Origin of the sequence: Sphaerisporangium siamense, assembly GCF_014205275.1 — a bacterium.
In the GTDB taxonomy this organism is placed as follows: domain Bacteria; phylum Actinomycetota; class Actinomycetes; order Streptosporangiales; family Streptosporangiaceae; genus Sphaerisporangium; species Sphaerisporangium siamense.
On sequence record NZ_JACHND010000001.1, the window covers coordinates 4,389,812 to 4,498,972 of the forward strand.

At 71.2% G+C, this 109,161-nt stretch carries 140 protein-coding genes and 1 pseudogene (1 of these 141 running past the window's edge); 100 read left to right on the plus strand and 41 right to left on the minus strand.

Going from position 1 to position 109,161, the window contains the following annotated elements:
- Window positions 1-507 carry the end of a recombinase family protein gene (locus tag BJ982_RS20170; RefSeq protein ID WP_184882311.1) on the plus strand. The gene continues 963 nt to the left of window position 1, outside the view, so only the last 507 of its 1,470 coding nucleotides appear in the window; its start codon lies off the left edge, out of view; the stop codon is at window positions 505-507.
- On the opposite strand, the gene BJ982_RS20175 is transcribed toward BJ982_RS20170, so the two are convergent.
- The 3 genes from BJ982_RS20175 to BJ982_RS20185 all read right to left on the minus strand — a co-directional run bounded on the left by BJ982_RS20175 (window position 478) and on the right by BJ982_RS20185 (window position 1,908).
- Entirely contained in the window at window positions 478-981 is a 504-nt protein-coding gene (locus tag BJ982_RS20175) for a hypothetical protein (RefSeq protein ID WP_184882313.1), read from the minus strand. The two genes, BJ982_RS20170 and BJ982_RS20175, sit on opposite strands and share 30 nt — an antisense overlap.
- Window positions 978-1,364: a hypothetical protein gene (locus tag BJ982_RS20180; protein ID WP_184882316.1), complete on the minus strand. Its 387-nt coding sequence runs from the start codon at window positions 1,362-1,364 to the stop codon at window positions 978-980. Before BJ982_RS20180 ends, BJ982_RS20175 begins: the two co-directional genes overlap by 4 nt.
- 151 nt (window positions 1,365-1,515) lie before the next feature.
- Window positions 1,516-1,908, minus strand: coding sequence for a hypothetical protein (locus tag BJ982_RS20185; RefSeq protein WP_184882318.1), 393 nt, complete (start codon window positions 1,906-1,908; stop codon window positions 1,516-1,518).
- Between the two features lie 352 nt (window positions 1,909-2,260).
- Between BJ982_RS20185 and BJ982_RS20190 the strand changes: the two genes are divergently transcribed.
- From BJ982_RS20190 to BJ982_RS20585, 80 genes and pseudogenes are all read left to right on the plus strand, one after another.
- On the plus strand, window positions 2,261-2,545 hold the full coding sequence (locus tag BJ982_RS20190; RefSeq protein WP_184882320.1) for a helix-turn-helix domain-containing protein: 285 nt from the start codon (window positions 2,261-2,263) through the stop codon (window positions 2,543-2,545).
- Between the two features lie 431 nt (window positions 2,546-2,976).
- Window positions 2,977-3,444 (plus strand): lamin tail domain-containing protein, encoded by a 468-nt coding sequence (locus BJ982_RS20195; protein ID WP_184882322.1) that lies wholly within the window; start codon window positions 2,977-2,979, stop codon window positions 3,442-3,444.
- Window positions 3,445-3,540: 96 nt separating this feature from the next.
- Window positions 3,541-3,759, plus strand: a complete 219-nt coding sequence (locus BJ982_RS20200) for a BldC family transcriptional regulator (protein ID WP_184882324.1) — start codon at window positions 3,541-3,543, stop codon at window positions 3,757-3,759.
- Between the two features lie 3 nt (window positions 3,760-3,762).
- The gene (locus BJ982_RS20205; RefSeq protein ID WP_184882326.1) at window positions 3,763-4,080 is read left to right on the plus strand and encodes a hypothetical protein; all 318 of its coding nucleotides are present in this window, start codon (window positions 3,763-3,765) and stop codon (window positions 4,078-4,080) included.
- Entirely contained in the window at window positions 4,077-4,349 is a 273-nt protein-coding gene (locus BJ982_RS20210; protein WP_184882328.1) for a hypothetical protein, read from the plus strand. Before BJ982_RS20205 ends, BJ982_RS20210 begins: the two co-directional genes overlap by 4 nt.
- Window positions 4,346-4,654 (plus strand): hypothetical protein, encoded by a 309-nt coding sequence (locus BJ982_RS20215; protein ID WP_184882330.1) that lies wholly within the window; start codon window positions 4,346-4,348, stop codon window positions 4,652-4,654. The genes BJ982_RS20210 and BJ982_RS20215 overlap by 4 nt, the downstream gene beginning before the upstream one ends.
- Window positions 4,651-5,106: a hypothetical protein gene (locus BJ982_RS20220; RefSeq protein WP_184882332.1), complete on the plus strand. Its 456-nt coding sequence runs from the start codon at window positions 4,651-4,653 to the stop codon at window positions 5,104-5,106. The genes BJ982_RS20215 and BJ982_RS20220 overlap by 4 nt, the downstream gene beginning before the upstream one ends.
- Window positions 5,103-5,414 (plus strand): hypothetical protein, encoded by a 312-nt coding sequence (locus BJ982_RS20225; protein WP_184882334.1) that lies wholly within the window; start codon window positions 5,103-5,105, stop codon window positions 5,412-5,414. The genes BJ982_RS20220 and BJ982_RS20225 overlap by 4 nt, the downstream gene beginning before the upstream one ends.
- Window positions 5,414-5,824, plus strand: coding sequence for a hypothetical protein (locus tag BJ982_RS20230; protein ID WP_184882336.1), 411 nt, complete (start codon window positions 5,414-5,416; stop codon window positions 5,822-5,824). Before BJ982_RS20225 ends, BJ982_RS20230 begins: the two co-directional genes overlap by 1 nt.
- Window positions 5,821-6,135 carry a hypothetical protein gene (locus tag BJ982_RS20235; RefSeq protein WP_184882339.1) on the plus strand — a complete coding sequence of 105 codons (315 nt, stop codon included), beginning with the start codon at window positions 5,821-5,823 and terminating at the stop codon, window positions 6,133-6,135. The genes BJ982_RS20230 and BJ982_RS20235 overlap by 4 nt, the downstream gene beginning before the upstream one ends.
- Complete coding sequence (locus BJ982_RS20240; RefSeq protein ID WP_184882341.1) at window positions 6,132-6,602, plus strand: hypothetical protein; 471 nt, start codon at window positions 6,132-6,134, stop codon at window positions 6,600-6,602. The genes BJ982_RS20235 and BJ982_RS20240 overlap by 4 nt, the downstream gene beginning before the upstream one ends.
- Entirely contained in the window at window positions 6,599-6,985 is a 387-nt protein-coding gene (locus BJ982_RS20245; RefSeq protein WP_184882343.1) for a hypothetical protein, read from the plus strand. The genes BJ982_RS20240 and BJ982_RS20245 overlap by 4 nt, the downstream gene beginning before the upstream one ends.
- The gene (locus tag BJ982_RS20250) at window positions 6,978-8,036 is read left to right on the plus strand and encodes a YqaJ viral recombinase family nuclease (protein ID WP_184882345.1); all 1,059 of its coding nucleotides are present in this window, start codon (window positions 6,978-6,980) and stop codon (window positions 8,034-8,036) included. The genes BJ982_RS20245 and BJ982_RS20250 overlap by 8 nt, the downstream gene beginning before the upstream one ends.
- Entirely contained in the window at window positions 8,033-9,013 is a 981-nt protein-coding gene (locus BJ982_RS20255; RefSeq protein ID WP_184882347.1) for a recombinase RecT, read from the plus strand. Before BJ982_RS20250 ends, BJ982_RS20255 begins: the two co-directional genes overlap by 4 nt.
- A gap of 59 nt (window positions 9,014-9,072) precedes the next feature.
- Window positions 9,073-9,276, plus strand: coding sequence for an SWIM zinc finger family protein (locus BJ982_RS20260; protein ID WP_184882349.1), 204 nt, complete (start codon window positions 9,073-9,075; stop codon window positions 9,274-9,276).
- Window positions 9,273-9,557 carry a hypothetical protein gene (locus tag BJ982_RS20265; protein ID WP_184882351.1) on the plus strand — a complete coding sequence of 95 codons (285 nt, stop codon included), beginning with the start codon at window positions 9,273-9,275 and terminating at the stop codon, window positions 9,555-9,557. The genes BJ982_RS20260 and BJ982_RS20265 overlap by 4 nt, the downstream gene beginning before the upstream one ends.
- Window positions 9,554-10,075 (plus strand): hypothetical protein, encoded by a 522-nt coding sequence (locus BJ982_RS20270; protein ID WP_184882353.1) that lies wholly within the window; start codon window positions 9,554-9,556, stop codon window positions 10,073-10,075. Before BJ982_RS20265 ends, BJ982_RS20270 begins: the two co-directional genes overlap by 4 nt.
- A complete protein-coding gene (locus tag BJ982_RS20275) occupies window positions 10,072-10,326 on the plus strand; it encodes a hypothetical protein (RefSeq protein ID WP_184882355.1) in 255 nt (84 codons plus the stop codon). The genes BJ982_RS20270 and BJ982_RS20275 overlap by 4 nt, the downstream gene beginning before the upstream one ends.
- Entirely contained in the window at window positions 10,323-10,712 is a 390-nt protein-coding gene (locus tag BJ982_RS20280) for a helix-turn-helix transcriptional regulator (RefSeq protein ID WP_203959387.1), read from the plus strand. The genes BJ982_RS20275 and BJ982_RS20280 overlap by 4 nt, the downstream gene beginning before the upstream one ends.
- A 265-nt stretch (window positions 10,713-10,977) precedes the next feature.
- Entirely contained in the window at window positions 10,978-11,454 is a 477-nt protein-coding gene (locus tag BJ982_RS40505; protein ID WP_275411760.1) for a WhiB family transcriptional regulator, read from the plus strand.
- Window positions 11,455-11,588: 134 nt separating this feature from the next.
- A complete protein-coding gene (locus BJ982_RS20290; RefSeq protein ID WP_184882357.1) occupies window positions 11,589-12,542 on the plus strand; it encodes a hypothetical protein in 954 nt (317 codons plus the stop codon).
- Complete coding sequence (locus BJ982_RS20295; protein WP_184882359.1) at window positions 12,542-12,898, plus strand: hypothetical protein; 357 nt, start codon at window positions 12,542-12,544, stop codon at window positions 12,896-12,898. Before BJ982_RS20290 ends, BJ982_RS20295 begins: the two co-directional genes overlap by 1 nt.
- Window position 12,899: 1 nt before the next feature.
- A complete protein-coding gene (locus BJ982_RS20300; protein ID WP_184882361.1) occupies window positions 12,900-13,127 on the plus strand; it encodes a hypothetical protein in 228 nt (75 codons plus the stop codon).
- Window positions 13,124-13,624: a hypothetical protein gene (locus BJ982_RS20305; RefSeq protein ID WP_184882363.1), complete on the plus strand. Its 501-nt coding sequence runs from the start codon at window positions 13,124-13,126 to the stop codon at window positions 13,622-13,624. Before BJ982_RS20300 ends, BJ982_RS20305 begins: the two co-directional genes overlap by 4 nt.
- Complete coding sequence (locus BJ982_RS20310) at window positions 13,621-14,127, plus strand: RusA family crossover junction endodeoxyribonuclease (protein ID WP_184882365.1); 507 nt, start codon at window positions 13,621-13,623, stop codon at window positions 14,125-14,127. Before BJ982_RS20305 ends, BJ982_RS20310 begins: the two co-directional genes overlap by 4 nt.
- Window positions 14,124-14,627, plus strand: coding sequence for a hypothetical protein (locus BJ982_RS20315; RefSeq protein ID WP_184882367.1), 504 nt, complete (start codon window positions 14,124-14,126; stop codon window positions 14,625-14,627). The genes BJ982_RS20310 and BJ982_RS20315 overlap by 4 nt, the downstream gene beginning before the upstream one ends.
- Complete coding sequence (locus tag BJ982_RS20320; protein WP_184882369.1) at window positions 14,627-15,034, plus strand: DUF6205 family protein; 408 nt, start codon at window positions 14,627-14,629, stop codon at window positions 15,032-15,034. Before BJ982_RS20315 ends, BJ982_RS20320 begins: the two co-directional genes overlap by 1 nt.
- A 5-nt stretch (window positions 15,035-15,039) precedes the next feature.
- Window positions 15,040-15,540, plus strand: coding sequence for a hypothetical protein (locus BJ982_RS20325; RefSeq protein WP_184882371.1), 501 nt, complete (start codon window positions 15,040-15,042; stop codon window positions 15,538-15,540).
- A 13-nt stretch (window positions 15,541-15,553) separates the two neighbouring features.
- Window positions 15,554-16,189, plus strand: coding sequence for a hypothetical protein (locus BJ982_RS20330; RefSeq protein ID WP_184882373.1), 636 nt, complete (start codon window positions 15,554-15,556; stop codon window positions 16,187-16,189).
- 92 nt (window positions 16,190-16,281) lie between these two features.
- Window positions 16,282-16,560: pseudogene (locus BJ982_RS40510) on the plus strand (winged helix-turn-helix domain-containing protein); the annotation flags it as partial.
- A gap of 229 nt (window positions 16,561-16,789) precedes the next feature.
- On the plus strand, window positions 16,790-16,957 hold the full coding sequence (locus tag BJ982_RS20340; protein WP_184882377.1) for a hypothetical protein: 168 nt from the start codon (window positions 16,790-16,792) through the stop codon (window positions 16,955-16,957).
- Complete coding sequence (locus BJ982_RS20345; RefSeq protein ID WP_184882379.1) at window positions 16,950-17,153, plus strand: hypothetical protein; 204 nt, start codon at window positions 16,950-16,952, stop codon at window positions 17,151-17,153. The genes BJ982_RS20340 and BJ982_RS20345 overlap by 8 nt, the downstream gene beginning before the upstream one ends.
- Window positions 17,146-17,739, plus strand: a complete 594-nt coding sequence (locus tag BJ982_RS20350) for a hypothetical protein (RefSeq protein WP_184882381.1) — start codon at window positions 17,146-17,148, stop codon at window positions 17,737-17,739. Before BJ982_RS20345 ends, BJ982_RS20350 begins: the two co-directional genes overlap by 8 nt.
- Window positions 17,729-17,956, plus strand: coding sequence for a hypothetical protein (locus tag BJ982_RS20355; RefSeq protein ID WP_184882382.1), 228 nt, complete (start codon window positions 17,729-17,731; stop codon window positions 17,954-17,956). Before BJ982_RS20350 ends, BJ982_RS20355 begins: the two co-directional genes overlap by 11 nt.
- Window positions 17,956-18,237, plus strand: coding sequence for a hypothetical protein (locus BJ982_RS20360; protein ID WP_184882384.1), 282 nt, complete (start codon window positions 17,956-17,958; stop codon window positions 18,235-18,237). The genes BJ982_RS20355 and BJ982_RS20360 overlap by 1 nt, the downstream gene beginning before the upstream one ends.
- A 10-nt stretch (window positions 18,238-18,247) precedes the next feature.
- Window positions 18,248-18,535 carry a hypothetical protein gene (locus BJ982_RS20365; protein WP_184882386.1) on the plus strand — a complete coding sequence of 96 codons (288 nt, stop codon included), beginning with the start codon at window positions 18,248-18,250 and terminating at the stop codon, window positions 18,533-18,535.
- Window positions 18,532-18,711: a hypothetical protein gene (locus BJ982_RS20370; RefSeq protein ID WP_184882388.1), complete on the plus strand. Its 180-nt coding sequence runs from the start codon at window positions 18,532-18,534 to the stop codon at window positions 18,709-18,711. The genes BJ982_RS20365 and BJ982_RS20370 overlap by 4 nt, the downstream gene beginning before the upstream one ends.
- Window positions 18,708-18,866: a hypothetical protein gene (locus BJ982_RS20375; protein WP_184882391.1), complete on the plus strand. Its 159-nt coding sequence runs from the start codon at window positions 18,708-18,710 to the stop codon at window positions 18,864-18,866. Before BJ982_RS20370 ends, BJ982_RS20375 begins: the two co-directional genes overlap by 4 nt.
- Window positions 18,863-19,261 (plus strand): hypothetical protein, encoded by a 399-nt coding sequence (locus tag BJ982_RS20380; RefSeq protein ID WP_184882393.1) that lies wholly within the window; start codon window positions 18,863-18,865, stop codon window positions 19,259-19,261. Before BJ982_RS20375 ends, BJ982_RS20380 begins: the two co-directional genes overlap by 4 nt.
- 65 nt (window positions 19,262-19,326) lie before the next feature.
- A complete protein-coding gene (locus tag BJ982_RS20385) occupies window positions 19,327-19,725 on the plus strand; it encodes a hypothetical protein (protein ID WP_184882395.1) in 399 nt (132 codons plus the stop codon).
- Complete coding sequence (locus BJ982_RS20390) at window positions 19,722-20,447, plus strand: hypothetical protein (protein ID WP_184882397.1); 726 nt, start codon at window positions 19,722-19,724, stop codon at window positions 20,445-20,447. The genes BJ982_RS20385 and BJ982_RS20390 overlap by 4 nt, the downstream gene beginning before the upstream one ends.
- 917 nt (window positions 20,448-21,364) lie before the next feature.
- Window positions 21,365-21,880 (plus strand): helix-turn-helix transcriptional regulator, encoded by a 516-nt coding sequence (locus BJ982_RS20395; RefSeq protein ID WP_184882399.1) that lies wholly within the window; start codon window positions 21,365-21,367, stop codon window positions 21,878-21,880.
- Window positions 21,881-21,933: 53 nt separating this feature from the next.
- Window positions 21,934-23,064 (plus strand): TIGR03299 family phage/plasmid-derived protein, encoded by a 1,131-nt coding sequence (locus tag BJ982_RS20400; RefSeq protein WP_184882401.1) that lies wholly within the window; start codon window positions 21,934-21,936, stop codon window positions 23,062-23,064.
- 62 nt (window positions 23,065-23,126) lie between these two features.
- Window positions 23,127-23,369 carry a hypothetical protein gene (locus tag BJ982_RS20405; RefSeq protein ID WP_184882403.1) on the plus strand — a complete coding sequence of 81 codons (243 nt, stop codon included), beginning with the start codon at window positions 23,127-23,129 and terminating at the stop codon, window positions 23,367-23,369.
- A complete protein-coding gene (locus BJ982_RS20410) occupies window positions 23,366-23,602 on the plus strand; it encodes a hypothetical protein (RefSeq protein ID WP_184882405.1) in 237 nt (78 codons plus the stop codon). The genes BJ982_RS20405 and BJ982_RS20410 overlap by 4 nt, the downstream gene beginning before the upstream one ends.
- Entirely contained in the window at window positions 23,599-24,273 is a 675-nt protein-coding gene (locus BJ982_RS20415; protein ID WP_184882407.1) for a hypothetical protein, read from the plus strand. The genes BJ982_RS20410 and BJ982_RS20415 overlap by 4 nt, the downstream gene beginning before the upstream one ends.
- The gene (locus BJ982_RS20420) at window positions 24,270-24,743 is read left to right on the plus strand and encodes a hypothetical protein (RefSeq protein WP_184882409.1); all 474 of its coding nucleotides are present in this window, start codon (window positions 24,270-24,272) and stop codon (window positions 24,741-24,743) included. Before BJ982_RS20415 ends, BJ982_RS20420 begins: the two co-directional genes overlap by 4 nt.
- A gap of 59 nt (window positions 24,744-24,802) precedes the next feature.
- The gene (locus BJ982_RS20425; RefSeq protein ID WP_184882411.1) at window positions 24,803-25,093 is read left to right on the plus strand and encodes a helix-turn-helix domain-containing protein; all 291 of its coding nucleotides are present in this window, start codon (window positions 24,803-24,805) and stop codon (window positions 25,091-25,093) included.
- Entirely contained in the window at window positions 25,083-25,508 is a 426-nt protein-coding gene (locus BJ982_RS20430; RefSeq protein WP_184882413.1) for a hypothetical protein, read from the plus strand. Before BJ982_RS20425 ends, BJ982_RS20430 begins: the two co-directional genes overlap by 11 nt.
- Entirely contained in the window at window positions 25,505-25,750 is a 246-nt protein-coding gene (locus BJ982_RS20435; RefSeq protein ID WP_184882415.1) for a hypothetical protein, read from the plus strand. Before BJ982_RS20430 ends, BJ982_RS20435 begins: the two co-directional genes overlap by 4 nt.
- A 103-nt stretch (window positions 25,751-25,853) precedes the next feature.
- Window positions 25,854-26,219: a hypothetical protein gene (locus tag BJ982_RS20440; RefSeq protein ID WP_184882417.1), complete on the plus strand. Its 366-nt coding sequence runs from the start codon at window positions 25,854-25,856 to the stop codon at window positions 26,217-26,219.
- A gap of 206 nt (window positions 26,220-26,425) precedes the next feature.
- Complete coding sequence (locus tag BJ982_RS20445; RefSeq protein WP_184882419.1) at window positions 26,426-26,866, plus strand: GvpU-like protein; 441 nt, start codon at window positions 26,426-26,428, stop codon at window positions 26,864-26,866.
- Window positions 26,867-27,014: 148 nt separating this feature from the next.
- Window positions 27,015-27,644 (plus strand): hypothetical protein, encoded by a 630-nt coding sequence (locus BJ982_RS20450; protein ID WP_184882421.1) that lies wholly within the window; start codon window positions 27,015-27,017, stop codon window positions 27,642-27,644.
- 41 nt (window positions 27,645-27,685) lie between these two features.
- Complete coding sequence (locus BJ982_RS20455) at window positions 27,686-28,441, plus strand: hypothetical protein (protein WP_184882423.1); 756 nt, start codon at window positions 27,686-27,688, stop codon at window positions 28,439-28,441.
- Window positions 28,442-29,198: 757 nt separating this feature from the next.
- On the plus strand, window positions 29,199-29,666 hold the full coding sequence (locus BJ982_RS20460; protein ID WP_203959388.1) for a phage terminase small subunit P27 family: 468 nt from the start codon (window positions 29,199-29,201) through the stop codon (window positions 29,664-29,666).
- A complete protein-coding gene (locus BJ982_RS20465; RefSeq protein WP_184882425.1) occupies window positions 29,638-31,434 on the plus strand; it encodes a terminase large subunit in 1,797 nt (598 codons plus the stop codon). Before BJ982_RS20460 ends, BJ982_RS20465 begins: the two co-directional genes overlap by 29 nt.
- A 20-nt stretch (window positions 31,435-31,454) precedes the next feature.
- A complete protein-coding gene (locus tag BJ982_RS20470) occupies window positions 31,455-31,706 on the plus strand; it encodes a hypothetical protein (protein WP_184882427.1) in 252 nt (83 codons plus the stop codon).
- A gap of 46 nt (window positions 31,707-31,752) precedes the next feature.
- Window positions 31,753-33,210, plus strand: coding sequence for a hypothetical protein (locus tag BJ982_RS20475; RefSeq protein WP_184882429.1), 1,458 nt, complete (start codon window positions 31,753-31,755; stop codon window positions 33,208-33,210).
- Window positions 33,197-33,577 (plus strand): hypothetical protein, encoded by a 381-nt coding sequence (locus BJ982_RS20480; protein WP_184882431.1) that lies wholly within the window; start codon window positions 33,197-33,199, stop codon window positions 33,575-33,577. The genes BJ982_RS20475 and BJ982_RS20480 overlap by 14 nt, the downstream gene beginning before the upstream one ends.
- Complete coding sequence (locus BJ982_RS20485) at window positions 33,574-36,183, plus strand: phage major capsid protein (RefSeq protein ID WP_221482352.1); 2,610 nt, start codon at window positions 33,574-33,576, stop codon at window positions 36,181-36,183. Before BJ982_RS20480 ends, BJ982_RS20485 begins: the two co-directional genes overlap by 4 nt.
- Window positions 36,184-36,215: 32 nt before the next feature.
- The gene (locus tag BJ982_RS20490) at window positions 36,216-36,626 is read left to right on the plus strand and encodes a hypothetical protein (RefSeq protein ID WP_184882433.1); all 411 of its coding nucleotides are present in this window, start codon (window positions 36,216-36,218) and stop codon (window positions 36,624-36,626) included.
- Window positions 36,623-36,907, plus strand: coding sequence for a hypothetical protein (locus BJ982_RS20495; RefSeq protein WP_184882436.1), 285 nt, complete (start codon window positions 36,623-36,625; stop codon window positions 36,905-36,907). The genes BJ982_RS20490 and BJ982_RS20495 overlap by 4 nt, the downstream gene beginning before the upstream one ends.
- A 12-nt stretch (window positions 36,908-36,919) precedes the next feature.
- Window positions 36,920-37,543 carry a hypothetical protein gene (locus BJ982_RS20500; protein ID WP_184882438.1) on the plus strand — a complete coding sequence of 208 codons (624 nt, stop codon included), beginning with the start codon at window positions 36,920-36,922 and terminating at the stop codon, window positions 37,541-37,543.
- A 13-nt stretch (window positions 37,544-37,556) separates the two neighbouring features.
- The gene (locus BJ982_RS20505) at window positions 37,557-37,862 is read left to right on the plus strand and encodes a hypothetical protein (protein WP_184882440.1); all 306 of its coding nucleotides are present in this window, start codon (window positions 37,557-37,559) and stop codon (window positions 37,860-37,862) included.
- Between the two features lie 3 nt (window positions 37,863-37,865).
- Window positions 37,866-39,674 (plus strand): hypothetical protein, encoded by a 1,809-nt coding sequence (locus BJ982_RS20510; protein WP_184882442.1) that lies wholly within the window; start codon window positions 37,866-37,868, stop codon window positions 39,672-39,674.
- Window positions 39,675-39,682: 8 nt separating this feature from the next.
- Complete coding sequence (locus BJ982_RS20515) at window positions 39,683-40,684, plus strand: MotB domain-containing protein (RefSeq protein ID WP_184882444.1); 1,002 nt, start codon at window positions 39,683-39,685, stop codon at window positions 40,682-40,684.
- Window positions 40,685-40,770: 86 nt separating this feature from the next.
- A complete protein-coding gene (locus BJ982_RS20520) occupies window positions 40,771-41,130 on the plus strand; it encodes a hypothetical protein (RefSeq protein WP_184882446.1) in 360 nt (119 codons plus the stop codon).
- Window positions 41,130-41,609 carry an HK97 gp10 family phage protein gene (locus BJ982_RS20525; protein ID WP_184882448.1) on the plus strand — a complete coding sequence of 160 codons (480 nt, stop codon included), beginning with the start codon at window positions 41,130-41,132 and terminating at the stop codon, window positions 41,607-41,609. Before BJ982_RS20520 ends, BJ982_RS20525 begins: the two co-directional genes overlap by 1 nt.
- A gap of 130 nt (window positions 41,610-41,739) precedes the next feature.
- Window positions 41,740-43,560: a hypothetical protein gene (locus tag BJ982_RS20530; RefSeq protein WP_184882450.1), complete on the plus strand. Its 1,821-nt coding sequence runs from the start codon at window positions 41,740-41,742 to the stop codon at window positions 43,558-43,560.
- Window positions 43,561-43,569: 9 nt separating this feature from the next.
- Window positions 43,570-43,857, plus strand: a complete 288-nt coding sequence (locus BJ982_RS20535) for a hypothetical protein (protein WP_184882452.1) — start codon at window positions 43,570-43,572, stop codon at window positions 43,855-43,857.
- A gap of 15 nt (window positions 43,858-43,872) precedes the next feature.
- Window positions 43,873-44,379, plus strand: coding sequence for a hypothetical protein (locus tag BJ982_RS20540; RefSeq protein ID WP_184882454.1), 507 nt, complete (start codon window positions 43,873-43,875; stop codon window positions 44,377-44,379).
- Between the two features lie 8 nt (window positions 44,380-44,387).
- Complete coding sequence (locus tag BJ982_RS20545; protein WP_184882455.1) at window positions 44,388-44,624, plus strand: hypothetical protein; 237 nt, start codon at window positions 44,388-44,390, stop codon at window positions 44,622-44,624.
- Window positions 44,624-45,109 carry a phage tail tube protein gene (locus tag BJ982_RS20550; protein ID WP_184882456.1) on the plus strand — a complete coding sequence of 162 codons (486 nt, stop codon included), beginning with the start codon at window positions 44,624-44,626 and terminating at the stop codon, window positions 45,107-45,109. Before BJ982_RS20545 ends, BJ982_RS20550 begins: the two co-directional genes overlap by 1 nt.
- A 10-nt stretch (window positions 45,110-45,119) precedes the next feature.
- Window positions 45,120-45,518 (plus strand): hypothetical protein, encoded by a 399-nt coding sequence (locus BJ982_RS20555; RefSeq protein WP_184882457.1) that lies wholly within the window; start codon window positions 45,120-45,122, stop codon window positions 45,516-45,518.
- A gap of 29 nt (window positions 45,519-45,547) precedes the next feature.
- Entirely contained in the window at window positions 45,548-45,817 is a 270-nt protein-coding gene (locus tag BJ982_RS20560) for a phage tail assembly protein T (protein WP_184882458.1), read from the plus strand.
- The gene (locus BJ982_RS20565; protein WP_184882459.1) at window positions 45,771-48,917 is read left to right on the plus strand and encodes a phage tail protein; all 3,147 of its coding nucleotides are present in this window, start codon (window positions 45,771-45,773) and stop codon (window positions 48,915-48,917) included. Before BJ982_RS20560 ends, BJ982_RS20565 begins: the two co-directional genes overlap by 47 nt.
- Complete coding sequence (locus BJ982_RS20570; protein ID WP_184882461.1) at window positions 48,914-50,089, plus strand: hypothetical protein; 1,176 nt, start codon at window positions 48,914-48,916, stop codon at window positions 50,087-50,089. The genes BJ982_RS20565 and BJ982_RS20570 overlap by 4 nt, the downstream gene beginning before the upstream one ends.
- Entirely contained in the window at window positions 50,086-52,911 is a 2,826-nt protein-coding gene (locus BJ982_RS20575; RefSeq protein WP_184882463.1) for a fibronectin type III domain-containing protein, read from the plus strand. The genes BJ982_RS20570 and BJ982_RS20575 overlap by 4 nt, the downstream gene beginning before the upstream one ends.
- Window positions 52,908-53,459 carry a hypothetical protein gene (locus tag BJ982_RS20580; protein ID WP_184882465.1) on the plus strand — a complete coding sequence of 184 codons (552 nt, stop codon included), beginning with the start codon at window positions 52,908-52,910 and terminating at the stop codon, window positions 53,457-53,459. The genes BJ982_RS20575 and BJ982_RS20580 overlap by 4 nt, the downstream gene beginning before the upstream one ends.
- Window positions 53,459-53,623: a hypothetical protein gene (locus tag BJ982_RS20585; protein ID WP_184882467.1), complete on the plus strand. Its 165-nt coding sequence runs from the start codon at window positions 53,459-53,461 to the stop codon at window positions 53,621-53,623. Before BJ982_RS20580 ends, BJ982_RS20585 begins: the two co-directional genes overlap by 1 nt.
- On the opposite strand, the gene BJ982_RS20590 is transcribed toward BJ982_RS20585, so the two are convergent.
- Window positions 53,624-54,562 (minus strand): hypothetical protein, encoded by a 939-nt coding sequence (locus tag BJ982_RS20590; protein WP_184882469.1) that lies wholly within the window; start codon window positions 54,560-54,562, stop codon window positions 53,624-53,626. It lies immediately after the preceding gene.
- Between the two features lie 190 nt (window positions 54,563-54,752).
- Here BJ982_RS20590 and BJ982_RS20595 point away from each other — a divergent pair, with 190 nt between their 5' ends.
- The 4 genes from BJ982_RS20595 (at window position 54,753) to BJ982_RS20610 (ending at window position 56,901) form a co-directional block, all read left to right on the plus strand.
- Window positions 54,753-55,019: a hypothetical protein gene (locus BJ982_RS20595; RefSeq protein ID WP_184882471.1), complete on the plus strand. Its 267-nt coding sequence runs from the start codon at window positions 54,753-54,755 to the stop codon at window positions 55,017-55,019.
- The gene (locus BJ982_RS20600; protein ID WP_184882473.1) at window positions 55,020-55,805 is read left to right on the plus strand and encodes a peptidoglycan recognition protein family protein; all 786 of its coding nucleotides are present in this window, start codon (window positions 55,020-55,022) and stop codon (window positions 55,803-55,805) included.
- 99 nt (window positions 55,806-55,904) lie between these two features.
- The gene (locus BJ982_RS20605) at window positions 55,905-56,225 is read left to right on the plus strand and encodes a hypothetical protein (RefSeq protein ID WP_184882475.1); all 321 of its coding nucleotides are present in this window, start codon (window positions 55,905-55,907) and stop codon (window positions 56,223-56,225) included.
- Window positions 56,226-56,556: 331 nt separating this feature from the next.
- The gene (locus BJ982_RS20610) at window positions 56,557-56,901 is read left to right on the plus strand and encodes a hypothetical protein (protein WP_184882477.1); all 345 of its coding nucleotides are present in this window, start codon (window positions 56,557-56,559) and stop codon (window positions 56,899-56,901) included.
- A 69-nt stretch (window positions 56,902-56,970) separates the two neighbouring features.
- On the opposite strand, the gene BJ982_RS20615 is transcribed toward BJ982_RS20610, so the two are convergent.
- From BJ982_RS20615 to BJ982_RS20645, 7 genes are all read right to left on the minus strand, one after another.
- Window positions 56,971-57,111 carry a hypothetical protein gene (locus tag BJ982_RS20615; RefSeq protein ID WP_184882479.1) on the minus strand — a complete coding sequence of 47 codons (141 nt, stop codon included), beginning with the start codon at window positions 57,109-57,111 and terminating at the stop codon, window positions 56,971-56,973.
- A gap of 75 nt (window positions 57,112-57,186) precedes the next feature.
- Window positions 57,187-57,666, minus strand: a complete 480-nt coding sequence (locus BJ982_RS20620) for a hypothetical protein (protein WP_184882481.1) — start codon at window positions 57,664-57,666, stop codon at window positions 57,187-57,189.
- Window positions 57,663-57,977 carry a hypothetical protein gene (locus tag BJ982_RS20625; RefSeq protein ID WP_184882483.1) on the minus strand — a complete coding sequence of 105 codons (315 nt, stop codon included), beginning with the start codon at window positions 57,975-57,977 and terminating at the stop codon, window positions 57,663-57,665. The genes BJ982_RS20620 and BJ982_RS20625 overlap by 4 nt, the downstream gene beginning before the upstream one ends.
- A complete protein-coding gene (locus BJ982_RS20630) occupies window positions 57,970-58,377 on the minus strand; it encodes a DUF6907 domain-containing protein (protein ID WP_184882485.1) in 408 nt (135 codons plus the stop codon). Before BJ982_RS20630 ends, BJ982_RS20625 begins: the two co-directional genes overlap by 8 nt.
- The gene (locus BJ982_RS20635; RefSeq protein WP_184882487.1) at window positions 58,374-58,778 is read right to left on the minus strand and encodes a hypothetical protein; all 405 of its coding nucleotides are present in this window, start codon (window positions 58,776-58,778) and stop codon (window positions 58,374-58,376) included. Before BJ982_RS20635 ends, BJ982_RS20630 begins: the two co-directional genes overlap by 4 nt.
- On the minus strand, window positions 58,775-59,056 hold the full coding sequence (locus BJ982_RS20640; RefSeq protein ID WP_184882489.1) for a hypothetical protein: 282 nt from the start codon (window positions 59,054-59,056) through the stop codon (window positions 58,775-58,777). Before BJ982_RS20640 ends, BJ982_RS20635 begins: the two co-directional genes overlap by 4 nt.
- Window positions 59,053-59,433 carry a hypothetical protein gene (locus BJ982_RS20645; protein ID WP_184882491.1) on the minus strand — a complete coding sequence of 127 codons (381 nt, stop codon included), beginning with the start codon at window positions 59,431-59,433 and terminating at the stop codon, window positions 59,053-59,055. Before BJ982_RS20645 ends, BJ982_RS20640 begins: the two co-directional genes overlap by 4 nt.
- Before the next feature lie 180 nt (window positions 59,434-59,613).
- Here BJ982_RS20645 and BJ982_RS20650 point away from each other — a divergent pair, with 180 nt between their 5' ends.
- The 4 genes from BJ982_RS20650 (at window position 59,614) to BJ982_RS20665 (ending at window position 64,341) form a co-directional block, all read left to right on the plus strand.
- Window positions 59,614-60,993 (plus strand): NsdA family TPR-like regulatory protein, encoded by a 1,380-nt coding sequence (locus tag BJ982_RS20650; RefSeq protein WP_507763473.1) that lies wholly within the window; start codon window positions 59,614-59,616, stop codon window positions 60,991-60,993.
- Window positions 60,994-61,002: 9 nt separating this feature from the next.
- On the plus strand, window positions 61,003-61,353 hold the full coding sequence (locus BJ982_RS20655) for an ASCH domain-containing protein (protein WP_203959389.1): 351 nt from the start codon (window positions 61,003-61,005) through the stop codon (window positions 61,351-61,353).
- Between the two features lie 594 nt (window positions 61,354-61,947).
- Complete coding sequence (locus BJ982_RS20660) at window positions 61,948-63,189, plus strand: IS701 family transposase (RefSeq protein ID WP_184875953.1); 1,242 nt, start codon at window positions 61,948-61,950, stop codon at window positions 63,187-63,189.
- Between the two features lie 252 nt (window positions 63,190-63,441).
- A complete protein-coding gene (locus tag BJ982_RS20665) occupies window positions 63,442-64,341 on the plus strand; it encodes an IS5 family transposase (protein ID WP_311772216.1) in 900 nt (299 codons plus the stop codon).
- Window positions 64,342-64,649: 308 nt separating this feature from the next.
- Here the strand turns inward: BJ982_RS20665 and BJ982_RS20670 are convergent, their stop codons facing one another.
- The 15 genes from BJ982_RS20670 to lanKC form a co-directional block, all read right to left on the minus strand.
- Window positions 64,650-64,922 (minus strand): hypothetical protein, encoded by a 273-nt coding sequence (locus BJ982_RS20670; protein ID WP_184882497.1) that lies wholly within the window; start codon window positions 64,920-64,922, stop codon window positions 64,650-64,652.
- The gene (locus tag BJ982_RS20675) at window positions 64,904-65,239 is read right to left on the minus strand and encodes a hypothetical protein (RefSeq protein WP_184882499.1); all 336 of its coding nucleotides are present in this window, start codon (window positions 65,237-65,239) and stop codon (window positions 64,904-64,906) included. Before BJ982_RS20675 ends, BJ982_RS20670 begins: the two co-directional genes overlap by 19 nt.
- A 43-nt stretch (window positions 65,240-65,282) precedes the next feature.
- Complete coding sequence (locus BJ982_RS20680) at window positions 65,283-65,441, minus strand: sigma factor (RefSeq protein WP_203958931.1); 159 nt, start codon at window positions 65,439-65,441, stop codon at window positions 65,283-65,285.
- A 64-nt stretch (window positions 65,442-65,505) separates the two neighbouring features.
- Entirely contained in the window at window positions 65,506-65,964 is a 459-nt protein-coding gene (locus BJ982_RS20685; RefSeq protein WP_203958930.1) for a DUF4383 domain-containing protein, read from the minus strand.
- 113 nt (window positions 65,965-66,077) lie between these two features.
- The gene (locus tag BJ982_RS20690; protein ID WP_184882501.1) at window positions 66,078-66,632 is read right to left on the minus strand and encodes an alkaline shock response membrane anchor protein AmaP; all 555 of its coding nucleotides are present in this window, start codon (window positions 66,630-66,632) and stop codon (window positions 66,078-66,080) included.
- Window positions 66,633-66,636: 4 nt separating this feature from the next.
- Window positions 66,637-67,410 (minus strand): DUF6286 domain-containing protein, encoded by a 774-nt coding sequence (locus tag BJ982_RS40515; RefSeq protein ID WP_184882503.1) that lies wholly within the window; start codon window positions 67,408-67,410, stop codon window positions 66,637-66,639.
- Window positions 67,407-67,799 carry an Asp23/Gls24 family envelope stress response protein gene (locus BJ982_RS20700; RefSeq protein WP_184882505.1) on the minus strand — a complete coding sequence of 131 codons (393 nt, stop codon included), beginning with the start codon at window positions 67,797-67,799 and terminating at the stop codon, window positions 67,407-67,409. Before BJ982_RS20700 ends, BJ982_RS40515 begins: the two co-directional genes overlap by 4 nt.
- Window positions 67,796-67,984, minus strand: a complete 189-nt coding sequence (locus BJ982_RS20705) for a hypothetical protein (protein ID WP_184882507.1) — start codon at window positions 67,982-67,984, stop codon at window positions 67,796-67,798. The genes BJ982_RS20700 and BJ982_RS20705 overlap by 4 nt, the downstream gene beginning before the upstream one ends.
- Window positions 67,977-68,309, minus strand: a complete 333-nt coding sequence (locus BJ982_RS20710; RefSeq protein ID WP_184882509.1) for an Asp23/Gls24 family envelope stress response protein — start codon at window positions 68,307-68,309, stop codon at window positions 67,977-67,979. The genes BJ982_RS20705 and BJ982_RS20710 overlap by 8 nt, the downstream gene beginning before the upstream one ends.
- A complete protein-coding gene (locus tag BJ982_RS20715; protein ID WP_184882511.1) occupies window positions 68,306-68,758 on the minus strand; it encodes an Asp23/Gls24 family envelope stress response protein in 453 nt (150 codons plus the stop codon). Before BJ982_RS20715 ends, BJ982_RS20710 begins: the two co-directional genes overlap by 4 nt.
- Before the next feature lie 143 nt (window positions 68,759-68,901).
- Complete coding sequence (locus BJ982_RS20720; RefSeq protein ID WP_445009393.1) at window positions 68,902-70,566, minus strand: ATP-binding cassette domain-containing protein; 1,665 nt, start codon at window positions 70,564-70,566, stop codon at window positions 68,902-68,904.
- Between the two features lie 140 nt (window positions 70,567-70,706).
- Window positions 70,707-72,800 carry an ABC transporter ATP-binding protein gene (locus BJ982_RS20725; protein ID WP_239122826.1) on the minus strand — a complete coding sequence of 698 codons (2,094 nt, stop codon included), beginning with the start codon at window positions 72,798-72,800 and terminating at the stop codon, window positions 70,707-70,709.
- Between the two features lie 101 nt (window positions 72,801-72,901).
- Window positions 72,902-73,033, minus strand: a complete 132-nt coding sequence (locus BJ982_RS20730) for a SapB/AmfS family lanthipeptide (protein ID WP_184882515.1) — start codon at window positions 73,031-73,033, stop codon at window positions 72,902-72,904.
- Between the two features lie 61 nt (window positions 73,034-73,094).
- On the minus strand, window positions 73,095-73,226 hold the full coding sequence (locus tag BJ982_RS20735; protein WP_184616784.1) for a SapB/AmfS family lanthipeptide: 132 nt from the start codon (window positions 73,224-73,226) through the stop codon (window positions 73,095-73,097).
- A 6-nt stretch (window positions 73,227-73,232) separates the two neighbouring features.
- A complete protein-coding gene (gene lanKC / locus BJ982_RS20740) occupies window positions 73,233-75,944 on the minus strand; it encodes a class III lanthionine synthetase LanKC (protein ID WP_184882517.1) in 2,712 nt (903 codons plus the stop codon).
- Window positions 75,945-76,475: 531 nt separating this feature from the next.
- Here lanKC and BJ982_RS20745 point away from each other — a divergent pair.
- Window positions 76,476-76,664: a DUF2795 domain-containing protein gene (locus BJ982_RS20745; protein WP_184882519.1), complete on the plus strand. Its 189-nt coding sequence runs from the start codon at window positions 76,476-76,478 to the stop codon at window positions 76,662-76,664.
- 78 nt (window positions 76,665-76,742) lie between these two features.
- Here the strand turns inward: BJ982_RS20745 and BJ982_RS20750 are convergent, their stop codons facing one another.
- Window positions 76,743-77,687 carry a serine hydrolase gene (locus BJ982_RS20750; RefSeq protein ID WP_184882521.1) on the minus strand — a complete coding sequence of 315 codons (945 nt, stop codon included), beginning with the start codon at window positions 77,685-77,687 and terminating at the stop codon, window positions 76,743-76,745.
- Between the two features lie 113 nt (window positions 77,688-77,800).
- On the opposite strand from BJ982_RS20750, the gene ppgK reads away from it, so the two are divergent.
- The 3 genes from ppgK to hrpA all read left to right on the plus strand — a co-directional run bounded on the left by ppgK (window position 77,801) and on the right by hrpA (window position 83,202).
- On the plus strand, window positions 77,801-78,559 hold the full coding sequence (ppgK, locus tag BJ982_RS20755) for a polyphosphate--glucose phosphotransferase (protein WP_184882523.1): 759 nt from the start codon (window positions 77,801-77,803) through the stop codon (window positions 78,557-78,559).
- 124 nt (window positions 78,560-78,683) lie between these two features.
- Window positions 78,684-79,115, plus strand: coding sequence for an ATP-binding protein (locus BJ982_RS20760; RefSeq protein WP_184882525.1), 432 nt, complete (start codon window positions 78,684-78,686; stop codon window positions 79,113-79,115).
- Between the two features lie 193 nt (window positions 79,116-79,308).
- The gene (hrpA, locus tag BJ982_RS20765; protein ID WP_184882527.1) at window positions 79,309-83,202 is read left to right on the plus strand and encodes an ATP-dependent RNA helicase HrpA; all 3,894 of its coding nucleotides are present in this window, start codon (window positions 79,309-79,311) and stop codon (window positions 83,200-83,202) included.
- On the opposite strand, the gene BJ982_RS20770 is transcribed toward hrpA, so the two are convergent.
- Window positions 83,192-84,748 carry a CHAT domain-containing protein gene (locus BJ982_RS20770; RefSeq protein WP_184882529.1) on the minus strand — a complete coding sequence of 519 codons (1,557 nt, stop codon included), beginning with the start codon at window positions 84,746-84,748 and terminating at the stop codon, window positions 83,192-83,194. The genes hrpA and BJ982_RS20770 overlap by 11 nt on opposite strands.
- A gap of 248 nt (window positions 84,749-84,996) precedes the next feature.
- Between BJ982_RS20770 and BJ982_RS20775 the strand changes: the two genes are divergently transcribed.
- Window positions 84,997-85,656, plus strand: coding sequence for an HAD family hydrolase (locus BJ982_RS20775; protein WP_239122824.1), 660 nt, complete (start codon window positions 84,997-84,999; stop codon window positions 85,654-85,656).
- Between the two features lie 54 nt (window positions 85,657-85,710).
- On the opposite strand, the gene BJ982_RS20780 is transcribed toward BJ982_RS20775, so the two are convergent.
- From BJ982_RS20780 to BJ982_RS20800, 5 genes are all read right to left on the minus strand, one after another.
- A complete protein-coding gene (locus tag BJ982_RS20780) occupies window positions 85,711-87,741 on the minus strand; it encodes a sensor histidine kinase (RefSeq protein WP_184882531.1) in 2,031 nt (676 codons plus the stop codon).
- Window positions 87,742-87,773: 32 nt separating this feature from the next.
- Window positions 87,774-88,589: an energy-coupling factor transporter transmembrane component T family protein gene (locus BJ982_RS20785; RefSeq protein WP_184882533.1), complete on the minus strand. Its 816-nt coding sequence runs from the start codon at window positions 88,587-88,589 to the stop codon at window positions 87,774-87,776.
- Between the two features lie 4 nt (window positions 88,590-88,593).
- The gene (locus BJ982_RS20790; protein WP_184882535.1) at window positions 88,594-89,157 is read right to left on the minus strand and encodes an ECF transporter S component; all 564 of its coding nucleotides are present in this window, start codon (window positions 89,155-89,157) and stop codon (window positions 88,594-88,596) included.
- The gene (locus tag BJ982_RS20795) at window positions 89,154-90,854 is read right to left on the minus strand and encodes an ABC transporter ATP-binding protein (protein WP_184882537.1); all 1,701 of its coding nucleotides are present in this window, start codon (window positions 90,852-90,854) and stop codon (window positions 89,154-89,156) included. Before BJ982_RS20795 ends, BJ982_RS20790 begins: the two co-directional genes overlap by 4 nt.
- A 222-nt stretch (window positions 90,855-91,076) precedes the next feature.
- Complete coding sequence (locus tag BJ982_RS20800) at window positions 91,077-91,982, minus strand: hypothetical protein (RefSeq protein WP_184882539.1); 906 nt, start codon at window positions 91,980-91,982, stop codon at window positions 91,077-91,079.
- A 195-nt stretch (window positions 91,983-92,177) separates the two neighbouring features.
- On the opposite strand from BJ982_RS20800, the gene BJ982_RS20805 reads away from it, so the two are divergent.
- Complete coding sequence (locus tag BJ982_RS20805; protein WP_184882541.1) at window positions 92,178-93,002, plus strand: tyrosine-protein phosphatase; 825 nt, start codon at window positions 92,178-92,180, stop codon at window positions 93,000-93,002.
- A 4-nt stretch (window positions 93,003-93,006) separates the two neighbouring features.
- Here the strand turns inward: BJ982_RS20805 and BJ982_RS20810 are convergent, their stop codons facing one another.
- Both BJ982_RS20810 and BJ982_RS20815 read right to left on the minus strand, forming a co-directional pair.
- Window positions 93,007-94,047, minus strand: coding sequence for a Gfo/Idh/MocA family oxidoreductase (locus BJ982_RS20810; RefSeq protein WP_184882543.1), 1,041 nt, complete (start codon window positions 94,045-94,047; stop codon window positions 93,007-93,009).
- Entirely contained in the window at window positions 94,044-94,949 is a 906-nt protein-coding gene (locus tag BJ982_RS20815; RefSeq protein WP_184882545.1) for a proteasome assembly chaperone family protein, read from the minus strand. The genes BJ982_RS20810 and BJ982_RS20815 overlap by 4 nt, the downstream gene beginning before the upstream one ends.
- Before the next feature lie 204 nt (window positions 94,950-95,153).
- Here BJ982_RS20815 and BJ982_RS20820 point away from each other — a divergent pair, with 204 nt between their 5' ends.
- Window positions 95,154-95,498, plus strand: coding sequence for an ankyrin repeat domain-containing protein (locus BJ982_RS20820; RefSeq protein ID WP_239122832.1), 345 nt, complete (start codon window positions 95,154-95,156; stop codon window positions 95,496-95,498).
- 99 nt (window positions 95,499-95,597) lie between these two features.
- Window positions 95,598-96,548: a 4-epi-cubebol synthase gene (locus tag BJ982_RS20825; protein ID WP_184882550.1), complete on the plus strand. Its 951-nt coding sequence runs from the start codon at window positions 95,598-95,600 to the stop codon at window positions 96,546-96,548.
- Window positions 96,549-96,575: 27 nt separating this feature from the next.
- On the opposite strand, the gene BJ982_RS20830 is transcribed toward BJ982_RS20825, so the two are convergent.
- Complete coding sequence (locus BJ982_RS20830; RefSeq protein ID WP_184882552.1) at window positions 96,576-98,678, minus strand: ATP-binding protein; 2,103 nt, start codon at window positions 98,676-98,678, stop codon at window positions 96,576-96,578.
- A gap of 217 nt (window positions 98,679-98,895) precedes the next feature.
- Here BJ982_RS20830 and BJ982_RS20835 point away from each other — a divergent pair, with 217 nt between their 5' ends.
- Complete coding sequence (locus tag BJ982_RS20835) at window positions 98,896-99,063, plus strand: hypothetical protein (protein ID WP_184617794.1); 168 nt, start codon at window positions 98,896-98,898, stop codon at window positions 99,061-99,063.
- Between the two features lie 138 nt (window positions 99,064-99,201).
- Here the strand turns inward: BJ982_RS20835 and BJ982_RS20840 are convergent, their stop codons facing one another.
- From BJ982_RS20840 to BJ982_RS20850, 3 genes are all read right to left on the minus strand, one after another.
- On the minus strand, window positions 99,202-100,530 hold the full coding sequence (locus tag BJ982_RS20840) for a hypothetical protein (protein WP_203958929.1): 1,329 nt from the start codon (window positions 100,528-100,530) through the stop codon (window positions 99,202-99,204).
- A 199-nt stretch (window positions 100,531-100,729) separates the two neighbouring features.
- Window positions 100,730-101,704: an ABC transporter permease gene (locus BJ982_RS20845; RefSeq protein WP_184882554.1), complete on the minus strand. Its 975-nt coding sequence runs from the start codon at window positions 101,702-101,704 to the stop codon at window positions 100,730-100,732.
- Entirely contained in the window at window positions 101,701-104,352 is a 2,652-nt protein-coding gene (locus BJ982_RS20850; RefSeq protein ID WP_184882556.1) for an alpha/beta fold hydrolase, read from the minus strand. The genes BJ982_RS20845 and BJ982_RS20850 overlap by 4 nt, the downstream gene beginning before the upstream one ends.
- A 113-nt stretch (window positions 104,353-104,465) precedes the next feature.
- On the opposite strand from BJ982_RS20850, the gene BJ982_RS20855 reads away from it, so the two are divergent.
- Window positions 104,466-105,623: a hypothetical protein gene (locus BJ982_RS20855; protein WP_239122823.1), complete on the plus strand. Its 1,158-nt coding sequence runs from the start codon at window positions 104,466-104,468 to the stop codon at window positions 105,621-105,623.
- A gap of 49 nt (window positions 105,624-105,672) precedes the next feature.
- Here BJ982_RS20855 and BJ982_RS40520 read toward each other — a convergent pair whose 3' ends face one another.
- On the minus strand, window positions 105,673-106,824 hold the full coding sequence (locus BJ982_RS40520; protein WP_184882558.1) for a CopD family protein: 1,152 nt from the start codon (window positions 106,822-106,824) through the stop codon (window positions 105,673-105,675).
- Window positions 106,821-107,378, minus strand: a complete 558-nt coding sequence (locus tag BJ982_RS20865; RefSeq protein ID WP_184882560.1) for a copper resistance CopC family protein — start codon at window positions 107,376-107,378, stop codon at window positions 106,821-106,823. Before BJ982_RS20865 ends, BJ982_RS40520 begins: the two co-directional genes overlap by 4 nt.
- A 394-nt stretch (window positions 107,379-107,772) precedes the next feature.
- Here BJ982_RS20865 and BJ982_RS20870 point away from each other — a divergent pair, with 394 nt between their 5' ends.
- Entirely contained in the window at window positions 107,773-109,059 is a 1,287-nt protein-coding gene (locus BJ982_RS20870; protein ID WP_184882562.1) for an MFS transporter, read from the plus strand.
- Window positions 109,060-109,161 lie beyond the last annotated feature (102 nt).

The window sequence follows — 109,161 nt, forward strand, 5'->3', positions numbered from 1 at the left end:
GGCCACTTCATGGTGAAGAAGGAGCCGATCGAGGACTACATCGAGACGACTCTGGTGACGCGGTTGGCTCGGCCCGATGCCGCGGAGTTCTTCGCGGTTAAGGAGCATCCGGAGGCCGCCAGGGAACGCGTCAACGTCGCGCGGTGGGAGAACGACCTCGCCGAAGGCGAACGGCTTGTCGAGGCCGGGGAGATGACCATGACGCGGCTCGCCAACCTGGAGAAGCGGCTGATCCCTAAGATGGAGGCGGCCCGCGCGCGGCTGCGCCAGGTCACTACCAATCCACTGCTGGCCCAGCTCATCCGCCCGACCGTAGAGGAAGTCTGGGAGCAGTGGTCCGGCTTGCAGATCGTGCAGCGGCGCGCCGTGCTGCGCGCCGCGTTCACCGAGATCCTCATCGCTCCCCCCGGGCGGGGCCGTGTGCGCCCGCCCGAGGAGTTCGTCAGCTATCTGTGGAGAGATCCGGCGGCTGGCTCGTCAGGCGTCGAGGGCGGTCCAGGACGGTAATCGCACGCTGGTGTGCATCGTGGATGGCACCGGCTGGGCCGCTGGGCGGGTCGTCGAGCCGGTCGAAGGGGGCGATTTCCGCGGTGCCGATGTGCCGGGTACGGTCTCGGTGCTGAGCGTGGTGGAGGCGGGCGCTGGCTGCCAGGGGTGAGCGGCCGGGGCGCGTGTGGGTGCCTCGGCCGCTGCCAGCGCCAGGACCACGGCTGCAGAGGTCGCGGCCGTCATGGCCATGGCTTTGGCAGGGTGGCGGCGTGCCCAGGCCCGGACCAGGGAGAGGGTGGCTAGCACCATGGTGGGAAGCAGCGCCTCCAGGGGCCGGCAGACGGCATCGGCCTGCAGCGCGGCACGCAGAGCGGCTCTTCTCGTCTTGGCAGGCAGGTTCTTGTTGACCACGACGTAGGTGTCGCCTTCGTCGTTCCAGATCTCGACCTCGACGCCGTCGGGCAGATCGTCGTAGTGGAGGTGTGTCGTCATCGGGCCTGCCCGTGTAGGCGCCGGAACGCCGCGGTGGTGGCCTGCCAGGCCCGCGCCGCTCGTGCAGGGTCGGGCTTGGAGAAGGCGCTCACCACGAGCGTGACCGGCCTGCCGTCAATCTCGACGGTCACGGCCTGGTGGAGCCGCCGAGGGCTGTGCCAGGCATGAAGAAGCTGTGGGGGGGCGGGGTCGCTCAAGTCCAGGCCGGTGACCGACTGGTAGGCGCCGATGAGGCTGAGGGCTGCGTCCAGATCCCGGCGCAACTCCTGGATCTGCCTGTTCGCGTGGTCGTGCCAGCGCGAGAGGGCGGTGATCCGGCGAAGTCGCTCTTGGATGTCCTGGAACGTTACAGAGGTGATGCCGTCAGGTGGCGTCTTGTGCATTGGTCGCCTCGATTGTGAACTTGTGTGCGCTTCCCAGGCGTACCGACCACACCACGACGTTTCGTGCAAAAATTCGACCCGAATTCGTCCTTTGTGACCGGACCGTTATATATGGCGTATACGAGTGTGCCGCTGTGCCGAAATCGGCCTTCTAGCCTGTGTGGTTCTGCCGTGATTCGCCCATATTGTCCCGGGTTTGACGCCATGCCTGGATCGCGTTGATCGCCATCCGTCGCTCCATCTCCGAGAGCTCGACGATCTCCCACAGCTTCTGCAGACCGTCATCGTCGTACTGGCGGTTCGCAAGTGGCGCCTCGGCCCTCTCCTGCGCTTCTGTCTCGTCCAGGACCTGGCGCAGGACCTCGCGCGGCAGTCGGCGGGCGACGTCGAGCATCTGTGTGCCACCGATTCGGAACTCGGCGGGCACGGCGCTGGCCTCTTGGGTTTCGGCTTCCTGACGCAGGATCTCGCGCAGGATCTCCGCTGCGTCGCTACGACCGACTTCCGCGAGTCGCTCTGGGGATACGCCGACCCGCTTTGCCATGTGGGCCAGGGTGTCTGGTGGTGCGACCACCGGTTTCCCCTTCCCCTCGTAGCCGGCCTCAATGTGGTACCAGCGTGTCTCGCCGAGCCGGATTGGTACCGAGGCCGCGGCCTCCTTGGCGCTCAGCCCTCGTGCTCTGCGGGCCACACGGATGAGCGCGCCTTCCGGCGTCCCTCGCTCTGGTGAGCTCATCATCTGCCCTGTCTAGGTCGGGAAACTACAGAGAACCATAGCGAACCGCGACCCTGCGCATATGGCATGAACGATAGGTCGGTCTTACCTGAGGCGATTCCGAAGAAAACTACAAGCAACAGCATTGTGGTTCTCTTCGGTAAGGTGTAGTTTCAGCGCTGTGAACGAAGCACGCCGACTCAACCAGGACCCGGACCGCATCCGGCGCCTGCGCACCGAGGCGGGGCTAGACGGACAGTCGCTGGCGCGACTTGCCGGAATCTCCAAGAGCTATCTCTGGCAGATCGAGCAGGGCAATGCCAACGCATCGCCGCCGATCCTGGGGAAGATCGCTCGCGCGCTCGGCTGTGAGATCGCTGACCTCATGCCTCCGCTGGAGGCCGACTCCGCCGGGTACGAGACCGAGACCACCGAGCCCGCCCCCGCCGCGGCGAGGTCGGCGTGAGGCCGCAGCCTCCTCGTGAGGACATGTGGACCTGCGGCGACTGTGGCACGAAGAACGAGACTTTCCGCACTTCGTGCCGCAACTGCGGGACGAACAAGCCCACGACCAGCCATGGGGCGGAGTCAACGGGATCCCAGCGAACCCGAAGGACCGGCCAGGACGCGACTGACTCCGCCGAGCCGGTACCTGCTCCGCCCCCTGGCGACCACCGCACATGGGAGCAGGTGTGGTCCTCGCTCCCGGAAAGCACCCGCGTCGCCGTCACCGCCTCGGTAGCAGCAGCGCCGCCGTTCCCGCCCCAGTCTGCCGAGATCATCCGGCGTGTGTTCGCCGGGGCAGGGGCGCAGATCGCCGCCCGCCGCCAGCAGGCGGCCTAACAACCCTGGACGGCACACAGTCGTCCGCAACCCGACAGAAAGATCACTCACCCGATGAAGAAAACCCTCCTCACCGTGGTCGCCGCTCTGGCCATCCTCGGCCTGAGCTTCGGCGTCACCACGGCCTCGGCCGACGAGCAGGCCACCGGCGTGCAGATCACCCGCGTCGACTACAACGTCAAGGGCGTCGACACCGCCGCGAACGCCTACCAGGAAGCCGTCCAGATCAAGAACACCGGCACCGAGGACGCCTCCCTGAGCGGCTGGAGCCTGGAGGACTCCACCGGCCACACCTACCGGTTCCCGCGCGGCTACACCCTCAAGTCCGGCGCCTACGTCTACGTGCGCACCGGGAAGAACCCTGCGCCGACGCACGGCTGGTGGAGCGACCCCGCGGTGAACCTCTACTGGAACCGCACCAGCCACATGTACGGCAACGCCGCCGACTCGGTCACCCTCCTGCGCGCCGACGACACCCGCGCCGACCGCGTGGCCTGGTCCGACTTCACCATCCGCCCGTAGCCCAACAGCACAAAGCCCCGAGCTGCTGGAACAGCTCGGGGCAGGCCGGAGGACCCCTACCGGCCGATCCATCAACCGTACAAGGAGAAGGACCCCATGGTCGCCGTCACCCGCACCACCCGCACCCCCAACGCCGAGCCGCTGCTCACCCCCGCCGAAGTCGCCACCATGTTCCGCGTCGACCCCAAGACCGTCACCCGCTGGGCCAAGGCTGGCAAGCTCACCTCCATCCGCACCCTCGGCGGCCACCGGCGCTACCGGGAGAGCGAGGTCCGCGCGCTCCTCACCGGCACCAACCCCACGCCGAGCGCCTGAACCATGAGCCTCACCTTGCCCGCGTGCCGGATGGGCTGGGACCAGCTCGACCTCTACACCGTCGAGTACGTCATCCACCGCCCCAGCGGCGACACCGACGTGCTCGTCACCGCCGCCCCGTGGCGCGGGGCCGAACCGCACCGGCTCGGCTTCCGCCACGACGGCCGGTGGCAGCAGCTCGCCGGACCCGCGCCCCGCCCGCTCGACGAGGCCGTCGGCTGGCTGCACGCCGAACTGCGGCACACCACACTCGCCCCCGGCATGCTGCCGCTGCTGACCGCCCTCATCCCCATGCCGGAGCCCGGAGTGGGCGCGCGATGAGCGCGGTCACCCAGCGGTTCGGCCACCCGCCCACCCGTCAGACGCACCAGCTCCCGCCCGCGCACGGCCGCCACGGCCGCGCGGGGGCGGCGCGGCGGGCCCTGCACACCATGCCCCGGCCCACCGCCCGCGGCGCCCTGGCCGTGGCCGGCCTCGCCGAGCTGGCCGCCGCGATCGGATGGACGGCCGGTTACGGCCCGTCGGCCTCCACCGCGGTGGCGGCCTTCAACTCCGCCTTCCTGCTGATCCTCGCGGCGGTGAAGTCGTGATCGGCTGCATCGTCGCCTACCTCCGGATGATCCTCGCGCGGCGTCCCTCGGCGGACCGCTTCCGCCCCCACCTCACCACCACGCCGACCCGCACGCCGGACTTCGAAGCCGCGATGCGCACGATCTGCAGGGGCCTGGAGACCGACGACCTGATCCGGCGCCGCGACCGGGGCTTCGAGCTCGGCGGCGTCCTTCCCGCCCCGATGGCCGCCATCGACGCCGTGCTGCGCGAGCGCGGCGTCCAGATCTGCCCGTGCGGCGCATCCCCCAACCGCCCCCACACCCGCACCTGCAAGGAGGCATGACCGTGGACGCGGTCCCCCTGAACGGTCACATCTACACCAGCCTGGCCCCCGACCAGGTGACCCACCGGCTGACCGACGACGGATGGTCGAGCTTCGACTTCGGCCCCATGCGCGTGCAGCTGCCCGTCAAGGACCTCAGCCGCGTCAAGGCCGCCCGCGCCCTGGCCCAGGCCATCGCCGCGCAGGCCGGCTTCTGGGACGGCGACCTCGCGGCCATCGAGGCCGGGCTGGTCGAGGCCGAGCAGGCCAAGCTCGCCGAACACACCAGCGCCACCGGCCCGCAGCCCGCCGCCAGCGCCGACGACACGCAGGTCCTCCCGGACTCCGGCGCGCCGTTCGGCGGAGAGGACCCCAAGCTCGACGCCCGCGTGCACAAGGTCGCCACTCTCCCGGAGACCCGGCGCCGCACCGGCCCCAAGCCCGCCGCGAACACCTCCAAGGACGAGACGTGATCCACATGTTCAAGGGCAGAAACCGGCGCGGACGCACCGAGCACACCGAGTCCGTCCAGCCGCCGCAGGGCGACCGGCGCGCCGCCGAGGCGTCGCAGGACGCTGCGGGCGTCGTGAACGACATCGACGAGGTCCTCGCCGACGCCGAGCAGGCGGCCGAGGAGGCCGAGCGGGACAAGGCCCACGCGGAGTTCCTCGCCTTCAACCGTGCCTTCCAGTTCTACGAGGTCGACGAGGACGAGTACGACCAGTGGCACCAGGTCTGGACCGCCCAGTACGGACACCTCTTCAGGGGGTGCGGGTGCTGATGGACGCTTTCACGACCGCCGCCGTGCTCGCGCTGGCTATCGGCGCCGTCGCCTGCACGATCAGCCTGGCCAAGGTGTTCGCCCCGGCCCGCGCATGGGTGGCGGGCCGCAGGGGCCGCGCCTGGCGCTGGCTGGCCGACCTGATCGGCTGCCCCTACTGCGTGAGCCACTGGCTGGCGTTCAGCGCGACCGTCATCTACCGGCCGCGCCTGGTCAGCCTGTGGCTGCCGCTGGACCTGGCCGTCACCACCATGGCCATCGTCGCCCTGGCCATGCTGCCCGTCCTGGTAATCCGCCGCGGCATCGCTCCAGTGCGAATCCAGATCGACCACCACCGCCTCCCGGCCACCGTCCCGACGACCCTGCTGTCCAGCCGCGACCGCGCGCACCTCAACGGAGCGGGCCGATGACCGAGAACTACATGCTCGTCGCCTGGATCCTCGCCGTGCTGGCCGCCGGAGCCGTCATCTGGGCGGTCGCCATCGCGCTGCTCGACCGTCTCCCGCGCAGGCGCTCCCGGGGCCGGCGGCCCCGCCGGATCGACCTGTCCATGTGGGAGATGACGTGGAAGTCCACCGACACCGACCAGTGGATGGCGCCGCTGCGCTCGGGCGGCACCCGGGCCGAGCGCCGCATCCGGCAGACCTTCGCCGACCGCGGGCTGCTGCTGGTCCGCCGGGCCGGTCGCAGGGCGCGGCGCGCCCTGAGGGGGCAGCGATGACCACGACCCGCACGCAAGAGGAGATCCTCACTCGCATCCAGGCCGTCTCGGACGAGGACCTCCTCGGGTTCCGTCTTCAGGTGCTGCTCGGCGCGCTCGACTTCGAGCACGCCAAGCCGTTCCTCAAGCCGGACACGACCGCAGAGGACTGGAAGGCCGCGCCGAGCAGCGCGGAGATCCTCGAAGAGGCGCAGGGCTACTACGAGTTCGCCCTCGGCAAGATCCGCGACCACCGGGGCATCTCGGCGACCCGCTCGGTGGAGAAGCTCGGCGAGTGCGCCTGGCTGCTCGGCCGGGACGACGTCGTCGAGGCCATGGCGGAGGCCGACTACCCGCAGTACGGCGCCCCCAAGGTCAAAGCGTTCGCCGACGGGTTCGGCCTGGCCTGGCCCGACTCCGAGGACATGGCCCGGATGGCGGTTGGTGAACCGTGCACCCCCGACTGTCGAGAGGGGTGCGGAGCATGACCGAGCCGAACTACCAGCCCAACGAGATCCTCGACATCACTATCCGGAACGCTCGCGTCATCGAGGGCGACGGTGGACGGCTGGTCTACGAGTACTCGACGATCGGTCGCGATGACCCCACCTATGCGCGTGCGGCTATCCAGCCGTGGGCCGACTCGGTCACGATCACGCGCGTCATGCCCGCCGCCGGGGAGCCGAGGCTCGGCGACCTGTGGAAGGACGTCCGCGGCGTGCTCTGGCTGGCCGTGCAGCGGACGGGAGGGGTCCAGCTCCACGACGGCGGCACCGGCGGTCCCTGGCCGATCACTCAAGTCCAGGGCACTTACGGGCCGCTCGCGCTGGTGTACCGCGACCCGGTGGACGGCGGTGAGACCGGTGAGTGACCTCATCACTCCGGCCGCGCGGCTGCTTGCCCCCGCCGGCCTGCCCCGCGAGGAGTGGCTCGCCGTGCGCCGTCAGGGCATCGGCGGGTCCGACGTCGCCGCGATCCTCGGCATGGACCGCTACCGGGGCCCGCTGCACGTCTACCAGGACAAGCGTGGCGAGCTGGCCGAGCAGCGCAGCGCACGCCTGGACCGGGCCGCGCGGCGCGGTCACCGCCTCGAAGGGCTGGTCGCTGAGCTGTTCACCGAGGAGACCGGCCTGTCGGTGGTCAAATCGCCCGGAACGTTCCAAAACACCGAACGAGCGCACATGCTCGTCAACCTCGACCGGATCGTCATCGACGCCAGGCCCGTCCGGGACCTCCTCGACGGCGGCGTCCTGGAATGCAAGAGCCGCACCTGGCGCGCCGCCCGCCGTGAGAACTGGGGCGGTGACGAACCGCCCGACGGGCCCGCCATCCAGGCGTACTGGGGCATGGCCGTCACCGGCTACCACAAAGGCTGGGTGGCCGGCCTGGTCGACGACGACTTCGTGCGGTTCGAGCTGGCGTACGACGAGGAGCTGATCGGCCACCTCACGGCGATCGTCGACCGGTTCTGGCACGAGCACGTCGTCCCCGGCGTCCCGCCCGAGCCGGGCGACCTGGAGGCGACGGACGAACTGCTCGGCCGCATGTGGGACGTCGCCGCCGACTCCATCAAGCTGTTCACGCCCGAGGAGGCGGCCGAGGCGGACGCCCTGCTCTCCAGCCGCAAGAACATCCTCGGCCGCCGCGAAGAGGCCGAGCGCGCGCTCGCCGAGATCGAGAACGCGCTCAAGCTTCGGCTCGGCGACGCCGAGATCGCCATCGCCCCGGGCCGCGAGCTCTACAGCTGGAAGCGCAACGGCAACTTCGCCAGCAAACGGTTCCGTGAGGCCGAGCCCGAGCTGGCCGCCGAGTACATCCACCTGGTCCCGGCCGTCGACCGCGAGCGCCTGGCCGCTGAGAAACCTGACATCTACCGGGCCCACCGGGCCCGCGTCTTCCGCACCCCCGGGGGATCGTCATGAGCAATATCAGGGACCGGGTCGCCCAGCGCGCCACCGGGCGCCGACCGCCCAGCAAGGACGTGGCCGTCAAGGAGAAGGTCCGCACCGCCCGCCAGCTCTTCCAGCAGATGAAGCCGCAGTTCGAGATGGCGCTGCCCCGTCACGTCGGCGTCGACCGGTTCATGCGCATGGCGCTGACCGCCGTGCAGAAGACGCCCAAGCTGCTGGACTGCTCGCAGGAGTCGCTGCTCGCGGCGCTGCTGGAGTCCGCGCGCCTCGGCCTGGAACCCGGCACCAAGCAGGCCGCGATCGTTCCGTACAGCAAGCAGGCGACGTTCATCGCGCAGTGGCAGGGCCTGGTCGAGCTGATGTACCGCTCCGGCCAGGTGGCCAGCGTGACCGCCGAGTTCATCCACGAGGCCGACACCTGGGACTACAAGGTCGGCGACGGCGGGACCTTCTGGCACCGGCCGAACCTGCTCGCCGAGGACCGGGGGCCGATCGTGCTGGTCTACGCGTTCGCCGAGATCAAGGGCGGCGGCCGGTCCAAGATCGTGACGCTGAACCGGCGGCAGGCTGAGCAGATCCGCGACCAATACAGCAAGGCGTATCAGCTCGCCGAGAAGAACCGGCTGGCCGAGCCCGCCGAGTTCGCGGCCAACCCCGACAAGGGGTGGTTCAACTCCACCTGGCACACCGAGTTCGCGGCGATGTGGCGGAAGAGCGCGGTCCGTCGCCTGGCCGACTGGGTACCGCAGTCGCCCGAGCTCGTCGAGTGGCTCCAGCGATCGAATGAGGCGGGCGAGAGCGAACTGCCTGACGTCGACTTCGACTACGACGGCGAGGTCCTCTCCGAGACCGAGGAACCCTCCGAGCCGGGAGAGCCGGCGGCGGACACGACCGCGCCGGCCTCGCCTCCGGGTGACGCGCCCGGCAAGGCCGAGGACTGGCCGCCGGTCGCCACGCCCCCGGGCGGCTATGACGGGCGGGGTGCGTGATGGGGCTCGACATCCGAGGCGCCGCGTGCGCCTACCTGCGCAATGGCAAAGTCACTGTCTTGCAGGCCGAGAACGTCAGCGGCGAGCCGTACCGGCCGCACACCGTGACCGCGCGTGTCGAGGGACACAGCGCGAAGTACATCGTGCTCCTCGACGACGGCCGGTGGACCTGCACCTGCGACGACCCCGCCACCTGCGCGCACGTCGCGGCCGTCCAGCTCGTCACCGGCCACCCCGGCCCAGCCCGGAAGGAGCAGCGATGAGCGAGCAGGCCCTGACGATGCAGGTTCGTGTCCGCGACCGCTCGGCCGAGCCTCCACGGGGCGTCGGCCCGGTCAATCCGGTCGTGTGCACCGTGGAGATCTCCACGCGCTGCCCGGTGTGCGATGGGCCGCGTGGGGTGCCGGGCAACCTCAACCAGGTCGACGACGGCGCGCGCTACTCGGTGGACGTGTGGGAGAACCCCTGCGGCCACGTCGACTACTACGCCGACGTCGTCAAAGAGGCCGCGCGCGCCCTCGACAGGAAGGGGGCGTCGTCATGAGGTACGCCCTGATCGACAACGACGGCGAGCTGCACGTCAAGGACGCAGCCTGGCCGGACATCGCTCGCGAGCTCGGCGAGCACGGGACAGCGGCCGTCCGCCTTGCTCAGGCCACACCGTTGCGCGGATTCCGCGGCCACGTCAGCGACTGCGGGCTGGCCATGCCGGACATCTACCCGCGCAACGTGATCGGCTCGCTGGTCCTGTTCTCGCTTGAAGGCGGGATCCAGCCGTATGCCGGGCCCGTCGTCATCACCGGGTTCGCCACCCTCCCCGTCCCGGACGTGACGGGCCTCGACCAGGACATGCTCGACCTGGTGCGCATGGCTCACAGCGACGTGCGGCGCGCGCTGGCTGGCAACCCCGAGCCTGACCCGGCGCACGCTGATGAGTGGAAGCCTGGCGAGTGGCGGCAGTGGGCCGGGGAACAGCCCGAGCTCGCCGAGCTCGTCCGTACCGGCCAGGCGCCGGGCATCCGGATCATCCGCGGGACCGACCTCCTCGGAGGTGGCCTGTGACCCCCATCGAGCTCGCCGGGCGGCTGCGCATGCTGGCCCGCGAGCAGCCAACCCTCATCTGGCGCGAGCTGTACGCGCTTGCCCTGGATATCCAGGAGGACGCCGAGCTCGCCGCGGCACTGCGGGCGCAGGATACGGCGCGCGCCGCCGCCGCGGCGCGCGGTGACAGCGTCTCGGTGGTCGAACCCGTGCCGCAGATGCATGCCGAGCCCGACGCCCGGATGACGCGCCACAGGTGGTGGTGGCGATGAGCAGGAGAAGCAAGGCGCCCCGTCCTGCGGCGACCGCGCCGTCCGAGGGCATGCGGCTGACCATCACCTTCGAGTTCATCGGCCGGATCTCCATCGAGGCCGGTACGAGATTCGCCCGGCGGTGGCTGCTCGACCAGACCGGAACCGAGGACGGCGGCGTACGCCTGCTCACCGTGCGCGGCGAGCACGCCGACGCCGCCCCGCCCCCGCCCGGAGTGCTGATCCGCCGCAGGCGGAACCGTCTGGGGCTGACCCAGGCGGCGTTGGGCGACCTCGCCGGGGTCACCCGCCCCGCTGTCACCCAGGTGGAGAACGGCTTGCGGCGTTCCGGCCCCGCCTACTCCGCGCTCCTGGCAGCCCTGGAGAAGGCCGAGGCTGCCCGATGACCAGCATCTTCAGACTCGCCACGCGCGTTGAGCCCTGCTCCGTGCGCGGCGACGCCCGCCCCGCGCCCACGCCCCCGGGCGCGCGGGCGGGCGCCGGACCGGCGGCGCTCGCGGGGACGCCGCCGGTCCGCACCCACCTCGCCCTACCGGGCGGAGGGGCGAGGTGGGCCCTGCACGTCCAGGCGCTCGGAGGGGAAGCCGGCGCCTGGACCCAGACCGGGCCCGTCGCGCCTCGGGGGACGCGACGGGCCCACGGAGGGCAGCCGTGAGCCGCCGGACCGCGTGGGGCCTGGACACCCCACACGGACCCCACTGGACCAACCGCGCCGCCTGCAAGGGACAGGACCCTGAGCTGTTCTTCGAACCGGCCGCGCGCTCCAAGGAAGACCCGGACGTCAAGCGCGCCAAAGCGATCTGCGCCGGCTGCCCCGTGCGCCGGGAGTGCCTGATCGACGCCGTGGAGCGCAAGGAGCAGTACGGCATCTGGGGCGGCCTCACCGAGCGGGAGATGCGCGCGATCCTGCGCGGCCGGAAGAGACCGGGACCCCTTTCGCCTGACGATGAGGCGCTGTGCATGGAGCTCGACACCCGCCGCCGCCGGCGTGGGCTCACCTGGCGGCAGGCGATAGAGGAGGTCGGGATCAGGTGGGAAGCCTTCCAGGCCCTGCGTAACGGCCGGGCCACCGACCTGACCCGAGAACGCGTGACCACCTGGCTCTCCATGACCGAGGGGGCCGCATGAAAAGGACCACTTCCCCGCGCGGACATCCCGCAGCCAGCCGCAGAACGGGCTGGCTGGCATTGGCGACAACACGAGTGGGGGATGAGTTGGCACGAATTCGCACCATCAAACCGGAGTACTACTCCTCTCCCGGCATGCAGCATCGGTCGCCCGGCATGAACGGCCTCGACCCGTGGGCCAGGTTGTTGTTCATCGCGATGTGGAACTGGGCCGACGACTTCGGCCGCGGCACCGCCTCGCCGAAGGAGCTCGGCGGGTTCGCCTTCCCGCACGACGAGGACATCACCGCGACCGACATCCGGCGGTGGCTCGGCGAGATCCGCCGAGCGTTCGACGTGGTCTTCTACGAGGTCGACGGCAGGCCCTACTACTACATCCCCTCGTGGGAGAAGCACCAGAAGATCGACAAGCGCTCGCAGCCGAAGTACCCCGCTCCTGAGGAAGGCCGGCCGTGGGATCCCGAGCCGGTCAAGACCAAGGAGCCCGGCCCTGAGCTGCTGAAACTTCAACTCTCGGAGAGTATCGCCGGATCCTCGGCGGAACCCGCCGAGTCCTCGGCGGACGCCGCTGAAGTCTCGGCGCTGGAAATAGGAACAGGGGAACAGGGGAACAGGGGAAGTACTTCGGTTCCCGCCGTAGGCGGGCTTACGGACCGTAACGCGCGCGCGTACGCGAAGGCGCCTCCGGCGCAACCGGAAGACTTCCTCGCCCGCAAGGTCATCCACGACATCCCGCGCTACGCCAACGCGCCGGGCTGGGTGCGACGACACCTGGTGCCGCTCGTCGCCGCCGCCATGCGCGCCGGATTCGGCGCTCAAGCGATCAGCGGCTACGCGGTGATGGTGATGTCCGAGGGCCGATATCGCGACGACCAGCACATCCCCGAGCTACGCGGCGCGCTCAGCCGCCTGTCCCGCGACGCCACGCTCGGCACCGCCTGCCGAGCATGCGGCCTGGACCCCGGCGACTGCCCCTGCCGCGCCACGCCCGCTGCCGACCGGCCATGGACCGAGCAGGACCAGGCCGACTTCGAGGCAGCCCTGGCCCACCTCGGCGTCACCGCCGACGAGCTGGATCGGGGGGCGTGATGGGGTCCGATGACCCATTCGGCCGCGCCGCCGACACCCTGACCGCGAAGTACGCCCGCCGCCTGGCCGATGCAGGCGTGCCCGACCCGCAGCACCTCGCCATCGAGCTGGTCGTCATGGCCCGCGGCCACGGCTGGAGACCGGTCGAGGCCCTCCAGCCGCCCGCCGTCACACCCTCGACCGGCAGCAGCGGGCAGCTGCCGGAGGAGGTCCGCGAACTTCGAGCCGCCATCGACACCCGGCCGCCCTGCCTCTGCGGCGCCGCGGTCCTGGAGCACGAGCTGGTGTGCGGCAAGCGCGCCGGATCCCCGAAGACCGGCTGCGCCGCCTACACCCCCGCCCCCGGAAGGAGCTGAGATGCCGGAGATCCCCCGCATCATCGTCGCGATCGAGCTGGCCAACGGCGCCCGGCCGCAGGCCGTCTGCCGTACCCAGGGCTGCACGGCCGGCAAGGACGGCCAGCCGTGGAAGGGCGAGCCGCAGGTCGTCAAGGTGGCGGCAGAGACCGACGCCCGCCACCACCGGCAGTGGCACCGCGCGCAGCGCCCCGTCCCTGTCGAGACCGCCCCCGAGGAGGGCCGGTGACGCCCAGCGCGGACGTTCCCGCCAACCTCGCCGACGCCCTCGGCGGCCTCGTGCCCCTGGCCATCGCCGAGCTGCGCGGCTCGACGTTCCAGGAGCGGCGGGCCTACCTCGCGGGCGCGGCCGACATCATCGCGTCCAAGGCCGACCAGATGATGTTCCACAACACCAAACGGGTTCGGGCCGCGAGTACGCCGGGCGTACTGCCCGCGATCGTCCGCGGGCTCGCGGTCGGTGCCTACCAGCCGGGCGGAGCGACCATCCTTGGCGTGCACGCCTGCGCTCACCCGCACCCGTGGTGCCCGGCGACGACCACGCGCCCGGCGTGCTGCACCTGCGACCCTGCCGCCTGCACGGCGACCATCGCGAGCGGCAGCTGCCCAGGCACGACCGCATGCGCCTGGTGCGGCAACGGATGCCCCCGCGCCGACACCGACACTCCGTGCTGCGCGCCCACGCACGTCATGGGCCGCCTCGTCCGCATCAGGGACGCCGCGTGACGGCCCCGCTGGTCATCATCGCAGTGCGCGGCGAACCCGCTGGGCAGGGCAACCTGCGCACCGGGCCCAAGCACGGCAAGGCGTACCACGCCAACAGCAAGGACCTCAGCCCGTGGCGCGAGAGGGTCCGCGGCGCCGCGCTCGATGTGCTGGGCGCGCACGAGTTCCGGCCCCCGACGGGGGAGGACCGGCGCCTGGCCCTGCCCTGTGACGAGTGCGGCACCTACCGCACCCAGCACGCCACGCTGCTCGGCCCGGTGCGCCTGGAGGCGGTCGTCACCGTGCGTCGGCTGAAGTCGGTGACCGCGAAGTGGCCAGTCACCCGGTCGTCCTCGGACTGGGACCACTACGCCCGCGCGATCTGCGACGCGCTGACCGGCGTGATCTACGTGGACGACTCGCAGATCATCGACGGCCGCGTCATCACGACCTATCCGCACGTCCACCAGCACGCGCTCGGTGAGCCGGGCGCCGTCATCCGCATCTGGAACGGGGGAGCATGACCACCACGCTGAAGTTCGACTCCAAGGTCGGCGCGTCCGCGGCGAACGCCCTGGAGCCGCACATTCGCCCGCTATACGACCGACCCGGCGCGTCCATCCTGGCGATCTGCGAGTTCCGCCACGTCGAGCGCACCCAGCCCGCGCCGGACGCCGACAAGGACCCCTCGGTGAAGGTCCGCATGACCTCCATCGAGGTCCCCAACCGCGACCAGGAAGGCGCGATCCGCGAGGCCGCGCGCGCCCTGTACGTGCAGCGCACTGCCGCTGGCACCCTCGACGACGACGGCATCTTCCAACTGTCCGACACCAGCCTGAAGAACATCGGTGGCCTGCTCCACGGCATCGAGGCCGCCCGCCTGCGCGCCGGCCTGAAGCACTGGGTCGGCTACATCGCCCGGGTCAACGCCAACCCGCACCTGACGATCAGCGAGATCAAGCACGAACTCGACGCCGTCAGCCAGGGCCTGGATGCGCTGCTCAACACCGAGGAGGAGCACTGATGGGCTACGTCAGCTATCTGTCCGGCGAGATCACCATCGACCCGCCGATCCCCTGGTCGCAGCTCCACGGCAGCCGATTCGTCTGCACGCCGGCGCGCAAGGAGTACGAGCGCCTCGTCTGGCTGCGCCTGGTCGAGGAGCCCGTGGAGACCGACGAGGGCACGCTGATCCGCAGATCCGCAGTCGCCATCCGGGTCTCGACGGCCGACGAGCTGCGCGCCGACGGCCTACTCCGAGAGGTGCAGGAGATCGTCGCGGCGCATGGCGAAGGTCACACCTTCACCGGTCGGATCCTCGTGCGCGGATCAGAGTCGCCCGACATTTGGCGCGTTCGAATCGTCGACGGCCGCGCGGTCGAGGAGCGGCCCACGCTCGTGTGGCCTGACGGCGTCGGGGAGCAGGTGTGAGCCCCATGAGCGAGCTGACCGAGGTCACGGGCCCGTACGGCACGGCCAATCGGGTGCCCAGGGCCAACTACGAGCAGGACTCGCCCGCCGCGCTTGACTCGTGGATCATCACCGCGCCGCTGTGGCACCCGCTGTGGTCCCAGTACCGGCTCTTGGTCATCACCCTCGCCGAGGTGCCCGGGGTCCCGTCCGCGACCAAGCATCGGCCGGACGTGACGCACGAGCTGATGGTCCTGACGCTCGACCCCGGCCACGGCCCGGTCCAGGCCGACCAGGTCCGCAAGGGTTCGCTGCGCTACCTGACGCCGGGCAACGTCGACGAGCAGTTCACCACCACCGACGACAAGGCGGTCAAGCTGGCCGAGCTGTGTGTCCGAGCGGTCGTAGACGGCGGGCTGTGCCCGGAGGCCGCCAACGCGCCCGACCGGATTCGCGCCGCCTGGCGGCAGGCCATCCACCAGACCCTCGCCCACGACCGCGACCCGCACCACGGCCGCGCGAACTGAAAGGCCCCGCCATATGCAACCCCCGCACCGTGACCTGATCGCGGGCATCGTGGACCGGCAGCTGCTCGACCGCACCGGGTGGGACATGCCCCACGAGCTGATCACCCTGCTCTGGGACGGCGAGAACATCGCCTTCGGGACGGTCGCCGTCATCGACACCACCATCCACCCGTCCATGTACTCGGACGTGATGATGAAGCTCGCCCACGAGGCGATCAGCGATCAGGTGGAACGTTCCGAACCGCCCACCTTGTACGGGTTCATGCTGGCCGTCGAGGCACACGCCGTCGCGACGCCCAAGGACGACGCCCCGGCCGCCGAGCACGCGCAGTTCCAACGCGACCGGCTCGGACGAACCTTCCACCAGCGGCCCGACGCCGTCGAGATCGCCTCGATCTGGTGCGTGGACGTACACCGCCGCATGTGGACCGCCATGCGGCGGCGCCCTGCCCCCCAGGTGATCGAACGAGAGTTCTTTCCCGACGTTGCCACGCCCACTGGCAGGGTCCCCGGCGGCACCTTCGTCGCCGGCCTGCGCGCCGCCGCCACCGCGGTGGCCGTCGCCCTGTACGGAGCGCCCCCGCCGACCGGGTTCCTCGGGTCGGCCGCCCGCACACCAGGCGTCGACGTGACCCGCAGCCCGTCTTGACCACCCATCCCCATCCCGGCCGCCGCGGCGGCGGCCGGGATGAACCCCGAGAGGCACACGCCATGGACCACACGCCCCCCGACGACGGCCTCATCCGCGTAGACGAGGCGACCTACCGGGCCTGGAAAGGCGCCCAGGAGCTGCAGCTACCACTGAAGGTCTACCTCCTCCTGGCGGCGCTGGTTTCCCATGCCGGCCGCGTCGTCACCCGCGAGGAACTGATGAGCCAGGTGTGGAACACCAGCTGGGCCGGGTCGACCAAGACCATCGACATGCACATGTCGTGGCTGCGGCGCGCGCTCGGCGACGACCCCTCCGCTCCTCGCTACATCACCACCGTCCGCGGGGTCGGCTTCCTGTTCGAGGCCGACGCCGTCCCCCCACCGGCCCTGACCGCCCTCGAAGTGAAGACGTTCCGACTGCCGCTGCGGATCGACCGGCACGGCCAGACGATCTACGACGCCAACGACGTCCTCGTGGCGGCGGCCATGTCGCCGCAGGCCGCCCGGTGGATCGTCCAGCGCGCCAACGAGAACCACATGGTCGAGGCCGTGGCAGCCGATGCCTGAGGCTCCGGAGGGAACTGCTGCCCCGATCAGCGTGACCGCTGTCGACACCGTCACCGGCGAGGAGGCGACCGCACAGGTACGGCCCGGTGACTACGCGCTGATCTGCGCTGAACCGTGCTGGCTGGAGCACACGCAGGTGGACCCCGAGACCGGCACCGTCACGATCACACTCAAGGGCTACAGGGGACGTCATGGGTGAACCGCTCGGGTACGTCGTCGTCACCTACAACCAGGCCAGCGGCCAGCCCGAGCTCACCGGCTACGGCATGTCCGACCTTGAGGCCGCACGGGCCGAACGCGACGAGGAACAGGTCCAGACCGAAGCCGTCGGCCGCGGCGAGCGGCACATCGTCGCGGCCGTCGTGGCCCTGGACCAGGACGACGGCGGTGAGTAGGCCGAAGGACGCGGCCCTCATCGACAACGGTGTCTGCCCCGTCTGCGGCAAGCGGCGGTTCCGGTCGCGCCGGCAGGCCAAGCGCGCGGCCCGCACCATCTACCCGGCAGATCGCTTCCGCGTCTACCCCTGCGGCGACGCCTACCACTTCGGCCACAACGCCCATCGCCAGTCCAAGGAGGGGATAGTGCCCGACCCCGACGCCCTGTTCGACCTGCCCGAAGGGGCCGACCCTGTGCCGCGCCCGGCCAAGGAGTCGCCGACCGTCCGCCGCACCAAACGGCAGGCCGCCCTGCTCGCCGTCGGCTCCCACCCGCTGTCGGCGGTGCTGTCGCGCCGCCTGCCCCTGCACCCCGAGGCCGCACCGGTCGGCGACGACCGTCAGGCCGAGGGCCGCCGGTGCGGCAACTGCGCGTTCCGGCAGGCCCTGCACAGCGGCGCCCGCTCCTACCCCAAGTGCCTCGCCGGATGGCAGGAGGGCTCTCGCCACCCCCCGCCGCGGGCGACGCACAGCGAAGCCAGCGATGTCAGGGCCTGGTGGCCGGCCTGCCGAGACCATGAATGGGAGGAAGACAATGCCCACTAATCCGCTGCTGGCCGTCTACGTGCTGGGCGCGTATGGCTGGGCCTTCTTCGTCGCGCTCGGGCTCGTGATGCGCCCGCAGATGATCGCGACGCTGGCCCGGGAGTCGCGAGTGCCGTGGATGGTCTTCGCGGCCATGATGCTGGTCGCCTACAGCATCTTCTGGCCGATCACGATCTGCGGGCTGCTCGCCTCCATCATCAACGACCGGCGGCGGTGATGGCTGACTACTCGCGCTCGCAGGACCAGGTCGCCTCCGTGGTCGAGCCGCGCACTGACCCGCCCCCGTACGACTTCAAGGTCTACAGAGCCGGACTGCTGCACGCCTCGGTCTGCACCAACCTCACCGACGAGCAGGCCACCGGCCGCCTCAACACCGAGCACCCGACCGGGATCTCAGCGCAATGGGCCGTCTGCGACGGGCCGTTCGCCGACGGCACCCCCAACGGCGCCACCTGCCCTGGCCTGCCCACCCACCGCCATGTCCTGTTCATCTGCTGAAGAGGAGACCATGCCCCACCCACAGCTCACCCCCGAACAGTCCACCCGCCTCGACAAGAAGGCCCGCCAGCTCCTCACCGCCTCCATGTCCACCGCCGTCGCCTCCTGGCTGCTGCTCGCCGCCGCCATCTGGTTCGGCTCCTGGAGACTGGCCGGCCTCGGCTTCCTGGTCGCCATGCCCGCACTGGCCTTCCTGGTCCTGTCGGTCGCGTTGCGCAGCCCCGCCGGCCGCCAGGATGCCGCCCGGCAGCTCAACGTCCCGGAAAGGCCCCCGACCACCCGCTGGAGAAAACCGTGAGCGCCACCCTCGGTCAGGACGCCGACGACCCCAAGGCCGGGATGACGCTCGCCGAACTGCGCGAGCTCGTCGACCGGGCCGACCGCATGCAACTGCCCGGCGACACCCTCGTCACCGGCCGGACCACGATGCGCGGACGGATCCGCGCCCTTGCGCTCCAGGAGCCCGTCCGGTGACCGAGCCGCCGATGGACGTGCGCACCGCCTGCATCGTCGCGCACGAGTACTTCACCAGCCTGCGCGCCGCCGGCTTCACCACCCTGCAGGCGCTGTACCTCACCGCGTGCATCCTCGCCGGCGGACCCAAGCCGCCCCCCGAGGAGGAGCCATGAACCTCGACGAGGACCTCGACGAGGAGGTCGTGCTCGCGGCGCTCGACCTGGTGGGCCGGACCGGCGCCAAGCAGCTCCAGGTCGGGTTCCTCCACGAGGGCGTGCCAGTCCAGGAAGCCTCCTGGTACGCCCACGCCCAGTACCACGGCGCCCGGATCACCGAGGAAAACCACAAAGGCCCCGCCGAGGCCCTGGAAGCGCTCGCCCGCCGCCTGCTGACCGGCGCCAAGTGCGTGCACTGCGGCGGCCTGGTCACGCTGCCAGGCGAAGCCCCGTCGGCCCATGTGGCCGGGACGCTGACCGACGGCACCCGGTGGACCGCCGAACAGGCGAGCGCGGCCGGACAGTGCCGATGGACCCGCATCGGGCCCCGGTGGGCGCGCGAATGCGCATGACCAAACCCTCACGCGCAGCCAGGAACATGACCGCGCACAACACCCCTGAAGGGAGCACAACCCCGATGAGACAGCGCAACGCGCAGGACTACACGCCCGAGGAGTTCGACGCCGTCGTCGAAATGATCCAGGGCGACACCGACCTCCGCGCCGACATCGAGGCCATCACCGGCCAGACCCTCGACGGCAAGACGCCACGGCAACTCTTCAACCTCTTCCGCACGATCCAGCACACCACCGAGGTGCAGGCCGCCGTCGTCAACTACGGCCGCGCCCGCCAGGCCCTCCGAGACACCCGGGCGGCGCTGGAGGCCGACGCCGACGCCGAGGAAGCCCTGAGGCTGGCCCGCGCGGAAATCAAGCGGCTGGAGCTCGCGAACGACGAACTCAGGCGCAAGAACTACGCACTCAACCGCGCCCACGGCGCCACCCCGCTGCCCCACGTCGCCGGGGGACGGGCATGAGCGCCACCGGCATCTTCGGCGTCACCAGCGACGTCACCCTCTACCGCGTGCAACTGCAGGTCCTCGACAAGCTCGTCGGCGGCATCCCCAGCTCGCCGAGCGTCATCAAAGGCTGGCTGAAGACACGGCTCGACCTCGGCGACCGCGACCTGCAGGAGCTCGCCGAGCAGACCCTCACCGAACGGTTCCCCGACCGCCAGCCCACCGCGGACGCGCTCGCCCAGGCGCTCATGGAGTCCGAGGCGGCCGAGGTCAGCGTGAACGGCTTCAAGCGCACGCCCGCCGGCGAACTCGCATACGAGGGCCGGTGTATGAAGGCCGCGCTGAAGGAGTGGGCCAACAGCGCCTACCCGGGCACGGACTGGCCGTCCAAGAAGAAGGTCGCCAGCACCTTCCGCAAGGGCCTCATGGCCACCCTGGCCGAGCGCGTGTTCGTCCCGGAGGTGTTCATCCCGCTGGGCGTCACCGAGCCGACAGGGATCGAGGAGCGCGTCAAGCACGTCAGAACGCCCACCGGCCCGCGCAGCTCGATCGCCCGGGTCGAGTACGTCGAGGGCCCGCTGCTGACCTTCACCCTCCGCGTGCACGACGACTTCCTTTCCACTGAGGAGTGGGGGCGCATCTGGCAGCGCGGCGAGGACATCGGCATCGGCGCGGACCGCGCACGCTCAGACGGTAAGTTCGAGCTGCGCGCCTGGGACAAGATCGAAACCGTCGAGTGACGCCTTCTCCTGCGACGCCGTGACCGATACGGCTAGCCCACCCACCCCGATCCGACTTCGCGAACCGGCCCGCTCAACGGCACTCCGCGTCGACCTTCCGAGCCCAGCCCGGCCTTGCCGGAGCCGATCATCCCCACCCCGTGCGACATGTCGAACCCAGCCCGCACAAACCGGAACCGGTCGTTTCGGCCCCGATCCGACTTAACGTCTCCGACCCTCACATGCCACCGCCGGGCGACAAGCCCCGCCGCCTCTGGCCATCACGTGACGATTCGACTGGCCTACCGCTACCCGAGCCCGACCGTGCCCAGCCGACATACCTGGCCAACCCGCCCCGATCCTGTACGACAGCTCCACTCGTCGCCTGTCCTCTCGCGCCATGCCGACGTTCCACGCCTTCCCGACTCCCATCAACCCGCGGCCGACCGCTCTCGTCCTGCCATCTCCAGCCACGCCGCACCGACCGGCCATGCCCTGCCCTGGCCCTCTCCTGACCGCCTGACTTCTCATGCCGCACGGCCCTGCCCACGGTGACAAGCCATGCCTGGCCATCGCTCCCCGTCGGTGACTCGCCATAACGACCCACTCCGGTCCGAGCGCAACCTGCCGACCAGCCATGCCTTAGCCGCTCCGAGTTCCTGCCAATCCGACAGTGCTACACCTGCCACGCCGCCGGCCGATCCTCCGCGTCCCACTGATCACGCGAGCTCCACCCATACCGCCCCCGTCCGACTCGGCCCGCCACCTCATGCCGAACCCTGCCGGACCGTAGTGACGAGGCGATCTCCGCGCCTGCCCGCTACACGGTGTGCTGCTGGCAGGCACAGACCAAAAACTTTGTATATGTGACATTGACATAGTTTCCGTGAAGGCGGATACTTGGTATAGGTAACTTGGACAAAGTTTGTGGAGGGGCCATGTACGAGGTCGGGACGCGGGTTCGCTACCACGGCAGCATCGAGCGGCTCCACGGCGTGATCTTCGTTGTCGCCGCTCACGACGCCGAGCGGTACCGGCTCACCGGCCCCTACAGCCTGACCAGCGTCCGCCACGCCAGCATCACCCCGATCGACGAGCCCGCCCTCCGCCCGGTGCTGGCGGAGGCGATCGCCGCCGAACACCCGGTGATGATCACCTACGTGGCGGGGGGCGGCGAGTGGACCACCCGCACGATCGAGCCCTACGAACTCACCGAGACGGCACGCGGCCACGTGATCGTTCGGGCTATGGACCGGCGCAGCGGCGATCCCCGCTCATTCCGAGTGGACCGCATCCAGAACCTCGACGTCCTGCCGGGCGGCAGCTTCCTGCTCGACCACTTTGGTCTAGACCCGGCTCGTGCGGCGCTCGCCCGCATCCGCGCCGAGATCCGCCAGATTCACCCCGACGGATACGGCGAGGCCCGCTGGACCCCCGGAGACCCCATCCTGTGACCCCCTGCCGGGCGGCAGGGGGCCGCCCGGCCCGACCCCCGGAAGGGACAGTCATGGCACTCGATGTCAACCAGCAGTTCTACGACCAGCGCCGCGCGCAGATGGAACGCTTCGGGTCCACCCGCCGCGCCGACGGGACCTGGACCGGAGCGGGCTTCGACGCCTACGAGGTGATCGGCCGCGACGGCCTGGACACCACAACCGGGCAGGCCGCTCTCTACACCACCACCCCCGCCTGGCACGGCCTCGGCAACGTCATCCCCGACGGCATCTGCGACATCGCGCAGGTGCTCCGCCTCGGCGGCATCGACTTCGAGGTCGAACGCCGCGAGGTCCGCTACAGCTTCATGACCGACCAGGAGGACACCCCGACGCTCCGCACCGCGCCGGACCACTTCGTCACCGTCCGCACCGACACCGGCGGCGCGCTCGGCGTGGTCGGCAGCAAGTACGTCCCGATCCAGAACCACGAGATCTTCCAGTTCCTGGAGGACCTCGTCAACGACCACGGCGTGATCTGGGAATCCGCCGGAGCACTGCGCGGCGGCCGGAAGGTCTTCGTCTCCCTGCGGCTCCCCGAGACGGTCACCATCGACGCCGAGGGCATCCACGACGAGATCGTGCCGTTCCTCGTCATGGTCAACAGCCACGACGCCAGCTCACAGGCCCAGGTCGTGGCCACCCCATGGCGGCCGGTGTGCGCCAACACCGAGCGGTGCGCCGTCCGCGACGCCTACAGCCGCTTCGGCGTGCGGCACACCTCCGGCGCGCTGGACCGGATCGCCGAGGCCCGCCGCGCCCTCGGCCTGACCGTGGCCTACTACCAGGAGTGGGCCACCGAGGAGACCCTCCTCGCACAGACCACGATCACGCTGGACGAGTTCGACCGGCTGATCACCGGCCTGTGGCCGGTGGGGGAGGACGCCACCACCCGCACCGTCAACATGGCCGCACGCCGCCGCGACACCCTGATCGGCATGTTCGAGGGCGAGGCGGGACGGCTCGGACGCACCGCCTACGCCGCCGAACGCTCCATCACCGACTACCTCGACCACGTCGCCCCGCGCCGCCCCGGCCGCACCATGACCGAGGAGATCGCCCGCGCCACCGCCCTGATCGAGGGCACCGACGACAACGACAAGACCAAGACCCACCAGCGCCTCATGACGCTGGCCCGCCGCTGACCACTCCACCGGGGCGGCCCGATCAGGGGACGGGCCGCCCCACCCTCCCGCAGGAGTGCCCGATGCCTATCACCGACGACTCCCGTCCCACGGGCACGATCGCCGTCCGGCTCAACGCCGAGGAGACCGTCACGCTCCTGGACATCGTCGCCCTGGCCCATGCCCGCGCCAGCGCCTCGGGCCGCTACCAAGACGCCACCCACCTGGCCGCCATCACCCGCAAGCTCGACTCGCTCGGGCCCTGCCCCACCGGGGTCACCGTGTACGCCGCTCCACCGCCCACCACCACGGAAGGCCGACCATGACCGAGGACCCGCACGCCGACCACGGCGACGTCACCCTCAGCCTCGCTGAGCAGCTGCCCGACGGCGGGCTGCTCTACCAGTCCTGGCCCATCTGCGCCTGCACCCTGGAAGCGCTGCGCGCCCGCCTCGGACCGCCCCGCCACCAGAGCCTGGCCACCCGCGAGCAGGTCGAGACGACCGGCCGCGCCATTCTGAGCGTCGACAGCGGCCTGAAGATGGGTGAGGGACTATGACGGACACCCGGCATCTGGTCGTCACCGTCGAGCTCGACGGCCGCCGGGTCCGGCTCGGCCACGCCACCGGCGGCCGGCTCGGCGCCGACCTCATCGCCGCGATAGACCCCGCCCTCGGCCCACGGGCCGAGCCATGCGGCTGCGACACCCCGCCGAACCTGTCCGACAACTGCCGCGGCGGCGCCTGCGGCATGTGCATCGGCTACGCCGACGGCCAGCTGCTCGTGTGCGACCACGACTGCCACCCGATCGAGGAGATCGCCCGGCTCAAGCCCGCCCAAGAGCCGCCCGACCCGAGCTACTTGGAGCGGTGGATGGTCCACTGGCGCGAGCGCGCGCTAAAGGCCGAGGCCCGCGTCGCCGGCGCCCACGCCCAGGCCGTCGACGCCCGCCGCCGCGAGCTCGCCGAGGCCACGCGGTGGCGGGACTGCGCGATCCACGCCGGGACGATCACCGAGCTGCAGACCCATGTCGACCGGCTCAACGGTGTCATGGACGCCTACGAGCAGCTGCGCATCGGCGTGATCGGCCTGCACTGGCAGCTCGGCAAGGACCAGGGCGCCATCGACGCCGCCGCGCTGGACCGTCACCTGAAGAAGTTGGTCAACGCCTGCAACCGCGGCCTGGAGAAGGCCACGGCGCGCAGCCGCGCCCTGGAAGAGCGGACGTGAACGGCCCCCTGGAGGCGATCGTCGCCGACCCGGCCGATGACGAACTGCTCGACGACCTCGCCCGCCGCTACCTCGCCTACCAGTACCGTCCGGGCACGCGGCCCGAGGATCTCCTCCTGGAGAGGCTCGGGCCCGTCCTGGTCCGGCTCCGCCTCGCCGAGGCGCGCGAGACGCGTAGCCTCCAGGAGAGCCTGGCCGAGCACCAGGACCTCCTCGACCTGAAGGCCGAGCTGGCCGCGATCACCGACTCCCTGCGCGAGGTCCGCGCGCAGCGAGACGCCCTGCTCGCGCTGGTCGGCGTATCCGACCTTCGCCGCACAGTGCTGATCCACGAGCTGGTCACCGAGGCGGACCTGTGGCGCGCGCAGGCGTACGCCGAGGCCGACAAGGTCGCCGAACTCCGCGACGAGGTCCATCGGCTACGCGCGGAGCTCCAGGTTCTGCAACGGCAGAACACGAGCCCCACGTGATCGGCGGCACCGCAACGGTCCATAATCCTTGTCATGGTCACCGCGACAAGCACCGGCCCATGACAGGCGATGACGCTGGCGCCGAGCCCACCCGGCGCCTCGCCGACCCCCAGGCGGAATGGTGGACGACCGAGGACGTCGCCGCCTACCTCGACGTGGCACAGACCACCGTCTGGGTCTACCGCCAGCGCGGCAAGAAGGGCGACGCCAGCGGCCTGCCCGACGAGGACGAGCTCGTCGTCCGCACCCCCCGCTGGCGGCCGAACACCATCATCGTGTGGGCCAAGAACCGCCCCGGCCGCGGCACCGGCGGCGGCCGGCCCCGGAAGGACCAGCCTCGTGCGCCCTGACCCGGCACTCGACGACGACATACTCCCCGACTGGCGCGGAAGCTCGGATGCGGCCCGGTGGACCCCGCCCCCGCGCGAGGAATGGGAGGAGCTGAGGCCCCTGCTCATCCGGCGCGTGGTCGACGCCCTCGGCCTGGACGAGCAGACCGCCGGCGAGCAGCTCGACGACATCCACGCCCGGGACGGCGAGAGCCCGTATATCGAGCTCATCGTGCGCCTGGCCGCCACGCTGCCGGTCAACGGCCCCAACGTCCAAGCCGTGATCAACCACATCGACAGGGTGGCCTGCGCCCCGGAGGAGCGTCTCCTGGCCATCGCAGAGCTCGGCCGCGCCGTGGCCCCCGCCGTGGCCCAGTTCGTACTGGCCGAGCAGCATCCGCATGGCGGCCAAGGTCGAGGAATAGAGGACCGATGAGTCACCGCGTCACCGTGTACGTGCTCGCCGTCTTCGACGGCGTCTTCGGCGCGCCCGACATGGCACAACTGGCGATCCGCGGGACGAACGCCTCGGTGCGGGTCCCCGCCGCGAGGGTCGCCGAGGACGCCGGAATACCGGTAAGCGAGTTGCCGGGGCGGGAATTCACCGCGCTTTTGACCATGGGGATCAAAGGAGATGAGTATTCCGATTTCCGGCTGGTAAACGACCCGCGCACATAACGCGGATCTGTCCGCCGGGATACGGAAAACGTCGGTACAGCCGGTTATTCTTGAATCGTTGGAAATGGGGCAGGCAACCCCACCACCGAGAAAAGGAGACCCCGTGTTCTTCGATGAAACCCCCCGGCTGGTCGAATTCGTCGCCAACTGGGCGCACACCCTCACCCACTGCGCCAAGGTTCTCGCGCGGATCGGTATCCACGTCGTCGGCGACGGTGAGCTTCAGGACGTACGCCAGTCGATGATCGTCGCACTTGACGAGATCGACAACCGGCCCATCTCTGACGAGATCCGGAGCGCGATCTGGGCGTTGACCCTGCGCTGGCTCGCCGCCGGAGACCTGATCGTCAGCTACGCCGAGAACGGCGCGGAGTTCCGTGAGGCGATCATCCTCGACGCGCTCGGCCAGGTCGAGATGCTGGTGACCATCGCCTCCGGGCTGCTCGACCAGCGCGATGCGATGAACTGACCAGCACACCGAGCCCCCGCCCAAGGCGGGGGCTTTCGCGTGGGGACCGGCGGGGCGGCCGAGGCCGCAGGCAACCCGCCGGCCGTGGCCCACCGAGAAGGGGACCGCAGCCCAGTCTATGGAGTCGCCCGTCTGTGGCGCCCGAGCTTCATACCGAATCGCCCGATAACCGGGATTCTGTCACTACGTATCTCTATGATCCGGCCATGAACGACCCAGATCGGGCCTTGCAAGCCCTCGTAACGATCATCGACCGCGATCCATCGCGGTCGATCGGCCTCACGCTGACCGTCAACGGCGCGGTCCTCACCGGCGTCCTCGTGTCCGTCGAGGAGTACGCCAACAACGTCGTGCAGGACATCCGCCACACCTACAAGTTCCTCGACTACGACCAGGAGGACTACAACACCCTCTTCGCGCAGCTCGGCGCGAATGCTCAGAAGCAGCGCGAGCAGCGTGAGGCGGCAAACTGGGTCGCCGGGGGAAATGGCAATCTCAAGCTCGACCTTCCTGAGTTCCTGCACCTGCGTGACGGATTCACCCTGACCGGCGACCGTTTGCCGACGGGTGAAGGCGCCTGGTGGCGAATCCGGCTGGCCGACGTCACCGCCTGGACCCCCGTGTCCATGGGAATGCGCAAGAGGTAGGTCGCCGGCGAAGCCTCGCGGCCCTCACCGCACAGACTTCCTCCCGGAGCCCTCTTATGCAACGGCCTCTCCCACGAGGGGCCGTTTTCCATACGGGAAAGGGGGAAAGGCCGACTTCCTTCGGCTGGCTTGGCCTTAGTCTCGATTCATGACCCCTGCCGAGGAGGTGTCCGGCTTCGTCGCCGAACTGAAACCCCTCATCGACCAACTGCGCGAGTTGCTGCCCGAGCAGGTCGCTGACGCCACCCGGGGATCCGTCCAGCACCACAAGATCACCGGGTCGCCGGCACCCTGGCACCCCGAGGCCGGCCCTGTGCTGATGACGATCCACGCGGGCGTACGGCAGCTGGAGCAGGACCTCCGCTACCGCGTCACCGGCCACACCGGCGAGCGCGGCGGATCCGACGGCAACACCACGGCGGCGCTCGACGCGATCGTCAAGCTCGTGTACGGGGTACCTGAGGATGTCGCCCGGGACGCTCGCCGCCGCCTGGAGGGCTGGATCGAGCAGAGCCAGGAGATCCGCGACATCGGGGAGTCCGAGACATGGATCCCGATCCGCGTGCCCCGCGGGGACCTGCCGCCCGGCTGCCCGTACTGCAAAACGTACTCGTTGCGGCTGGCCACGCAGTCCGGTCGCGTCGCCTGCATGAACGCCAAGTGCACCGACTCCAACGGCAACCGGCCGAAGGGCATGGTCGACAAGAACTACATCAATGGTGACGCTGTCGTGGCATGGGCCGACGGGCGCACCATCTACTACAAAGCTGCCGCGTGAACGGCAGGCCGAGGTAGGCTTATGGGGCTACAATGCCCGATATGTCGATCGCTGATTTTGCTGATGACGGCGACTACAGCAACCTTTCGCCTGCCCAGCGTGCTGCTCTTCAGGCCGTGGGGAAGCATGTAGCTCAGGCGATCCAGCCGAGTGTCCAGGCTGTCATGGGGCAGATTGGACGCCAACTCGCGGAAGTCAACGAGCAGGCGGTGAAGTCCCTTGCTCAGGCGATCGGCAGCTCTGAGATGTTTCGTCAGATTCGGGAAATCGGCGAAGCCTTGCAGAAGACGCGGCTTGCGATGCCGGATCTCGGGCAACTAGGTCGCGCCGGAACAGCCTTTGCAAAGCTTGGACCTGCCGGACCGGATTATGCAAAATTCGGACCCGCGCTACCGGTACCTCCCCCCCTGGACTTGCCAGACCTCACCGGTGCCTACCGGCTGATGACTCAAAATCCGGGACCGCCACCTGAAGCCCGGTCATTTGTCGAGGTAGTGAACCAGGCGGATGCAGACGTCATAGGGAAAGCAGCCGAGGAGATCCTCACTACGCCAGAGCTACGGCAAGCGATTGAGGAGGTTGTCGACGAGCTACCCGCAGAAACCGAAGAACAGGCCGTGAGCCTCGGGTGGGCACTCTGCCTTGCCGTCTTCTGGGGCATGACGATTCCGATTCCCTATGCTGTCGCCTTGGACTCGAAGGTTCATCCGATCCTGGACAGCGCCATGACTTCGCTGGCCCTTGCAGTGGCTGTCACGGGGCTCTACCTGGCGTATGGGCGGTCCTCGAAGGACTGATGGCTCAGGATGGACCTGTGGACGCCTGGACCGTCGCTGAGGCTGCCGAGCAACTCGATCCGCACATGTGCCCGGAGGAGATCCGTGCGATGATCGCCGTCCTCGGGATCAAGCCATGTGGGAGCAGACGAACAGGCACGCGCGGTCGACCCTGCCCAACTTATGATGCGACGGCGCTGCAGGTGGCACACGCCGTGGTGATGCGCGGCCGTGTTGACCTTGGAACATTTTCAGCCGCATAATTCGTGTCAGGAGAGGTGTCTGTGAAGCCCGGTCAAACCGGGCTTTTCGCGTCTTAGGGGGCGCGGCTTGCCCACCAAGCCCTCCTCGCGCTGCCCTGAATGCCACCATCTGCACAGGGGAACGGGCACGTGCAACGCCTGCCGCATGCGAGCCCGGGCTCAGCGCCGGCCAGGACTCAGCGCAGACCAGATGCGCAGAGCTGCGACCGTACGGGCATGGCGCGCCCGCTACGGAAACTGGTGCCCCGGATACGGCGTGCCCGCCCACCCAGCACGCGACCTCACCGCCGACCACATCACAGCCGTGGCCGCAGGCGGGCGTGAGGACGGTCCGCTCACCGTGCTGTGCGTCTCCTGCAACGCGAGGAAAGGAACACGGCCCACCTGACCGCGTTTCCGCAGGTCAGAGGCCCCCCGGGGTACTTTCCCAGGTCAGAGGCCCTATGCCATGACCGCGCCCTAGGTGCATTTTTTGCGGCTCAACTCCGGAGCCCCCTCTTGATCGTGAGGAGCTGATGATGGCCGCTCCCAAGCCCAAGCCGCCGGCGCTGAAGCTGATCGAGGGCCGCGCGCCGGGCCGGGACTCGGGCGGCCGGTCGGTGAAGCCGTCGCCGGGGTTCGTGCGCCTGCCTCCGGATGCGCCGGACTGGTTGCCTGAGGAGGCGCGAGCGGAGTGGGAGCGGGTGGTGCCGGAGCTCGCGCGGCTCCAGCTCACCAAGCCGGTGGACCGGGCCGCGCTCACGGCGTACGTGCTGACGTGGGACCGGCTGGTGCGCGCGCAGAAGGAGATGCTCGCCGACGGCGGGTCGGTGCTCGGCAGGAACAGCCAGGGCCGGGTGCGGCATCCGGCGGTCGCGGTGATCGAGGCCGCGTCGAAGGAACTCAGGAGCTGGTGCGCCGAGTTCGGGTTCACGCCGTCCGCTGAGAACCGCCTGAGCACCCCGGAGGCGGACGATGGCGAGGAAGACAACCCGTTCGCCTGAGGTCCAGCTTCCGCCGCAGGAGGAGCTGAAGCGGCTCAAGCTGTCGCCCGAGGTCGCGCACTACCTGATCACGAGGGGCATCCCGCTCCCGACCTGCCCTCCGCTGTTCAAGACACCCGAGCCCGGCGAGCTACTGGCCACGGCGCGGTTCGACGGCGAGCGCGTCGACAAGGTGATCGCCGCGTTCCGCCGGTTGCGGCACACCCAGGGCCAGTGGGCGGGCCGGCCGCTGAATCCGGATCCCTGGCAGGTGGCCTACATCCTGGCGCCGGTTTTCGGGTGGGTGAAGCGGAATCGGGCCCGGCGGTGGGTGCGGGTCGTCCGGGTGCTGTACGTCGAGGTGCCCCGCAAGAACGGGAAGACGACGACGTGCGGCGGGATCGCGATCTATCTGACGGCGGCCGATGGCGAGCAGGGTGCCCAGGTGGTCGCGGCGGCGACGACGGCGGATCAGGCGAACTTCGTGTTCGCCCCGATCAAGCAGATCGCGGAGCGGTCGCCGGCGCTGAAGCCATACGTGAAGGCCCTCGCCAAGAAGATCATTCATAAGGCGACTGGGTCGTACTTCGCCGTGGTGTCTTCGGCGGCCGATGCCCAGCACGGCGCGAACATCCACGGCGCGGTGGTCGACGAGCTCCACCTGCACAAGTCGCCGGAGCTGGTCGAGGCGATCGAGACGGGCACCGGCTCACGTGAGCAGCCGCTCGTCGCGAAGATCACCACGGCGGACGACGGCAAGCCGAACACCATCTACGCGCGGACGCGCAAGCGCATCGAGGAGCTCGCGCGGCGCGTCATCAAGCATCCGGCCACCTACGGCGTGGTGTTCGCCGCGGCCGAGTCCGAGGAGCATCTGCGCGAGCTCGGACTGGACCCGTTCGGCACCGAGGCGATGCGGCGGGCCAACCCCGGGTTCGGGATCTCGCCGACCCAGGAGTACCTGGAGACCAAGGCGAGCGAGGCTCGCCAGGACCCGGCGGCGCTCGCGACGTACCTGCGGCTGCATCTGGGGATCCGGACCAAGCAGGTCACCAAGTACATCGCTCTGTCGGACTGGGACACCTCGGCGGGACTGGTCGATGAGGCGGCCCTGGCCGGCCGGAGGGCGCACGGCGGCCTGGACCTCAGCAATGTCGAGGACATCACGGCCTTGTGCTGGGTCTTCCCGGAGGCGGGCGGGGACTCCTACCAGGTGGTGTGGCGGTTCTGGCTTCCCGAGGACCAGTTGAAGGTCTTGAACAAGCGAACCGCCGGCTCGGCTGAGGTCTGGGCCCGTGAGGGCTGGTTGAAGCTGACCCCGGGCAACGTGATCGACAATGACGCGATCGTCAAGCAGATCGACGAGGACGCCCAGAAGTTCCGGGTCGTGACGGTGGGCTATGACCGGTGGGGCGCCACCGATGTGGTGCGCCGGCTCGGGGACGGCGGCTTGACGTGCGTGCCCATCTCACAGGGCATCGCGTCCATGAACGAGCCGCTGAAGAGCACGCTGCGCCTGGTCAAGGGCGGCCGGTTGCTACACGGCGGGAACCCGGTCATGCGGTGGATGGTCGACAACCTCGCCGTGGTCAGCGACTCCTCGGGGAACGTGAAGCCGGACAAGGCCAACAGCGGAGACAAGATCGACGGCGTCTCGGCCCTGATGAACGCGCTGAAGGAAGCCATGGCCGTACAGGAGGCCGAGAAGGCGCCGCCGGCGACCGCGCCGGCCCCGCCGCCGGGCGATGACCGCAACCTGTGGAGGCCGTCGGAGCGGCTGACCATCTGACCATCTGAGGAGGACCCCCGATGATCGTGTCTTTCCGCCTGCCGCGGATCTCCCTCGGCACGGCCTCCAACCTGGTGGGCCTGCTCGGCCTGGCCGCCATCGCCGTGGCGGTCGGCGGGCTGACGGGGTCGGCGTGGTGGGCGGTCCTTGTGGGCGGAGTGGAGGCGCTCGGGGTCGCCTACCTGGCCGGGATCAGCGCGCAGGCCGCCGAGCCGATTCGAGGTCAGGCTGAGCCTGACCTTCCGCGCCGGGCTACCGCGAAGGCGGCCTGAACCCCGTGACCCGCGCCGGAACCCCTGACAGGCTCGTGAGGCCGCGATGAGGTCGATCTTCGTGCCGCCGCGGCGCGCGGTCGAAGCCACCCCGGCACAGCTGGTGGCATCGGGGGCCTCGGGCGGGTACGGCACAGACCCGGTCGACGGCGATTACGGATGGCGGCGCGCGGGCACCGCGGGGCGCGAGGTGCCGTATTGGACCCAGGAGCGCGCCCGCCAGTACTCGGTGGCGGCCTACCGCACCAACCCCATGGCGCGGGCCGTGATCGACACCTACACCGCGTTCTGCGTGGGGGACAAGGGCGTCACCTTCCAGGCGAACAACCCCGCGGTCCGCGGCGTGGTCGAGGAGTTCTGGAGCGACCCGCGCAACAACCTCGCGGGCATTCAGGAGATCTTCCTGCGCGATCAGCTGATCATGGGGGAGACGCTCCTGGAGCTCATGCGCGGCCAGACCTCGGGCGTGGTGCGGTACTCGCCGGTGGACACCACCGGCGTCACGGACGTGACCCTCGTGGCGGGCAACCCGCTGTGGCCCGACGAGGTCGTGATCGGCCTGGCGGACGGCACCGAGAAGCGGCTGAAGGTTGCCGCGGTCGACGACGGCACCGGGCTGCGCGACGGGGCGGCGCAATGGTGGACGCCGTTCAAGACGTTGATCACCGACCGGCGCAGCATGCCGTTCATGATGCCGATCCTCGACTGGCTGGACAGCTACGACAACGTCCTGTCCAACCTGATCGACCGCACCGCGCTCGGTCGCTACCTGGTGTGGGACGTCACCGTGAGCGGCGGCCAGACCGAGGTGGATGAGTTCATCGCCGCCCGGGGTGGCACCCACGTGCCCCGGTCGGGGTCGGTCGAGGTGCACAACGAGTCGGTCACCTGGGAGGCCAAGACCGCCAACACCGGCAGCTACGAGGACACCAACGCCGCGCGCAACGTGCTCACCCTGGTGTCGGCGGGTGCCGGGCTCGCCAAGACGTGGCTGGCCGAGCCGGAGGACGCCAACCGCGCCACCTCGCTGACCATGGCCGAGCCGGTGCGCCGGCGCGTGCAGGGTGTCCAGCGGCAGTGGCTGGGCTACCAGACCGAGCTGACGCGGTACGCGGTGGACCGGGCCGTGGCCGCGCGCCGGCTCCCGCGCACGGTGCAGGCGTCCGACCCGCGCACGGGAGAGACCTACCAGATCCCGGCGGCCATGGCGGTGACGGTGACCGGGCCCGAGGTGGCCGCGGCCGATGCCGAGCTGACGGCCAACGTCCTGCTCAACCTGTCCACCGGCCTGGAGAAGCTCGTGGCATCCGGCGTGCTGACCCGCGAGGCCGCCGGCGTCGCCGCGAGGAAGGCGTGGGAGGACTTCGTCGGCGTCCCCTACTCGGCCGACCTCGGCACACCGGACGCCAACCCCGGTGACATCGCCACGGCGGTGGACGACGCCAAGAGCCCGAAACTAGGCCGCCTCGCGGTCGTGGGAGGAGCAGCGAATGACGACGCGTGAGGAAGCCGCCCGCGCGATGGGCGTCGCGCCGCGCGAGGTTAACTCCGTCACCGACACCCAGGACGGCGCCGTGGCGCTGATGGCCAGCGGCGCGCGCCGCCTCATCGGCGATGACGGCTACTACGCCCTCGACGACCACGCCGACAACGCCCACCTGCGCCGGGCCGAGCTGACGGAACCGGACATCGGGGGTCCGGATGCCGACGGCCAGGACGACGCACCCGAACAGGTGCCGGACGGCACCGTCGAGCAGGTCATGACCTGGGTCGGTGAGGACGCCGGGCGTGCGCGGGCCGCACTGGAGGCCGAGGAATCCCGGCCGAGCCCGCGCAAGAGCCTGATCACCCGGCTGGAGGAACTGCTGTGACGTACACGACGCACGGTCATTGGATCGGCGCTGGCCCGCCCATCGAGCCCAGCCCGCAGCTCGTCGCCCGGTGCGGCGGGCCGGGGGTCTGTGGGCAGTGCAACCAGGAGGCGGCAACCGCCGCGTTCCATGGCAGCAACTTCCCCGCCAGCATGCCGGTGTGCCCGACCTGCGGTCAGACCGTCATGAGCGTCGTCCGGGTCACCGAGTCGACGTCGGCGCCGGAACGACCCGCGACCGAAGCGATGATCGACGGCGCCCGGTCGTTCGACGACATCCGCGAGCTCGTCCGCCGGGCCCTGCGCGAGCGGCTGCGCTCGGCGCTCGGCTCCGACGTCTACGTCTGGGTGTACATCTCCGACCTCACCACGACCGCCGTGGTGTACGCAGCCGGGGATGACGACCTGTACCAGTGCGACTACATGATCGACGCCGCCGGCGAGGTGACGCTCGGCGACCCGGTCAAGGTGGTCCGCACCTACGCTCCCTCGCCCGCCGGCGCGCCCGCCGCCGAGCCGGACGACGGCGCGGCCGAGCTCGTGGAGACCGACCGTGTCGCGGCCCGCGCCGACGCCCGGGTCATCGAGGCCAAGGGCAGCACGCCGGACGGCGGGCGGATTTACCGGGTGCGGATGATCGAGGCGGGCGACTCCAAGAACGGCCGACGCTACCCGCAGGCCGTGCTGGCGGCAGCCGCCGCTCGGTACGAGGGTGCGAAGGCGTACGACCGGCACCGGGACCTGGCCGAGCTCAAGAGCGGCACGATCGTCGGTTTGGTCGGAGCGTACCGGTCCGTCGAGGCGGCCGACGATGGCCTGTACGCCGACCTGCACCTGCTCCCGTCCGCCACGCACGCCGCCGAGGCCCTTGATGCCGCGCTCGCCGGTCAGGCCGAGGGCCTGGACCCGCTCATCGGTCTCAGCCACGACGTCTACGCGACGTTCAAATCGGTCACCGAGAACGGCGTGCAGCTGCAGGAAGCCACCGCCATCACGAAGGTCAACTCGGTCGACCTGGTCTCGGACCCGGCGGCCGGAGGCAAGGCGTCGCGGGTCGTCGCGAACGTCGACCCCACCGAAACGGGCGCGGAGCCCGACGAAGCAAAGGAGGCACCCGTGCCCGCAACCAAGGAGGAAATCCTCGCCGCGTTCAAGGACGCGACCGACGAGGAGCTCGCGGCGGTCGGCCTGGCCAAGGCCGCCACCACCGAGACCACCACGCCCACGCCGCCCGCGCCGCCCAAGCAGGAGGAGCAGAAGGCCGTCGAGGTCGCCCAGCCCAAGGGCAGCTTCCTCGGGCAGCTACTCATCCGGTCCAAGGTCGAGGACGCCGGCCTGCCCGCCTCGGCGGTCGAGGCGGTCGCCGCGGCCCTGCCCGACATGGTGACCGAGAGCGCGGTGGACGCGCAGATCGCCACGGTGAAGTCGGGCCTGGCGATCCTGGAGCGCGCCTCCCTCACCCCGACGGTGACGGTGAAGGTGACACAGGAGGACCGCGACAAGAAGGTCGCGGCGCTGGACTCGTTCTTCTCGGGGAACTTCTCCGAGGGCTTCAACAGCTTCCGGCAGGCGTTCGTCGAAATCACCGGCCGCCAGCCGAAGAGCTGGGACGAGGACTTCTCGCGCACGATGCTCCGCGAGTCCTTCGGCGGCGGCTTCGACTCGGGATTCCGGGCCGAGGAGTCGCTCGACTCCGGCTCGTGGGCGCAGGTGCTCGGCGACTCGATCACCCGGCGCATGATGGCGATGTACCAGCTGCCGAACCTGCAGTCCTGGCGGCGGGTCGTCTCCAGCATCGTGCCGGTGAACGACTTCCGCACCCAGCGGATCGGCCGGATCGGCGGCTACGGATCCCTGCCGGTCGTCAACGAAGGCGCGCCGTACCAGCCCCTCACCTCTCCCGGGGACGAGGAGGCCACCTACGCGATCAACAAGAAGGGTGGCACGGAGGATCTGACCCTGGAGATGATCGCCAACGACGACGTGCGGAAGATCTCCCAGATCCCCACCAAGCTCGGCCGGGCGGCGGCGCAGACCCTGCTCCGGTTCGTCTGGGGCTTCCTGTCCACCAACGCGACCTGCACCTACGACGGCACCGCGCTGTTCCACGCCAGCCACGGCAACAACATCACCACCTCGGTGCTGTCGCAGTCCGCGCTCACCGTCGCCCGCAGGCGGATGCGCGAGCAGGTCGCCTACGGCGACCCCAACGAGGTCCTCGACAACACTCCGCGCCTGCTCATCGTCCCCTCCGCGCTGGAGGAGCTCGCCTGGACGCTGGTGACCTCCGCGGTGTCGGTCGGCGCCGCCACCACCGACGCCGAGCTGTCGCGCACGGCGCCGAACCTGCACCAGAGCATGGAGTTTCTCGTGCTGTCGTTCCTGACCGACCCCTCGGACTGGTTCCTGTCGGCCGACCCGCAGGCCGTGCCGACCTTGGAGATCGGCTTCTACCTCGGCCGCCAGGACCCGGAGCTGTTCACGCAGGCCGACGCCACCTCAGGGTCGATGTTCAACGCCGACAAGATGACGCTGAAGATCCGCCACATCTACTCCGGCACGATCCTGGACCACCGCGGCCTGTACGCCGGCTACGGCGTCGCCTGACCTTCGACCATCACGACCACCAGGAGCACATCGTGACGCAGCTCAAGGAGCTCAGCGGCGACCTGATCTTCCCGATCCCCGTCCCCGGCCAGTCGACCGCCGCCACACCGGATGAGTTCACGGGGATCATCGCCCCGTTCAACATGAAGATCACCGCCGTGCGGTGGATCCCCAAGGGGGCCGTCACCGCCAACGGCACCAACTACTTCACCCTCACCCTGCGCAACCGCAAGGCCGACGCCTCCGGCACCGCGCAGCCGGCCACCCGCTCCTACGCCGCCACCAACAGCTCGGCCCTGGTGCCAGAGTCCATGACCCTGTCCGCCACGGCCGCGGACCTGAACATCGCGGCCGGGGACCACCTCACCGTCGAGAAGCTCGTCACCGCGTCGGGGCTGGCGATGCCCGCCGGCACCGTCCAGGTGTACGCGCAGGCCCGATGATGGCGCTGGTCCGCCCAGTCCCGCTGACCGGCTCCGACCAGCCCGTCAGCGCGACCCCGGCCATCTACCGCGGGTTCACCGTCCGCGAGACCGCCGGCGCCACGGCCGTGGTGCGGATCTTCGACCACGCCTCCGCGGCCTCAGGCACGGTCCTGGAGGAGATCACGCTCGCGGCGAACGGGTCGGCCCGCGAGCTGTACGGAGCCGGCTTGTTGACCACGAACGGCATCTACGTCCAGATCGTCTCCGGGGCTGTGTCCGGCAGCATCAGGATCGGCTGAGGAAGGAAACACGTGAGCGACATCGCACGTGCCGTCGAAGGAGTGGCGGTCGGCGTGGGCACCGCGCTGACCGACGCACTCCATGGCACCACACGCTGGCTGGTCGAGCGATGGGACGCCGAGCAGACAACCTGGGTTCGGCGCCGCTCGGGCCTGGCTGCGCCGGCGGGCGCCGACTTCGCCCGGCTCGGAGTTAGGCCGTACGCCACCTCGGAGGTGATGGGCAACCTCATCACCAACAACGGCTGGACGCGCCTGATGAACCTGCTGACCAACCAGGGCGGCACGCAGGCCCTGGACGCCACGCACGTGCGCATCGGCGTGGGCAACTCCAACACGGCCGAGGCGTACACCGACACCGACCTCGCCGCGGCGGCGGGCGCCTCGAACCGCTACTTCCAGCCGGTGTCCGGCGCGGGCACGCTCGGCACCAGGACGTTGAGCTTCGCGGCCACGTTCGGCACGGCCGACGGCAACTTCGCCTGGAATGAGTTCGGGCTCGACATCACCTCGGGCACGGCGGCGGGCGGCACTACCGTGGGCGCGACGCTGTTCAACAGGAAAGCCGGTATCGCGCAGGGCACCAAGGCGTCCGGCCAGACCTGGACGGCCACGGCCACCCTGACCTTCACCTAAGCGGGAGGGGAGCATGGCCTACCTCGACCAGGCCGCGCTGGCCGCCGACGCCAACTTCCAACTGAAGATCAAAGTAGGGATCGCCACGGCGGCCGTCCAGATCGCCGGCGAGGACAAGGCGAGCCTGTCCGACGCGGTCTACACCAAGCGGCAGGCCCTGGCGACCAGCGTGCTGCTCGAAAGCCCTCGCTGGGTCGAGCGCTTCGCATGGGCCGTGGCGTCGAACGCCGCCGTCACCAGCGGCTCATCGGACTCCGACATCCAATTCACGATCAACGCGCAATGGAATGATCTCGCCGGTGTGACCGGGCTGGACTAGCCGGTGGCCGCGCCGACGTTCGTCGACGAGGTCGAAGGGCCCTCGTGGACGACCCTGACCACCAGCAAGGTCTCCTCCTCGATCGGCGCCCTGGCAGGTGACCGGCTGGTCGTCGTAGCGGTCACGGCCGACGCCGGGACCACGCTGACCGGCATCTCTGGCGGGTCGCTGACGTGGACGTTGCAGCAGTCGGTCGCGGTGAGCCAGTACTGCACGGTGTACGCCTGGACGGCGACCGTGGACGCCGACAAGACGATGAGCGTCACCGTGACGGCGTCCAACGCGCTGAACCAGTGGGGCCTGTCGATGTCGCGGTTCCGCGACTCCGACGGGTTCGGCGTGAGCAGCAAGACCAACGTCTCCTCCGGTGCGCCGTCGCTGGCGTTGACCACGACGCAGGACAACTCCGCGATCGTGGTCATCTCGGCCGACTGGAGCGCCACATCCGGTACCTCAAGGGTCTGGCGCACGATCAACACGATCACGCCGACCTTGGCCAACGGACTGGAGCGGGTCTACCAGCTGTCGTCCGGCCAGTACACCGCCTACTCGGCCTACTGGCCGGACTCGGGGACCGCCGGAGCGAAGACCACGGGCCTGAGCGCGCCGTCCGGACAGAAGTACGCGATCATCGCGCTGGAAGTCCTTGGCACCGCCTCCACCGCCAAACCGCTGGCGGACAGTGGTTCGGCCGCTGAGGTGTTGCCCGTCTCGGCATCCAACGCGCCCGAGGACACGGGCAACACCACCGAGGCACTGTCCGCGGCGGCAGCGGCCTCGCCCGGCGACGTGGGCTCCGCGGGCGATCTCCTGACGGCGGCCGTCTCCACGGCCCTGGCCGACACCGGCGGCGCCGACGACGCCGCCACGGTGGCCAGGGTGACCGGACTGCCGGACACTGCCGCAGCCGCGGACGCTGTCGGGGCAACCGGCATCACAGGGCTTTCCGACGCGGGCACCTCAGCCGAGGCGCTGACGCTCCAGGCCGCCGGAGCCGTCGCAGACACCGCTTCGGCGGGCGAGCTCCTCACACCAGCGGTGGCCGCGCCGGTTGGCGACCTCGGCACGGTGGGCGAGGCTCTGGCCGCCTCCGCGGCCGTACCGCTCGCCGACATGGGCGCGGCCGGGGACGACTCCTCGACCGGGACGCCGAAGCCCCTCGCCGACGCCGCAACTGGTGGCGAGGGCCTGGCGGTCGCCGCGGCGGCGGTGCTGCACCTGTCGGCGGCGGGTGCCGAGAGCCTCACGGCCAGCGCAACGGCGACACTGAGCGATGGCGCCACCGCGGCCGACGACGCGAGCACGGGAACGCCGAAGCCTCTGACCGACGGCGTGACAGCCGCCGAGACGCTGACGGCCTCCTCGGTCACCACCCTGCCCGAGGCCGGGGCCGCGACCGACGCACCCTCGGTCATCACGACGCTCCTGCTCACCGATATGGGCTCGGCGGTGGACGCGGCCTCGCTCGGCACCGCGCCCGTGTTGCCGGATGCGGGTACCAGTGCTGAGGCGATGATCGCCTCCGCGCAGGTGCCGCTCCTGGACGCGGCGGTGATGGCGGAACTCGCGGCCATTGCGGCTGCCACGCCGCTCGGCGACAGCGGATCCGCAGGGGAAGCGCTCGGCGCCCGGATGCCGGTCCTGCTGGGCGACGGTGGGGTAGGCGCCGACGCGCTCGTGGGGGCGGCGCTGAAGGTGTTCCTGGAGGCGTTCAGCAGCGGTGCTGTGGTGCGTCCGGGCCTGGATGCGGGTGTGACGGTCCTGGCCAGCATGGAGGAGGCCGGCACAGTGGTGTCGGGCCTGGAAACCTAAGGGGGCACATGACCGCGACCCGGGTGCTGCGTACCGCGTCGGCGACCTTGCAGCGGACGTTCTATCTGGGGGAGACCCCGGCGGACTCCTCGACGCCGGTGACCGTTACCGTGACGGACGCTACCGGCGCCGTCGTCACCACCGGGACCGCCACCTCCTCAGGGCCGGACACGGGCACCTACCAGTACACCTTGCCGGGGCAGGCACAGCTGGCCCGGCTCACTGCGGCGTGGGCGGCGACGATCGGCGGCACGGCCGTGAGCGCCGAGGAGCCGGTCGAGGTCGTCGGCGGGTTCTTCTTCACTCTGGCGGAGGCTCGCGCCTCAGATGAGTCGCTGGCCGACACCACCCGTTATCCGACGGCCGCCATGGCGGCGGCGCGGCAGGACACCGAGGCCGAGTGCGAGGCCATCTGCGGACGCGCATTCGTCCCCCGCTACCGGCTGATCACACTGGACGGCTCGGGCACCAGCGACCTCCTGCTGCCGGACGGCGGTGACGAACTGGTCGCGGGCAGCATGCTGCGCGGCGTGCGGACTGTGCGCTCGGCCCGGATCGCCCCTCGCGTGGGGTTCGCCTTCACGCCACTCACCACGGGACAGCTGGCCGCGCTGGCCGTGACACGGGACGGCATGCTGCGCCGCACCGACGGCGGCATCTGGACCGAGGGCGTGCGCAACGTCGTGCTGGAATACGAGTACGGCTCCGACGCGCCGCCGGCCGAAATACGGCGCGCGGCCCTGCAGCGGTTCCGCTGGCTGCTGACCGCCCCGCGCAGCGGTATCCCCGACCGGGCCACGTCATTCCAGGCGGCCGAGGGCGGGGTGTACGAACTGGACACGGCGGGGGCGTCCCGGACGGGAATCCCCGACGTGGATGCCGCCTACCTGCGGTACGCGCGGGGTGGACAGGGGGACGGGCAGTCCGGGGGACGGAGCGGCCGTCCCGCCTCCCGGCCGCTGAACTTCGATCCCCAGCACTACTCGCTGTTTCATGGAGGTGTCCGGTGATGCGTGGGACGTCCGCCGCAGCGGTGAAGCGAGCGCTATTCGAACAGCTCACGCGACGCTTCGCCGCAGAGCCACAGGTGAGCGGTGTGCGGGTCAGCTACGGCCCACCTGGGCGGATCGAACGCGAGCACGTGTACCTTGGCGCGGCGAGGTTCGGCCACGAGCCGGCTGCGATGGGGCAGGTGCTGGCCCGCCAGGAGACGCTCACGGTCACCGCGCACGTCTACACGCGGATCCCCGGCGGCAAGCAGGAGGAGGCCGACGGTCGCGCCGTGCAGATCGGCACGGTGCTGGAGCAGCTGCTCGCCGCGGACCCGAGCTTCCGGATCCTGCCCGAGGTCATGTTCGCCGGGGTCACCTCCGGAGAGCTCGACGGCGGGGATGACGATGACGCGGTCGTGGCTGTGGTGAACTACGAGCTGACCTTCCGCGCGACGCTGCGCTGATGGCCGACGTCGACGGCACCGCCGAGCTGCGCCTGTTCATCAAGCAGCTCGGCAAGATGCCCACGGACATCCGCCAGGACCTGCGGCCCAAGCTGAAAGGCATCGGCCAGGCCGCCCTGTTCAGTGTGCGGTTCCAGGCGTCCTGGTCGACGCGGATCCCGCGGGCGACGCGCCTGCAGATCGGCCTGTCCAAGCGCAACCCCGGCATCGCGATCGTGGTGAACAAGAACCAGGCGCCGCACGCCCGCCCCTTCGAGAACGGCGGCCAGCCGGGCACCTTCCGGCACCCGGTGTTCTGGCCGCGTGAGCGCAAGGTCGTGTTCGGCGTCGAGCGCCCGGACGCGCGCATCCGTGACCGCTGGGTGAATCAGACCGCCCGGCCGTTCCTGGCCAAGGGTGCCCGTCCGCACTTCGCGGAGGTCGACCGGGAGCTGAAGGACGTCGTCGACGCTGCGGCCCGAAAGGCCGGGTTCCGCTGAGCCGCTGAGGCAGCAAGCCTCGCCGTACGCCTGACACGGGCTGGGGGTGCCGTTGCCGTCCTTCCGCAGCGTGTCACAGGCGTCATCCGGCACCGCGGCCACCTTCGCAGTCTCCAAGCCCACTGGCACCGTGCAGGGCGACATGCTGGTGCTCTGCCACGCCGCCGACATCGGCAGCCTCGCGGAGATGGGCACCCCGAGCGGCGGAGCCACCTGGCAGTTGCTGGACTCGGCGCAGTGGCCGACCAACACCGACGCCGGAATGAAGATCTGGTGGAAACTCGCCGGCGCAAGCGAGCCCACCAGCTACGGGCTGACGCAGAACTCCGGTGCCGACGGCACGGCCACCGTCGTGTGCCTCCAGGACCCGGGCGCGGGCACACCGGTCGTCGCGCACACCGGCGGCACGACCAGCACGACCAGCATCCCCACCCCGTCGACGACCCCGAACGGCAGCAACGACTTCGAGCTCCGCTTCGCCGGCGCGTCCAGCGGCAACGGCTCGGCGACGTCCTTCACGCCTCCGGCTGGCTTCACCGAGCGATCGGATGTCACATCGGGCAGCCAGTACGCGCCGCAGTCGTGCGCGACGCGAACGCTGTCGAGCGGCGGCGCGACCGGCACGCAGAACTTCACCTCGGCGAACGCCCTGGTCAAGTACCTCGGATTCACGGTCAACGTCCCTTCCGGTCCCACTACCAAGAGCCTTAACGATGCGGGTGCGGCGAGTGACGGCCTGTCGGTGGCTCCTAGCGAATCGGTGTTCCAGGGATACGTGACCGGCATTTCCTCGGGATCCTCCACCACTCATACGGTGGCCAAGCCCGCTGGGACCAATCTCGGGGACGTGCTCATCGCGGCGATCCTCACCAACAACGGTGACACCTCAGCGGATTCGATTACCGGCGGCTCGGCCTGGTCGAAGGTGGGGGGAGACACCTGGTCGGTGGGCTCGACATTCGGCGGCATGACGATCTGGAAAAAGACCGCCGGGGGGAGCGAACCGTCCACCTACACGGTGACCGTGTCGAACAACGAGGCGTCGTCAGTGGTCATGCGGATCTTCGGATCCTCCGGTGGCGCGGTCACCTCCGACCACGTGAAGAGTAACGCCAGCACGTTGACCTTCACAACGCCGTCCACCTCGCCATCCGTTCCCAGCACCGAGCTGCGGATTATCGCCGCCCGCGAACTCAATTCGGCAGGGAACTTCAACGCGACAGCCGGATTCACTGAACGGATCGATACGTTCAGCGGATTCACCACCAAGTTCTTCCTTGCCACGCGCAATGCTCCTGCGGGTGCTACAGGCACTGCGAATTTCATCCGCGACTCTGTCAACTGGAGCGACTGGCAGGCGTGGACGATCAACGTCCCCGACAATGTGACGCTGGCCAGCCTTGCGGAGTCCGGCGCTGGCACCGAATCCATCTCGCTAGCGATCTCGCCGTCTATCTCCGATGGGGCAACGGCTGCTGAGCTGCTGGCGGTCACCGCCAGTGTTGCGATCATCGAATCGGCGGCATCAGTTCAGAGCCTCGCCGAAGTGGTGGTCCTGTCGATCGCTGAGGCGGGGGCGGCGGCCGAAACGATCCTCGCAGGAGTCGCGAAAAGCGCCGGCGACGCGGCTATGGCAACCGACGGCCTGACCGCATCGACCACGCCGGCCCTGGCACAGAGCGGTACCGCTGTTGACGCGTTGGCCGGCACCGCAGGCGTCAACGTCAGTCAGAGCGCAGTCGCGGCCGACACGCTGATCAGCTCTTCGGTGTCGTTCAAGGCGCTGGCCGAAGCTGCTGCGGCGGCCGACATCCTGGCCGGAGTCATGGAACGCAACTTCGGTCCGGCCTGGTCACCCCGCCGAAGGTGGTCAACTGGGCCGCTCCGGAGAGGGGGGTCGGCCGGCACACCCTCCCGCCGCTACTCCGCCGGACCGCCCCGCACGCGATAGGAGGCCACCTTGGATCCGATCTCCTCGCTGTCCAAGGAGTACATCTACAGCTTCGTCGAGGGCGTGGCCGGCACTGAGACCGTTGAGGTCGCCTGCGTCCAGACAGCCGAGCCGACCTCCGGCGACTGGAAGCCCGCGGGGTGGGCCAACGTCACTCCGGCGGGCGCGGACGCGCGGATCCTCATCGGCCCGGGCACCACGCTCGCCCTGGCCGATGGCACATACCAGATGTGGGTCCGGGTCACCGGCACCACCGAGCAGCCCGTGATGTACGCCGGGCCCGTCGTCATCACCTGACCGGAAGGATCCGCCATGGCGTTCGATGCGTCGCTCTACTTTCGGCTGGTCAGCAACCTGACCAGCCCGCTGGACCTGTCCACCGCCGCCTCGGTGCTGGACAAGAGCGCCCAGATCCCCCTCACGCAAGGGTCGGGGGCCGGCCAGGCGGACAAGGTGTGGCACGACACCCGCACCATCACGGCGAGCGCGACCGACACGCTGGACCTGGCGGGCGGCGGGCTCACCGACCCGTTCGGAGCCGCGTTCACCCTCGCCAGGATCAAGGGCCTGCTGGTCGTCGCGGCAGGCGGCAACACCAACAACGTTAACGTGCAGCGCCCGGCGACCAACGGTGTGCCGCTGTTCAGCGCCGTGTCCTCGAACATCGCCGTGCACCCGGGCGGGGTGTTCCTGTGGATGGCTCCATCAGCGGCGGGCGTGGTGGTCACGGCAGGCACCGGCGACCTCATCGACTTCGTCAACTCCAGCGGCGGCACGCCGGTGACCTACGACGTCGTCATCATCGGCGCGTCCAGCTAGGAGGGGTGATGGAAACGGCGTGGATCAAGCATCCGCGGATCGACGACGGCCAGCGGGTCATCGAGGTGCCCGAGTCGGCGGTGCCGCACCACCAGCGGGCCGGATGGGAGCGCACCGACCCTCCGCCCCCACCTCCCGAAGACGACCCGCAGGACGAAGCCCCGGCAGACGCCGGGGCTTCCGCATTGAAGGACCCCGACCAGACGCCGCGGCGTCGCCGCACCACCAGCAGAGGAGATGACTGATGCCAGCAACCCCGCTCGCCGCGGTGACCCGCTACTGGAGCGTCGCAGTCAACAAGTGGTACTTCGTTCCGGCGATCAGCAACAAGAGCGCGCCCACCCGGCTCGAACTCAACGCCGGCACCGACCTCACGGGGGAGGTCGCCGACTCCTCCGGGTGGACGACCACCGGCGACACCATCGAGGCCCCCGACGGCAACTCGGTGTTCATCGCCCAGGTCGCCGGGCCGGTGAAGGCGGACGACTCCTCGCTGACCATCTACGCCGACCCGACCGGTAATGATGCCCGGACCCTGCTGCCGCGCGGCACGACGGGGTTCGTCGTCCGCCTCGGCGGCGGAGACACGGCCGGTCGAAAGATGGACGTCTTCCCGATCAGGGTCAAGACGGTCGGCAAGCAGTACGGCGGCACGGCCACCGAACCGGCGAAGTTGGAGATCTCCTTCGCGATCACCTCCACGCCCGCCGAAGACGTCACGATCCCGTAAGGAGCTGACCTTGACTTTCCTCTCCAAGGACGACCTGTGGGAGGTCTCCAGTGAGATCCCCTACGACGACGTGCGGCTCGTCGACCCGGACGGCAAGTACCGCGGCACCATGCGGGTGCGCGGCATGACCGCCGATGAGGCGCAGGTGTGGCAGAACGCCCAGATGGTCACCGTCGGGAACAAGCAGAGGGTGGATCGCAGGGACGCCGCGTCCAAGCTCGTGCTGCTGACGGTGGTGAAGGAGGACTTCTCACCGTTCTTCGAGAAGTCCGACCTACTGAAGATCCGCAAGATGCCCGCGTGGATCCTCAACGCCCTCACCGAGGCCGCGATCAAGCAATCCGGGATGAGTGAGGACGCCAAAGTCGAGATCGAAGAGGATTTCGATCCCGCCCAGAGCGAGGACTAGCTCACCGGCTGGCCCTCGCGCTGGGCGGCATGACCGTCGCCGAGCTGCTGCGCCGCATGTCCGCTCGCGAGTTCGCCGAGTGGGCCGTCTACGAGGGGCTGTACGGGCCGATCGGCCCCGGCCGGGATGACGCCCTGGCCGCCCTCATCGCCTTCCATGTGGTGAACGTGATGCGGGACTCCTCCAAGGGGCCCGATCTGAAACCTGCCGACTTCCTCCCCGCGTGGGAGCCCCCCACCGAGGAGGCCGGCGTTGGCGAACGCGATCAAGAACCTCCTGATCCGCCTGACCGTTTCTGAGAACACCGACCGCGGGATCGCCAAGGTCAACCGGAACCTGGAGCAGGCGGCCGACCGAGCGGACCGGGCAAACAAGTCCTTCGGTGGACTCCACCTCAGCCTTGGCCGCCTTGGTGATGCCGCCTCTGGCCTCGGCGGTCACCTGGCCGGCGTAGGCCGTCAGCTCGGGTCGCTGGCCGTCGGAGTGACCGCGTCGGTGGCTAAGTACGCCGCGGCGGCCGGGGCGATGGCGACGTTAGCTGCCGGCGCCGCGTCGGCTGCGTCGAGCGTGCTGTCCCTGGTCGCCGCTCTGGCTCCGGCGGCAGGAGCGCTCGCTGCGGTGCCGGGCGCTGTTGCGGGCTTCATCGCCATCAACGCCGTGCTGAAGCTGAGCCTCTACGCGGTGGGCGACGCCATGAAGGCCGCCTACGACAACGACGCCAAGAAGTTCGAGTCCGCGCTGGAGAAGCTGACGCCGGCCGCGCGCGACTTCGCTCAGGAGTTCAAAGCCACCGTCCCGGCGATGAAGGAATTCCAGCAGGCCGCCCAGACGGGATTCTTCTCCCAGCTCAACGGGAGCCTCGGCCACTTCGTCGATCTCCTGCGCGGCACTCAGCCCTGGATTGAAGGGCTGGCGAACAACCTTGGCTACTTCGCCCGCCAGGTGCTGGTTTTCGCCACAGCCGAGAACAGCGTCCGCCAGTTCAACTCGATTCTCGGTAGCACCAGTGGAGTCCTGACGGGCCTCGGGGGCGGGCTTCAGCCTCTGCTCGCCGGGTTCCTGGATCTCGCCGTTGTCGGCGCCAACTTCCTGCGCGGTCTGTCAATCGGCATCGGCGATGCTTCGGCCCGGTTCGGCGCGTGGCTGTCGCAGATCTCGGGTTCTGGTCAGGCCCTTCAGTGGATGAACGACGCGCTGGCGGTGTTCAAGCAGCTCGGCGCGATCCTGGGCGACGTCGGTGGGATCGCAAGGTCGGTTTTCACCGCGATGCAGACGGCTGGCACGGGCGCGCTCGGCGTTGTCGGTCAACTGCTCGACCGGGTGAATACGTTCCTGAAGTCGGCGCAGGGCCAGCAAATGCTGGTCGCGATCTTCCAGGCGCTTGCTCAAGTCGGGGCGGCTTTATCGCCGATATTCGTGGCGCTGGCCGGGGCCATCGCCGCGATCGCCCCTCAGATCGCCGCCATAGCCACCGTGGTGGGACCGGTGCTCACCACGGCGATCAACGCCATCGGTCCCGCCATCGCTGCTCTCGGACCGGGGATCACTGCGGTGATCGGCGGGATCGGCCAGGCGGTCCAGGCGCTGGCCCCCGCGCTGCTGCCGCTCGGCCATGCCATCGGCGCCGTGTTCACGACTCTCGCGCCAGTGCTGGCCGCCATCGGTCCCGCGATCGCTTCGCTGCTGCCCGGAATTGAGGCGTTCGGCAAGGCACTGGCCACGGGGATCGCCGCTCTGGCACCCGCACTCGGACCTATCGGCCAGGCGATCTCCGGTGTTCTGGTCGCGGTGTCACCGCTCCTTCCGGTGATCGGCCAGCTTGCCGCGTTGATCGCAACCACGCTAGCGGCGGGAGTGCAGGCCATCCTTCCCGCCATCCGGACGCTGGTCGGGGCGTTCGCGCAGATCATCCAAGCTCTGTCGCCGGTGCTGCCAGTGATCGGACAGCTGGCCGTGCTGATCGCCACCAGCCTCACCAGCGGCGTGCAGGCGATCCTGCCGTCGATCCAGCTGCTAGTCGGCGCCTTCGCCCAGACTGTTCAGGCGCTGTCGCCGGTGATCCCCCTGCTGATCGGCCTGGCCGCGACGCTGATCAACTCGCTGGTGCCCGCGCTGGCGCCGCTGCTGCCGCAGATCGCTCAGCTGATCACTCAGCTGGTGTCCGGGCTCGTCCCCGCCATCACGCCGCTGATCCCGATCGTCGCGCAGATCGCGGCCACCATCGGCCAGTTCTTCGTCTCAGCCATCGGCCTGCTGGTTCAGGCGATCACGCCGCTGTTGCCGGTGATCTCGCAGATGACCCAGATGGTGGGTAAGGCGCTGCTCGACGCGCTGATCCAGATCGCCCCGTCGCTCCTTTCGGTGATCGGCGCCTTCCTCCAGCTGCTGCCCGCGCTGACGCCGATCCTGCCCGCGCTGGGGCAGCTGGTGGTCGCGCTCCTGCCGGTCGCCGTCGAACTGATCAAGGCGCTGGCGCCGGTCGCAGTCGCGCTGGTGTCGGCGATCGCCCAGCTGGTCGCCGCGATCACCCCGCTGCTGCCCGTGCTGGCCGGCGTGATCGCATGGATAGCGCCGCTCATCACCTGGGTCGTGAAGCTCGCCGGGTCGATCCTGGAGAAGCTGATCCCCGTCTTCGCCTGGCTGGTCGACAAGGTGACGTGGGCGATCAAACTGGTCGTCGGGATCTTCCAATGGCTTTACGACACGTTGATCGGCCACAGCATCATCCCCGACCTGATCAACGGGATCACGAAGTGGATCTCTGGCCTGCCCGCCATGTTCGCCGACTGGTTCGGCAGGGCCAAGGACTGGGCCATCGCCAAGTTCAACGACCTGCTCAACTGGGTCCGAGGCCTGCCAGGGCAGATCCTCGGCGCGCTGAGCAACATGGGCAACCTGCTCGGCAGCGTCGGCCACAACCTGATCGTCGGGTTCTGGAACGGCATGGTCGGCATGTTCGACTGGCTGAAGAACTCGATCTACAACTTCTTCTCGTCGATGATGCCGGACTGGGTGAAGCAGGCCCTCGGCATCGCCTCACCGAGCAAGGTGTTCGCCGCCCTCGGAAAGTTCATCCCCGCCGGCCTGGCGATGGGCATCGACGCCGCGTCGGGTCTGGTGGCCAGCGCCGCGGAGCGCATGGCCGCCGTGGCCACGATCAGCGTGCAGCCTGCACTGTCCACGGCGGGCGGGCCGCCGGTGCTCGCCGCTACCGGCTCGGCGGCCCCGGTGGCCGTCGGCGCAGGAGGCCGGACGGGTAGCGGGCCCATCATCCAGGGGGACTTCGTGCTGAACCTCAACGGCGCCAAGGTGGACCTGAAGGACCTCGGCGCGGCCGGGCGGGAGCTGATGATCCAGATCCGCGAGGGGCTGCGCCGGCTCGAGGTTGAGGCGTCGTGAGCGTCGTGGGCCGCGTCACCCTGACCGACGGCTTCGAGGTAGCCGAGACCGGCGAGCAGACGCTGGAGCTTTCGGGCGTGGAGGCCTACCCCGGGGCGCTGACCCGCGCCGAGGCGGTGGCCAGGCACATCGACATCCTCGGGCTCCGCGGCAGCGTGGTGCAGGTGCAGCTGGTGCCGAAGAGCGAGCGGAACGGGTACGCCACGGTGACCAGCTCCTCGGCGACGCTGCGCGATTACGGCGGCGAGTCCGGGATCGTGGAATGGAAGCTGTCGCTGCTCCGGCACGGCGCCGACAGCATCATCGACCTGGAGTCGCGGTTGACCGGGGCCGTGAGAGCGAACGACTTCTCGCTAGCGGGGGAGCGGTGGCACGCGCCACCGCCCGGGCACTACGGCTACTTCACCGGCTCGACCATCCCGAGCACGATGACCCGCACCGGGGTCGACGGGGTGATGACGGTCTACCGGGGCGTGCCGGCCGGGGTGTCGCCGCGGTGGGGCTGCGCGGTGGCCGACTACCAGCGCGGCCGCGCGCGGATCCTGGCCGGGTTCCCGGGCCGCGAGGTGACGGGGCTGGACCAGCAGGTCCCCGCATCCCAGTGGGAGATCGGCAACGGCCTGGTCCGGGCCAGCTTCTTGTTCACCGCCGGCTCCCTGGAGGTCGCGTCGTACACCGGCGGCGCCTGGCGGCCGAAGGTCTGGAACGTCGACATCGGCGCCGGGCCGATCACCTCGTGGGACTCGGCGTCGATCCTGCGCAACGACCCCGAGGCGTGCAGCCTGCGGCTCACCGACTCCCGCTCGCCTGGCCGCGTCGCCCTGGACCTCACCGTGCGGCGTGGCTCGCGGCTGATCGAGGGATATCTCCAACGCGGCGACTCCGGGACGATCAGCGTCTACCTGGCCACTGCGGAGACGATGACCAACAACACCTCCTACCTCGTGCGGTCGACGGACGATGCGAACAGCAACCGGGCCACCTGCGGCAGCGCGCGGACATTCACCGCACACGCCAACGGCGGCCTCACCAAGACCTCGGTGACCGCGATGGACTTCTACCTCGGCGTGGTGGCCGGCGGCGCCGCGGCGGTGTCGGGTGACCAGGCGACGAACCTGCGCGACCAGTACATCGCGGCGATGCCAGAGACGACGGGGGCGGTGAGGCGATGAGCGTCACCGAGGTCATCCAGGCGCTCGGCTCGTGGGGCGTAACCCTGTCGGCGGAGACACCTCAGGAGATCATCGACGACCTCGACTTCTTCGGGCACGTCGCGATAGTGCCGGGCCGGGTCAATCCGGCCGAGTACGGCGACAACCTTCTGACAATGGCGCGCTACGTCGGCGTGCTGACCCGCCGCGACGTCGACGAGCGCAAGGTCATCGGCGGACAGGGCATGGCGGTCTGGCTCGGTGACGCCGACGACAAGGGGGAGGTCCTCGAGTCCCCGGTCACCATCACCGGGCAGACCTTCCCGAACGCGATCCGCGCGCTGCTCGGCTCGGGCACCGCCGTCATCGAGGGCACCTTGTTCAGCGTCGCGGGAACCTACACCGGCCGCCACCAGTGGGAGAGCAGACGCTCGGCCATCGACTACGTCTGCCAGACCATGGGCGCGGAGTGGCGCGTCAACGGCAACGGCACCCTCGACGCTGGCCCGGCCGCCAACCTCTGGCTCACCTCGCCGCAGTGCGTCATCGTCCGCAAGGGCGCCGGCCGCGACCTGACCCTCACGGGCCTGCCGGGGGAGATCCAGCTGACCCGCGACGTCGAGGACTGGACGTCCCGTGTGGTGCTGCTGGCTGAGGGCGAGGGCGACGCGGTCGCCACCGGCAGCGCGAACATCGCCTCGAACCCCTACGTGGACTTGCGTGGCCAGCCAGTGAAGCGGACCCGGGTGATCAGCGAGTCCGGCACCGCCACCGGCAACGCGGCCGCCAGGGCCCAGCTCCAGCTCAACCGCTTCACCGGCACCCGCAACGCGCTGCGCCTTTCCGCCGAGGACTACGAAATCCGCGGCACCTTCCGCCCCGGCGACTGGGTATGGGTGTACGACCCCGAGTCCGGCCTCGTCGACACCAACAACGAGATCACCTTCCGAAGCCAGCGGATCAACCCGATCAAGCTGCGCGCCGTCGAAACGACCTGGCCGGTCGTCGAGGGCATGACGGTCGGCTACCGGACGCTGGCCGGCACCTGGCTGGACCTGACCAACTACGTGGCCTTCGAGGACGGGCAGACCTCCATCACCGTGGGCGAGCTCGGCCGGTCGCTAACCAACGCCGGTACCGAGCCGGTGGGAGACCGGCCGATCCCGGACTCGACGATCCCGGGCACGGTGACCTGGGTGAACCCGTTCGGGACGTCGGTGTACCTGGACGGGCTCGGCAACACCCGCGCCAGGATCATCACCGCCTGGCAGGTGCCGCTCAACGCCGACGGCAGCACGATCCTGGACGGCGACCACTACGAGATCGGCTACGGGGTCACCCCGGCCAGCTCATGGGAGACGGCCTACGCCGCGTGGGGCGACCTACAGGCCGTCGTCGGAGACCTGTCACCCGGCGTCACCTACGACTTCCGGATCCGCGCGGTCGACAGGGCTGGCAACACGGGCTCCTGGTCGACGACCGCGAGCGCGACGGCGAACCCCGACACCATCCCGCCGTCCACGCCAGCCCCGCCCACCGTGGCCGCGTCGCTGATCGCCATCCAGGTCAGCCACACGCTCGGCAAGGCGTCAGGCGGGACCTTCAACCTCGAGCTGGACCTGGACCACCTGGAGGTCCACGTCGGCGCGAGCTCGGGCTTCACGCCGGACGCGACCACGCTGCGCGGCAAGGTGCCGGCCAACGCGGGCATGCTCCAGGCCGGGATCGCCGCGGTCGGCACCGTACCGGAGTCGAACACCACCCTGCGGCACGTCAAGGTCATCGCCGTGGACATGGCCGGCAACCGGTCCGCGCCCAGCAACAGCGCGACGGTGACCGCGCTGCTCATCGACGACGCCCACATCACCGACCTCAGCGTGTCCAAGGTGACCGCCGGGACCGTGTCGGCGAACTGGCTGCTCGGCGCGAGCATCGGCACCGCCGCCTCGGGAGCGCGCGTCGAGCTCAACGCCACCGGCCTGCACGGGTTCAACGCGGGCGGCCTCGAAACGGTGAGCCTGCTGAACACCGGGACCTTCACGCTGCGCACCGGCCTCACCGGCGCCCGCGTTGTCCTCGACAGCACCGGCCTGGAGATGTACGACGTCGGCGGCAACAAGACCGTCGATTTCAACGCCGGCGACGGCACCGCTCTGATCGTGGGCCAGGTCACCAGCTCGCAGACGGCGTCGAAACGGCTGGTCGTCAACCCTGGGCCGACGCTCGGCGCGTACGAGCCGGAGATCCGGCTATACGAGGAGTTCGCCGCTGGCGAGTACCACTACTGGACGCAGGACATCGGCGGTACGCACGCCTGCGAACTCGGATCGGCCAAGCAAGCCGACCGCAAGATCCGCCTGCGAATGGAGTCGGCAGCGGGGTGGGATCTGCAACAGATGAACGCCTCCATGTCGGCGACCACCGGCGGGTACATCACCGCCTACGGCTACATCGAGATGGGGTACGCGCCCGCCGCGAACGCGAAGATCCGGATCGACAGCAGCAACGTCGACGTCGGCTACATCAACAACGGCAACGCCTTCTACCGGGCCACCAGCAGCGGCTGGCTGGACTTCTTCGGCCGCCTGGGCATGCCCGGCGGGGACGGCGCGTTCGCGCGAGGCAATGCGGTCATCCCCGGCGGGTCTGCCGGCGCGAGCGTGAGCTACGGGATGACCTTCACCGGTGGCACGGTCTTCGCGACCACCGGGATGCTGTACACCCCCGGCGGAACCTACGCCCACCTCATCAACGGGCGGACCAACTCCGGGTTGTCCTTCCTGGCGAACAACCCGACGCCGCCGATCCAGTACGAGATCAGCTACTTCGGATGGAAACAGTGATCACGAGAGAGATCATCGACGCCTACGCGATGGTGCATCCGGACGGGGTCGAGCGGTGGACGATCGTCACCCGCCAACCGGACGGGACGTTGTGGCCGTACCTGCTGCCGAGCGAGACCTTCGAGAACCTCGCGGTCATGTACGGCCTGGACCCCGACGACATCGACGAGCTGCTGCGCGTGGCCATGCTGGAGTTGCACATCGCCGAGCCGCGGCTCCCGGGGAACTTCGCCGCGGACCCGGCGGCCGCTGCGGGGCACGTGCGGGACGGGCGGCCGGTCGTCGTGGAGACCGCCGAGACCACGGAGCAGGCCCGGGAGGCGCACCTGGCCCGCGTCGCGTGGGTGGAAGAGAACGAGGTGCGGATCGTGACCCCCAAGCCGGGCCGGCGGCGCATGCTCCGCGCGCTCGACATCGACTCGGAGGCCGATGTCGAGGTGGACGCCCACGAACGCCTCGCCCAGCTCAAAGCGACCTACCAGGCCGACCACGACCGCATGCGTGACAAGAGACAGATGCTGAGCCGCGCCATCGGGAGACAGGTGTGATGACGGAGGGGGCCGTGCAGGTCGACCTGGGGCGCTACGTCGAGCAGGTGGAGGCCCAGCGCAACGTGGCGCTGAGCGAGGCGGCGAAGTGGCGGGCCGCCGCCGAGCAGGTCATGGAGGAGTGCGACCAGCTCAGGGCCGAGCTGGCCGCACTCAAGGAGTAGCTATGGAACATCCACGACCTCGATTGTCCACGGGCAGGGTCCTGTGATCTCCAGGTGGAAGGAGCCTGCGTTGTACTGCGGCGTGGTCTTGTCCGCCGACGCGCCGGTCTCGTTGACCACAAGGTCTACGTACTTGGTTCCATCCAGCAGAGTGGCCGACATGCCGCCCGTACCGATCGAGGTCTTCGAGCAGTCGTAGGTGTAGTGGAGCGCCCACGAGGCGTCCACGGTGAACTGCTGGGTGTTCTTCCGCCCATTGCCGTTGTCGGTGAGCAGCACCTTGCGTTCGCCCGCCGCAGGGGGTTGTGCCTGAGGCTGGCTGGTCTGCTGGGTCTCGGCGGGTGGGGCGGATGTGGTGGGTTGCACGGCTGGCGGCGCGGATGGGGGAGCGGTGCTGTTCGCGCAGGTCCGCGATGCTTGCTTCTCGGCAGCGAGCTGCTCGACGGTCTTGGATCGGTAGTCGGCCTGAGTCTCGGCTTCCGGGATGAACCGCCACCGGCCGTCCTCGTACTTGAAGTCATAGGTGAACGCGCCGATCAGTCTGGTGACCTGTACCTTCGCGGTGTCGCCCTGCACCATTGCGGATTGGACGTTATAGCGGATTCCTTGCGCGATCGGCTTGCACAGCTCGAAGAGTCGCGCGTAGTCCCTCCGGGAGATCAGGCCCTGGGCGTCGATCGTCCAGCCGTCCCAGAACGCTCCGTAGTTCCCTGCCGCGTAGGCGTCGAACAGCTTCTGAGCGGCCCCACGAGCGCCTGCCTCGGTGTGAGGCTGGTCTTCGGCATCATCGGCCGGCGCGACAGCGACCAGGTTGGGGCTGCGCTCCTCCTGACTGCCGGATGTCGGGTTGAGCACCAGGACGATCGTGACGGCACAGATGGCCACGATCGCCGCCGAGACCAGCGAGATGACAATGACCACGAAGCGAGAGGTCGACACGGCTCAGATCCAGCAGCCATCACCGATCAGCTCAGCCGTATCTGCGACATAGCGGACCTGTAACGCCTGTAACGACTGCATGATTCCTCGCTTCCGTCGGGGGGCGCGTGTAGGACGTCGCTGCCGCACGCAAGGTTGACACGAAAAGACCGTTCCTATCAGGGATTCGGCATATGTCGGAGGACTCTCTGTGAGCGACGACACCGATGTGCGGCTCGCCCGCATCGAGGCGAAGGTCGATGTGGTCATCGCGCAGACCGCGACCGAGAAAGCGCGCGTCGACGACCACGAGGTCCGGCTGCGCACGGTCGAGGCGAGCAACACCAGCAAGGCGGTCGACGACCATGAAGGCCGCATCCGCGCGATCGAGAAGTGGAAGTATGCTCTCCCGCTCGCTACGCTCGCCGCTCTCATCGCTGGGGCGGCTTCCGTCATCGCCGCCATCAAGGGAGGCTGAATGTCCATCGACCTGATCACCCGCAAGGCGTGGGGCGCCCGGCCGCCGAAAGGCAGCTACTCCGCGCTGTCCTCGACCAAGGGCGTCAAGGTCCACTACACCGGCGACCGTGTCGACCCGGGGCTCCTGGATGACCATGACCGGTGCGTCGCCAAGGTGCGGCAGGTGCAGGCGTTCCACATGAACGGCAACGGCTGGATCGATATCGGCTACAGCATGGTCGCCTGCCCGCACCGCAAGGTCTTCGTCGGCCGCGGCCCTGGGCACGTGTGCGCGGCCAACGGGGCCGGCCTGAATTCCGCCCACTACGCCGTCCTGGCCCTCGTCGGCAACTCCGGGCTCGTCGAGCCGAACGACGAGCTGCTGCTCGGCGTGCTGGACGCGATCGACTACCTGCGCGAGCACGGCGGTGCCGGCCACGAGATCAAGGGACACCGCGACGGCTACGCCACCGACTGCCCCGGGGGTGCGCTGTACGCGTGGGTGCGCAAGGGAGCGCCGCGCCCTGGCGGGAAGTCGCCTGCGCCGACCATCCCGGCCAGCGGCACCAAGTCGCCGCTCTTCCCCGGTCGGCTGCTCGCCTACCCGCCGGTGGTCCGCGGCGAGGACGTGCGCGTCTGGCAGACGCAGATGAAGCGCCGCGGCTGGGCCATCGACGTGGACGGCGCCTACGGGGCCGCCTCGCGCGCGGTGTGCGTGGCGTTCCAGAAGGAGAAGGGCCTGGGTGCCGACGGCGTTGTCGGCCGTGACACCTGGCGCGCGGCGTTCGAGCTGCCGGTCACCTGACAAGCGGCCCGATCTCATCCCGCCTCACATACCGGATCGCTTTGGACCTGCGGAGACCCCGCAGGTCTTCTGTTTTCGACCTCATTTGAGGAGGACGTCATGTCCAATTTCCTGACCAGCCTGGCGCGTACGGCCGCGTCCAAACTCGTCGGTGGCGCGGTCGGCCTGGCCGCCGGGCTCGGCATCGCCGTCCCCGCAGAGTTGTCGGAGTCCGCGACCCTGGCGGTGTCCGGCGCGCTGGTCGTTGGCGGCCAGCTCGCCTACTACGTCGCGGCCCGGTGGCTGGAGCGTGCCTATCCGTGGATCGGGAAGCTGCTGCTGTGGTCGGGCAAGCAGCCGGTGTATGGGCCACAAGCGGCGCTGCCCGCGATGCAGGCCGCCGCGCAGGCGTCCAGGCGGTTCGGTTCCTCGGCGCGATAAACACGCGTCGGGCACCCGGCAGATACGACCGGCCTCGTCCTCCTCAGGGAGGCGGGGCCGCCTTTCTGCATCGCCCAGGCGACCTTAACCGGAAAGTGTGGTTCTCTCCGGGGCGACAGGCGAGCGGGGACAGTAACCCGCCTCGTCGCCGACCATGACGGGAGCCACGAGCCGAGGACGTTAACCCCACCGTCCCCGACCATAGCCTCGGCACAACAGATGGAGGAAGAGGATGACCGCGAACGTCAACGACGATGGTCAGGTGATTTGCCGCTACGACGGCCACACTGACCGGATCGGCTACACAGGGCTGACCGTGGCAGAGTGGCGCGTGACTTCGTATCGGGACCACGAGACCGGGGGGCGCGCCACCGGCAGGTTGGTGCCCCAGCACGTCCTGTACTGCCGGCGACACAAGTGGGAGTTCCGTATCACGGTCGACGGCCCCGAGGCGGAGGCCCGGCTGGCAGGCACCCCGCTGCTCTCCCACCCGCGTTACCTCAAGGCCCGGCAGCGCGTGGCCGAGCAGCTCGCCCGCTACCCGGGGCTCCCCTGCCATGACAGCATCGTCGGCACGCCGGACGGCCGGATCCTCGTGGACGGCCGGCCTGCGCCGTGGGGCAGGAGCCGGCTGGAGTTCGGGGACGGCCTCGCTCCCGAGCTGCTCATCGCGTAGCCGCCGAGGCGCGCCGCGCGGGGGCCGCCACGACCGGGCTCTCACGCCTGGCTGTGGAGGCCCCCTCGGCTACCAGTCGAGCCGGTCGGGGTCCTCGTCGGGGTCGTGTGGGTTGTCGCGGTGTGCCACCCACGCCAACGCCAGGCAGCCCGCAGTGAACAGGAAGGCGATCGTCAGCGCTGCGATGTCGCCGCCGGTGAGGTGCTCCAAGGAGATGTGCCTCTTCTCTGATGGTGGAGTTGACGCGGCGGGCCCGGCCCCTCACGGCTCAGACCCGCCGCGCGTCTATCGGCGTGACCGAGCAGGATCCGAAGCCAGCGCCGCCCGGTGTCCGGGTGGAGCGTCGGCTATGTTGGGCTCGGCGGTGCCCTGGGCTGGTGGGGCCGGTTCGTCGTAGAGCGGGGGGCGGCCTGCCTGGCGTAGTGCCTCGTTGACCGCCGTGCGCAGCGAGGTGAAGCGCCGCAGGTGGTTGCGCACGGTGATCTCGCTTCTGCCTATCCTGATCGCGGCCCTGGGGATGGACAGCCCGGAGGCCAGGAGCGGCGGCAGCCGCGGGTGCCAGCTGGTGTCGATGGGCGGGCCGTACAGCCGCCGATGCCGCAGGCGATGCGCTGTGGAGTGGAAGGCAGGGTCGGCCTGGAAGTGCTTGGTGAGGGTGGCGGTGCTCACGCCGAGCTTGCCGACGGCGACCTTGAAGCTCAGACCGCCGCGCACCAGACGCAGGAACTCGCCGTGCCAGCTGATGTCCTTACGAGGCGCCATCATCGGGCCCGGCCAAGCAGGATTCGCTCCCACAGCCGTTCCGCGTCGGCGTGACGCATTGGCTCGGTCTCGGTGACTTCGGGCCGGGCGAGGATGTGACGGCGCCGCTCGCAGCGCACCCAGGCCCGGCCGCCGCCGGCCACCAGGTAGTAGACGACCAGGCGGCATCCGCACGTCCAGCGCAGCACTCGCTCGCGGTCGGTGCGGGGCGCGTAGGCCAGCCACGTCAGACGCTCGGCGGCTCGGCCGGCGAGGTGGTGGACGTGCGGTCCGTGGTCGGCGTACCCGGCGGTCGCCTTCAGCGCCTCACCCACGGCGGTCCCGTTCCGCGCGGGCCTGGTCGCCGAGCACGACCAGGTCGATGCCGAGTCGGCTGGCCTCGCCGGGCGTCAGCTGCACGAGGGGGCGCTCGTCGACCCGCAGGTGGATGCGTGGGCCCTCCTCGCCGGGGCACTGCACCAGGTCGGTGAACAGCATCGCGTGCCGCCCGGCGAACAGCAGCGGCACCCTGCGGAGCTGCCCACGATGCACGCCCGGGATGTCGTCGTCGTAGTGCCCCTCGCACCAGTCAGGACAGGATGAAGGGCCGGGCGGCACGGCGGCGTCCGCTCCCTCGGGAAGCGGGACGGCCGCCGGGCCTGTCGAGGGGAGATCGGGCAGGACGGCCCGGCGGGGTCCGCCTGGGAAGCTGGATGGGCCGCCGGGCCTGCTCATGGGTTTCCCTCGCCCTCGGGTACCGCGACGGCCAGGCTGTCGCGGAGCTTGCCGGAGATGTCGTCCTGCGCCGAGACCTCCATCACCAGGTCCAGCGCGGTGCGCCGCGCGATGCAGGGGTACAGCCCGGCGGCACGCTCGGCGGCGCCGAGCCGGGCGCGACGGAACGCCCACCAGCCGCCAGTTCGGCCGTCCGAGCGGCGCACGCAGGTGATCCGCCACGCGGGGTAGTCCCGGTTGAGCGCGGCGAGCTGGTACTCCACGGCCAGTGCCATATGCCATGCCTCGCCGGTGTGCCCGCCGTGGCGGGGCATGTACCCGCCGACGGTGCGGGCGCCTCTGCACATGCCGTACACGTCCGGTACGCCGCCGCGGCGTGTGCGCTTGCCGGGGCGGCTCATGCCACCCTCCCCGGCTGTATCGCGGCCATCGCGTCCATCTCGCCCTCGCGCATCCGCTCGCGCAGCTCCTCGGGCGTGGGCGCGTCGACCATCAGGGCCACCGGGCAGCAGGTGGCGAAGGCGTAGTAGCGGCGGCTCCACAGGCCGTAGATCACCTGCCAGCCCGGTTCGAGCTGGTCGAGCTGTGCGGCCGTGGCCTTCTTGTCCTCGTCCCACCGGATCGGCTGGACGTCGGTGACGGGGGCGCCTTCCTCGTGCCGCCCCGCCGGGCGGCTCACGCCGCCGCTCCATGCCGGTGCGATAGGCGCCGGCTGCCCGTGGTCGGGATGTCGGGCGCGCGGCCCCGGCCGTGCGCGACGACGTCGACGGGGCGGCCCGAGGTGTCCAGCAGGCGACCGGCGGGCGGGTGGACCGCGACCGGGCGCGCGGGGGCCGACGGGAAGGACGCGCACAGGCCCAGGCGTCGCCGGGAGGCCATACGGGCGCGCATCTGCGCCGGAGTCGGCTGCTCCCACTGGTGGGCACGGCGGTGCGGCAGGCTCGTGGCGTCGTGGGAGTAGGGCGGGTGCCCACACCAACGGCACCCGAGCGGCTTGGGCGGGGTGTCCGCACTCCAGCGGACACGTACAGCGCGAATGCCTCTAATCTGTGGCATGGATCGGACCTCCATCCGATCAAGGCCCCGGGCCCCCGGTGTTCGCGCACCGGGCCGGGGCCGCCCTACTGGCGCATCAGGTATCCATCACAACCTGCGGTCTTCCGTGCACGGGAGGTGCGCATGGGGGACACTGGGTCATGGTGAGTGTCCCCTTACCTCAGTGAAGAGGTGCTTGTGGTGGCCGATAGCAGACCCCGGTACGCCCAGCGTTTACGCGATGAGCGACGTCGCCGGGGTTGGTCGCAGAAGGAGATGGCCAGGCAGATCGCCGACGCCGCCGCCTCGCTGGGGGTGTCTCTGCCAGAGCGTGAGTCGGTCACCAGGCGCATCAAGGACTGGGAGGCCGGCAGGCATCGGCCGAAAGACCCCTACCCCGCGCTGTACTCTCGTGCCTTCGGAGTGGACGAGGGCGCTCTGTTCAGCGATTCGGTGGACTCGTCCCCAAGTTACGCTGAGGATGAGGTTCTGACAGGTTTCGTCGAGGAGGTAGAGCCGACGAAACGTCGCGAGGTCCTGAAGTTGGGGCTGGTCTCCGTAGCCCCCGAGATGTTGCGGCGGGTCCTACGCGAAACTGCGGGCGACGCGATGGAGTTCACCCGACGCGCAGGAGTCACCGCGCTTGGTGCCGGCACGCTCATGCACCTTGAGGCGGTTGTTGCTGGGCTCAATCGCAGCTACAGCATCGAGTCGCCGATCGAGCTGTTCAGCGTGGCAAGGGCGTACCGAGTCCGCGTCGGGCAAATGATTCAAGGGCCGACCACGCTCAAACAGGCGCGAGAGCTGTATGTGCATGCGGCGTGGCTATCAGAAATGCTTGCTTGGTTGGCTCATGACCTCGGAGACCCGCTGACCGCCGAGGCATGGGCGATCGACTCGTTCGAGCACGCCGACCAAGCCGGGCACGATGAGTTGTGCGCATGGGCCACCGACGCCATGGCATCGATCGCCCTCTACATGGACCGGCCCGCCCGTGCGATCGATGCCGCTCGCCGGGGCATGTCGAAGGCGTCTCCAAATCATCCCTTGGCGATCCGGCTGCGCGCACAGGCCGCCCGTGCACATGCCCGACTCGGGCAACGCGAGGAATGCGAAGAACTCCTCCGCGACGCCGGCCAACGATACGAGCGGCTTCCGGCTCGTGCGCCGATGCGCTTCTCCGTCGACACCGGCAACTTGGCATCATTCGCGATGACTGCTTATCCAGCATCGTCCTATATCTGGCTCGGCGACGCCGCAAGTGGCGACTTCGAGAAAGCGAAACTGTACGCGCAATCGGCGATCAGCGCTCATGAAGCCCTCCCGGACACTGCTCGCTCTCCGAGCAGAGAGGCGATCGCACGCATCGACCTTGCCATCGCGATGGCCGCATTGGGCGCGCCGGATGAGGCCACTGACCTGGGACGCCAAGCGCTTTCTACCACGCGTCTGGTTGATTCTGTCCGATCCAGGGCAGGTGATCTCGACCGCGTACTGATCGCTCGGTATCCCAAACTAGGACTTGTGCAGCACTTCCGTGAGGCATTCGTACAGATGTCCCGCAACGCGATAACGACCTAGGAAGTGACGTTGAACGACCCCGCACCCAAGAGCGAGCTGAACATTCGCAAGCCCTATTTCCAGCTCATTGTGAACGGCGCGAAGACGGTTGAGGTTCGCGTCGGTTACCCGAGGATGCGAAAGATCCGCCCTGGGCACATGTTGACGTTCGTGTCCGGCGACGATCGTGTGACGACCAGAGTGACGCGGGTCACCGAGTATGCCTCTTTCGAGGAAATGCTAGATCGCGAGGATCCCCGATTGATCGGCGGAGACCTCGGCGAGAATCCTGAAAACTTGCTCGCCGTGATCCGCAGCATCTATCCGCCAGAAAAGGAACGACTCGGCGTCCTCGCGATCGAGATCGATATAGCCACCTAGGCGACTGCCTGCCAACTCTGGCGATGCCCGCGACGGTTGCAATCGGGACCTCCTGCTGGGCGCCCGTGGGGCGGCCCCTCCCGGACATGCGAGAACGCCCCGCCAGAGATGACGGGGCATTCTGCATGGGCGGTTCAGGTGGTGGCGGCATCCCCCGCCACGTCGCGGCCCTTACCGGCATGCCGGGCTGTGCACGCGCCGAGCTCGTCACCGTCGGCCGCGCGCTGCCGCGCGACCTATGCGGGGTTGACGCCGCCCGGGATGCGCCTGGCGGTGGCCTCGGAGGAGGGCGGGGCCGCGCGGCTGTGGCGCCTGGGAAGCGCACGGGTGCTCGCGCGGCCGAGCCCTCGCCCGGTGTGGCATCGGCCACGAGGAGGAAGAATAAGGAAGCTTCCTTACCGTTCCTATAGGACTTGCGACATCGGTATGGATTACGTCAACTTCTGTTCATCTTGTGCCGGTGCGTCGCGGAGAAATTCCAGCGGCCTCCAGGCTTCGCCGGCGGCGCTCGCGAAGGTCGACCACGCCTAGTAGTGCTTTGTTAGGTCGGCGTGTCGCGGGGTGCTGTGGCGGTGCGGGTAGTTTCATGCTGCGGTGACCCCTCATGAGCTTTCGGTTGTGCGGCAACGTCTTGAGGCGTTCGCGGCGGAGATGTTCGCGCCTTTGGCCCGCTCGGATCAGCGGGCCAAGGGGCTGACGTATGTGCGTGGGTTGCTGCTGGAGGGGCGGCGTAAGTCGATGCAGCCGATGGCCGAGCGGCTGGGGGTGGATCACCAAGGGTTGCAGCAGTTCGTGACCACCTCGACGTGGGACACCGGGGCGGTGCGGGCCAGGGTGGCCCGCCGGGCGGTCGAGGTGGTGGGACCGGTGGCGTGGGTGGTCGACGACACGGGTTTCCCTAAGGACGGCACGGGCTCGCCGTGTGTGGCCCGGCAGTACTCCGGCACGTTGGGGAAGGTGGCGAACTGCCAGATCGGGGTGAGTGTCCACGCGGTCACCGACACCGCCTCCTGCCCGCTGGATTGGCGGCTGTTCGTTCCGGCGTCATGGGATGACCAGGCCGCCGGCGCCGAAACCCGTCCGCAGGTCCTCGCCCGGCGGGGCCGTTGCGGGATTGCCGAGGATGAGCATCACCGTCCCAAGTGGATGATGGCGGTGGAGATGCTCGATGCCCTGGCCGAAGCGGGGGTGCGGCCACCGCTGGTGGCCGCGGACGCCGGCTACGGCGACAACAGCCGGTTCCGCAGCGCCTTGGACGAACGCGGGATCGGGTACGTCGTGCAGGTCAAGGGTGACGCTCTGGCCCACGCTGCTGAGGTGGTGCCGGTCGAGCGGGTCTGGCCGGGGCGTGGCCGGCCCCCGGTCCGGACCGGCCTGCGTTACCCGGGTACCGCGGTGAGCCTGGCCGAGCACGTCCAGGCCGCCGGCCGGGCCGCTACGGTGCCGATCACCTGGCGGGAGGGCTCCAAAGGGATCATGAGCTCTGAGTTCGTCTTTCTGCGGGTGCGCCCGGCCGGGCACCGGGTCGCCCGTGACAGCGACGGCACTCTGCCGGAGCGGTGGCTGATCGCCCAGTGGCCCGAACAGGAGGACGAGCCGGTCAAGTACTGGCTGTCCAGTCTGCCCGCCGGCACCGATCTGGCCGACCTGGTCCGGCTGGGAAAGATCCGCTGGCGGATCGAACACGACTACCGCGAACTCAAGACCGGCCTTGGACTCGACCACTTCGAGGGCCGCTCCTGGACCGGCTGGCACCGCCACGTCACCCTGGTCACCGCCGCACACCTGTTCATCACCATGCTGCGCCTGGACCCAAAAGCGGCTGCGCCGGCCTGACCCTCTACAAGGTCATCCGCGAGCTGCAGCTACTGCTCGCGACCTGGACCGGCGCATGCCCCACCTGCCACCGCTCACTGAAACGATTACGCCGCAACAGCCATCAACAGACCTAACAAAGCACTACTAGGGCCTGTTTCGAAGTCCGCTGTGTGACGGCGTGTCATGTCCGGACATGCAGTGAGGTCTCCGATAGAAGGTTGATCGACCAAGAAGAACCTTCACACCGGAGACCTCGTGGCCACCTTAGCGGTGACGAGGCGGTTTGACCTGACCGATGCGCAATGGGCACGCCTGGAGCCGCTGCTGCCCGCGCCAAGGAGATCAGGACGGCCGTCGAAGTGGAGCAAGCGGCAGCTCATCGATGGGATCCGCTGGCGGGCACGGGTGGGAGCGCCCTGGCGGGATGTGCCGGAGTGTTACGGCTCCTGGCAGGCGGTGTACGGGTTGTTTCGCCGCTGGCAGCGTTCCGGCGCCTGGTACGGCATCGTGACCGGCCTGCAGGCGATGGCCGATGCCGCACAGCTGATCGGCTGGCAGGTCGGGGTGGACTCCACGATCGTGCGTGCGCACCAGCACGCGGCCGGTGCTCGCAAGGATGCGACGTTGCAGGCCGAACCGCCTGGCGGGGTGCGGACCGAGCCGGCCGATCACGCTCTGGGGCGCTCGCGGGGCGGGTTGTCGACCAAGCTGCACCTGGCGTGTGAGCGGGGCCGAAGGTTGCTGTCGCTGGTGGTGACGGCCGGGCAACGCGGGGATGCACCGCAGTTCGACGCGGTCATGGCCGGGATCGGCGTGTCCCGGCCGGGACCGGGGCGGCCTCGTACCCGGCCCGATGTGGTGCTGGCCGACAAGGCGTACTCATCGCGGGCGATCCGTGCTCACTTGCGCCGGCGCCGGATCGGGTGCGTCATCCCTGAGCCTGCCGACCGGATCGCCGCCCGGCTGCGGCGCGGCAGCCGCGGCGGCCGTCCTCCACAGTTCGACCCGGCGCTCTACCGCGCCCGCCACGCCGTGGAATGCGGCATCAACCTGCTCAAACGCAACCGTGCCATCGCAACCAGGTACGACAAACTCGCCGTCCGCTACGAGGCCACCGCCCACATCGCCGCCATCAACGACTGGCTCACCTGTCTTCGAAACACGCCCTAGCCGGACGCGCCGGGCCTCCAGGAGGGCCTGGCCCTTACGCATCAGCTCATGGACACTCTGCTTGGTGATGCCGAGCATCCGGACGATGTCGCCGAGGGTGTAAACCCCACCCTCCTTCGCGGCGCGGGCTGCGCGCGCCAGGGCGCGCAGCTTGGTCGCACGCAGGTGCTCAGCGAGCTCGTCGAAGTAGACGAGATTGCTCGGGTCGGCCGCGGCGTGATCCTCCAACCTGTTGAAGAACCGCGCCAGGTTGGCCGCGAGCTCGGCGGGCTCGGTGACGCGCTTCTCACGCTGGGGGACCCCGGACATCACTGCCCGCCCGGAGGAAGAGCGCGGCGCCGCGCCGAGCCCGCGGCGCGCCGACGCGCAGGGACGTCCACCCGCTCGGCCTGGACGCGTTGCGGAGCGGCCGGGCGGGCGAGCATCAGCTCGAACACCACCCTGCCGCCGCCGTTTCGGTGACCGAGCCGCGTAGGGCTGCCCACGATCAGATCGGGGCAGGAGCGCAGCCAGGCGAGGGCGACCTCCAGGACGGCGTCGACCTCCTCCGCGTCGTCGCCCATCATGCGGACCTGAGGCATGCCGTCACCTCCAGCCGGAGGTCAGGCCCGGCCTGACCGTTGATCGGCGCACGGCGCGTAGCCGGGGTGAGGACGCCGGACGTCGATGACTCTGCGCGGAGATGCCCGACGCGGACGGCGTAGCCGGTGATCGCCGCAGCGACGTCGTCAGCGGTGGCGGGGCGTTCGGCGGCGATGACGGCAAGATGGGTGAGAGCGTCCTGGGCGGCGGCGAACTGAGCGCGGCCAGAGGGCGGGGCGAACAGCGCGGGCAGGGCGTCCAGCACCCTGGCAAGGTGCCCGAGTTCCGCGCTGGGCGGGAGGCCGGTGGGGAGCATGCGGGGATCCTTCTCGCAGACGATGGTCTGTCGAGAGATATGTCTAATGCCAATAGAGCAACGTCTCCGCCGTCAGGTCCTCGGCCAGGGCCCGCTGCCCGCAGCGGGACAGCAGGTAGCCGTAGACCTGGGGCAACGCCGCGTCGTACAACGCGAGCAGCGCGGCTCCCGGGTCCGGTTCCACTCCCGCCGGTAGGTTCACATCCCCTTCATCGCCCGGGAGCCCTCCACTCCGACGGGGGGAACGGAAAAATCTCCTCCCGGGGCTAGACCGAGAAGGTCCGCCTGGAGGAGGGGGTGCGGCGGGAGAGCGTCGCGCCGAGGGCGATCATGACGATGCCGAGGAAGAAGTGCAGCCAGTTGTCGGCCGTGTTGACCGGGATGGCGTTGACGGGGCTGTTCTGGTCGATGATCAGCCCGTAGATCCACCAGAGCAGGGCCAGGACGCCGCCCCACACCAGGTAGGCGCGGGCTCCCGCCCAGGTCCGCGCCAGGGTGACGCCCGCGACGCCGAACAGCAGATGGATGAAGTTGTGCAGGACCGAGACCTGGAACACGCCGAACAGGAAAGCGGTGGATCGGTACCCGGCCCAGCCCATGGACCCGTAGTCGGTGGTGATCCCGGGGATGAACCCGAGGATCCCCAACGCGAGGAAGACGAGTCCGATGAGGAACGCGGCCATCTGCAGCGGCGTCCTCGTCATCTCACGCGTGCGCGCTCCCATGATCCCTCCTCCCACGGCCGCGCCGTCGCGCCCGTGGCCTTCTGTGGTTCGCATGTCTCATGGCCCGTCGCGAACCGCGTGCAGGGCAAGCGCCGCCCCGGCCGCCGCGGAGGTCACGTGCGGGTGCGGACGGTGTGCATCCGGATCGTCGCGGGCAGCCGCTCGATCTCCAGGGACCGCCGCAGCCGTCCGACCGCCCCGCTGATCCCCTGGCGCGCGGCGGCGGGGTCGGCCCGGTCGGGGATCACGACGGCGAGCGCAAGGCGCGGGTCGTCCGCGGACCCCGACAGCGACGCGCGCACCCGTTCCCCCGGCAGGCTCTCGATCAGGTCCTCCTCCAGCGCCCCGGCGGCGGCCCCCGCCGACAGGCGCGTGGCGCCGTGGGCCCGGTCGGGTTCCAGGTCGAGGGTGCGCAGCGTACCCCTGCGCCCCTGCGCCACCAGCCAGCGCAGCGCCGGCAGGGCGACGATGAGCGAGATCACGATGACCGCGGGCCAGACCCACGGCCGGCCCGCCGGATAGGTGGCGACCTCGGGCGGGATCAGCGGCGCGCTCGGCGGGCCGAGCAGCCCGAGCGCGCGCACCAGGCACACGGCTCCGGCGCAGGCGAGCAGAAGCCCCACGATCACCAGGCCGACGCGGTTGACGGCGGCGGGCGGTTGTCTCACCTGATCATCCCTCTTTCCGTCTGACGTCGACGTGGACCCGCAGGGGACGCAGCGGCCTGAGCTCGTCCAGCCTGTCCCCGACGGCCTCGGTGACCTCGCCGGGCAGGCCGGCCGGCTCGCGCAGCGGCGTCGTGGCGTTCACGCGGACCGCGTGTCGGCCCACCCGCACGCGAGCGCGCGAGACGCCGTCGACGCCCTCGGCGACCGTGGCGAGGTGGCGGCGCAGCCCTCCCCGGGTGATGGCGGTGACCGTCATCGGGTCGTCCGGCGCGAGCGGCACGACCCGCGCCCTGCCGGGCACGAACGCCAGCCCCAGCAGGAACAGGCCGAGCGCGAGCGCTCCGCTCGCCGCCGCCAGGTGCCCGGGGTCGTCCACGGGGCCGGCGGCGAAGTCGGCGAGCCAGGACCACGGCGGCATCCGCATGTCCGTGCCCGTCGCGGCCGAGACCGCGCCGGCCAGCGTGAGGAGCGCGGCCAGGCTGAGCAGCAGCGCGGTGACGGTGGCGGAGATCGCCCGCCGGGGACGGAACGCCCGCGCCGCCGCGCGCCGGGCGACGCCGTGCCGCACGGGCGGCTCCTCGGCCGGGCCTTCCGGGAATTCGGGCGCGGACGACGGCTCGGGCCCGGAGGCCGTCGGGTCGCCGGGCGAGGTCCCGTGGCCGGCTGAGGAGCCGGTGGCGTCGCCGGGCGAAGCCTGGCCGGTCCAGGAGCCGGCGGGCTCGTCGGGTGAGGTCCCGTGGCCGGGCCAGGGGGCCGTGGGGTCGCCGGGCGTGGTCACCGCAGCCGCCTTTCGCGCGGCGGCGGGCCGATCAGCCGGGTGACCTCGATGTCCACCTGCCTGGCCTCCAGGCCGGTCAGCTCGCGGACCCGGGCCATGACGTTGTCGCGCACCCGCCGCGCGAGGTCGCGCACCGGCGTGGGGTAGGTCGCCGACATCGCCACCTTCACGATCGCCACCTGGCCCTCCGCGTGCGCGGTCACCCGCGGCGCCACGTCGTGGGAGTCCCGGCCGAGGGGCACGCCGAGCACGCGGGGGGCGACGCCGCCCACGTCCTCCACCTCGGCGACCGCGTGCGCGGCGACCTGCTCCAGCACGCGGTCGGCGATGTCGGTGCGTCCCCGAGTCTCGGGCGTGGCCAGGCCGCCGTACGGGGCCGTGGTGCTCATGTGCGTCTCCGGCCGCGCAGGCCGCTCACCTCGAGATCGCCGCTCAGCGCGCGGCCGACCACGTAGCCCGCCACGCCGAGGACGAGCACGATGACGAACGCCGCCCAACCTCCCACGATCGCGGCGAACCCCAAGGCGGTGCCGAACACCAGGCCGATCGCCGGCCACCAGCGGGTTTCATCCATTTCCGTCACCTTCCCCCGTCGATCTCGACGGCGCGTCCTCGTCCCCTGCGGTGGCGATGTCGTCCACGCGCACGTCCACCGGGACTCCGGGCACCAGCGGCCCGACGGCCGCGCGCACCTCGTCCGCGATCTCCGGTATCGGCCTGCCGTACCGCGCGACGACGGTGATCTCGACCCCGGTGTCGCGCACCGCGACCCCGGCGGGCCCGCGACCGAGGTGGAGGCCCCCGGCCAGCGAGGCGATGCCCGGGCAGCCGGTCACCGCCTGGGCGATCCGGTCCTCCAGCCGCTCAGGAGCGCCGGTCCGGCCGGCGGTGGAGGTCATCGGACCCGGGCCTCCTGGGGCTCCTCGGCCTCCTCGCCGGGCAGGTGCAGATCCTGGACGGCGATGTTGACCTCGGTGACCTCCAGCCCGCACAGCTTCTGGATGGCCTCGATGACGTTGCGGCGGGTTCCCGCGGCCATGTCCGGGATCGGGACCCCGTACTCGGCGATGATGTCGAGGTCGACCGCCGCCTGGCGCTCGCCCACCTCGACGGTCACCCCTTGCGTGCTCCCGGGGGCGCCGGTGAGCCGCTCCCGTACGGCGCCGATGGCCCGGGTCATTCCCGCGCCCATCGCGTACACGCCGGAGATCTCACGGGCGGCCATCGCCGCGATCTTGGCGACCACCGTCTCGGCGATCGTGGTCCTGCCGCGCTCGCTCGCCAGCTCCGCGGAGCCGCGGCTCGCCCCGGTGGTCGTCGTGGTGGTCTCGCTCCTTTGTGCGCTCACCTCGTTGTCCTCCGTTCCAGCAGGTCGCCCTGCGTCGGCGAATAGGAAGGCACAACCGGCGTAATGAGGAGATACCCCCACGAAGGGTAATTTAAGGGCATTTTATGCCCCAATGTCGGTTTTCCTGGGCGGTGTGCGGAGGGTCAGGCCCCGGAGGCCACCGGGTCCTCCCACCGGCCCATCAGGTCCCGGTACAGCGGCGAGGCGGCGATCATCTCCTCGTGCGTGCCCACCTGGGCGCGGACGCCGTCCATCACCAGCACCCGCCGGGCCCGCAGCGCCGAGGTGAGCCGGTGCGCGATGACGATCAGCGTCCCCTCGCGCGCGGCGAACGCCTCCTCCGCCCGCGCCTCGGCGGCCGGATCGAGGTGGCAGGTGGCCTCGTCCAGCAGGATCAGCCGCGCCGGCGACAGGTAGGCGCGGGTCAGCGCGATGAGCTGCCGCTCGCCCGAGGACAGCTCGGACGGCTCCACCATCGCGTCGTACCCGCCGATCCGCGCGGCCAGCTCCGCCATGCCGACCGCGTCCACCGCCTTGTCCACCTCCGACGGCGAACGCCCCGGCGCCAGGTACGTCAGGTTCTCGCCGAGCGTACCCCGGAAGACATACGCCTCCTGCGGGATCAGCACCCGCGCCGCGCTCAGCGCGGGGCCGGACAGGCTCGTCACGGGAACGCCGCCGATCAGCACCTGCCCGTCGTGCGGCCGGAGCAGACCGGCCGCCAGGGCCGCGACCGTGGACTTGCCGATACCGCTCGGGCCGACGACCGCCAGATGGTCCCCCTCGCGCACGGCGAGGCTCAGGTCCGAGACCACCGGCTCGGCCGCGGGACCGTAGGCGAACGTCACCCGGCGCAGCCGCAGCAGCGCACTGCGGGGCGCCGTGTCCGGGCCGCCCGCCGTGAGCGTTTTCCGCGGCGCGGGCCCCATGGACAGGATGCGTTCCAGGGCCACCACCAGCCGCACGCCGTTCACCCCGACCCCCTGGACCAGGCCGCCGAGCGCGGGCGTCAGCGACTGGGCCACGTACGTCAGCGTGCCGAGGATGACCCCGGCAGTGGCGCCGTCGCGCACGAGGGCCGGCGTGGCGACCAGGACCATCAGGATGGGCAGCCACCCGCCGATGGCGAGCGAGAGCGTGCGCGCGGCGGTGAGCCGGGCGAGCGCCTTGGCCACCTCCGCCTGGCGCGTCACGTCCCGTCCGACCACGGCGGCGGCACGGTCCTCCGCGCCGCACGCCGTGACGTCGCGCAGCGCGTCCACCATCGCCGCCACCGAGGACGCGGTGCCCTCCTCGGCCAGGATCAGCCGCCGCTGCAGCCGCGCCATGGCCGGGAGCGACGCGGAGAACAGCGCGAGCCCGGCGGCCAGCGGCAGCAGCACCAGCGGCAGCACCGCGTCCATCAGCGTGAGCACCCCCACCAGCACGCCCGTCACCGAGAACAGGAACGACCTGCTCACCGCGATCACGGCGGCGAAGGAGTCGCGGGCGAGCTCGACCTGGCGGCCGAGCCTGGCCAGCGCGGCGCTGTCCGGGCGCAGGCCCGAGGCGGCGGTGCGGTACAGCGTGCCCGCCACGACCCGGCGCAGCAGCGTGTCGCGGAACGGCTCGACGATCGCCGCGATGGCCAGCAGCACCTGGCGGGCGCCGAGCGCGGCGGCCAGCCACGCGGCGGCCATCAGGCCCAGCCACGCCAGGCCCGTCCCCGGGCGGCCCGCCGAGAAGCCGTCGTCCAGCGCGTGCGCGAGGGCCTGGCCGGACAGGAACGCGGGCGCCGCCTCGGCGAGCGACCAGGCGAACAGCCGCACCAGGACGCCCGGCCGCCGCCGCGCCGCCCCCCACAACAGCCGCCGCGCCTCCGTCCGCGTACCCTGTCGCGCGGCCTCCGTCCGCGTGCCGCCCGGCCGTCCCGCGCGCGCGCCCTCTCGCTGTCCCGTCCGGCGGAGGGTCATCGCGGCTCCGCCGCCGGGGAGGGTGCGGCGGAAGGTGCCGCGGAAGCCGGGGTGGAAGGCGCCGGTGGAGGTACCGGGGAGGACGCCGGGGAAGGCGCTGGAGGAGACGTAGGAGAGGGTGCCGGTGACGCCGTCGGGGAGGAGGCCGGCGGCGTCACCGGCGGGGAATGCCGCGGTGCCAGGGAGTCGTGTGGCACGCGCGGTGTGGATTCGAGGCCGTGTCCGCCCTGGTCCGTCGCCTGGCCCTGGTCCGTCGCCTTGTCCGTGACCTGTCCCGCGACCTGTCCCGCCACTTGTCCCGCTACCTGGAACACGGCGCGGTAACGCGCGTCGCGCCACAGCACCTCGTGCGTGCCGCGCCCGCGGATCCGCCCGTCCTCCAGCCAGACCACCAGGTCCGCGCGGGCGGCCGTGGCCGCGCGGTGGGCGACGATCAGCCGGGTGCGGTCGCGCAGCTCCTCGGTCAGCGCCCGCGCGACCTGGTACTCGGTCACGGTGTCCAGGCTGGAGGTGGCGTCGTCCAGGATCAGCAGCCGCCCGCCGTGGGCGAAGGCGCGGGCGAGCCCCACCCGCTGGCGTTCGCCGCCCGACATGGGCGCCTCCTCGACCGGCGTGTCATAGGCCCGGGGCAGCCTGCGGATGAACGCGTCCGCCGCGGCGGCCTCGCCGGCGGCCCTGACCGCCTCGTCGGACCCGCCGGGCGCGATGGCCTCGCGCAGGGTGTGGCCGAACAGCACAGGGCGCTCGAACGCGTAGCCGGCCGCCCCGCGCAGCGCGGCGCGGGAGAGCCGGGGGAGCGGGACCCCGTCGAGCAGGACCTCGCCGCGGTCGGGGTCGAGCAGGCGCCCGGCGACGGCCGCCAGCGCCGACTTCCCGCTGCCCGACCTGCCCACCACCGCCAGCGCGGCCCCTCCCGGCACGGTGAGGTCGATGTCGCGCAGCACCGGCCGCCCGTCGGCGTACGCGCTGACGCCGCGTAGCTCCAGGCGCCCGCGTTCGGCCCCCGCGCCGGGCGGCTCCTCGTGCCCGTAGGTGGGGGCGGGCAGGTCGAGGACCTGGCGCACCCGCCGCGCCGCCGAGCGGGCGCGGGCGAGCCGGTTCAGGTAGCCGAGCGCCGAGCCGATGCCCGCGCCGAGCACCGCGTACCGGGCCGCGGCGAACAGCTCGCCCACGGTGAGCGCCCCGGCCGCCAGGCGCAGGCCGCCGACGCCGATCACGGCGGTCTCCAGCAGGGGGACGACGATGGCGGCCTGCACGCCCGCGCGGGCGTTCACCCGCCACACGGCCATGCCGAATCCGCGCAGGCGGGTCAGGGGCGCGAGGACGCGGCGCACCTCCTGCTCCTCGGTCCCGGCGGCGGCGATGGTGCGCGCGCCCGCCAGCGCGTCGATGAGCCGGGAGGCGATGTCGCTCTGGGCCTCCTGGTAGCCGGAGGAGACGGCGGTGGTCTCGCGCAGGAAGGCGCGCAGGACGAGCAGGATCACGGTGAGGCCCGCGGCGAACGCCACCGCGAGCCAGGGGTCGATGAGCGCCAGCGCGACCAGAGACCCGGCGGCCGGCACGAGCAGGGAGACGGCCGTGATCACGGCCTCAGGGGCGGCGCCGACCTCCTCGGCGTTGGTCCCGGCCCGGGTGACCAGGTCGCCCGCGGGGTGCCGGCGGGACATCGCGGGCCCGACGGCGAGAATGTGGCGGACCACGCGCTCGCGCAGCAGTCGCGCGGCCTGCGCGCCGCCGGATCCCGAGGCGAGGACCGCCACCGCGTCGCAGGCGACGACCGTGGCGACGAGCGAGGCGCACAGCACGAGGACGCCGGTGGGGTCGCCGGAGGGGGAGACGAGGACGTCGACGGCCCGGCCGAGCGCGCCGGGGAGCATGAGCTCGACCACGGCGCCGGCCAGCGCGGTCGCGGCGTAGATGTAGGGCCAGGCGCCGCTGCGGCGCACCATCTCCAGCAGGAGTCCGTCGGCGCCGCGGTCCGGTTTCGCGGCCCCCGCCACGGGAGCCGCCGCCGCGTCGTCGTCCCCGGTGGCGGCGAGGTGTTCCCGGGTGCCGGTCGTCCGGTGGCCCGCCGCCGGGGTCTCCGACATGGCAAAGGTTTCCCTTCCGATGGTTCCGGGAATGGACCAGCCTGGAGCGGCCGGGTCAGGGCCGCCCCAGGCGAGAGGTCACTCGTTCAGGTACCGCGGAGTCAGTTGCCGCAGAGGATGCTGAGGCTGCTGTTCTCGTGCGGGGTGCAACCGACCAGGCTCAGGCTGCTGCCGCCGCCGCCGTGGCCGCCGCCGCCGGGAAGCTCCATGTCCTGCAGGTCGAGAAGCGCCATGGGGATCACGCCCTTTCTTTTCGCCGGATTTCGGGGTACCGCTGGGAACTTCTGAGAGATGTCAGTTGCCGCAGAGGATGCTGAGGCTGCTGTTCTCGTGCGGGGTGCAACCCAGGAGGCTCAGGCTGCTGCCGCCGCCGCCGTGGCCGCCGCCACCGGGCAGCTCCATGTCCTGAAGGTCCAGAAGCGCCATGTCATGTCACCTCCTTCCGCTTTCAGGAGGAACCGCCGTCCCGGCGGGCGTGCCGGGCGGGGAGATGAAGGGCAGGGTCACCGGCTGGTCGTGCAGCACGGCGCCCAGCGCGAGGACCACGCCGGCGGTACCGCTGCCGAGGTCCATCGAGAGCCGGAGCAACTGGTTGCCCGGGAAGGCCAGCCCGCCGCCGTAGGGCATCGCGTGCCAGGCCAGCCGCGCCACCTGGTCGGCCACCTCGGGGGAGTGGCGGTCGACGTCGGGGCGCAGGCCCGTGGCCAGCGCGGTGATCATGCCGGCGCGTCCGTTGAACAGGCCTGACTGGACGTAGTACCGGAGCGTCGCGACCGGCCCGATGTCGTGCAGGGCCTGCCGGAAGTCCGCGTTCTCGCGCCGTTCGAGGTAGTGGCGCAGGACCAGCCCGATGCCGGCCGAGCCCTCGTCCAGGTAGGGGTTGGTGCGCCAGCCCTGCTGGACCTGGAGCTGCCCGTCGTCGCGGTGGACGCACCGGCGCAGGTCCTGCCGCAGCGCCACCTCCGCGTGGTCGAGCAGCGCGGCGTCGCCCGTGGCGTCGTAGGCCCGCAGGAACAGCAGCGCCGGGCCCGCGGACCCGCGCATCAGCCCCGCGTGCGGGTGGGCGCCGCCGCTGATCTCGGGGACGCTCTCGACCGTGCCGAGCCGGTCGGCGACCAGGTCGACGATCCTGCCCGCGCCGTCGAGGATCTCGCGGTCCCCGGTCGCGCGGCCGAAGTGCAGCAGGTTCAGCCCGATTCCCGCCAGGCCCGAGTACAGGCTCTGGCCGAGCCGCTCCCACTTCTCGCGCAGGCACAGGGAGACGAGCTCCAGGGCGTCCTCGCGCCGGCCGATCGCGTCCAAGGCGTAGGCGACGCCGTGCAGGCCGTCCCAGAAGCCGAGACCGGTGCCGTGCTCGGGGGCGAAGGCCCGCTCGCGCAGCCAGCCCTCGTACTCGGGGAACCGCCCCGCCCCGGTCGCCGCGAGGGCGTACAGGACGCCGGCCGCTCCGCTGGCCAGGTTCAGCCCGCCGCCCGGCAGGAACTGCGTCGAATCGCCGGGGAACAGCCGGTCGTGGCGCTGGGGGGTCGCGGAGGCGAGGATCGCCCGGCGTGCGGCGTCCCTGAGCGAGGCCCAGGAGGCCCGGCCCGGCAGCGGCAGCTCGCGCATCGCCCGCGTGTCGGGCCGCTCCCCGACCGCGCTGACCGTGCCGGCCGTGTTCGCGGTGTTCGCGGTGTTCGTCGTGTTCGCGGTGTCGCCCGTGGTCTCCGGGGTGCCCGCCGGCGCGGCGCTCCGCTCCGGGCCGAGGATGGTCTCGACCGCCTCGTCGATGAATTCGCGCGGCACCGGGAAGGTCTCGCGCACCAGGTCGGCGAGGTGGACCACCTTGGCCCGGTGCAGGGGGATCAGCACCGTGGACATCGTGGCGAACAGGCTCAGGCGCATGCAGGCGAGCGAGTACTTGTCGGCCTCCACGCCGACCCGGTCGGGGGGAGGGCAGAAGCCGGGGTTGGCGAGCGTCGGCCGGGTGTTCTCCTCCGCCAGGCTGGCCACCTCGAAGTCGATGAGCACGGCCCGGTCGCCCTCGACCAGGACGTTGAAGGGGTGCAGGTCACCGAACACGACCCCGCGCTCGTGCAGGGAGGCGATGGCGCGCTCCACCTGGCCGAGCATCCTGAGCGCCCACTCGGTGTACTCCGCGGCGTCCTCGGGGGTGATCGCCGCGCGGATCAGCGGGTGGCGCCGCACCGACTCCTGGCTGAGCGTGGGGCCGTCCACGAACTCCTGGACCAGGAAGTGGTGGTCGCCGACGGTGAAGTAGTCGCGCATGCCCGGCACGGCGTCCAGCCCGTCGAGCCGGCGCAGCATGTCCGCCTCGTGCCGGAGGCGCGCCACGGCGTCGCGGCCGACCGCGTCGAGCCCGGCGTGCGGCCTGGCCTCCTTGAGCACCACCGTCTCGCCGGTGCGGGTGTCGGTCGCCTTGTAGACGCCGCCGCCGTTGGAGAAGTGCAGCACGCTCTCGATCGCGTACGGCAGGTCGGCCATGGTCACCGCGTTGCGGGCGGCGAGGTGGGGCTCCAGGAAGGCGGGCAGCGTGACCCAGGGCGGGGGTGAGAAGGAGGGGCCGCGGCGGTCGGGCACGAGGACGCCGTCGGGGTCCTCGATCGCCAGCACGCGGTCCAGGTTGGCGTTGAGGCAGAACCGCTCGGCGAAGCCGCCGTAGCGGACGAACAGGGGGCCCTCGCCGATGCGCAGGTCGCTCAGGATGTAGGGGCCGGTCACGCCGCGCAGGAGCTCGTCGAGTTCCTTGATCACCAGTTCGAGCTCGGCCTCGTCCAAGGGGTAGATCGTGACCAGCTTGCCGCTGCTGCCCCGGTCGGCGTACTTGGAGCTCTGCATCATCGCGACGCGCGGACCGCGCAGGAACTTGAAGCTGGTCCGCCGGCCGACGCAGTAGTCCCAGACGATGTCCAGCGTCTTCTCGGCGTCGGCCAGGCAGGAGGAGATGTGGATCTTCCAGCCCTGCGACGGCAGCGCTCTGTCCGCCGGCCCGTAGTGCAGCCACGTGTCCGTGACGCGGTGGTCCCACCCGGGAGGCACGGGCCTGCCGGCAATGGGGAAATCCGGATACTTGGCCCGCTGGTTGTCAAGGGTGTCGTAAAACAACGGATCCGCTTGGCAATAGACCTCGTACCGGGTGGTCACGTCTCACGCCCCTCTCTCTGCTCGATCGCTGGGATGAGAATTACGGATAACCCCAGCCATGGCTAGTGACGGTACCCATAGGTGTCATATGCGGATGTCACTATTGCATTAGTGATGACTGTCATAGTCAGCGGCAATGACCTGTGGTTTTACGAACTTCCGGACTCGTCAAGAAAGTTCAAGAAGATTTGTGGCTTGACCTGGTTTAAGGGCAAAAAATGACCTTGACCTGGGGTGACGCAAACCTGAACTTCTTTCGTATTCATCGAGTCATGCGGTGCGTCATGGCGAGCGTCGTTCGGTTCGGAGTGCCGTCGGCGGTTCGGGTCCGGCGTCGCGGGGACCCGGTGTTACAGGGCGGCGAACGCCTCGGCGAACCGAAGATTATTCGTACGTTTAACTGTGTTCGTGGGGGTATAGGGAGGGGTTCGGTCGCGCGGCAAAGACTCGCGCAGCCCGTGCCTTGGAGGTGGAATCGACGGTTTTCCGGGGTCTGCCCGAGGAGAGGAACCCTGCGAAAAGGGGGAGATCATGACCCAGGCAGATTTCATCCACGTGCAGAAGTACTTGTCGGGAGTGGACTATCCCGCGTCGAAGGACACCCTGCTCGAACACGCCAAGGCGCAGGGCGCGGACCAGGACGCGGTGAAGGCCCTGGAGCGGCTGCCCGACCGCGAGTACGACGGCCCGAGCGGCGTCAGCAAGGAACTCGCCCGGTAGGCCCGGGCGTCGCCCGGACGCCCAGGCCGTGCGGCTCCGGGCGTACAGGCACGTCGTACCCGGCTCCCCGCCCGGGGGCTATCGCCGCGTCGCGGCTCGGTAGACGTCCTTGGTGAGGGCGGTGAGGCGGGCCGCGGAGGACTGGTAGCCGGCGCCGGCGGGCTGGAGCGTGAGCACGGCGATGATCAGACGGTCGCCCTTGCCGACGAGGCCGGTCGTGTGCAGCACGGGACGGCCGAGGTTCACCGGCGGGCGCGGGCCGCTCACCGCGGCGGTTCCGGCGGGCGTGAGGGCGGCTCCGCCCGCCGCGGCGGACCCGGCGGAGGGGCGTGTGCGCGAGCAGGGCACGGCCGGGCGGGCGCCGTAGCCCGACCAGCCCTGCTTGACCGCCCAGGGCCGGGGCGCCGCGCCCGGGATGCCGAAGTACTGGTCGAAGTCGTCGGCCGCGCAGCGGGAGGCCTTGCGCAGGTGGCCAAGGATCACGTCCCTGACCTTCGGCTTCGCCCGCTCCAGCAGGTAGCGGTAGGTGGTGACGACGTCCGCGGCGCTGAGCGCGGTGTAGCCCCAGAAGCCCGGCCTGTTCGCGGGCGGCGGGCCGGTGTCGGCCAGGCCGAGACGGCGCGTCACGCGGCCGATGATCGCCCCCTGGCCGCCGCGCTGCCAGAACACGGTGGCGGCGTCGTCGTCGCTGGCGCGCAGCATGCGCCGCAGCAGGTCCGCGTCGGCGCGCGGCACCGTGGTCGTGCGCGACTCCAGGTAGTCCAGCGCGATGAGGATCTTCACGACCGACGCCGACCGGAACCGCACGTGCGGCTTGTGCGCCAGCGCCGTCCTGCCCGTGACGCGGTCGAACACCACGTAGCTCGCGGCCGTCCCCGCCGGGATCCTCGGCGTCCGGGCCGCGCCCACGGCGCCCGAGGCCGGCGCGGCGGCCCGGGGGAGGAGCACGAGGGCGAGCGTGAGGGCGAGCACCGCGGCGAGGGCGCGTGACGCCCGCCGCGCGGGGGAGGTGAAGGACGACACCCGTCATCCCTACCAGATCCGGTGCGGCACAGGCGCGTGCGATCCGGGGAAGAGATGGTAGTTCTGCCTCGTACGTGGCAGACGACGGGGGAGAGCGGACAGGTGGGAGCGACATGAACACACTGGGAATCGACATCGGCGGGTCGGGCATCAAGGGCGCCCCGGTGGACACGGCGACCGGGACGCTGCTGGCGGAGCGGTGCAGGATACCGACGCCGAGCCCCTCCGCCCCCGGCGCCGTGGCCGAGGTGGTCCGGCGGATCGTCGAGCACTTCTCCTGGACGGGCCCGGTCGGGGTGACCTTCCCCGGCGTGGTGGTGGACGGCGTGACCAGGACCGCGGCGAACGTCGACCACGCCTGGATCGGCACGGACGCGCGGGCGCTGTTCACCGAGGCGAGCGGCCTCGGCGTCGTCGTGCTCAACGACGCCGACGCGGCGGGGGTCGCGGAGGCGACGTTCGGCGCGGGCCGCGGCCACGAGGGGCTGGTCCTCATGCTCACCTTCGGCACCGGCATCGGCAGCGCCCTGATCATGAACGGCGCGCTGATCCCCAACACCGAGTTCGGGCACCTGGAGATCGACGGGCACGTGGCCGAGCGCCGCGCCTCCGACCACGCTCGTGAGGCGCACGACCTGACCTGGGAGAAGTGGGCCCAGCGCGTCCAGCGGTACCTGGAGCACGTCCAGATGCTGATGTCGCCCTCGCTGATCGTCATCGGCGGCGGGGTCAGCAAGAAGGCCGACAAGTTCCTCCGCTTCATCGATCTTCCCGGCACCACCGTGGTGCCCGCCGCCCTGCTCAACAACGCCGGCATCATCGGCGCCGCGCTCGCCGCCGCCTCCGCCGCGGTCCCGGTCTCCCACCCGTGACGGCGGGGCCCGCCGCGTGCCGCCGTGACCGGAGAAGAGCACGGGGCCGGTGCATCGGATCGGGCCCCGGTGTTTGCCCGTGTCTGGGAGGGCACCTTTAACAAGTGGGTGGGAAGGAGGAAACGTGAAGGTGACCATCGCATTGCGCTTGCCGCGAGACGCGGCGAGCGTGTCCGTCACCCGGCAGATCCTCGGCGCCGAGCTGGAGGTCCTCGGGGTGGAGCGTCAGATCCGGGAGGACGTCCAGCTCATGCTCACCGAGGCGTGCTCGAACGTCATCAGGCACGCCAACGCGGGGGACGAGTACACCGTCAGCGTGGAGGTGCTGGACGACAAGTGCCTGATAACCGTGACCGACACCGGCACCGGCTTCGACCCTGACCAGGTGAGTCCGGGCAGGCCGCTCGCCGAGCACGGCCGGGGGCTCCAGATCATGCGCGCGCTCGCCGACGACGTCCGGTTCATGAACCGGCCGCGGCACGGCGCGATCGTCTGCCTGGAGAAGACGTTGAGGTTCGTCAAGGACGCCCCCGGTCGCCTGCTCAGCACCCACTGACCGGCGCTGACCGGCACTGATCGGCGCGGCCGCCGTCGCCGGGCGCCCCCGTCGGCCCCGGCGCGGATCGCGCGGGCGCCGGTCGCGCGCCCCCGGCGTCCCGGGTCACGCCTAAACCGTTGGCGCGGGACCCGGGAGGGTTGCTTATCCTTTCCGGTGGCGGCCATCTGACGGGACGGCCGGGAAAGCGACCATGGGATCTTCTTCGGTGACATCGCCCTTGACCGGCCTGCGCGAACGCCTGCCCGCGCTCATGCTGCGCGACGAGCTGAGGCTTCGCCGCCGCATCGACGGCGCACGCAAGGTGCGCGACCACAAGGCGCTGCGGGCCATCGCCGACCAGGTGACGGGCCAGATCGAGGCGGCCGAGGCCAGGGTCGGGGCGCGCCGGGCCCTGGTGCCCGCTCTCACCTACCCCGAGGCCCTGCCGGTCAGCATGCGCAGGGACGAGATCCTCGCGGCCGTGCGCGACCATCAGGTGGTCATCGTCGCGGGCGAGACCGGGTCCGGCAAGACCACCCAGATCCCCAAGATCTGCCTCGAACTCGGCCGGGGCGTCAAGGGCCAGATCGGTCACACCCAGCCGCGCAGGATCGCCGCCCGCACCGTGGCCGAGCGCATCGCGGAAGAGCTGGGCATCCCCCTCGGCGGCGCCGTCGGCTACAAGGTGCGCTTCACCGACCACTCCGGCGACGACACCCTGGTCAAGCTGATGACCGACGGCATCCTGCTGGCCGAGATGCAGCGCGACCGCCTGCTGTCCCGCTACGACACGCTGATCATCGACGAGGCCCACGAGCGCAGCCTCAACATCGACTTCATCCTCGGCTACCTCAAACAGCTCCTGCCCCGCCGCCCCGACCTCAAGGTGATCATCACCTCGGCCACGATCGACCCCGAGCGCTTCTCACGCCACTTCGGCGACGCTCCCGTCATCGAGGTCTCCGGCCGCACCTACCCCGTCGAGGTCCGCTACCGCCCGATCACCGACGACCAGGAGGACCAGGCGCAGGCGATCGTCGACGCGGTGGACGAGCTCTGCGCCGAGGGTCCTGGCGACATCCTCGTCTTCCTCAGCGGCGAGCGCGAGATCCGCGACACCGCCGAGGCCCTGAAGGGCCGCGACGAAGAGGTGCTCCCGCTGTTCGCGCGGCTGTCGGCGGGCGAGCAGCACCGGGTCTTCCAGCAGCACCGCGGGCGCAGGATCGTCCTGTCCACCAACGTCGCCGAGACCTCCCTCACCGTCCCGGGCATCAAGTACGTCATCGACCCCGGCTTCGCCCGCGTCTCCCGCTACAGCCACCGGCTGAAGGTCCAGCGCCTGCCCATCGAGCCGATCTCGCAGGCGTCGGCGAACCAGCGCAAGGGCCGCTGCGGCCGCACCTCCGACGGCGTGTGCGTCCGCCTCTACTCCGAGGAGGACTTCCTCGGCCGGCCTGAGTTCACCGATCCCGAGATCCTGCGCACCAACCTCGCCTCGGTCATCCTGCAGATGACCACGCTCGGCCTCGGCGACATCGCGGCCTTCCCGTTCGTGGAGCCGCCCGACCAGCGGCAGGTCAAGGACGGCGTCAACCTGCTGCACGAGCTCGGCGCCTTCGACGACGACCGCAAGCTCACGCCCATCGGCGGCAAGCTCGCCCAGCTCCCCGTCGACCCCCGTCTCGCCCGCATGGTGCTCGCCGCCCACGACAACGGCTGCGCCGAGGAGGTCATGGTCATCGCCGCGGCCCTGTCCATCCAGGACCCCCGCGAGCGGCCCGCCGACAAGCAGGCCCAGGCCGACCAGAAGCACGCCCGCTTCGCCGACAAGGAATCGGACTTCCTCACCTTCCTGAAGCTCTGGGACCATCTGCGCGAGCAGCAGAAAGAACTGTCCTCCAGCCAGTTCCGGCGCATGTGCAAGGCCGACTACCTCAACTACCTGCGCGTGCGCGAATGGCAGGACCTCTACAGCCAGCTCCGGCAGGTCGCCACCGGCATGGGCGTCACGCTCAACTCGGCCCGCGCCGAGCCGTACGCCGTGCACGTCTCGCTGCTGGCGGGCATGCTCTCCCACATCGGCGTCATGGACGTCGACAAGGACGCCGACAAGAACGGGGCCGGTGCGCGCCGCCGCGCCATGCGCGAGTACCTGGGCGCCCGGGGTGCGAAGTTCGCGATCTTCCCCGGCTCCGCGCTGTTCCGCAAGCAGCCCCGGTGGGTCATGGCCGGCGAGCTGGTCGAGACCTCGCGGCTGTGGGCGCGCGTGGTCGCGAAGATCGAGCCGCAGTGGATCGAACCGCTCGCCGGCCACTTGGTCAAGCGCACCTACAGCGAGCCCCACTGGGAGAAGAGCCAGGGCGCCGTCATGGCGTCCGAGAAGGTCACGCTGTACGGGGTGCCGATCGTCGTGGACCGCAAGGTCAACTACGGGCGGGTCGACCCCGAGCTGTCGCGCGACCTGTTCATCCGCCACGCCCTGGTGGAGGGCGACTGGGACACCCACCACCGCTTCCTGAAGGACAACCGCCGCCTGCTGTCGGAGGTCGAGGAGCTGGAGGCCCGCGCGCGGCGGCGCGACATCCTGGTCGACGACGAGACGCTGTTCGACTTCTACGACAAGCGCGTCCCCGATCACGTCGTCTCCGCGCGCCACTTCGACACCTGGTGGAAGCGCGAGCGGCAGACCCGGCCGGAGCTGCTCACCTTCACCTCCGACATGCTCATCAACGCGGGCGCCGACGCCGACGACCTGCAACAGGCCTACCCCGACGCCTGGCGGCACCTCGGCCAGCGCATGCGGCTCACCTACCAGTTCGAGCCCGGCGCCGACGCCGACGGCGTGACCGTGCACGTCCCCCTGCAGATCCTCAACCAGTTCGAGGGCGACGGCTTCGACTGGCAGGTGCCGGGCATGCGCGAGGAACTCGTCACCGAGATGATCCGCTCGCTGCCCAAGCCGCTGCGCCGCAACTTCGTGCCCGCGCCGAACTACGCCAAGGCCGTGCTGGAGCACGTCACGCCCGGCAAGGAACCGGTGGCCGAAGCGGTGTCCCGCGAGCTGTCCCGGCTCACCGGCGTCCAGGTGCCCGCCGACGCGTTCGACCCCGCCCGCCTGCCCGACCACCTGCGCGTCACCTACCGGGTGGTGGACGAGCGCAAGCGCACCGTGGGCGAGGACAAGGACCTGGCCGCGCTCAAGAGCAGCCTCGCCCCCAAGGTGCGCGCCACCCTCTCGCGCGCCGGGGAGGAGCTGGAGCGCACCGGCCTGCGCGCGTGGACGTTCGGCGACCTGCCCAAGCTCTTCGAGCAGGGCCGCCTGAAGGGCTACCCCGCGCTGGTGGACGAGGGCGGCACGGTGGGGGTGCGGGTCTTCCAGACCGAGGCCGAGCAGCGCGACGCCATGGGGCCGGGCATGCGCCGGCTCGTCCTGCTCAACGTCGTCTCGCCCGCCAAGGGCATCCTGCGGGGCCTGACCACCCAGCAGAAGCTGGCCCTCAGCCACAGCCCGCACCGCGACGCCGCCGACCTGTTCGAGGACTGCGTCACGTGCGCGGCCGACAAGCTCATCGCCGACGCGGGCGGCCCCGCCTGGAACCCCGGCGACTTCCGCCGCGTCCACGACCACGTGCGCGCCGAGCTGTACGACACCACCGCCGAGGTCGTCGCCCGCGTCGAACGCGTCCTGGTCATCTGGCACGGCGTGCGGAACACGCTGGCCGCGATGAAGAGCCCGGCGGACGCGCTGGAGGAGATCGACGAGCACCTCGGCGAGCTGGTCTTCCCCGGCTTCGTCACCGCGACCGGCTCGCGCCGCCTTCCCGACCTGCAACGCTACCTGCGCGCGGTGGAACGCCGCCTGGAGAAGCTCCCCGACGACCCCTACCGCGACCACGAGCGCATGCTCAAGCTGGACGAGATGCGCCTGGCCTACGACGATCTGCTCGGCCGGCTGCCCCCGGCCCGGCGCTCGGAGGACGCGGTGGTGGAGATCCGCTGGATGCTGGAGGAGCTGAGGGTCAGCTACTTCGCCCAGACCCTGGGCACGCCGTACCCGATCAGTGACAAGCGCATCACCAAGGCGATGGAGCGCCTCACGGCCTGAGCGGCGGGTCGCCCAGGTCCACCAGCGGGAAGTCCTCGCCGGCGGACAGCAGGGCCGCCGCCGCGTACAGCGGGGGCAGCGTGTCGCCGGGGTCGGCCTGGCCGCGGTGGATCCGCCCCTGCTCCAGGTGGCGGCGGGCCTCGGCGAGGGCCGCCGAGGGGCCGGCCTCGGCGCCGGTGGCCAGGGTGGCGTAGAACCGTTTGGCCAGCGCGGTGGCGTAGAAGTCGGTGACCGGCGCCCGCACGGCGAGCACCCGGCCGCCGCCGTGCCGGGCCAGCGCGGCGGCCAGGGTGGCGCCGTCCTCTCCGGCGGACAGCACGACGAACGGCGGGCGGCCGTCCCCGTCGCGCAGGACCGCGGCGAGCTCGCCCGCGGGCACCGCGACCGGGTCGCCGTCCTCGTCCTCCAGCTCGACCGAGGACGGCGACCCGGGGGCGGACAGGTGGACGACGTGGTACCCGCCGGCGCGCAGCGCCCCGGTGATCCGGCCGGGCGCGGCGACCTCCAGGACGCGCGCCTCGCCGGCCCCGGAGGCGCTCAGGTCCGCGACGGCGTCCAGGACCACTCGCGTGTCCCGTGCACGATTCTCGCCCGCCGCCACCACTAGGATCTTCAGCGGTCCGGGCAGAGGCGGGGGCGGCGCCGTCCGCCGCCCGGTGCCGGGGGCGCGCCGCCGCACGTGGACGCCGGGAAGGGTGGCGAGCACGGCCCCGTCCGGCAGCCGCAGCGCCTCGTACGGCGGCCACGCCGCCGCGTCCCCGTGCTCGACCACGACGTCGACGACCGTGCCGAAGCGCGAGTCGTGCAGCAGCCTGGTCAGGTGTCGGGCCGTGTCCTCGGTCAGCAGGGCCTGGCGGAGCCGGTGCCCCGCCTCGATGAGCCGCTCCTCGGCGGCGTGCGGGGGAGCCGCCAGGGCGCGGCTCAGGACGCCGGGCTCGAAGGGCAGGGGCGCGTCGTGCCGTCCCAGGAGCGACCCGGCCAGCGTCACCTCGCAGGCCAGCCGGTCGCCGTCCGCCGTGACGGCGAGCACCAGGTCGTGGCCCAGCGGCGACCGGGAGCGCGCCGGCGGGGACCCGGCGGCCAGGGCGCGCAGCAGACCGTCCGTTCCCCGGGCGCTGAGGCCGGTCACCTGGTGGGGCGGCGCGGCGCCGAGGAATTCCGGGATCTCGGCGGCGGAGTGCCCAGGAAGCAGCACGGGCAGGTATTTCCCCGCCGCGGCGCCGGGGTCCAGGCGGAACGCGTCGCGGATGTGCCGTGCGTCCTCCTCGGCTCCGCCGGATTCATCCGCTTCATCGGTTCCGTTGATTCGGTGTACTTCGTCAACTTCGACGAGTCCGTCCGCCCGTTCTTTATATGTCTTCGAGGCGATGACGAGCACGAAATCCGATTCGCCGATCCGTGCCTCCGCCCACGCGCGCCGGTCCCGGGCGTGCTCGGCCGGGGGCAGGCCCAGGCGGGCGTCCACGCCGTGTGTGCGCAGGAAGACCCACAGCTCGCGCACGGTGTCCAGATGCGCGGCGGAATCGTGCGCGTATGAAATGAACACCCGCGGAGCGGTGCTTTGGGCCATCATCGCCTCCCCTGTCCGCCGAGTATCCTAATCCGCCGCAAGACAGGCGCCGGCCGTCTTTTCAATGCCGAAGCCGGCAGCGACGTATACGGATTGCGGTTAATCATTCATGCTGTTTCCGTATTCAGCGTGCATGTGCCCATAAATCGCCAAGGGTGGTACGGGGGCCGGGCGCGGCGAGACGGGAGGTAGGGTTCGTCACGCGCGAACGAGAGGGGTGCGGGGTGGCACTGGCGGTGGTGTTCGACGTCGGCGAGACGCTCGTCGACGAGACACGGATCTGGTCGCGGTGGGCGGACCGCCTGGGGGTGCCGCGCTTCGTCCTCATGGGCGTGCTCGGCGGCATGGCGGCGCTCGACCGCTCGCACCGGGAGGCCTTCCACATCGTGCGGCCCGGCATCGACCTGAGCGCCGAGATCGCGGCCTGGCGGCGTGACGACCCCGATGGCCTGCGCGAGAACTTCGACGCCGACGACCTGTACCCCGACGTGCGGCCCGGCCTGACGGCGCTGCGCGAGGCGGGCCACCAGGTGATCGTGGCGGGCAACCAGCCGCCGCAGGCCTACGACGCGCTGGTGGCGATGGAGCTGCCCGTGGACGGCGTGCACACCTCGGCCGGCTGGGGGGTCAGCAAGCCCGACCCGGCGTTCTTCGCCAAGGTCGCCGCGGTCGCCGGCCGCGACCCGGGCGACATCCTGTACGTGGGGGACCGGCTGGACAACGACGTGCTCCCGGCCGCGGCCGCGGGCATGCGCACGGCGCTGCTGCGCCGTGGTCCGTGGGGGTACCTGCACGCCGAGCGCCCCGAGGCCCGCCGCGCGGACGTCATCGTCGACGGCATCCCCGAGCTGGCCGCGCTCCTCGCCGAGGGCCGCCTGCGCTGAGGCGGCCGCCCGGCGAGGCCGGCACCGTGCCACCGTCCTCGCCGGGCTCGCCCGTCACCGGGCGGGTTCCGGCCGCGGGCCCAGCGGGTCGCCCGTCAGGTCCACGGGCGTGTCCCGGCCGGCCGGGATGACCAGCGTGTGCGGCAGGAGCACGACGGCCGTGGTGCCGCCGTAGGGGGAGCGGCGCAGGGCCACCTTGATGTCGTGCCGGGCGGCCAGGCGGCTGACCACGAACAGGCCGAGCCGGTCGCTGTCGGCGAGGTCGAACTCCGGCGGGTCCGTGAGGCGGCGGTTGATCTCGTCGCGGTCCTCGGGTGCCATCCCGAGGCCGCGGTCCTCGATCTCGACGGCGAACCCGTGGCCGACCTGGTCGCCCCTGATGTGCACCCGGGTGCTGGGCGGCGAGAAGACCGTGGCGTTCTCCACCAGCTCGGCGAGCAGGTGGATCACGTCGGCCACGGCCGTGCCGGCCAGCGACGTGTCCGGCATGGGCAGGACGGTGACGCGCGTGTAGTCCTCCACCTCGGCCACCGACCCGCGCACCACGTCGTGCACCGGAACCGGCTTGCGCCAGGCGCGCCCGGCCGGCGCCCCGGACAGGATGATCAGTCCCTCGGCCTGGCGGCGCATGCGCGTGGTGAGGTGGTCCAGCCGGAACAGGTCGGCTAAGGCGTCGGGCGCGCTGGTCTTGCGCTGCATCGTGTCCAGCTGGCTGAGCTGACGGTGCAGCAGCGACTGGTTGCGCCGCGCCAGGTTGCGGAACACCAGGCTGACGCCCTTGCGCAGGCCGGCCTGCCCGACCGCCGCCTCGACGGCCGTGCGCCGCACCGTCGAGAACGCCTGGGCGACGTCGCGCACCTCCAGCGTGGTGCCGGTGACGGGGATGGGCGGCGCGTCGACGTCCACGTCGACCGGCTCGCCGTCGCGCAGCTTGGCGACGACGGCGGGAAGCCGGACGTCGGCCAGGTCCAGGGCCGCGGAGCGCAGGCCGGCGAGCTCGTGGGACAGCCCGCGCCCGAGCCGGGCCGACAGCACGACGGCGAGCAGGATGGCCAGCAGTCCGGCGCCGCCGGCGATGACGATCCGGGCGACGATGCCCGCGGCGAGGCCGTCGGCGCGCCCGGTGAGCAGCGTCGTGCGCTCGGCGTCGAGCCGGTCCATGCGCGCGCCGAGCCCGCCGGCCAGCCCCTGCCAGGCCGAGGCCCGCGCGAGCGCGCCGCGCCGGGCGCCGACCTCGTTCTCGATGGCGATGAGCCGCTTGTAGTCGGCCGAGGCGAGCAGCGTGTCGTAGGGGGCGCGCAGCTCGGGGTCCAGCGCCTGCGCGCCCCGGTCCAGCAGCAGCGTGCGCCCGGCGACGACCTGGGCGAACACGTGCTGCTCGTCGAGGCCGAGCGTGCCGCGCAGCAGCGCGCCCGACAGCAGGGCGTCCTCCTGGGCGAGCATCTCGCGCGACCTGGCGATGGTCTGCAGGCCGGTGGACTGCCGGTACAGGGCCGGGTCGGGCACGGTGACGAGCCGGTCGGCCATCTGGTAGAGCGCGTCCTGGATCTCGGTGTACCGCTGCACGGCCGTCAGGCGGTCCACGGCCCGCGAGTCGACCTCCTCCCGGATGCCGCCGAGCCGCTCCAGTTGCCGTTCCAGGTCGTCGAGGCCCTGCGCCACGTCGGCCCCGATCGCCGTCCGCGCCTCCTCGGAGGCCGTGCGCTCGTGGAGCCGCTCCACCGCGGCGTCGGTCTCCTGCCGGGCGGTCGCGAGGCCGCCCGCGTCGGGCGTGGTCCCGCTCAGCACCAGGGCGGACAGGTGGCGTTCGCGCCGCACGTGGTCGGCGACGGCCGAGGCCGGGGTCGCGACCTGCTCGAACTGCGTGACGGCCGTGCGCAGCGCGAACAGGTCGCCGACCAGGTGCCCGGTGAAGAAGCTCCACAGCAGGATGAGCGCCACGATCGGCAGGCTCAGCAGCGAGTAGAGCTTGAAGCGCAGCGTGCGCTCGCGCCGGGACGGCCCACCGGCGCCGGTCGCGGCGCGGATGAGCGCGCGCGGCGGCCCGCCGAGCCGGTCGACGATCGCCGTGAGGCTGACGCCCACGTATTACCTCCAGTCGAAGTGGTGGATCACCGTCACGGCACCCATACCGTCCCGGTCAGCCCGAGGAGCTTGGCGGCCGTGGCCACGGCCGCCATCGCGGCGAAGCCGCCGAGCACGAGCAGGTCCGTCCGGTCGAAGGACAGCTCGCGCGTCCACGTGCGGTGCCTGCCGCCGAAGCCGCGCAGGTCCATGGCGTTGACGGTGTCCTCGGCGTCGATCAGGGCGTTCACCGTCACCGGCACCACCACGGGCTTCAGCGTGAGCAGCCGCCTGACCGGGTTGCGGCTGCGACTGTGCTCGTACCCGCGCAGCCGCTGGGCGTCCACGGTCTCGTTCAGGTTCGCCCAGGTGGAGGGCAGGAAGCGGAAGGTGAGGTCCACCCCGTACGCCAGGCGCTGGGACAGGCCGAGACGTGCGAACGCCACGCCGAGATCGCTCGGGGCGATGGTGAACGCCACGGGGAACCCGACCAGCGCCAGCGAGACGTAGCGCACCAGCAGCGTGGCGGCGTACGACAGCGTGGTCCAGCTCACCTCGGCGCCGGTGCCCGGGATCGTGAACAGGACTTCCGCGCCGGCGCGCGTGTCGGCCGCGGTGAACACGCTGTTGACGGCGACGAGCAGCGTGGTGAACGCCAGCATGAACACCCAGTTGGCCCGCACGCCGCGCCACGGGATGCCCGCGGCGCGGTAGTACAGCAGGGCGACCACCGTGCAGGCGAGGACCGCGCGCAGGTCGTCGATCCCCGCCACGGCCACCAGGTGGAGCACGGGCACCAGCAGCAGCACCCGCGGGTCGCGGCGGCCGAGGAAGGAGCCCGCGCCCAGGTGGCGCGGCGTGACGTCCATCAGATCACCGGCCGGCGCGCTGGGACAGCGGCTCCCAGATCGCGTCGATCACCGGGGTGAGGACGACGACGGCGATGGCGTTGGCCAGCAGCACGGGCACGTAGTTGAGGGTCAGGAAGGTGCTGACGTCACTGCCCTGCAGCCATATGTCGGTGGCGGCGAACAGCAGCCCGGCGACGGTCGCGACCAGGGCGCCGACGGCGGTGACGACCAGGCGCAGCGCCTCGCCGGCGATCGGCGGCAGCATCGCGAAGATCAGCCCGGCGAGGCCGCCCACCAGCCCGTTGGCGACGCTCCAGTTCCAGTACATGAGCCCGGCCCCCTGGACGAGGTCGATGATGAGGTTGCCGACGAGGCCGGCGAAGAAACCGGCGACGACGCCGAAGCGCTTGCCGAAGAAGGGGACCAGCGCGAACGCGGGACGGACGGCGACGTTCTGGGTGCCGGGGATGAGGAAGCTGAACAGGCCGAGCGCGGCGTAGAGCGCCGCGCCGACCGCGCCGTAGACGACGGTCCGGGATGAGACATCCAGTAACGGCCCTCGCCGGGCCGCCGCGTCTGCGCTCATGAGGGGGTGGGTCCTTCCTGGTGTAACGGGGTGAAGCCGGGGGGACGGGCCGAGAGCGATATGTGGCGTGCCAGATCGAAGGGGTGGGGGATCGGGGCGGCGCCGGACGCGGGGAGCCCGGGAAGGTGTTCGCGGAGCGCGCGGACCAGGCCGGTGGCGCGCAGCCCCGCCCCGGCCCAGACGTCCTCGGCGCGGGCCAGGTCGGCGGGGGAGCCGTCGGCGACCACGCGCCCGTCGTCCACGACGACGACGCGGTCGGCGTAGGTGAGGGCGAGGTCCACGTCGTGGGTGATGAAGTAGACGCTCTCCACGCCGCCGGCCGCGAGGGCGTGGCCCATGAACGCGGTGGTGGTGTGGAGGTCCTGCCCCGCGGTGGGCTCGTCCAGGATGAGCGTGCGGGGGCGCATGGCGAGGGCCAGGGCGACGGTGAGGCGGCGCTGCTGCCCGAACGACAGCGTGCGCGGCGGGCGGTCCATGATGCCGGCCTCGCCGTCGAGCAGCGTCGCCCGCAGGACCTCCGCCGCGTCCTCGGCGATCTCCTCGGGGCGCCTGCCGAGGTTGCGCGGCCCGAAGGCCAGCTCGCGGCCGACGGTGGCGCTGAACAGCGCCTGCCCGGGGTTCTGGAACACGTAGCCGAACGTGGTGGCGAGGCTGATGATCGAGCGCTCGGCCACCGGGGAGCCGTCCACCAGCACCTCGCCGCGGGAGGCGGTGGCGAGCATGACGGCGGCGCGCAGCAGGGTGGACTTGCCGGCCCCGTTCGGGCCGAGGACCGCGACCCGCTGGCGGGCGCCGAGCGCCAGGTCGACCCCGGTGAGCACGGCGCGCGGGCCGTACGCCAGCGTGACCCCGCGGTATTCGAGGCGCGGCACCGGCGTGCCGCCGCCGGGCCGGGGCGGCGGGGTGACGGAGGGCAGGTCGGCGGCGCGGGCGACCAGGGCGGGGAACGGCAGCTTGACGTGCCCGGCGGGGGCCACGCGCAGGAACCCTTCCACGGGACCGAGGTAGCGGGTGGCTCCGTCCTCCAGGTAGAGCACCTCGCCGGGGCCGAACTCCAGGATCTCCTCGACCCGGTGCTCGACGACCACGGCGGCGCCGCCCTCGTCGACGAACCTCCTGATCTCGCGCATCAGGCGCAGGCCGGCCGCGGGGTCGAGGTTGGCCAGCGGCTCGTCCACGACCACGACCTCGGGGTCCATGGCGAGCACGCCCGCGAAGGCGACCATCTGGAGCTCGCCGCCGCTCAGCTCGGAGGTGGCCCGCTCCAGCAGGTGGCCGACGCCGACGCGGCCGGCGATCGCGGCGATCCTGCGGCGGATCTCCTCGCGGGGCAGGCCCAGGTTCTCCGGGCCGAACGCGATCTCGGCGGCGACGGTGGTGCCGACGACCTGGCGGCGCGGGTCCTGGAGCATCGTGCCGACGACGGAGGACAGCTCGCGCACCGTCATGTCCGCGACGGGACGGCCGCCGACGCGCACCTCGCCGGTGACCTCGGCCCGGTAGGCGTGCGGGATCAGGCCGTTGAGCAGGCGCAGCAGCGTGCTCTTGCCGCATCCGGACGGGCCGCTGACCAGGGTGAGGTCCCCGGGGCGCACGGTCAGCGAGACCGGGCCGAGCGCGGGGCGGCCGGGGGAGCGGGGAGAGCCGGTGGACAGGTAATGGACGCGCGCGTCATGGACCTCGATGAGCGCGGTCATGACGGATCGCCTTCCGATCTGCTCCACTGCGGTGGTCGGCGCCCGGGCCGAAACACAATGTCCACAGAGATTAAAGGGGAAGGCGTGTTGTCAGCGCAATTGCTGTGAAACGAGCCCATTGGGGGAGCTGACCGAATTGTGCGCTTTCGGCTACCTCAATTACGGACGGGTGAATTGAAGGCAGGCGCCGGGTTGCGGCAAGGTGATCACATGCCGCCGGGGTCAGGTACGGCTGGGAGTGCGCGGGCGGTCCGCGGCGGGCAGGCAGAGGCCGCCGGCGCGCCGGGCCTCCGCCAGGGTCGTGCGGAAGAGGCGCTCGACGTCGCGGGCCTGCGCGGTGAGACGGCCGGTGTGGGGGACGGCCAGGTGGTCCTCCTCGGTCTCGGCCAGCAGGCGCTCGTAGTCGGAGGTGCGCTCCCGCAGCACCCCGAGCTGCCGGTGCGCGTGGAACACCGCGTCCGCCCTGCGCACCCCGGCCGCGTACTCCTCCAGGGCGGCCACCCGCGCCCCGAGCGAGCGGTGCGCCCGCTCCAGCGCCTCGGCGTAGGGGCCGAAGACGGCGGCGACGTCCTCGGGCACGTCCCGGGGCACGATCCGGTGGTGCTCCGCCCGGGTGCGGGTGAGGTCGGCCAGCCGTACGGCGAGCCGCCAGATTTCGGCCGGGAGCGTCACGGCGTTGTCGATGGCGTCGAGCATCCCGGCGCGGTGCACCCGCGACAGCATCACTTCCTCGGCCGCCCGCTGCGCCCGGGCCAGCAGCTCCCGGGACTCCGCGTCCAGGTCACCGGGCAGGACGAACCGGTCGGCGTGCGCCGCGGCCACGCGCAGCCGCCGCCGCGCCTCGCGGCGCGCGGGGTCGCCCGCCAGCGCGTGGACCCCGGACAGCCCCGCGACGACGGCGCCGAGCGCGGCCATGCCCCACGGCCCGGCCAGCGCGAGGGTCGCCAGGAGGAACAGGGCCACGACCACGATCGCCGCGGGGTGGGGACCCGCGCGCGGGGGGACGGCGCCGCCGCGCACGGCGATGAGCGCGGCGGGGGCGGAACGCAGCGTCCCGGCGACCCCCGGCGGCAGCGCCGGGTCGAGGACGAGCCGGGGGAACTCGCGCGACGGCGTGCGTGCGTCCACATGACCTCCTGGGGAAGGCGGTTGGCGGCGAGCCCGCGCACCACGCCGGGGCGAGGACCACCAGGGCTCACCCATTTACACCACATGCCGGTTTTCGCCGGGATGGCAGCCGCCACGTGATGGACATGTCTTTTGACACTGTGCCGCGTGCGGTGTTCTCCGCGTGGACATAGGCCCCATATAGGCTGGCGCGTGATGAACAAGCTAACGAGGTGGATAGCCCTTGACGGAGCCGTCAACGTGCGGGACCTCGGCGGTCTCCCCACGACGGACGGCCGGACGACGCGGTTCGGGCAGGTGCTCCGCTCGGACAACCTGCAGGACCTCACCGACGCCGACGTGCGCAAGCTCGTCGGCGAGATCAACCTGCGCGACGTGATCGACCTGCGCTCCAACAACGAGGTCGCCCTCGAAGGCCCGGGTCCGCTGACCCGCGTGCCGGAGGTCGGCATCCATCACCTGACCCTGTTCGCCGAGGGCGGCCTGCACACCGACGTCGAGGCCGACACAGGCGTCCCGGCGCCCGCCGGCCGCCGCATCGACGCCGACCGGGTGCTGCCCTGGCAGGGCCGCCACGAGGAGGGCACGCGCGAGAGCAGGGTCATCGGCTTCTACCAGGGCTACCTGCGCGACCGGCCCGACGCGGTCGTCGCCGCGCTGCGCGTGCTCTCCCAGGGGGACGGCGCGGCCCTCGTGCACTGCGCGGCGGGCAAGGACAGGACCGGCGTCGTCTGCGCCCTCGCCCTGTCGGTCGCCGGGGTCACCCGCGAGGCCATCGTCGCCGACTACGCGCAGACCGGCGACCGCATGGAGCGAATCCTCACCCGGCTGCGGTCCACCACGACCTACCGCGACGACCTGGACACCCGGCCCGCCGACAGCCACATGCCGCGCCGGGAGCACATGGAGCACTTCCTCGGGCTGCTCGACGAGCGGTACGACGGGCCGGTCGGCTGGCTGGAACGCAACGGCTGGACGTCCGGCGACTCCGGCGCCCTGCGCGCGCGGCTGCTCGGCTGACCCCTCAGAACGCCGGCGGGTCCAGCGCGACCGCGCGGCCCTCGGCCGCGGACGTGCGCGCCGCGTGCAGCACCGCCAGGGCCTCCGCCACCTCGGACGGATCGACCGGCGGCGGCGCGCCGTCGCGCAGGCAGGCCACCACCCCGGCGTAGAACTCCTGGTAGGCGCCCGGCACGGTCGCGACGGGCCGGGCGTCGCCGTCCGTCCCGAGCGTGCCCCACCGCTCCGGAGGCTCGGCGCCCCAGCCGGGCCCGCCCGGGCGCTCGCCCGCGCGCAGCCGCTCCTCCTGCACGTCCAGCCCCCACTTGACGTAGGCGCCGCGTGAGCCGAGCACCCGCAGGCGCGGCCCCGGTCGCGCGGCCACCGAACTCATCCACAGATGGGACCGCGCGCCGCCCGCGTGGGTCAGCGCGACGAACGCGTCGTCGTCCGCGCCCACCCCCGGCCGCCGCACGTCGGCCTCGGCGTACACCGAGGACACCGGACCGAGGTAGCGCAGCGCCTGGTCCACCAGATGGCTGCCCAGGTCGTACAGCAGCCCGCCCAGTTCCTCCGGCCCGCCGTTCTCGCGCCACCCTCCCTTGGGCACCGGACGCCAGCGCTCGAACCGGGACTCGAAGCGGTGGACCTCGCCGAGGTCGAGCGTGCGCAGCGTCAGGAAGTCGCCGTCCCAGCGGCGGTTCTGGAAGACCGTCAGCATCACGCCGCGCTCGCGTGCCAGGCCGATCAGCTCCACGGCCTCGGCGGCGGTGCCGGCGAGCGGTTTGTCCACCACCACGGGCAGCCCCGCCGACAGCGCGGCCCGGGCCAGCGGGACGTGCGTGCGGTTGGGCGAGGCGATCACGATCACGTCGAGCCCGAGCCCGAACAGGTCGTCGGCGGAGGGGACGACCCGGGCACCGGGGTGGTCGCGGGCGACGCGGGCCACGCGGCCGGCGTCCCGGGTGACGACGGCGGCGAGCCGCAGGCCGGGTGTCGCGGCGATGAGCGGGGCGTGGAAGAACTCTCCGGCCGTGCCGTACCCGGCCAGGCCGGCGCTGATCATGAGTCGGACTCGTCGCGCTCGGCGAGGAAACGCTCGAACTGCGCGGCGAGCTCGTCGCCCGTGGGCATCGGCGTCGTCTCGGCCATGAGGTTCTCGCGCTCGGCCCCGGCGGTGAACGCGTCGTACTGCTGTTCCAGGCCCTGGATCGCCGTGGACAGCTCCGCGGAGGCGACGATCTGCTCCTCGATCTCGGCCGTGGTCTTCTCGGCGGCGTCCCGCAGGCCGTCCAGCGGGAACACCAGCCCCGTGCTGCGGGTCACCGCCTCCAGCGCGGTCACCGCCGCCCGGGGGTACTCGGCCTGGGCCAGGTAGTGCGGGACGTGGACGGCGTACCCGAGGGCGGCGTGGCCGCGGGCGCCGAGCCGCAGCTCCAGCAGCGCGGCGGCGCTGCCCGGCACCTGGATCTTGCCGAACGGGCTGCCCGGGCCGGTCACCAGCTCCGGGCGGGTGCCGTGGGCGGTCACGCCGAGCGGGCGGGTGTGCGGCGCGGCCATGGGGATGCCGTGCACGGTGACCAGCCTGCCGATGTTGAGCCGGGTGACCAGGGCGCCGACCGCCTCGGTGAACAGCTCCCACTCACGGTCGGGCTCGGGGCCGCTCATCAGCAGGAAGGGCGTGCCCGCCGTGTCGTGGGCGAGGTGGACGGCGAGCTCCGGAGTCTCGCAGTCGACCCAGCGGTCGGTGTCGAAGGTCATCAGAGGACGCCGCGACCGGTAGTCGAGGAGGCGGTCCACGTCGAACGTCGCCACGACCCGGTGCTCAAGCTCGGCGAGCAGGTGACCGATGGCGAGCCTTCCGGCGCCCCCGGCGTCGACGAAGCCCTCGAAGTGGTAGAGCAGCACCGGATCGGTCAGCTCGGGCACATCGCCGCTGAGCCGGTAGAGATCCGTCGGGTCGAACACCTTGGGTCCCAGCCTTTCTATCGTCTCTCAAGAGAGAACCTATGGGATGTGGCGAGGATTCCGCCGGGCGAGTGGCCCGCTACCCACCGTCGGACCACGCGCACCCGGCGCGGCACAATGGATCTCGTGCCAGAGAACCCAGCGGGCCGGGGGGACGCGGGGCCGGGCCAGGACGTCGAGGAGCTCGCCACCCGCCTGTTCCAGATGGCCAGGTCGGGCCAGACCGACCGCCTGTGCGCCTACGTCGACGCCGGCGTCCCGGCGAACCTCCACAACGACAAGGGCGACACCCTGCTCATGCTCGCCGCCTACCACGGCCACGCCGGCACGGTGCGGGCCCTCCTCGACCGCGGGGCCGACCCCTCGCGTGCCAACGACCGCGGGCAGACCCCGCTCGCGGGCGCGGTGTTCAAGCAACTGCCCGACGTGGTGCGCGCTCTGCTGGACGCCGGCGCCGACCCCGCGCAGGGCACTCCGTCGGCCGTCGAGACCGCACGCATGTTCGGACAGGAGGAGTTCCTGGCCTGGTTCGGGGACGACGGTCGATAGTGCCGGACATAAACCAGTCGCGATGTGGTTACGGGCAGTCTTTGTTGCCATGATGTGGGGATGGCTGATTTAGCGGTATCACAGCTTGTTCTGCCAGATTTGTCGTGCCCGTTTCCCAGCCTGATCAGCCCGCACGCCGCGCAGGTCGACCGGGAGACGCTCTCCTGGCTGCGTGCCTGCCGCATGATCGACGACCCCGCCGAGCTGGAGCGCTACCGCGAGGCCGCCTACGGCTACCTCGGCGCCCGCGCCTACCCCTACGCCTCGTACGAGATGCTCCGGCTGGTCACCGACTGGTGCGTCTGGCTCTTCGCCTTCGACGACGCCTTCTGCGAGTCCGACCGGCGGGCCGCCGAGATCGCGAGGGCGCTGCCGCAGCTGCTCGTCGTCCTGGACGACATCGACGCGGGCATCCCGGTGGAGAACCCGTTCGCGCGGGCCATGCGCGACGTCATGCGCAGGGTCGCCGCCGCAGGGAACGCCGACCAGCTCGACGGCTGGCGCGCGCTCACCAAGGAGTACCTCTTCGCCCAGGTCTGGGAGGCCGCCAACCGCGAGGACGCCGTCGTCCCCCTCTACAACGACTACGTCTTCATGCGGCGCAGGACGGGCGCCATGCCGACGGTCTTCTCGCTGATCGAGCTGGCCGCCGGGCAGACGCTGACCCCGGCGGAGCGGCGCGCGCCCGGCCTGCGGGCCATCACCGAGTGCGCCAACGACGTCGTCGTCTGGGACAACGACCTGCTCTCCTACGCCAAGGAGCGGGAGGGGGTCAACGCGGGCAACAACCTGGTCAGCGTGCTGGTCCGGCACGGCGACCGGACCACCCAGGAGGCCATGGACCAGATCGGCCGCCTGCGCGACCGGGCCGTGGCGCGGATGCTCGCGCTGCGCTCGGAGATCGCCGCGTGGGGCTCGGAAGGGGTGATGGCGTACGTGCGCGGGCTGGAGCACTGGGTCAGCGGCAGCGTGGCCTACTCGCTCACCAGCCCCCGGTACACCCGCGCCTGGAAGGGCACGGCCGCCGTCGCCTGGCGCGGCCGCAACTGAGCGGCCGCCCCCTGAGCCGCCGCGGCCTCACCCGGCGGCGTCGATCTCGCCCATCGCGTAGCTGACGGCCTCTTCGAAGTCCATGCGCGTGCCCTGCCGGTAGGCCTCCTGGTACGCCTCCTCGCCGAGCAGGCGCTTGCACTCCTTGACGCACTGCTCGTGCTCGGTGCCGAAGAACGGCGAGCCGAACAAGGGGAGGCCGAAGAGCTGCCAGTTGACCTGGGCGGCGCCGAGGATGCGCGCCGCCCGCGCCGCGTCCCCCTGGTCCAGCGCGAGCTGCGACAGCGTCTCCATCGCCACGACGGCGCCGAGCACGTCGTGGAAGTGGCGCTTGATGCGCAGGGCCTCCTGGGCGCTGAACACCGCGTCCGCGGTCCTGCCGGTCATGCGCTCGATCGCCGAGGTCGCCCACACCGCGTAGGAGCGCAGCCACAGCTCGCCGCGCTCGGCGCAGAGCTGACGGCAGTCGCGCAGCAGCGCCTCGGCCTCATCCAGCTCGTCCTGCTGGGTGAGCACGACCGCCAGCTCGACGATCGCGGGCAGCAGGCCGGGGTTCAGCTCGCGCCCGCTGCGGTGGAACTCGATCGCCACGCCGAGCAGCGCGGTCGCCTTGTGCAGGTCGCCCTGCAGCCAGGCGGCGGTGCCCTGCATCTTGGTGGCCAGGATCACCGCGATCGAGTCGCCGACCCGGACGGCGTCGCCCGCGCACTGCTCCGCGGCCTCCAGCGCGCCCACGGTGTCGCCCTGGGCGCTGCGGACGTACGACAGCACCCACAGCGCCTTGCAGCGCTCCCTGCTCGGGTCGGGCGAGGCCCGCAGGGCCCGCTCCAGGTACAGCCGGCCTTCGCGGGCGAACCCGCAGGCCACCCACATGAACCACAGCGAGGACAGCAGCGTGAGCCCGGTGCGGGCCTCCTGAGGGTCGCGCAGGCAGAAGTCCAGCGCGGCGCGGATGTTGTCGTGCTCCTGGCGCATGCGCCCGAACCAGTACACCTGCCGCGGCCCCGACCAGGCCAGCTCGCCCCGCTCGGCCAGCGCCAGGTAGTAGTCGCGGTGGCGGCGGCGCAGCGCCTCGGTCTCGCCGAGCTTGTCCAGCCATTCGAGGCCGTAGTGGCGCAGGGTGTCCAGCAGGCGGTAGCGGGAGCCCGAGCGCTCGACGGAGCTCAGCAGGATGGACTTCTCCACCAGCCCGGAGATCAGATCCATGATGATCTCCTCGGGCAGGGTGTCGCCGGAGCACACCTGGCAGGCGGCCTCCAGCTCGAAGTCGCCGGAGAAGATGGAAAGGCGCGCCCACAGCAGCCGCTCGGCCGGCTCGCACAGCTCATGGCTCCAGCCGATCGCCGCGCGCAGCGTCTGGTGGCGGGGCAGCGCGGTGCGGCTGGCCCCCGCGAGCAGGCTGAAGCGGTCGGTCAGCAGCGCGAGGATCTGCTCCACCGACAGCGCGCGCAGCCGCACGGCCGCGAGCTCCAGCGCCAGCGGGATGCCGTCCAGCCGCCTGCACAGCTCGGAGACGGCCAAAATGTTGTCCTCGTCCACGGCGAACCCCGGGACGACGGCCGCGGCGCGCTCGGCGAAGAGCCGGACCGCCTCGTTGACGTACGGGCTCTCGGAGCGGTCGTCGCCGGGCACCGACAGCGGCGGGATCGGGACGGACTGCTCGCCCTGCACGCCGAGCGACTGCCTGCTGGTGGCCAGCACCCGCACGCCCGGGGCCGCGCGCAGGACGCGCTCGATGAGCTCGGCGCCCGCGGTCAGGACGTGCTCGCAGGAGTCGATGACGAGCAGCAGCTCGCGGTCGCCCAGCCACTCGGCCAGCGTGTCGGCCTCCGGGCGCGCCGACTGGTCGGCGATGCCGAGGGCCGCGTTGACCGCGTGCGCGACCATGAACGGGTCCTGCAGGCGGGACAGGTCGGCGTACCAGACGCCGTCGGGGAAGTGCCCGGCGACCTGGTGGGCCGCGCGCAGCGCCGTGCGCGACTTGCCCACGCCGCCGATGCCCGTCACGGTCACCAGCCGGTGGTCGCGGAGACGTTGCCCGAGGCCGGCGAGCAGCCGATCTCTGCCGACGAAGCTCGTGAGCTCCGCGGGGAGGTTTCCGTCTCTTCGCCATGATCCCGGCGATGCCATGGCCGCCTCACGTGGGGTCGATCCGGCGTGCGTCCTGACCCGCATCGTACCCGTGCGGGCCGGAGGCTGTCCCCGTGGCGGAGACGCCCGGCTCGGACGGGTGCGTGCCGGTGCTCGGCACGGCCCGGAAACCAGTTATTAGGGGTATAGCGGGAAACGAGGGAGTCTTGGCCGAGCACGCGATCGCGGCGGTGCCGGGGCGCGTAGCATTGTCCCCGTGACTGTGCATGAGCCGGATGACCTGCGTCCGGTGGACCTCTCCGACGAGGGGCCGCCGGTGCTGCCCGACCAGACGAGCGACGAGAGTGACTCCGCCTGGGGCGAGTGGCGATCGTCCGACGACGTGTCCCGGTTGCTGGAGGAACGCCCGCCGCACTGGGACTGACGCCCGTCGTCCGGCCCGCGCGGGACACCGCCGCCGGGCCTGAACCATGGAAGCCACGGTCCCGAAGGTCTTCTCGCCTCCGGGGCCGTGGCTTCTTCCATGCCCGTCCGCCGCGTCCGGCGGCCGGGGCCGTGACGCTCAGACGTGGTGCGCCGCGCCCGCGCCGTTCATGCTGAGGACCGGCTCCTCCTCGCTCGCGGGCCGGTCGTCGCTCACGGGCAGCTCGTCGATCACGGGCGTGTCCTCGGCGTCGGAGCCGTCCGGCACCACGATCGCGGGGAACGTCCCGGTGTCGATGATGCCGGACTCGTTGTAGGCCGCCTCGATCAGCGCGTGCGCCCGGGGCTCCAGCTTCCACAGCGCACGGTACTCGCGTGCCGCGGCCAGCGAGACGCCCGTCTCCCTGGCGATGTCGGCCGCGCGCGGCACGAACCTGCGCTCGATCTGCTTGTCCCAGTACTGGCGCGCCGCGCGCATCAGGGCCGCGCGCTGGGCCGTGTCGACCACCTGGGGTGACGGCTCCACCGTCACTGCGGCGTCCTCGTCGTCCTCCGCGTCGGCGATGTAGGTGACCGGGCGGGGACCCGCCAGCGGGAGGGCCTGCGGGGCGGGCTGCTCCTGCTCCGGCTCCCACGGCACCGGGGGCCGCAGGTCGATCAGCGCGCTCGTGTTGTACAGCGCGCCGATCTGCGACAGCAGGGCCTCCTGACGCTCGGCGTCGACCGCGAGGCCGGTGTGCTCCACGGCCTGGTCCATCATGCGGTCCAGCTTGGCGAGCGCGGCGCGCATCTTGCGGTCGGAGGCGCCCGCCTCGCGCAGCGCGCGGGCGCGCTTGGCGGCCAGGGCCACGCGGGTCAGCCTGCGGTGCGCGTCGACCTCGGTCACGGTGCGGTCGCTGACCTCGGCGAGGCCCATGCGGACCATCGCGCGCTCGGGGGTGAAACGCCACTTGATGCGGGAGCGCCCGGTGATGCGGTGCCGCTCGATGGCCATGCCGCGCTCCCACAGCCACGCGGCCACCAGGGGGGCGGCGAGCCGGAAGATCGCCTCGGCCAGGCTGCGGGCGTCCAGGCTGGACAGCACCGCCGACAGGCCGGTCAGCACCCACACGGCCATGCCGTCGATGCCGGCCGAGAAGTTCTCGCGCATGTTGCGGCGGGCACGCACGGCGCTCGTGATCACCGCGACCTCGATGAACGCGAAGAGCAGCAGGCGCAGCGGCCCGTCGAACCCGAGCACGTCACCGGAGAACCGCCACATGCCCTGGGCGGACACGCCGGTCGCGATGCTGGCGGCGACGATGGTCAGGATGTCCTCTGCCGGACGGTTCGCCGCGAACTTCTGATAGCCGCGCGACGCCGCGCGGTAGGCGGCGCGCAGGGCGAGGTACGCGAGGACGAGTGCGACCAGAGTGGACACGCAGATGATGGCCGCTCCGAGCGGATTGTCCGCCGCGTACGTGGTCAATTGATCGATGGGGGGCATCAGTCACTGTCCGTCATTCTCGATGTCCGACAGGATTACCGGAAGGATCATTCCAGACCCGCGCCGCTGATGTTCCCTCAAACCCACTTATGTCGCACAGAAAGTCAACGGCATCCGGGATCCCAGGGGCACCAGGGGCGCCGCGCAGCCCCGCCGGGGGCCGATCAGGGGCGGCGGGGCGCTACGAGACGACGTCCTTGCGGCGGAACCGGCGGAACGCCAAGGCGACGAGGACGACCGCGTAGGTCACCGAGAGCGACGCCCCCTTGGCCATGCGGCTCCAGTCCAGCTCCGGGGCCAGGGCGTCCACCCAGGCGGCGTTCCAGAACGTCGGCAGGAACTCGCGCACCACGCCGAGCGCGTCCACCGCCTGCAGGATGGTGCTCACGATGACCAGCCCCACCGCGCCCCCGACCGCGCCGAGTGGCGAGTCCGTGCTCACCGAGAGCAGGAACGCCAGTGCCGCCACGACGAGCTGGCTCACCAGGGCGTAGCCCACCACGATCCCGAAGCGCGGCAGCACCGAGGCGGCCGCGACGGCCTCGCCCGTGCCCGGCAGGCGGATGTCGTTCCACCCGAACGCCACCGTGCCCGCCAGCAGGGCCATCAGCGGCAGCGCCACCACCGCCGTCGCCGAGTAGGTCAGCGCCACCACGAGCTTCTGCCGCAGCAGCCGGTCACGCGGCACCGGCGCGGCCAGCAGGTAGCGCAGCGACGACCAGCTCGCCTCGCTCGCCACCGTGTCCCCGCAGAACAAGGCCACGGCCACCACCAGCAGCAGCGTCGCCGACACCGACAGCACGAACGCGGCGAAGTTCAGCCCGCCCTGCGTGGCCAGGTCCGACAGCCGCAGGCTGCTCTGCTGGACGGGCGCGGGGCCGAGGGCGAACGCCGCCACGAGGATCCACGGCAGCGCCAGCAGCAGCCCGAACATCACCAGCGTGCGCCGCCGCCGGAACTGCCGCACGAACTCCACCCGCAACGGCAGCGTGCCGCGCACGGGTCCACCGCCCCGCGCGATCCCCACGCCGTTCCCGGCCGCCGGCGCTCCCGCCGCGCCGCCCGACCCGTTCCCCGTGGCCGGTGGTCCCGCCGCGCCGTCGCCGGGAGCCGCGGTCGCGGGCTCCCGCGCTTGCGTACGGTCCGGTCCGCTCATGCCCTGCCTCCGCCGTCTCCGATCAGGTCGAGGAAGACGTCCTCGAGACGTCCCGGCGCGCCGCCCGTGGGCGCGTCGCCGAGCAGGTCGCCCACCGGGCCCGCCGTGACCAGCCGGCCCCGGTGCATGACCACCACGTGGTCGCAGGTCTGCTCCACCTCGGCGAGCAGGTGGCTCGACACGATCACCGTGCGGCCGTGCGCCGCGTACCGGATCAGCACCCGGCGCATCTCGGCGATCTGCGGAGGGTCGAGGCCGTTGGTCGGCTCGTCCAGCACCAGCAGGTCGGGCAGCCCCAGCATGGCCTGCGCGATCGCCAGCCGCTGCCGCATGCCCTGCGAGTACGTGCGCACGGCGCGGTCCAGCGCCGCGCCGAGCCCGGCGATCTCCAGCGCCTCCTCGGCGTGGGCCTCGCCGGCGGGACGGCCGGTGGCCCGCCAGTACAGGTCGATGTTCTCCCTGCCGGTCAGGTGCGGCAGGAAACCCGGGCCCTCCACGAACGCCCCGACGCGCCCCAGCACGGGCGCGCCCGGCGTCACGCGGTGCCCGAACACGCGGATCTCGCCCGCGTCCGGGTGGATCAGCCCGAGCAGCATGCGCATCGTCGTGGTCTTGCCCGCGCCGTTCGGCCCGAGCAGGCCGAGCACCTGGCCGCGCTCCACGCGGAACGACAGGCCGTCCACGGCGAGCTCGCCGTCGCGGTACTTCTTCGTCAGCCCGGTGATGCGCAGCGGCACGTTCGCCAGCGAAGACTCCGGGGCGTCGTCGCGCCGCCCGCGCCCGGCCAGCACCAGCGCGACCGCGACGGCCAGCGCCGCCAGGGGCAGCGCCCAGGTCCACCAGGACGGACCGGCGGCGGGCGTCCTGAGCGCCCGGTCGGCGGGGACGGTGAGCGACGGCGCGGCGGCCACGCGGAACACCGCGGGGGAGGTGCCGGAGGCGTACCCCATGTCGGTGGTGCCGACCACCACCCGCAGCCGGTGCCCGGCGTCGAACCGGTGGTCGATCGCCGGAAGCGCCACCGTCACCGGCGTGCCCGCGGGCGTGGCGGTGACCCGGAACGGCGCCACCAGCCCCTGCGGCAGCGCCGGGCGCTGCCCGCCGACGTCGTACACCTTGGCGAACAGCGTGACCTCGCCCGTCCCGTACACCGTGAGGCCCGCCGTGGGGGAGCCGGTGACCTGGAGCGGCGCGGCCAGCGGCGCCGACTCGAACGCGGCGGCCTGGCCCGGCATGTCCAGGGCCAGGCCCGCCTGGGAGTCCGCGAGGCCGCCGAGCAGGCCGCCGATGCCCGGCACGGCGGAGATCGCGGCGGGCGAGCCGCCCGGCGGGACGGCCACCGGCTGCGCGGGCCCCGAAATCGTGACGGGCGTGCGCGAGGCGCCCGAGACGCCCGGGTAGCGGCCCGCGACGGCGTGGACGAGCACGGGCCGCCGGGTGCCCGGGTCGCGCCCGCCGTCCCGGGTGACGGTGAACGCCTCCCCGGCCCTGGCGTCGTCCGCGTCCTTCTTCAGCCAGCGGTCGAACCAGCCGATCGTGCGGTCGGCCACCCAGTCGGCCTCGCCGTCCCCGCCGTCGTGCCCGCCCTCGAACCAGGCGACCTCCACGGGGGCGCCGGTCGCGGCGATGGCCCTGGCGTTGGCGTCGGCGTGCCCGAGCGGGAACAGCGAGTCCCGTTTGCCCTGGATGAGCAGGCTCGGCACCCGGATCCTGCCCGGCACCGAGATGGGGCTGGACCGGCGCAGGGTGGCCACGGCGTCGGCGGTGGCCCGGCCCGTCGTCGCCACCTCGGCGTACATGGCGCAGATCTCCGGAAGGAACCGCCCGCACTGGACGTCCTGCGTCCCCCCGGCTGAGCCCCCGGGCCCGCCCCGGCCACCAGACGTCCCAGGAGCGCCCGACGCCCCCTGGCCACTCGGCGTCCCTGAACCGCTCGGGGGCCCGGAGGCGCCGGCCGCGCCGCCCCCGAGCGCCGCCGCCAGGCCGCCGCCGCCCGGTGCGAGCGGCGAGTCGGCGCCCCTGCTGAAGAACAGCCCGGCCCACATGCGCTTGAACACCCCGCGCAGCGGCCCGCCGCCCGTGGCCTCGGGGAACAGCGCGTCGGCCAGGTCGTACCAGGTGATCTGCGGGACGATCGCGTCGATCCTGGCGTCGTAGGCGGCGGCCATCAGCGTGATCGCCCCGCCGTAGGAGCCGCCCGCCGCCCCGAGACGCGGGTCGCCCGGCCCGTCCAGCACCACCTCGGGCCGCTTCGCCAGCCAGTCGACGAGCTGCCGGACGTCCTTGACCTCGTAGTCGGGCGAGTTCAGCGCGATCTGCCCGCCGGAGGCGCCGAACCCGCGCGCCGACCAGGTCAGCACGGCGTAGCCGCGCCGCGCCAGCAGCTCGGCCTCGGCGCGCACGCTCGCCTTGCTGCCGCCGAACCCGTGGGCCAGCAGTACGGCCGGCCCCTTCCCTCCGCCCGCGGGCGGGAAGAAGGTGGTGTCGAGCGTGACCCGCAGGTCGTCGCGCGGGCCGTCCACGACCGGGATCATCTGGTCGATCGCCCGCACCGGCGGCGACGACGGCCACAGGACCCAGATCGCCGCGCCCGCCACCAGCACGGCCGCCACGATCAGCGCGACCGGCCGCCTTCCCCCAAGCTTCATGCCGCGAGCCTACTGATCGGCGCCGGGCATCGGCTGAGACGGCTCTCAGGTGCGCTGATCTCCGGGTGATCCCCGATTGCGGTACATGTCGAGGACCGGCATCATTTCTTCGCGTGAAGCACGGCGCGGGCATCAAGGACAGAGCCACCCAGGTGATCGAGTGGGCTCTGCCGTACTGGACGCGAGGTCCCGCGGGAAGGCAGACGCCCCCCGACCTCCTCCGCGTCCTCTATTTCTCTTGGATCGTTGCATTCGTCCTCAAGGTGCTCGGCGCGTCGTGGGACGTCTCCTGGCACTTCAAGTGGCTGCGCGACGACTTCGCCCCGCCCCACATGATCAACAGCGTGGGCACCGCCATCGTCGTGGCCCTGACGATCATCCACGGGTACACCGGCTACGGCGTCGACCGCGCGGCCCAGCGCCTGATCCAGTGGGGCACCGGCGTCTTCCTGATCGCGATCCCGATCGACCTGATCAACCACCGGGTCAACGGCATCGACATCACCTCCTGGAGCCCCTCGCACGTCCTGCTGTACGTGGGCACCGCCTTCATGATCGCCGGGGTGATCCGGGGCTGGCACGTCTCGGCGCCCCCCGGACGCCTGCGCACGCTCGTGCTCGGCGGCCTGTTCGTGTTCTTCCTGGAGAACGTGCTGTTCCCCAGCGAGCACCAGGAGTACGGCGTGCTCAGCCTCGCCGCCTGGGACCGGGGCGTCCGCTACGCCGAGCCGATCCTGCTCAACTTCGCCGCCGACCAGATGGGCCGCTCCGTCGACCGCGGGATGGTCGAGAAGTTCACGCTCCCCGTCCCCGACTGGGTGTACCCCATGTGGTTCGGCGTCGCCGCCGTCCTCGTCCTCGTCGTGGCCCGCATGCTGGTCGGCCGCCGCTGGACCGCCACCGCCGTCGCCGGCGTGTACCTCGCGTTCCGCACGATCCTGTGGCCCCTGCTGTACGCCACGCACTTCCCGCCGTCGGCCGTGCCGTTCTTCCTGCTCGCCGTCGCGGTCTGCGTCGACGTGGCGTTCCTCCTCAAGGTCCCCGCCGTCCGCGCCGTCGCCGGGGCCGTCCTGGTCACCGCCGCCGTCTACGGCTCCCTCGCCGTCCAGGAGGCCCTGCTCGACGCCCCGCCGTTCCTGCTCGCCTCCGCCCCGGTCAGCGCCGTCCTGCTCGCCGGCGCCTGGCTCGGCGTCGAGTGGCGCGCCCGCGGGCGCGCCCCCGACCCCGAACCGGTCCTCCCGCCGGTCGGCACTCCCGCCGCCATCCCTTAGTCCCGTCGCGCCCGGCGCCCCCCGGCCCTTGTGGCACGGGGGGTGCGGGTCAGGCCACCGGGGCGCGGGTCAGGGCGACCGCCACGCCGTACGCCAGGCCCATCACGGTGATCTCCAGCAGGGCCCACGCCGCGAACGCCGTCGCCCGGCGCCCGGCGACCGCCGGCATGAGACGCCAGCGGATGCGGGCCCCGAGCACCGCGATGGCGCACGCGAAGACGGTCTTGGCGAGCACCAGCCACCCGTAGCGGGTGGTCACCAGCGACCCGGGCAGGCTCGTCGTCGGCGACAGGGCCAGCTCGACCAGCCCGTTGAACAGCCCCGACAGGCCCACCACCAGCAGCGCGACCGTGGCCAGCCGCGAGAACCTCGGCAGCGCGCGCGCCAGCAGGTCGCGGTCGCGGGCCAGGAACACGGCGAGCGTCACCAGCCCGCCCGTCCACAGCGCGGCGCCGGCGACGTGCAACTCCATCGAGACCATGCTCAGGTCGTGCCAGTACCAGTTCGAGGCGTGGCCGCTGACCGGCAGCGGCAGCAGCCCGAACAGCGCGACCGCGACCCGCAGCTCGGCGGGCACCTTCTCACCGAAACGCACCGCCAGCAGGGCGAAGAAGGTGTAGATCAGGGCGATGGCGGCGCTGATCACCAGTCCTTGGCCCGCGCCGATGCGGGCGACGTAGGAGGCGGGGTCGGGCGCCTGGCCGGGGGTGACCTCGGCCGCGCTGAGGATCATGGTGATCAGCGCGGCGAGCGCCCAGCCGAACGCCGTCATCACCGCCCAGCTCCGCGCCCGGGACAGCACGGCCTCGGTGCGCCCGGGGTCGTCGAACCCGAGCAGCCGCGGCAGCAGGCTCAACCCCACGGTCGCCAGCGCGCACAGGTCCATGACCAGCCGCGTCACCGGCAGCCCGTACTCGACGAACGGCCCCGGCGCGGCGATCCCCGGCACGACGCCCTCCGCCGTCCACCACGCCGCGACGACCACGGCCACCAGCCCGCCCCCGGCGATCGCCCAAGCAGGCGGCCACCGGACCTCCACCGGGACGGAAGGCACGGCGACAGACGAGTCCCCGGCGGGAGGCTCGCCGTCGTGCGCGTCGGTCGTGAGCGAGGGACCGTGGGTGGTGTCGGTCGTGAGGGAGGAATCGTGGCCGGTCTCGGTTGTGGGGGAAGGGCCTTGGGCGGCGCCGGTCGTGTTCACGCGCCCTCGCCCTTCGCTGGGCGGCCCTGGCGGGCGACGACGCGGATGCCGAGCCCGGACAGCAGCAGGGCGGCCACCAGCAGCCCCCACACCCAGCCGCCGTTGTTCGCGGGCGGCACGCTGGAGACGGCGACCGTGCCCGCGGGAGACGCCTGGGCGGCAGGCGACTGCGGGGCTACGGGAGCCGCGCTCGCCGCCCCCGTGACGGTGAAACCGATCTTCCCGGTCACCGGATGACCGTCATTGGAGAGGATCTGGTAGCCGATGACGTAGTCGCCGGGCGCGGCCGAGGCCGGGAGCGTCGCGATCACGTCGTTGTCCGCGACCCGCACCGTGAGCTTGGCGACGACGCCCCCCGGGCTGGTCAACGCCACCTGGGCGAAGTCCGCCCGCACGGACTGGTCGAAGCTCAGCGTGGCATGCCCGGGCATGGCGGAGAACCGGGCGCCGTCCTCGGGGTCACTGCCGGTCAGCACGTTGTGCGCCGAGGCGGGCGCCACACCCAGCGCCAGGGCCGCACAGACCGCGAACAGCACCGTAAGGAATCGCCTCACGCGACATGACCTTTCCTAAACGTTTCCGAACGCTGCCATGCTCCCATCTCCCCAAGCCCCCCGCGGAACCAGATCCACGGGACGGCCCGGACGCGACCGGCGATGTACCGGCGAGAACGAAAGGGTTCGGGCCGTTCTCGTCACCACGGAGAAAGCTGCTCCTCTCCCCACGTGGAGGCCATAGAACTGTCGCACCGGTCTGCTTCAGTGATCCGCGAGGGACGGATCGCCGTCCGAATCTGCAGGCGGACCTTTACAAGATGCGGGTTCGGCCATCGGAGGACGATCCGCGGTGAAGGCGGGAACCCGGCGTGAGCAGAGGGGAATGGGTCTTTCTCGCGGGAGGTGGGAGGGCTAGCATCCCAGCACCCCCCATCGCTTGGAGTAACGTCTCGTGAGCACGCCGCCTCCGCGCAAGCAGCCGTATGACGTCCCTCTCGCCCTCGCCGAACCGGTCACGCGTGTGGGGCCGCGCTGGGTCGGGCTCATCTCGCTGGCGAACCTCGCGCTGTGGATGGCCTACTTCGGGCCGTTGCAGGTGCTGCTGCCGCAGCAGGTCGCCGATGTCGCGCCCGGAGGCAAGGAGACCGCCCTCGCCTGGGTGACGGGGCTGGGCGCCGCCGTCGCGATGGTCGCCAACCCGGTGGCCGGCGCGCTGTCGGACCGGACGACGGGGCGCTTCGGCAGGCGCCACCCCTGGACGCTGCTCGGCGCGTCGACCGGAGGGCTCGCGCTCGTCCTCCTGGCCTTCCAGGGCACGGTCGTGGGGGTCGCGATCGGATGGTGCCTGGCCCAGGCGGGGCTGAACGCGATGCAGGCGGCGCTGACGGCGGGCGTGCCCGACCACGTGCCGGTGGGTCAGCGCGGCGCGGTGTCGGGGTGGATCGGCATCCCGCAGACGCTGGGCGTGGTGGTGGCCGTCGTCCTGGTGACGATGGTCGTCACGACCACCGAGTCCGGCTATCTGCTGATCGGCGTGCTCGTGCCGCTGTGCGCGCTCCCGTTCGTCCTCGCCACCCCGGACGCCTCGCTGCCGGCCGAGCGACGCCCGCCGTTCGGCCTGGCCGGCTTCCTGCGCGGCTTCTGGATCAGCCCACGGGCCCACCCCGACTTCGCCTGGGCCTGGCTGACCCGCTTCCTCATGCAACTCGGCAACGCCATGGTCCTGCTCTACCTGCTGTACTTCCTCACCGACGCCGTCCACTACGAACGCGTCTTCCCCGGGAGCAAGGCCGAGGACGGCCTGCTCGTGCTCATCCTGATCTACACGGCGACCGTCGTGCTCACCACAGTCGCCAGTGGCGCGATCTCCGACCGCCTCGGCCGCCGCAAGACCCTGGTGACCGTCTCCGGCGCCATCAGCGCCGTCCCCGCCGTGCTCCTGGCATTCTGGCCGCAGTGGACGGTCGTCACGGTGGCCGCGGCGATCATGGGCATCGGCTTCGGCGTCTACCTCTCGGTGGACAACGCCCTGGTCACCCAGGTACTCCCCGCGGCGGCGGGCCGCGCCAAGGACCTCGGCGTCATCAACATCGCCAACTCGGGCCCCCAGGTGCTCGCCCCAGTGATCGCCGGTCCCATCGTCGCGAGCCTCGGCGGCTACCCGATCCTCTACCTCACCGCAGGAACCCTGACCCTCCTCGGCGCCGCCCTGGTCTGGAAGATCCGCTCCGTCCCCTGACCGCTCGTCCCGCTCCTGCGGCAGCGAGACCGTCCCGAGCACATCATGGGAATCACGCTCATTTGGTCCCGCGTCGATGCCGATGGTCGTGACCTCGGTGGT

Coding starts and splice junctions, on each gene's coding strand:
- BJ982_RS20805 (WP_184882541.1), top strand. CDS start 92,178: ATGAACAAGCTAACGAGGTGGATAGCCCTTGACGGAGCCGTCAACGTG.
- BJ982_RS20830 (WP_184882552.1), bottom strand. CDS start 98,678: ATGGCATCGCCGGGATCATGGCGAAGAGACGGAAACCTCCCCGCGGAG.
- BJ982_RS20445 (WP_184882419.1), top strand. CDS start 26,426: ATGAACGACCCAGATCGGGCCTTGCAAGCCCTCGTAACGATCATCGAC.
- BJ982_RS20380 (WP_184882393.1), top strand. CDS start 18,863: ATGAACCTCGACGAGGACCTCGACGAGGAGGTCGTGCTCGCGGCGCTC.
- BJ982_RS20175 (WP_184882313.1), bottom strand. CDS start 981: ATGACGACACACCTCCACTACGACGATCTGCCCGACGGCGTCGAGGTC.
- BJ982_RS20320 (WP_184882369.1), top strand. CDS start 14,627: ATGGGCTACGTCAGCTATCTGTCCGGCGAGATCACCATCGACCCGCCG.
- BJ982_RS20245 (WP_184882343.1), top strand. CDS start 6,599: ATGACCGAGCCGAACTACCAGCCCAACGAGATCCTCGACATCACTATC.
- BJ982_RS20515 (WP_184882444.1), top strand. CDS start 39,683: ATGACCGCGACCCGGGTGCTGCGTACCGCGTCGGCGACCTTGCAGCGG.
- BJ982_RS20300 (WP_184882361.1), top strand. CDS start 12,900: ATGCCGGAGATCCCCCGCATCATCGTCGCGATCGAGCTGGCCAACGGC.
- BJ982_RS20710 (WP_184882509.1), bottom strand. CDS start 68,309: ATGACCTCCACCGCCGGCCGGACCGGCGCTCCTGAGCGGCTGGAGGAC.
- BJ982_RS20505 (WP_184882440.1), top strand. CDS start 37,557: ATGGCCTACCTCGACCAGGCCGCGCTGGCCGCCGACGCCAACTTCCAA.
- BJ982_RS20850 (WP_184882556.1), bottom strand. CDS start 104,352: ATGAAGCTTGGGGGAAGGCGGCCGGTCGCGCTGATCGTGGCGGCCGTG.
- BJ982_RS20700 (WP_184882505.1), bottom strand. CDS start 67,799: ATGAGCACCACGGCCCCGTACGGCGGCCTGGCCACGCCCGAGACTCGG.
- BJ982_RS20735 (WP_184616784.1), bottom strand. CDS start 73,226: ATGGCGCTTCTGGACCTTCAGGACATGGAGCTGCCCGGTGGCGGCGGC.
- BJ982_RS20330 (WP_184882373.1), top strand. CDS start 15,554: ATGCAACCCCCGCACCGTGACCTGATCGCGGGCATCGTGGACCGGCAG.
- BJ982_RS20425 (WP_184882411.1), top strand. CDS start 24,803: ATGACAGGCGATGACGCTGGCGCCGAGCCCACCCGGCGCCTCGCCGAC.
- BJ982_RS20185 (WP_184882318.1), bottom strand. CDS start 1,908: ATGGCAAAGCGGGTCGGCGTATCCCCAGAGCGACTCGCGGAAGTCGGT.
- BJ982_RS20450 (WP_184882421.1), top strand. CDS start 27,015: ATGACCCCTGCCGAGGAGGTGTCCGGCTTCGTCGCCGAACTGAAACCC.
- BJ982_RS20325 (WP_184882371.1), top strand. CDS start 15,040: ATGAGCGAGCTGACCGAGGTCACGGGCCCGTACGGCACGGCCAATCGG.
- BJ982_RS20605 (WP_184882475.1), top strand. CDS start 55,905: ATGTCCAATTTCCTGACCAGCCTGGCGCGTACGGCCGCGTCCAAACTC.
- BJ982_RS20205 (WP_184882326.1), top strand. CDS start 3,763: ATGAGCCTCACCTTGCCCGCGTGCCGGATGGGCTGGGACCAGCTCGAC.
- BJ982_RS20645 (WP_184882491.1), bottom strand. CDS start 59,433: ATGCCACAGATTAGAGGCATTCGCGCTGTACGTGTCCGCTGGAGTGCG.
- BJ982_RS20785 (WP_184882533.1), bottom strand. CDS start 88,589: ATGGACGTCACGCCGCGCCACCTGGGCGCGGGCTCCTTCCTCGGCCGC.
- BJ982_RS20540 (WP_184882454.1), top strand. CDS start 43,873: ATGGCGTTCGATGCGTCGCTCTACTTTCGGCTGGTCAGCAACCTGACC.
- BJ982_RS20810 (WP_184882543.1), bottom strand. CDS start 94,047: ATGATCAGCGCCGGCCTGGCCGGGTACGGCACGGCCGGAGAGTTCTTC.
- BJ982_RS20390 (WP_184882397.1), top strand. CDS start 19,722: ATGAGCGCCACCGGCATCTTCGGCGTCACCAGCGACGTCACCCTCTAC.
- BJ982_RS20270 (WP_184882353.1), top strand. CDS start 9,554: ATGAGGTACGCCCTGATCGACAACGACGGCGAGCTGCACGTCAAGGAC.
- BJ982_RS20355 (WP_184882382.1), top strand. CDS start 17,729: ATGCCCACTAATCCGCTGCTGGCCGTCTACGTGCTGGGCGCGTATGGC.
- BJ982_RS20635 (WP_184882487.1), bottom strand. CDS start 58,778: ATGAGCCGCCCCGGCAAGCGCACACGCCGCGGCGGCGTACCGGACGTG.
- BJ982_RS20415 (WP_184882407.1), top strand. CDS start 23,599: ATGACGGACACCCGGCATCTGGTCGTCACCGTCGAGCTCGACGGCCGC.
- BJ982_RS20730 (WP_184882515.1), bottom strand. CDS start 73,033: ATGGCGCTTCTCGACCTGCAGGACATGGAGCTTCCCGGCGGCGGCGGC.
- BJ982_RS20360 (WP_184882384.1), top strand. CDS start 17,956: ATGGCTGACTACTCGCGCTCGCAGGACCAGGTCGCCTCCGTGGTCGAG.
- hrpA (WP_184882527.1), top strand. CDS start 79,309: ATGGGATCTTCTTCGGTGACATCGCCCTTGACCGGCCTGCGCGAACGC.
- BJ982_RS20705 (WP_184882507.1), bottom strand. CDS start 67,984: ATGGATGAAACCCGCTGGTGGCCGGCGATCGGCCTGGTGTTCGGCACC.
- BJ982_RS20845 (WP_184882554.1), bottom strand. CDS start 101,704: ATGAGCGGACCGGACCGTACGCAAGCGCGGGAGCCCGCGACCGCGGCT.
- BJ982_RS20620 (WP_184882481.1), bottom strand. CDS start 57,666: ATGATGGCGCCTCGTAAGGACATCAGCTGGCACGGCGAGTTCCTGCGT.
- BJ982_RS20675 (WP_184882499.1), bottom strand. CDS start 65,239: ATGCTCCCCACCGGCCTCCCGCCCAGCGCGGAACTCGGGCACCTTGCC.
- BJ982_RS20405 (WP_184882403.1), top strand. CDS start 23,127: ATGCCTATCACCGACGACTCCCGTCCCACGGGCACGATCGCCGTCCGG.
- BJ982_RS20480 (WP_184882431.1), top strand. CDS start 33,197: ATGACGACGCGTGAGGAAGCCGCCCGCGCGATGGGCGTCGCGCCGCGC.
- BJ982_RS20465 (WP_184882425.1), top strand. CDS start 29,638: ATGGCGAGGAAGACAACCCGTTCGCCTGAGGTCCAGCTTCCGCCGCAG.
- BJ982_RS20295 (WP_184882359.1), top strand. CDS start 12,542: ATGGGGTCCGATGACCCATTCGGCCGCGCCGCCGACACCCTGACCGCG.
- BJ982_RS20315 (WP_184882367.1), top strand. CDS start 14,124: ATGACCACCACGCTGAAGTTCGACTCCAAGGTCGGCGCGTCCGCGGCG.
- BJ982_RS20345 (WP_184882379.1), top strand. CDS start 16,950: ATGGGTGAACCGCTCGGGTACGTCGTCGTCACCTACAACCAGGCCAGC.
- BJ982_RS20265 (WP_184882351.1), top strand. CDS start 9,273: ATGAGCGAGCAGGCCCTGACGATGCAGGTTCGTGTCCGCGACCGCTCG.
- BJ982_RS20795 (WP_184882537.1), bottom strand. CDS start 90,854: ATGACCGCGCTCATCGAGGTCCATGACGCGCGCGTCCATTACCTGTCC.
- BJ982_RS20820 (WP_239122832.1), top strand. CDS start 95,154: ATGGCCAGGTCGGGCCAGACCGACCGCCTGTGCGCCTACGTCGACGCC.
- BJ982_RS20545 (WP_184882455.1), top strand. CDS start 44,388: ATGGAAACGGCGTGGATCAAGCATCCGCGGATCGACGACGGCCAGCGG.
- BJ982_RS20255 (WP_184882347.1), top strand. CDS start 8,033: ATGAGCAATATCAGGGACCGGGTCGCCCAGCGCGCCACCGGGCGCCGA.
- BJ982_RS20400 (WP_184882401.1), top strand. CDS start 21,934: ATGGCACTCGATGTCAACCAGCAGTTCTACGACCAGCGCCGCGCGCAG.
- BJ982_RS20495 (WP_184882436.1), top strand. CDS start 36,623: ATGATGGCGCTGGTCCGCCCAGTCCCGCTGACCGGCTCCGACCAGCCC.
- BJ982_RS20585 (WP_184882467.1), top strand. CDS start 53,459: ATGACGGAGGGGGCCGTGCAGGTCGACCTGGGGCGCTACGTCGAGCAG.
- BJ982_RS20280 (WP_203959387.1), top strand. CDS start 10,323: ATGAGCAGGAGAAGCAAGGCGCCCCGTCCTGCGGCGACCGCGCCGTCC.
- ppgK (WP_184882523.1), top strand. CDS start 77,801: ATGAACACACTGGGAATCGACATCGGCGGGTCGGGCATCAAGGGCGCC.
- BJ982_RS20475 (WP_184882429.1), top strand. CDS start 31,753: ATGAGGTCGATCTTCGTGCCGCCGCGGCGCGCGGTCGAAGCCACCCCG.
- BJ982_RS20435 (WP_184882415.1), top strand. CDS start 25,505: ATGAGTCACCGCGTCACCGTGTACGTGCTCGCCGTCTTCGACGGCGTC.
- BJ982_RS20575 (WP_184882463.1), top strand. CDS start 50,086: ATGAGCGTCACCGAGGTCATCCAGGCGCTCGGCTCGTGGGGCGTAACC.
- BJ982_RS20670 (WP_184882497.1), bottom strand. CDS start 64,922: ATGCCTCAGGTCCGCATGATGGGCGACGACGCGGAGGAGGTCGACGCC.
- BJ982_RS20385 (WP_184882395.1), top strand. CDS start 19,327: ATGAGACAGCGCAACGCGCAGGACTACACGCCCGAGGAGTTCGACGCC.
- BJ982_RS20525 (WP_184882448.1), top strand. CDS start 41,130: ATGGCCGACGTCGACGGCACCGCCGAGCTGCGCCTGTTCATCAAGCAG.
- BJ982_RS20600 (WP_184882473.1), top strand. CDS start 55,020: ATGTCCATCGACCTGATCACCCGCAAGGCGTGGGGCGCCCGGCCGCCG.
- BJ982_RS20220 (WP_184882332.1), top strand. CDS start 4,651: ATGACCGTGGACGCGGTCCCCCTGAACGGTCACATCTACACCAGCCTG.
- BJ982_RS20460 (WP_203959388.1), top strand. CDS start 29,199: ATGATGGCCGCTCCCAAGCCCAAGCCGCCGGCGCTGAAGCTGATCGAG.
- BJ982_RS20230 (WP_184882336.1), top strand. CDS start 5,414: ATGGACGCTTTCACGACCGCCGCCGTGCTCGCGCTGGCTATCGGCGCC.
- BJ982_RS20195 (WP_184882322.1), top strand. CDS start 2,977: ATGAAGAAAACCCTCCTCACCGTGGTCGCCGCTCTGGCCATCCTCGGC.
- BJ982_RS20240 (WP_184882341.1), top strand. CDS start 6,132: ATGACCACGACCCGCACGCAAGAGGAGATCCTCACTCGCATCCAGGCC.
- BJ982_RS20365 (WP_184882386.1), top strand. CDS start 18,248: ATGCCCCACCCACAGCTCACCCCCGAACAGTCCACCCGCCTCGACAAG.
- BJ982_RS20560 (WP_184882458.1), top strand. CDS start 45,548: ATGACCGTCGCCGAGCTGCTGCGCCGCATGTCCGCTCGCGAGTTCGCC.
- BJ982_RS20685 (WP_203958930.1), bottom strand. CDS start 65,964: ATGGGAGCGCGCACGCGTGAGATGACGAGGACGCCGCTGCAGATGGCC.
- BJ982_RS20410 (WP_184882405.1), top strand. CDS start 23,366: ATGACCGAGGACCCGCACGCCGACCACGGCGACGTCACCCTCAGCCTC.
- BJ982_RS20200 (WP_184882324.1), top strand. CDS start 3,541: ATGGTCGCCGTCACCCGCACCACCCGCACCCCCAACGCCGAGCCGCTG.
- BJ982_RS20290 (WP_184882357.1), top strand. CDS start 11,589: ATGCAGCATCGGTCGCCCGGCATGAACGGCCTCGACCCGTGGGCCAGG.
- BJ982_RS20210 (WP_184882328.1), top strand. CDS start 4,077: ATGAGCGCGGTCACCCAGCGGTTCGGCCACCCGCCCACCCGTCAGACG.
- BJ982_RS20790 (WP_184882535.1), bottom strand. CDS start 89,157: ATGAGCGCAGACGCGGCGGCCCGGCGAGGGCCGTTACTGGATGTCTCA.
- BJ982_RS20470 (WP_184882427.1), top strand. CDS start 31,455: ATGATCGTGTCTTTCCGCCTGCCGCGGATCTCCCTCGGCACGGCCTCC.
- BJ982_RS20745 (WP_184882519.1), top strand. CDS start 76,476: ATGACCCAGGCAGATTTCATCCACGTGCAGAAGTACTTGTCGGGAGTG.
- BJ982_RS20180 (WP_184882316.1), bottom strand. CDS start 1,364: ATGCACAAGACGCCACCTGACGGCATCACCTCTGTAACGTTCCAGGAC.
- BJ982_RS20235 (WP_184882339.1), top strand. CDS start 5,821: ATGACCGAGAACTACATGCTCGTCGCCTGGATCCTCGCCGTGCTGGCC.
- BJ982_RS20725 (WP_239122826.1), bottom strand. CDS start 72,800: ATGTCGGAGACCCCGGCGGCGGGCCACCGGACGACCGGCACCCGGGAA.
- BJ982_RS20455 (WP_184882423.1), top strand. CDS start 27,686: ATGTCGATCGCTGATTTTGCTGATGACGGCGACTACAGCAACCTTTCG.
- BJ982_RS20630 (WP_184882485.1), bottom strand. CDS start 58,377: ATGAGCAGGCCCGGCGGCCCATCCAGCTTCCCAGGCGGACCCCGCCGG.
- BJ982_RS20395 (WP_184882399.1), top strand. CDS start 21,365: ATGTACGAGGTCGGGACGCGGGTTCGCTACCACGGCAGCATCGAGCGG.
- BJ982_RS20550 (WP_184882456.1), top strand. CDS start 44,624: ATGCCAGCAACCCCGCTCGCCGCGGTGACCCGCTACTGGAGCGTCGCA.